The sequence below is a fragment of the Pseudomonas sp. C 49-2 genome, assembly GCF_003970195.1.
Taxonomy (GTDB): Bacteria; Pseudomonadota; Gammaproteobacteria; order Pseudomonadales; family Pseudomonadaceae; genus Aquipseudomonas; species Aquipseudomonas canadensis.
In genome coordinates, this window is sequence record NZ_RXYG01000009.1 from 170,289 (window position 1) to 281,324 (window position 111,036).

116 protein-coding genes, 1 tRNA gene and 2 pseudogenes (2 of these 119 running past the window's edge) are annotated in these 111,036 nt (G+C 59.6%); 59 read left to right on the top strand and 60 right to left on the bottom strand.

What is annotated here, in order from left to right; translation table 11 throughout:
* Positions 1-857, top strand: partial view of an MFS transporter gene (locus tag EJ576_RS19055; RefSeq protein WP_038850274.1) — the 3' portion only. 274 nt of this gene lie to the left of the window's left edge; the window shows 857 of its 1,131 coding nt (coding positions 275-1,131); its start codon lies off the left edge, out of view; the stop codon is at positions 855-857.
* A 107-nt stretch (positions 858-964) separates the two neighbouring features.
* On the opposite strand, the gene EJ576_RS19065 is transcribed toward EJ576_RS19055, so the two are convergent.
* Complete coding sequence (locus EJ576_RS19065; protein WP_126570871.1) at positions 965-1,486, bottom strand: DUF3087 domain-containing protein; 522 nt, start codon at positions 1,484-1,486, stop codon at positions 965-967.
* A 113-nt stretch (positions 1,487-1,599) separates the two neighbouring features.
* Between EJ576_RS19065 and EJ576_RS29805 the strand changes: the two genes are divergently transcribed.
* Together EJ576_RS29805 and EJ576_RS19070 are read left to right on the top strand one after the other, a co-directional pair.
* Positions 1,600-1,776 (top strand): hypothetical protein, encoded by a 177-nt coding sequence (locus EJ576_RS29805; protein ID WP_178083554.1) that lies wholly within the window; start codon positions 1,600-1,602, stop codon positions 1,774-1,776.
* Between the two features lie 14 nt (positions 1,777-1,790).
* The gene (locus EJ576_RS19070; protein ID WP_126570872.1) at positions 1,791-1,991 is read left to right on the top strand and encodes a DUF6021 family protein; all 201 of its coding nucleotides are present in this window, start codon (positions 1,791-1,793) and stop codon (positions 1,989-1,991) included.
* A gap of 31 nt (positions 1,992-2,022) precedes the next feature.
* Here EJ576_RS19070 and EJ576_RS19075 read toward each other — a convergent pair whose 3' ends face one another.
* Positions 2,023-2,259: a DUF6555 family protein gene (locus tag EJ576_RS19075; RefSeq protein WP_028616813.1), complete on the bottom strand. Its 237-nt coding sequence runs from the start codon at positions 2,257-2,259 to the stop codon at positions 2,023-2,025.
* 120 nt (positions 2,260-2,379) lie between these two features.
* On the opposite strand from EJ576_RS19075, the gene EJ576_RS19080 reads away from it, so the two are divergent.
* Both EJ576_RS19080 and EJ576_RS19085 read left to right on the top strand, forming a co-directional pair.
* Positions 2,380-3,207, top strand: coding sequence for an arylamine N-acetyltransferase (locus EJ576_RS19080; RefSeq protein ID WP_126570873.1), 828 nt, complete (start codon positions 2,380-2,382; stop codon positions 3,205-3,207).
* A 133-nt stretch (positions 3,208-3,340) separates the two neighbouring features.
* Positions 3,341-4,093 carry an outer membrane beta-barrel protein gene (locus EJ576_RS19085; protein WP_016979648.1) on the top strand — a complete coding sequence of 251 codons (753 nt, stop codon included), beginning with the start codon at positions 3,341-3,343 and terminating at the stop codon, positions 4,091-4,093.
* Positions 4,094-4,152: 59 nt separating this feature from the next.
* Here EJ576_RS19085 and EJ576_RS19090 read toward each other — a convergent pair whose 3' ends face one another.
* The 24 genes from EJ576_RS19090 to EJ576_RS19205 form a co-directional block, all read right to left on the bottom strand.
* On the bottom strand, positions 4,153-4,467 hold the full coding sequence (locus tag EJ576_RS19090) for a DNA-binding transcriptional regulator (RefSeq protein WP_033896843.1): 315 nt from the start codon (positions 4,465-4,467) through the stop codon (positions 4,153-4,155).
* Positions 4,457-4,807, bottom strand: coding sequence for a toxin (locus EJ576_RS19095; RefSeq protein ID WP_122729031.1), 351 nt, complete (start codon positions 4,805-4,807; stop codon positions 4,457-4,459). The genes EJ576_RS19090 and EJ576_RS19095 overlap by 11 nt, the downstream gene beginning before the upstream one ends.
* A gap of 238 nt (positions 4,808-5,045) precedes the next feature.
* On the bottom strand, positions 5,046-6,509 hold the full coding sequence (gene nuoN, locus EJ576_RS19100) for an NADH-quinone oxidoreductase subunit NuoN (protein WP_028616809.1): 1,464 nt from the start codon (positions 6,507-6,509) through the stop codon (positions 5,046-5,048).
* Between the two features lie 7 nt (positions 6,510-6,516).
* Positions 6,517-8,049, bottom strand: coding sequence for an NADH-quinone oxidoreductase subunit M (gene nuoM, locus EJ576_RS19105; RefSeq protein ID WP_010209575.1), 1,533 nt, complete (start codon positions 8,047-8,049; stop codon positions 6,517-6,519).
* Positions 8,050-8,088: 39 nt separating this feature from the next.
* Complete coding sequence (gene nuoL / locus EJ576_RS19110) at positions 8,089-9,942, bottom strand: NADH-quinone oxidoreductase subunit L (protein ID WP_021492765.1); 1,854 nt, start codon at positions 9,940-9,942, stop codon at positions 8,089-8,091.
* On the bottom strand, positions 9,939-10,247 hold the full coding sequence (gene nuoK, locus EJ576_RS19115) for an NADH-quinone oxidoreductase subunit NuoK (RefSeq protein ID WP_003174727.1): 309 nt from the start codon (positions 10,245-10,247) through the stop codon (positions 9,939-9,941). Before nuoK ends, nuoL begins: the two co-directional genes overlap by 4 nt.
* 2 nt (positions 10,248-10,249) lie before the next feature.
* The gene (gene nuoJ / locus EJ576_RS19120; protein ID WP_016974946.1) at positions 10,250-10,753 is read right to left on the bottom strand and encodes an NADH-quinone oxidoreductase subunit J; all 504 of its coding nucleotides are present in this window, start codon (positions 10,751-10,753) and stop codon (positions 10,250-10,252) included.
* A 9-nt stretch (positions 10,754-10,762) separates the two neighbouring features.
* Positions 10,763-11,311, bottom strand: coding sequence for an NADH-quinone oxidoreductase subunit NuoI (gene nuoI, locus EJ576_RS19125; RefSeq protein WP_003174725.1), 549 nt, complete (start codon positions 11,309-11,311; stop codon positions 10,763-10,765).
* An 11-nt stretch (positions 11,312-11,322) separates the two neighbouring features.
* Positions 11,323-12,330 (bottom strand): NADH-quinone oxidoreductase subunit NuoH, encoded by a 1,008-nt coding sequence (gene nuoH, locus EJ576_RS19130; RefSeq protein ID WP_017137518.1) that lies wholly within the window; start codon positions 12,328-12,330, stop codon positions 11,323-11,325.
* Positions 12,327-15,041, bottom strand: coding sequence for an NADH-quinone oxidoreductase subunit NuoG (gene nuoG, locus EJ576_RS19135; protein ID WP_126570874.1), 2,715 nt, complete (start codon positions 15,039-15,041; stop codon positions 12,327-12,329). Before nuoG ends, nuoH begins: the two co-directional genes overlap by 4 nt.
* 135 nt (positions 15,042-15,176) lie before the next feature.
* On the bottom strand, positions 15,177-16,532 hold the full coding sequence (gene nuoF / locus EJ576_RS19140; RefSeq protein ID WP_016975547.1) for an NADH-quinone oxidoreductase subunit NuoF: 1,356 nt from the start codon (positions 16,530-16,532) through the stop codon (positions 15,177-15,179).
* Positions 16,529-17,026, bottom strand: a complete 498-nt coding sequence (gene nuoE, locus EJ576_RS19145) for an NADH-quinone oxidoreductase subunit NuoE (protein WP_016975546.1) — start codon at positions 17,024-17,026, stop codon at positions 16,529-16,531. The genes nuoF and nuoE overlap by 4 nt, the downstream gene beginning before the upstream one ends.
* Positions 17,027-17,028: 2 nt before the next feature.
* Positions 17,029-18,813, bottom strand: coding sequence for an NADH-quinone oxidoreductase subunit C/D (gene nuoC / locus EJ576_RS19150; protein WP_126570875.1), 1,785 nt, complete (start codon positions 18,811-18,813; stop codon positions 17,029-17,031).
* 72 nt (positions 18,814-18,885) lie between these two features.
* Positions 18,886-19,560 carry an NADH-quinone oxidoreductase subunit B family protein gene (locus EJ576_RS19155; protein WP_016975544.1) on the bottom strand — a complete coding sequence of 225 codons (675 nt, stop codon included), beginning with the start codon at positions 19,558-19,560 and terminating at the stop codon, positions 18,886-18,888.
* A gap of 10 nt (positions 19,561-19,570) precedes the next feature.
* Positions 19,571-19,984 carry an NADH-quinone oxidoreductase subunit A gene (locus tag EJ576_RS19160; protein ID WP_003219575.1) on the bottom strand — a complete coding sequence of 138 codons (414 nt, stop codon included), beginning with the start codon at positions 19,982-19,984 and terminating at the stop codon, positions 19,571-19,573.
* A gap of 658 nt (positions 19,985-20,642) precedes the next feature.
* The gene (aceA, locus tag EJ576_RS19165; protein WP_010458877.1) at positions 20,643-21,968 is read right to left on the bottom strand and encodes an isocitrate lyase; all 1,326 of its coding nucleotides are present in this window, start codon (positions 21,966-21,968) and stop codon (positions 20,643-20,645) included.
* A gap of 491 nt (positions 21,969-22,459) precedes the next feature.
* On the bottom strand, positions 22,460-23,197 hold the full coding sequence (locus EJ576_RS19170) for a secretin N-terminal domain-containing protein (protein WP_123475884.1): 738 nt from the start codon (positions 23,195-23,197) through the stop codon (positions 22,460-22,462).
* Positions 23,198-23,444: 247 nt separating this feature from the next.
* Positions 23,445-23,867, bottom strand: a complete 423-nt coding sequence (locus EJ576_RS19175) for a GNAT family N-acetyltransferase (RefSeq protein ID WP_126570876.1) — start codon at positions 23,865-23,867, stop codon at positions 23,445-23,447.
* Positions 23,860-25,026 (bottom strand): cupin domain-containing protein, encoded by a 1,167-nt coding sequence (locus tag EJ576_RS19180; RefSeq protein WP_126570877.1) that lies wholly within the window; start codon positions 25,024-25,026, stop codon positions 23,860-23,862. Before EJ576_RS19180 ends, EJ576_RS19175 begins: the two co-directional genes overlap by 8 nt.
* Positions 25,027-25,110: 84 nt before the next feature.
* The gene (purB, locus tag EJ576_RS19185) at positions 25,111-26,481 is read right to left on the bottom strand and encodes an adenylosuccinate lyase (RefSeq protein ID WP_126570878.1); all 1,371 of its coding nucleotides are present in this window, start codon (positions 26,479-26,481) and stop codon (positions 25,111-25,113) included.
* Between the two features lie 125 nt (positions 26,482-26,606).
* A complete protein-coding gene (gene hflD, locus EJ576_RS19190) occupies positions 26,607-27,230 on the bottom strand; it encodes a high frequency lysogenization protein HflD (RefSeq protein WP_123475888.1) in 624 nt (207 codons plus the stop codon).
* Entirely contained in the window at positions 27,227-28,351 is a 1,125-nt protein-coding gene (mnmA, locus tag EJ576_RS19195) for a tRNA 2-thiouridine(34) synthase MnmA (protein WP_126570879.1), read from the bottom strand. The genes hflD and mnmA overlap by 4 nt, the downstream gene beginning before the upstream one ends.
* 59 nt (positions 28,352-28,410) lie before the next feature.
* Positions 28,411-28,857, bottom strand: a complete 447-nt coding sequence (locus EJ576_RS19200) for an NUDIX hydrolase (protein WP_126570880.1) — start codon at positions 28,855-28,857, stop codon at positions 28,411-28,413.
* Positions 28,858-29,068: 211 nt separating this feature from the next.
* Entirely contained in the window at positions 29,069-31,294 is a 2,226-nt protein-coding gene (locus EJ576_RS19205) for an NADP-dependent isocitrate dehydrogenase (protein ID WP_126570881.1), read from the bottom strand.
* A gap of 493 nt (positions 31,295-31,787) precedes the next feature.
* Between EJ576_RS19205 and icd the strand changes: the two genes are divergently transcribed.
* Entirely contained in the window at positions 31,788-33,044 is a 1,257-nt protein-coding gene (gene icd, locus EJ576_RS19210; protein ID WP_122729012.1) for an NADP-dependent isocitrate dehydrogenase, read from the top strand.
* A gap of 79 nt (positions 33,045-33,123) precedes the next feature.
* On the opposite strand, the gene cspD is transcribed toward icd, so the two are convergent.
* Positions 33,124-33,438 (bottom strand): cold shock domain-containing protein CspD, encoded by a 315-nt coding sequence (cspD, locus tag EJ576_RS30135; protein WP_275670013.1) that lies wholly within the window; start codon positions 33,436-33,438, stop codon positions 33,124-33,126.
* A gap of 225 nt (positions 33,439-33,663) precedes the next feature.
* Between cspD and clpS the strand changes: the two genes are divergently transcribed.
* Both clpS and clpA read left to right on the top strand, forming a co-directional pair.
* Positions 33,664-34,032: an ATP-dependent Clp protease adapter ClpS gene (clpS, locus tag EJ576_RS19220; protein WP_005789091.1), complete on the top strand. Its 369-nt coding sequence runs from the start codon at positions 33,664-33,666 to the stop codon at positions 34,030-34,032.
* Positions 34,033-34,061: 29 nt separating this feature from the next.
* Positions 34,062-36,332, top strand: coding sequence for an ATP-dependent Clp protease ATP-binding subunit ClpA (gene clpA, locus EJ576_RS19225; protein WP_122729010.1), 2,271 nt, complete (start codon positions 34,062-34,064; stop codon positions 36,330-36,332).
* A 258-nt stretch (positions 36,333-36,590) separates the two neighbouring features.
* On the opposite strand, the gene infA is transcribed toward clpA, so the two are convergent.
* The 3 genes from infA to aat all read right to left on the bottom strand — a co-directional run bounded on the left by infA (position 36,591) and on the right by aat (position 38,353).
* The gene (gene infA / locus EJ576_RS19230; protein WP_002553999.1) at positions 36,591-36,809 is read right to left on the bottom strand and encodes a translation initiation factor IF-1; all 219 of its coding nucleotides are present in this window, start codon (positions 36,807-36,809) and stop codon (positions 36,591-36,593) included.
* A gap of 100 nt (positions 36,810-36,909) precedes the next feature.
* The gene (locus EJ576_RS19235) at positions 36,910-37,617 is read right to left on the bottom strand and encodes an arginyltransferase (RefSeq protein ID WP_028616793.1); all 708 of its coding nucleotides are present in this window, start codon (positions 37,615-37,617) and stop codon (positions 36,910-36,912) included.
* A 55-nt stretch (positions 37,618-37,672) separates the two neighbouring features.
* On the bottom strand, positions 37,673-38,353 hold the full coding sequence (aat, locus tag EJ576_RS19240; RefSeq protein WP_028616792.1) for a leucyl/phenylalanyl-tRNA--protein transferase: 681 nt from the start codon (positions 38,351-38,353) through the stop codon (positions 37,673-37,675).
* Between the two features lie 495 nt (positions 38,354-38,848).
* Here aat and EJ576_RS19245 point away from each other — a divergent pair, with 495 nt between their 5' ends.
* Genes EJ576_RS19245 through cysG form a run of 6 tightly spaced genes read left to right on the top strand, consistent with a single transcriptional unit; the run spans position 38,849 to position 46,334 of the window.
* Positions 38,849-41,257 (top strand): DNA translocase FtsK, encoded by a 2,409-nt coding sequence (locus tag EJ576_RS19245; protein WP_028616791.1) that lies wholly within the window; start codon positions 38,849-38,851, stop codon positions 41,255-41,257.
* 54 nt (positions 41,258-41,311) lie between these two features.
* Positions 41,312-41,935, top strand: a complete 624-nt coding sequence (gene lolA, locus EJ576_RS19250; RefSeq protein WP_016975527.1) for an outer membrane lipoprotein chaperone LolA — start codon at positions 41,312-41,314, stop codon at positions 41,933-41,935.
* A gap of 10 nt (positions 41,936-41,945) precedes the next feature.
* Complete coding sequence (locus EJ576_RS19255; RefSeq protein ID WP_123475900.1) at positions 41,946-43,268, top strand: replication-associated recombination protein A; 1,323 nt, start codon at positions 41,946-41,948, stop codon at positions 43,266-43,268.
* Positions 43,268-43,642 (top strand): fluoride efflux transporter CrcB, encoded by a 375-nt coding sequence (crcB, locus tag EJ576_RS19260; protein WP_028616789.1) that lies wholly within the window; start codon positions 43,268-43,270, stop codon positions 43,640-43,642. Before EJ576_RS19255 ends, crcB begins: the two co-directional genes overlap by 1 nt.
* Positions 43,643-43,658: 16 nt before the next feature.
* The gene (serS, locus tag EJ576_RS19265; protein ID WP_028616788.1) at positions 43,659-44,939 is read left to right on the top strand and encodes a serine--tRNA ligase; all 1,281 of its coding nucleotides are present in this window, start codon (positions 43,659-43,661) and stop codon (positions 44,937-44,939) included.
* Positions 44,940-46,334 (top strand): siroheme synthase CysG, encoded by a 1,395-nt coding sequence (gene cysG / locus EJ576_RS19270; RefSeq protein ID WP_028616787.1) that lies wholly within the window; start codon positions 44,940-44,942, stop codon positions 46,332-46,334.
* Between the two features lie 43 nt (positions 46,335-46,377).
* On the opposite strand, the gene EJ576_RS19275 is transcribed toward cysG, so the two are convergent.
* From EJ576_RS19275 to tusD, 6 genes are all read right to left on the bottom strand, one after another.
* Positions 46,378-47,373 carry a glutathione S-transferase family protein gene (locus EJ576_RS19275; protein WP_126570882.1) on the bottom strand — a complete coding sequence of 332 codons (996 nt, stop codon included), beginning with the start codon at positions 47,371-47,373 and terminating at the stop codon, positions 46,378-46,380.
* An 88-nt stretch (positions 47,374-47,461) separates the two neighbouring features.
* Complete coding sequence (locus tag EJ576_RS19280; protein WP_126570883.1) at positions 47,462-48,463, bottom strand: glycosyl transferase family protein; 1,002 nt, start codon at positions 48,461-48,463, stop codon at positions 47,462-47,464.
* A complete protein-coding gene (locus tag EJ576_RS19285) occupies positions 48,460-48,795 on the bottom strand; it encodes a TusE/DsrC/DsvC family sulfur relay protein (protein WP_126570884.1) in 336 nt (111 codons plus the stop codon). Before EJ576_RS19285 ends, EJ576_RS19280 begins: the two co-directional genes overlap by 4 nt.
* Entirely contained in the window at positions 48,792-49,070 is a 279-nt protein-coding gene (gene tusB / locus EJ576_RS19290; protein WP_028616783.1) for a sulfurtransferase complex subunit TusB, read from the bottom strand. Before tusB ends, EJ576_RS19285 begins: the two co-directional genes overlap by 4 nt.
* Positions 49,070-49,420 (bottom strand): sulfurtransferase complex subunit TusC, encoded by a 351-nt coding sequence (tusC, locus tag EJ576_RS19295; protein WP_126570885.1) that lies wholly within the window; start codon positions 49,418-49,420, stop codon positions 49,070-49,072. The genes tusB and tusC overlap by 1 nt, the downstream gene beginning before the upstream one ends.
* Position 49,421: 1 nt before the next feature.
* On the bottom strand, positions 49,422-49,814 hold the full coding sequence (tusD, locus tag EJ576_RS19300) for a sulfurtransferase complex subunit TusD (protein ID WP_016977549.1): 393 nt from the start codon (positions 49,812-49,814) through the stop codon (positions 49,422-49,424).
* Positions 49,815-49,971: 157 nt separating this feature from the next.
* Here tusD and EJ576_RS19305 point away from each other — a divergent pair, with 157 nt between their 5' ends.
* Positions 49,972-51,153: a CaiB/BaiF CoA-transferase family protein gene (locus EJ576_RS19305; protein ID WP_126570886.1), complete on the top strand. Its 1,182-nt coding sequence runs from the start codon at positions 49,972-49,974 to the stop codon at positions 51,151-51,153.
* A gap of 94 nt (positions 51,154-51,247) precedes the next feature.
* Here the strand turns inward: EJ576_RS19305 and EJ576_RS19310 are convergent, their stop codons facing one another.
* Positions 51,248-51,742 (bottom strand): SprT family zinc-dependent metalloprotease, encoded by a 495-nt coding sequence (locus tag EJ576_RS19310; protein WP_010209629.1) that lies wholly within the window; start codon positions 51,740-51,742, stop codon positions 51,248-51,250.
* A gap of 128 nt (positions 51,743-51,870) precedes the next feature.
* Positions 51,871-52,473: a Yip1 family protein gene (locus tag EJ576_RS19315; protein WP_016977555.1), complete on the bottom strand. Its 603-nt coding sequence runs from the start codon at positions 52,471-52,473 to the stop codon at positions 51,871-51,873.
* A 262-nt stretch (positions 52,474-52,735) separates the two neighbouring features.
* On the opposite strand from EJ576_RS19315, the gene ttcA reads away from it, so the two are divergent.
* Positions 52,736-53,560, top strand: coding sequence for a tRNA 2-thiocytidine(32) synthetase TtcA (ttcA, locus tag EJ576_RS19320; RefSeq protein ID WP_028616780.1), 825 nt, complete (start codon positions 52,736-52,738; stop codon positions 53,558-53,560).
* A 67-nt stretch (positions 53,561-53,627) separates the two neighbouring features.
* Positions 53,628-54,299: a DNA-3-methyladenine glycosylase I gene (locus EJ576_RS19325; RefSeq protein WP_028616779.1), complete on the top strand. Its 672-nt coding sequence runs from the start codon at positions 53,628-53,630 to the stop codon at positions 54,297-54,299.
* A gap of 94 nt (positions 54,300-54,393) precedes the next feature.
* On the opposite strand, the gene EJ576_RS19330 is transcribed toward EJ576_RS19325, so the two are convergent.
* The 3 genes from EJ576_RS19330 to arsC are packed head-to-tail and all read right to left on the bottom strand — an operon-like array spanning position 54,394 to position 55,749.
* On the bottom strand, positions 54,394-54,801 hold the full coding sequence (locus EJ576_RS19330) for a DUF2069 domain-containing protein (RefSeq protein ID WP_126570887.1): 408 nt from the start codon (positions 54,799-54,801) through the stop codon (positions 54,394-54,396).
* Positions 54,785-55,399 carry an NAD(P)H:quinone oxidoreductase gene (wrbA, locus tag EJ576_RS19335; protein WP_028616777.1) on the bottom strand — a complete coding sequence of 205 codons (615 nt, stop codon included), beginning with the start codon at positions 55,397-55,399 and terminating at the stop codon, positions 54,785-54,787. Before wrbA ends, EJ576_RS19330 begins: the two co-directional genes overlap by 17 nt.
* Entirely contained in the window at positions 55,396-55,749 is a 354-nt protein-coding gene (arsC, locus tag EJ576_RS19340) for an arsenate reductase (glutaredoxin) (RefSeq protein ID WP_028616776.1), read from the bottom strand. Before arsC ends, wrbA begins: the two co-directional genes overlap by 4 nt.
* 115 nt (positions 55,750-55,864) lie before the next feature.
* Between arsC and EJ576_RS19345 the strand changes: the two genes are divergently transcribed.
* Positions 55,865-56,326, top strand: a complete 462-nt coding sequence (locus EJ576_RS19345; protein ID WP_122728995.1) for a TlpA disulfide reductase family protein — start codon at positions 55,865-55,867, stop codon at positions 56,324-56,326.
* A 79-nt stretch (positions 56,327-56,405) separates the two neighbouring features.
* On the opposite strand, the gene EJ576_RS19350 is transcribed toward EJ576_RS19345, so the two are convergent.
* The 4 genes from EJ576_RS19350 to EJ576_RS19365 all read right to left on the bottom strand — a co-directional run bounded on the left by EJ576_RS19350 (position 56,406) and on the right by EJ576_RS19365 (position 61,169).
* Positions 56,406-56,810, bottom strand: coding sequence for an META domain-containing protein (locus tag EJ576_RS19350; protein ID WP_033896805.1), 405 nt, complete (start codon positions 56,808-56,810; stop codon positions 56,406-56,408).
* Positions 56,807-57,247, bottom strand: a complete 441-nt coding sequence (locus tag EJ576_RS19355) for a hypothetical protein (protein ID WP_028616773.1) — start codon at positions 57,245-57,247, stop codon at positions 56,807-56,809. The genes EJ576_RS19350 and EJ576_RS19355 overlap by 4 nt, the downstream gene beginning before the upstream one ends.
* Before the next feature lie 71 nt (positions 57,248-57,318).
* Entirely contained in the window at positions 57,319-58,308 is a 990-nt protein-coding gene (locus tag EJ576_RS19360; RefSeq protein ID WP_126570888.1) for a 2-hydroxyacid dehydrogenase, read from the bottom strand.
* A 107-nt stretch (positions 58,309-58,415) separates the two neighbouring features.
* Positions 58,416-61,169: a response regulator gene (locus EJ576_RS19365; RefSeq protein WP_123475912.1), complete on the bottom strand. Its 2,754-nt coding sequence runs from the start codon at positions 61,167-61,169 to the stop codon at positions 58,416-58,418.
* A 206-nt stretch (positions 61,170-61,375) separates the two neighbouring features.
* Between EJ576_RS19365 and EJ576_RS19370 the strand changes: the two genes are divergently transcribed.
* Both EJ576_RS19370 and EJ576_RS19375 read left to right on the top strand, forming a co-directional pair.
* Complete coding sequence (locus EJ576_RS19370; RefSeq protein ID WP_028616770.1) at positions 61,376-62,104, top strand: response regulator transcription factor; 729 nt, start codon at positions 61,376-61,378, stop codon at positions 62,102-62,104.
* Positions 62,091-63,461: a sensor histidine kinase gene (locus EJ576_RS19375; RefSeq protein WP_126570889.1), complete on the top strand. Its 1,371-nt coding sequence runs from the start codon at positions 62,091-62,093 to the stop codon at positions 63,459-63,461. The genes EJ576_RS19370 and EJ576_RS19375 overlap by 14 nt, the downstream gene beginning before the upstream one ends.
* Here EJ576_RS19375 and EJ576_RS19380 read toward each other — a convergent pair.
* The gene (locus EJ576_RS19380; protein ID WP_065881916.1) at positions 63,458-63,973 is read right to left on the bottom strand and encodes a DUF2062 domain-containing protein; all 516 of its coding nucleotides are present in this window, start codon (positions 63,971-63,973) and stop codon (positions 63,458-63,460) included. The genes EJ576_RS19375 and EJ576_RS19380 overlap by 4 nt on opposite strands.
* A gap of 135 nt (positions 63,974-64,108) precedes the next feature.
* On the opposite strand from EJ576_RS19380, the gene EJ576_RS19385 reads away from it, so the two are divergent.
* The 8 genes from EJ576_RS19385 (at position 64,109) to murB (ending at position 70,929) form a co-directional block, all read left to right on the top strand.
* Positions 64,109-66,334: a DNA internalization-related competence protein ComEC/Rec2 gene (locus EJ576_RS19385; protein WP_256656621.1), complete on the top strand. Its 2,226-nt coding sequence runs from the start codon at positions 64,109-64,111 to the stop codon at positions 66,332-66,334.
* 73 nt (positions 66,335-66,407) lie between these two features.
* Complete coding sequence (locus tag EJ576_RS19390) at positions 66,408-67,043, top strand: MotA/TolQ/ExbB proton channel family protein (RefSeq protein WP_016978182.1); 636 nt, start codon at positions 66,408-66,410, stop codon at positions 67,041-67,043.
* Positions 67,040-67,468 (top strand): biopolymer transporter ExbD, encoded by a 429-nt coding sequence (locus EJ576_RS19395; RefSeq protein ID WP_010209650.1) that lies wholly within the window; start codon positions 67,040-67,042, stop codon positions 67,466-67,468. Before EJ576_RS19390 ends, EJ576_RS19395 begins: the two co-directional genes overlap by 4 nt.
* A complete protein-coding gene (gene lpxK / locus EJ576_RS19400; RefSeq protein WP_122728974.1) occupies positions 67,468-68,478 on the top strand; it encodes a tetraacyldisaccharide 4'-kinase in 1,011 nt (336 codons plus the stop codon). The genes EJ576_RS19395 and lpxK overlap by 1 nt, the downstream gene beginning before the upstream one ends.
* 24 nt (positions 68,479-68,502) lie before the next feature.
* Complete coding sequence (locus EJ576_RS19405) at positions 68,503-68,688, top strand: Trm112 family protein (RefSeq protein ID WP_003174668.1); 186 nt, start codon at positions 68,503-68,505, stop codon at positions 68,686-68,688.
* Positions 68,685-69,449 carry a 3-deoxy-manno-octulosonate cytidylyltransferase gene (gene kdsB, locus EJ576_RS19410; RefSeq protein WP_126570890.1) on the top strand — a complete coding sequence of 255 codons (765 nt, stop codon included), beginning with the start codon at positions 68,685-68,687 and terminating at the stop codon, positions 69,447-69,449. The genes EJ576_RS19405 and kdsB overlap by 4 nt, the downstream gene beginning before the upstream one ends.
* Positions 69,449-69,913, top strand: coding sequence for a low molecular weight protein-tyrosine-phosphatase (locus tag EJ576_RS19415; protein WP_010209653.1), 465 nt, complete (start codon positions 69,449-69,451; stop codon positions 69,911-69,913). Before kdsB ends, EJ576_RS19415 begins: the two co-directional genes overlap by 1 nt.
* Entirely contained in the window at positions 69,910-70,929 is a 1,020-nt protein-coding gene (murB, locus tag EJ576_RS19420) for a UDP-N-acetylmuramate dehydrogenase (protein WP_126570891.1), read from the top strand. Before EJ576_RS19415 ends, murB begins: the two co-directional genes overlap by 4 nt.
* Before the next feature lie 62 nt (positions 70,930-70,991).
* Here murB and EJ576_RS19425 read toward each other — a convergent pair whose 3' ends face one another.
* The gene (locus EJ576_RS19425; RefSeq protein WP_016977342.1) at positions 70,992-71,663 is read right to left on the bottom strand and encodes a Bax inhibitor-1/YccA family protein; all 672 of its coding nucleotides are present in this window, start codon (positions 71,661-71,663) and stop codon (positions 70,992-70,994) included.
* Positions 71,664-71,815: 152 nt separating this feature from the next.
* On the opposite strand from EJ576_RS19425, the gene EJ576_RS19430 reads away from it, so the two are divergent.
* A tRNA-Ser gene (locus EJ576_RS19430) sits at positions 71,816-71,906 on the top strand.
* 94 nt (positions 71,907-72,000) lie between these two features.
* On the opposite strand, the gene EJ576_RS19435 is transcribed toward EJ576_RS19430, so the two are convergent.
* Positions 72,001-72,321 carry a hypothetical protein gene (locus EJ576_RS19435; RefSeq protein ID WP_371923948.1) on the bottom strand — a complete coding sequence of 107 codons (321 nt, stop codon included), beginning with the start codon at positions 72,319-72,321 and terminating at the stop codon, positions 72,001-72,003.
* Here EJ576_RS19435 and EJ576_RS30040 point away from each other — a divergent pair.
* A pseudogene (locus EJ576_RS30040) lies at positions 72,287-72,481 on the top strand (DNA adenine methylase); the annotation flags it as partial. The gene EJ576_RS19435 and the pseudogene EJ576_RS30040 overlap by 35 nt on opposite strands.
* A gap of 105 nt (positions 72,482-72,586) precedes the next feature.
* A complete protein-coding gene (locus tag EJ576_RS19445; protein ID WP_126570892.1) occupies positions 72,587-73,525 on the top strand; it encodes a sialate O-acetylesterase in 939 nt (312 codons plus the stop codon).
* A gap of 43 nt (positions 73,526-73,568) precedes the next feature.
* Here EJ576_RS19445 and EJ576_RS19450 read toward each other — a convergent pair whose 3' ends face one another.
* Positions 73,569-75,575 carry an acyltransferase family protein gene (locus EJ576_RS19450; RefSeq protein WP_126570893.1) on the bottom strand — a complete coding sequence of 669 codons (2,007 nt, stop codon included), beginning with the start codon at positions 75,573-75,575 and terminating at the stop codon, positions 73,569-73,571.
* Positions 75,576-75,842: 267 nt separating this feature from the next.
* Here EJ576_RS19450 and EJ576_RS19455 point away from each other — a divergent pair, with 267 nt between their 5' ends.
* The 4 genes and pseudogenes from EJ576_RS19455 to EJ576_RS30045 all read left to right on the top strand — a co-directional run.
* Positions 75,843-76,268 (top strand): LexA family transcriptional regulator, encoded by a 426-nt coding sequence (locus EJ576_RS19455; RefSeq protein ID WP_122728964.1) that lies wholly within the window; start codon positions 75,843-75,845, stop codon positions 76,266-76,268.
* A complete protein-coding gene (umuC, locus tag EJ576_RS19460) occupies positions 76,261-77,601 on the top strand; it encodes a translesion error-prone DNA polymerase V subunit UmuC (protein ID WP_256656622.1) in 1,341 nt (446 codons plus the stop codon). The genes EJ576_RS19455 and umuC overlap by 8 nt, the downstream gene beginning before the upstream one ends.
* A 35-nt stretch (positions 77,602-77,636) precedes the next feature.
* Positions 77,637-77,918 carry a hypothetical protein gene (locus EJ576_RS19465; protein WP_126570894.1) on the top strand — a complete coding sequence of 94 codons (282 nt, stop codon included), beginning with the start codon at positions 77,637-77,639 and terminating at the stop codon, positions 77,916-77,918.
* Positions 77,919-78,024: 106 nt separating this feature from the next.
* Positions 78,025-78,102 (top strand): annotated as a pseudogene (locus EJ576_RS30045) (hypothetical protein); the annotation flags it as partial.
* A gap of 620 nt (positions 78,103-78,722) precedes the next feature.
* Here the strand turns inward: EJ576_RS30045 and EJ576_RS19470 are convergent.
* Entirely contained in the window at positions 78,723-79,625 is a 903-nt protein-coding gene (locus tag EJ576_RS19470) for a LysR family transcriptional regulator (RefSeq protein WP_240037371.1), read from the bottom strand.
* A gap of 123 nt (positions 79,626-79,748) precedes the next feature.
* Here EJ576_RS19470 and EJ576_RS19475 point away from each other — a divergent pair, with 123 nt between their 5' ends.
* The 3 genes from EJ576_RS19475 (at position 79,749) to EJ576_RS30050 (ending at position 83,122) form a co-directional block, all read left to right on the top strand.
* Complete coding sequence (locus EJ576_RS19475; protein WP_122728953.1) at positions 79,749-81,179, top strand: aldehyde dehydrogenase family protein; 1,431 nt, start codon at positions 79,749-79,751, stop codon at positions 81,177-81,179.
* A 536-nt stretch (positions 81,180-81,715) separates the two neighbouring features.
* Complete coding sequence (locus tag EJ576_RS19480) at positions 81,716-82,357, top strand: glycoside hydrolase family 25 protein (RefSeq protein WP_122728951.1); 642 nt, start codon at positions 81,716-81,718, stop codon at positions 82,355-82,357.
* Positions 82,358-82,648: 291 nt separating this feature from the next.
* A complete protein-coding gene (locus EJ576_RS30050; RefSeq protein WP_240037370.1) occupies positions 82,649-83,122 on the top strand; it encodes a hypothetical protein in 474 nt (157 codons plus the stop codon).
* Between the two features lie 165 nt (positions 83,123-83,287).
* Here EJ576_RS30050 and EJ576_RS19490 read toward each other — a convergent pair whose 3' ends face one another.
* Positions 83,288-84,286, bottom strand: coding sequence for a fimbrial protein (locus EJ576_RS19490; RefSeq protein ID WP_256656623.1), 999 nt, complete (start codon positions 84,284-84,286; stop codon positions 83,288-83,290).
* 121 nt (positions 84,287-84,407) lie between these two features.
* A complete protein-coding gene (locus EJ576_RS19495) occupies positions 84,408-85,325 on the bottom strand; it encodes a LysR family transcriptional regulator (protein WP_126570895.1) in 918 nt (305 codons plus the stop codon).
* Between the two features lie 66 nt (positions 85,326-85,391).
* Here EJ576_RS19495 and EJ576_RS19500 point away from each other — a divergent pair, with 66 nt between their 5' ends.
* Positions 85,392-86,009, top strand: coding sequence for a LysE family translocator (locus tag EJ576_RS19500; protein WP_126570896.1), 618 nt, complete (start codon positions 85,392-85,394; stop codon positions 86,007-86,009).
* Positions 86,010-86,045: 36 nt separating this feature from the next.
* Here EJ576_RS19500 and EJ576_RS19505 read toward each other — a convergent pair whose 3' ends face one another.
* Entirely contained in the window at positions 86,046-86,903 is an 858-nt protein-coding gene (locus tag EJ576_RS19505) for a sensor domain-containing diguanylate cyclase (protein ID WP_126570897.1), read from the bottom strand.
* Positions 86,904-87,094: 191 nt separating this feature from the next.
* Here EJ576_RS19505 and EJ576_RS29815 point away from each other — a divergent pair, with 191 nt between their 5' ends.
* From EJ576_RS29815 to EJ576_RS30055, 5 genes are all read left to right on the top strand, one after another.
* Complete coding sequence (locus EJ576_RS29815; RefSeq protein WP_178083555.1) at positions 87,095-87,256, top strand: hypothetical protein; 162 nt, start codon at positions 87,095-87,097, stop codon at positions 87,254-87,256.
* 5 nt (positions 87,257-87,261) lie between these two features.
* Entirely contained in the window at positions 87,262-87,579 is a 318-nt protein-coding gene (locus EJ576_RS19510; RefSeq protein ID WP_028616689.1) for a hypothetical protein, read from the top strand.
* Positions 87,580-88,001: 422 nt separating this feature from the next.
* Positions 88,002-88,715: a hypothetical protein gene (locus EJ576_RS19515; RefSeq protein WP_122728937.1), complete on the top strand. Its 714-nt coding sequence runs from the start codon at positions 88,002-88,004 to the stop codon at positions 88,713-88,715.
* Between the two features lie 134 nt (positions 88,716-88,849).
* Positions 88,850-89,119 carry a hypothetical protein gene (locus EJ576_RS19520; protein ID WP_122728934.1) on the top strand — a complete coding sequence of 90 codons (270 nt, stop codon included), beginning with the start codon at positions 88,850-88,852 and terminating at the stop codon, positions 89,117-89,119.
* Between the two features lie 434 nt (positions 89,120-89,553).
* On the top strand, positions 89,554-90,051 hold the full coding sequence (locus EJ576_RS30055; RefSeq protein WP_073860010.1) for a hypothetical protein: 498 nt from the start codon (positions 89,554-89,556) through the stop codon (positions 90,049-90,051).
* 60 nt (positions 90,052-90,111) lie between these two features.
* Here the strand turns inward: EJ576_RS30055 and EJ576_RS19530 are convergent, their stop codons facing one another.
* A complete protein-coding gene (locus tag EJ576_RS19530; RefSeq protein WP_122728933.1) occupies positions 90,112-90,738 on the bottom strand; it encodes a helix-turn-helix domain-containing protein in 627 nt (208 codons plus the stop codon).
* 5 nt (positions 90,739-90,743) lie between these two features.
* Positions 90,744-90,902, bottom strand: a complete 159-nt coding sequence (locus tag EJ576_RS29825; RefSeq protein ID WP_164393835.1) for a hypothetical protein — start codon at positions 90,900-90,902, stop codon at positions 90,744-90,746.
* A 223-nt stretch (positions 90,903-91,125) separates the two neighbouring features.
* On the opposite strand from EJ576_RS29825, the gene EJ576_RS19535 reads away from it, so the two are divergent.
* The 3 genes from EJ576_RS19535 to EJ576_RS19545 all read left to right on the top strand — a co-directional run bounded on the left by EJ576_RS19535 (position 91,126) and on the right by EJ576_RS19545 (position 94,916).
* The gene (locus EJ576_RS19535) at positions 91,126-93,243 is read left to right on the top strand and encodes a TonB-dependent receptor domain-containing protein (protein ID WP_126570898.1); all 2,118 of its coding nucleotides are present in this window, start codon (positions 91,126-91,128) and stop codon (positions 93,241-93,243) included.
* Between the two features lie 201 nt (positions 93,244-93,444).
* A complete protein-coding gene (locus EJ576_RS19540; protein WP_028616684.1) occupies positions 93,445-93,987 on the top strand; it encodes a sigma-70 family RNA polymerase sigma factor in 543 nt (180 codons plus the stop codon).
* Complete coding sequence (locus tag EJ576_RS19545; protein WP_126570899.1) at positions 93,984-94,916, top strand: FecR family protein; 933 nt, start codon at positions 93,984-93,986, stop codon at positions 94,914-94,916. The genes EJ576_RS19540 and EJ576_RS19545 overlap by 4 nt, the downstream gene beginning before the upstream one ends.
* Here the strand turns inward: EJ576_RS19545 and EJ576_RS19550 are convergent.
* Positions 94,913-96,730, bottom strand: coding sequence for a sigma-54-dependent Fis family transcriptional regulator (locus tag EJ576_RS19550; RefSeq protein ID WP_028616682.1), 1,818 nt, complete (start codon positions 96,728-96,730; stop codon positions 94,913-94,915). The genes EJ576_RS19545 and EJ576_RS19550 overlap by 4 nt on opposite strands.
* A 364-nt stretch (positions 96,731-97,094) precedes the next feature.
* On the opposite strand from EJ576_RS19550, the gene EJ576_RS19555 reads away from it, so the two are divergent.
* Genes EJ576_RS19555 through EJ576_RS19580 form a run of 6 tightly spaced genes read left to right on the top strand, consistent with a single transcriptional unit; the run spans position 97,095 to position 103,018 of the window.
* Entirely contained in the window at positions 97,095-98,189 is a 1,095-nt protein-coding gene (locus EJ576_RS19555; protein ID WP_028616681.1) for an ABC transporter ATP-binding protein, read from the top strand.
* Complete coding sequence (locus tag EJ576_RS19560) at positions 98,189-99,286, top strand: ABC transporter ATP-binding protein (RefSeq protein ID WP_122728925.1); 1,098 nt, start codon at positions 98,189-98,191, stop codon at positions 99,284-99,286. The genes EJ576_RS19555 and EJ576_RS19560 overlap by 1 nt, the downstream gene beginning before the upstream one ends.
* Positions 99,283-100,149: a carbohydrate ABC transporter permease gene (locus EJ576_RS19565; RefSeq protein ID WP_010209674.1), complete on the top strand. Its 867-nt coding sequence runs from the start codon at positions 99,283-99,285 to the stop codon at positions 100,147-100,149. The genes EJ576_RS19560 and EJ576_RS19565 overlap by 4 nt, the downstream gene beginning before the upstream one ends.
* A gap of 10 nt (positions 100,150-100,159) precedes the next feature.
* Positions 100,160-100,960, top strand: a complete 801-nt coding sequence (locus EJ576_RS19570) for a carbohydrate ABC transporter permease (RefSeq protein WP_003174634.1) — start codon at positions 100,160-100,162, stop codon at positions 100,958-100,960.
* Positions 100,961-100,970: 10 nt separating this feature from the next.
* On the top strand, positions 100,971-101,243 hold the full coding sequence (locus EJ576_RS19575) for a DUF2160 domain-containing protein (protein ID WP_123475956.1): 273 nt from the start codon (positions 100,971-100,973) through the stop codon (positions 101,241-101,243).
* 32 nt (positions 101,244-101,275) lie between these two features.
* A complete protein-coding gene (locus EJ576_RS19580) occupies positions 101,276-103,018 on the top strand; it encodes an ABC transporter substrate-binding protein (protein WP_028616679.1) in 1,743 nt (580 codons plus the stop codon).
* A 55-nt stretch (positions 103,019-103,073) separates the two neighbouring features.
* On the opposite strand, the gene EJ576_RS19585 is transcribed toward EJ576_RS19580, so the two are convergent.
* Complete coding sequence (locus EJ576_RS19585) at positions 103,074-103,958, bottom strand: AraC family transcriptional regulator (protein WP_178083558.1); 885 nt, start codon at positions 103,956-103,958, stop codon at positions 103,074-103,076.
* Positions 103,959-104,096: 138 nt separating this feature from the next.
* On the opposite strand from EJ576_RS19585, the gene EJ576_RS19590 reads away from it, so the two are divergent.
* The 4 genes from EJ576_RS19590 to EJ576_RS30060 all read left to right on the top strand — a co-directional run bounded on the left by EJ576_RS19590 (position 104,097) and on the right by EJ576_RS30060 (position 106,465).
* Positions 104,097-104,840 (top strand): SDR family NAD(P)-dependent oxidoreductase, encoded by a 744-nt coding sequence (locus tag EJ576_RS19590; protein WP_122728923.1) that lies wholly within the window; start codon positions 104,097-104,099, stop codon positions 104,838-104,840.
* Between the two features lie 16 nt (positions 104,841-104,856).
* Positions 104,857-105,258: a VOC family protein gene (locus EJ576_RS19595; protein ID WP_126570900.1), complete on the top strand. Its 402-nt coding sequence runs from the start codon at positions 104,857-104,859 to the stop codon at positions 105,256-105,258.
* A complete protein-coding gene (locus EJ576_RS19600; RefSeq protein WP_126570901.1) occupies positions 105,255-106,214 on the top strand; it encodes a trans-acting enoyl reductase family protein in 960 nt (319 codons plus the stop codon). Before EJ576_RS19595 ends, EJ576_RS19600 begins: the two co-directional genes overlap by 4 nt.
* A 65-nt stretch (positions 106,215-106,279) precedes the next feature.
* On the top strand, positions 106,280-106,465 hold the full coding sequence (locus EJ576_RS30060) for a nuclear transport factor 2 family protein (RefSeq protein WP_256656624.1): 186 nt from the start codon (positions 106,280-106,282) through the stop codon (positions 106,463-106,465).
* A gap of 206 nt (positions 106,466-106,671) precedes the next feature.
* On the opposite strand, the gene EJ576_RS19610 is transcribed toward EJ576_RS30060, so the two are convergent.
* Both EJ576_RS19610 and EJ576_RS19615 read right to left on the bottom strand, forming a co-directional pair.
* Positions 106,672-107,673: a hypothetical protein gene (locus EJ576_RS19610; RefSeq protein ID WP_126570902.1), complete on the bottom strand. Its 1,002-nt coding sequence runs from the start codon at positions 107,671-107,673 to the stop codon at positions 106,672-106,674.
* Positions 107,674-107,718: 45 nt separating this feature from the next.
* The gene (locus EJ576_RS19615; RefSeq protein ID WP_126570903.1) at positions 107,719-108,150 is read right to left on the bottom strand and encodes a hypothetical protein; all 432 of its coding nucleotides are present in this window, start codon (positions 108,148-108,150) and stop codon (positions 107,719-107,721) included.
* 164 nt (positions 108,151-108,314) lie between these two features.
* Between EJ576_RS19615 and EJ576_RS19620 the strand changes: the two genes are divergently transcribed.
* Positions 108,315-109,316 (top strand): ABC transporter substrate-binding protein, encoded by a 1,002-nt coding sequence (locus EJ576_RS19620; protein WP_126570904.1) that lies wholly within the window; start codon positions 108,315-108,317, stop codon positions 109,314-109,316.
* Here the strand turns inward: EJ576_RS19620 and EJ576_RS19625 are convergent.
* A complete protein-coding gene (locus EJ576_RS19625; protein ID WP_126570905.1) occupies positions 109,313-110,209 on the bottom strand; it encodes a LysR substrate-binding domain-containing protein in 897 nt (298 codons plus the stop codon). The genes EJ576_RS19620 and EJ576_RS19625 overlap by 4 nt on opposite strands.
* Before the next feature lie 172 nt (positions 110,210-110,381).
* Between EJ576_RS19625 and EJ576_RS19630 the strand changes: the two genes are divergently transcribed.
* A protein-coding gene (locus EJ576_RS19630; protein WP_126570906.1) for a branched-chain amino acid ABC transporter permease crosses the window boundary here: on the top strand, positions 110,382-111,036 show its 5' portion. The gene runs 293 nt beyond the window's last position; 655 of the gene's 948 nt are visible here — the first part of the coding sequence; its start codon is at positions 110,382-110,384; its stop codon lies off the right edge, out of view.

A 111,036-nucleotide genomic window follows, 5' to 3' on the forward strand; every position in this document is an offset into this window, starting at 1 on the left:
GCAACTCGTTGCTGTCCGGGTTCGCCGCCTTGCTCTGTCTGCGGTTGGTGTGGGGCCTGTGTTTTGCTGCGCTGAACCTTTCGACTCAAGTATTGGCCACCTCGGAACCTGCCGGTGCCGCACGCCGGGCCGGGCGTTCCCGCGCGCTGATCGCCCTCGGGCCGATGCTGGCTTTGCCGTTGGGCGGCTGGCTGACATTGATGGCCGGGCCACGTCCGATCTTTCTGATTCTGGCTGGGTGCTGCCTGGTGGGCTTGTGGATGGCGCGTGGCTTGCCTACGGTCGGGCATGATTTGCACAGCACACCGGGGCGGCGCTTCAAGTGGCCGGACAGTGTGGCGATGTGGTCGTTTATCGAGGGGGTGGCGCTGGACGGCCTGTTTATCTTCGGCCTGTCGATCCAGGCGCAGAAGCTGCTGGGTGGCGATGCTGTGCTGATCGCCGGTGGCCTGATGGCGCTGCGGTACGTCTCGGAAATGCTCCTGAGCCCCCTGGGCGGTCGCGCCGCCCAGCGGTTTGGCGCAACCTCGATGCTGCTGCTGTTTTCGTTCCTGAGTGCCCTGGCCCTGACCGCATTCGGCAGTTACTGGGTGATTGTCGGCGCGGCGGCGGTGCTGGTGCTGCGTGCGCTGCAACTTCCGCTGGTGACGACATTGGTGGCCGAGCGCAACCCCGGTTCCCTGCGCGTGTCGGCGCTGGCCTCGAACGCCGTGTGGCGCGATATCGGCGCCGGCCTCGGGCCCCTGCTCGCCGGCTTGTTGCTGCCGATCGCCTCGGCGCCCTGGGTGTTTGGCCTGGCCGGTGCGGCGATTGCCGTCAGCGCGGTGTTCTGCTGGCGGGCAAAAATTTCCAACTGACGATGTGAGGGTGTGCGTGTCCCATCAAGAAGACTTCGTAGGTGTGCTGGACAAGGAGGGACTGCCGGCCCCCGACCACCTCGACCGCAACGCATCGGCGTGCTGGCCTAAGCGCTTTTAAACGCGTCGAGCCAAGCGGGGTCGAACCGGGTCTGCTCGGGGTCGATCCCCAGCGCTTGCATCTTGGCCTTATGCGCTTCGACCTCAGCGACCAGTTGCACCTGGGCGCTGGAGTTGGCGTCCAGTTCATGCATCTGCGTCAGGCCCAAGTGATAAAAGCGCAGCACCTTGATCGCCGTCGGGTCATTCGCCTGCACCCGCTCGCTGACCTTGTGCATCACATTGGTCACGCTCATCAGGTTGCGCTTGAGTTGCCAGCCATACACCGCCGCCGCCAGCCACGGCTGAGACCAGAACGGACCGCGCACCAGCGCCACCGTAATCAGCACCCCGGCGAATACCCCGCCGACATTAAAGCGGAAATTATCCCCGCCAGGCTCGCCAAACAGCATCACCGCCAGGCTCGACAGCAACATCGCCAGGGCCACGAACAGCACCGCCACAATCAGGGTGCTGCGCCGGGTCTGTTGACGGAAGGTGACAGGGTCGCAGGGTTTGAGCTCGAACATCCGGTTCATGCCTCAAGAAGGGGTGGGCATCATCTCACGCTTGGGCAAACAAGTTGAACGATGGCGCACGGCGGTTTCTCTAAACCTGTGTAGACCCCTTGAGGTGAACCATCATGTCCGACTACAACCAGCCACCCCCCGGCACCCCAAACCCTGACCGCACACCCGGAGAAGAAGAGCGCGACAACGATGCGTTGCGCCCCAACGACCCGGCGGAGCGTCAGGGCGACGACGTGGAACGCGTCGAAGAAGACCTGGAAAACCTGCACGACAAGGCCCGCCCGCTCTGAACGAGGAGAACGCCGTGAGTAACACACCAAAAGGCCCGGCTTCGGGCGAGCATTCCAGTGGCAAGGATGAGTTGGGGTTTGACCCGGATTCGCCGGATGTGGCGGATCCGCAGGTGGATCCTATCGGGCCGGCGATTGCGCCGTTGGATAAGGAGAATAAAGACAAGGATGAAAAAAAGCCGCCTTATGACCCGTTGGGCGACTTGAAGCCATAAAACTAGCCCCGCCATTGAGCGGGGCTTTCATTTACTTGGGCGCGATCCAGGTGACTTCAGTGATGCCATATTTCTCCGCCCACGGTCGGGTCGTCTTCTTCACTTGCTCGTGCCCAACCCGCCCCACGCGGCTCACATGGGCGATATCGGCATCCACCGCCGCCCAGTGCCAGGCCTCGGCGTTGTTCATCACTTCGGCGCGCACCACAAAGGATTTCGGTTTGCCGTGCAGCTGATAATTGATGGTGTAGATTTTTGCGGTACTCATGTTGCCTCCCTGTGTTGTTATAGATGGATAGGGCAGCGCTCAAAAAGGTTCATTCAAAATGACAATCTGCACGTCGACGCGGCATAGTGTCGGCTTCATCCCGTGCCCAAGGATTGCGCCATGTCACTGTTGACCCATAGCCGCCTCTATCTGCAACGCCTGGGCTATGACTCGCCGCCAGCGCCGACCCTGCAAACCCTGCAGGACCTGCAATTGCGCCATGTGTGCACCTTTGCTTTCGAGAATTTGTCGAGTCTGATGCGTCTGCCAGTGCCCATCGACCTGCCGAGCGTCGAGCAGAAAGTACTGCTGGAAGGGCGGGGCGGGTATTGCTACGAGTTGAACCAGATGTTCCTGGCGTTATTGCAGGAACTTGGCTTTGACGCGCGCGGCATCACCGGGCGGGTGGTGATGGGCGGGGCGCCGGATGCGCGCACGGCGCGGACTCATCGTTTGAGCCTGGTGACGTTGGATGGCGTGCGCTATCTCACCGATGTCGGCTTTGGCGGCATGGTGCCCAGCAGTCCGTTGCTGTTGGACACCGAGGCGGTGCAGGCCACGGCCCATGAGCCTTATCGGTTGACCTTCGACGGGCAGGGCAGTTACACCCTGTGGGCGCAAGTGGTCGAGGAGTGGCGTGGCCTGTATGTGTTCGATCTGCAGGTGCAGGCGGCCATCGATTATGAAATCGGCAACTGGTATGTCTCCACCCACCCGGATTCGGTCTTCATTGGCCAGTTGAAAGTCGCGCGCTTGGCTGCGGGTAAGCGCCATACCTTGAACAACGCCCATTATGCGATTCACTACCTGGACCGGCCGAGTGAAAAGCGCACCTTCGCCAGTGCCGACGAGGTGTTGCAGATATTGACTGAAACCTTCGGGATTCGCGTGTCGGAAACGCCGGCGCTGCGGGCAGTCCTTGATGGCTTGTTAGTGGCTAATTCATAACAGTATTGAGATAGAGCCTTCGCTGAACCGTTTTACCTCCAAATCATCGCAAATTAATTCGAACCTTTGGCGCCGGCCGGGGTTCGAACCGGTTCCTGAATAATTTGCTCACCAGACAAGGAGATGTAAAACGATGTCCAAGCTATTCGGAAAATTCCTCAAGGGTTCCTCGCTGCTGGCGTTGGTCGCTGCGCCTGCTGCGGTGTTCGCCGCACCGTCCACTGACCCGATTTCCACCTTCGGGATCCTAGGCAGCTATAACGATTTCAAATTCGAAGGGGGCAGCGAAAGCGACAAGAGCCACATGCCCGAGGCGGGCCTGTTCTATAACTTCGGCAACAAGCTCACCGCTGAATCCGGCTTTATCTACCAGGCCGGTATCGAAGCCAAGTACGGCGAAAAGAGCGACAACAAACTCAAGGAAGGCCAGGCCGACCTTGACCTCGGCTGGCGTGCCGCGCTGGATGCGCGCAACTTTGTCGACGTGATCGTCGGCGGTGGCTACAGCTGGACGCGCTACGAGCCAGAGATCAATGACCTCGATGTGAAGCTCACCAACAAGTCGCCGTTCGCCAAGGCGGCCCTGGGCTACAACCATCAGTTCGATGACATGACCCTGCGTGTCGAAGCCGGCGCCCGTCGCACCATCGACGGCCGTACCAAGCTCAAGGTCGATGATTTCGGCAGCGACACCGTGGACCTCAAGGACCGCACCAACCCTTACGCTGAGGTCAGCCTGCTGATGAATCAGAAGGGCGACCTGCCGGTGGTCGCGGGCCTGTACTACACCCGCACCGAGTACAAACTCGACGGTGATTCTGAAGTGGCCGATAACACCAAGCTCAAGCGCAACGAGTACGGCTTCAAGGTCGGTATCGCGTTCTGACGCCATGTACCGAAAAACGCCCCGAATATCCGGGGCGTTTTTTTTAAGGCAATTGCAGATCAACCCAAAGCGGCAAGTTGCGCCACGGTCTCAGGAAAACGTGCCACCAGGCGAATCAGCGTGGCAGCCTGGGCATTCGGCTTGGCCCGGCCTTGCTCCCAGTTTTCCAGGGTGCGGGTGTTGGTGCGCAGGTACATGGCGAACACCGACCGGGAGAGGTTGAGTTGTTGGCGCACGGCGACCACTTCCTCAGCGGTGAGTGGCGCCAGGTTTTTAAGGTGAACCTTGTGGGTCCGCAGGGTGACTTTGCCTTGGCGTTCGTCTGCCAGGGCGTCGAAGCCTTCGACCAGTTCGGAAAATATTTCACGTTTCATGATGTGTTCTCGCTTTGATTTCCCTGTCCAGCATGCGTTTTAGGGCTTTTTTGTGCTGTGGTGTCAGGTCATCCTGTTCGTGCTTGCCGTACAGGGTGAACAGCCAGAATTGCGTGCCGCCCGACCACCAGTAGTAAATGACCCGCAGGCCACCGCGCTTGCCTTTGTTGCGTCGCTCATCGATGAAGCGAACTTTGCGCAGTCCGCCTGTTCCCTCGATCGCATCTCCTGCTTCCGGGTTCTTCATCAACTCTTGTTGAAAACCCTGGAAAAGCTCGTCACTCAGATAGTCCTTGCGATGCCGCCCGAAGGCCGGCAGTTCGATAAATAGAGCATCCATGTTTTGTACGTAGACTGCGTATAGTTTGGTGGCCCACTCGCAAAGGGTCAAGTGACCCTGCTGTGGGAACTTTCCTAAAACGCAGACACCATACGGCGGCCTTCATCGGGTAGATGCCGGATGGGGAGGCAGGCGGGCGAGGAAATTTCCGTGAATAGGGGAGGGTAAAAACCCCTGCCCCTGAAACGCAAAACGGCGCCCGAAGGCGCCGTCTTGTTTACTGCATCCCGCTAAGCGATCAAACGCCCAGCACCGCGTGCTGCACCAGGGTGAGCAACGGTTGTGGGTAAACGCCCAGGAAGAACGCGAGCAGGGCGATGGCCAGCAGCATCACGCCGCCTGCCTTCTGTTCCCAATGCAGCTCGGCATCCACACGGCGCAGGTTTGGCTCGATCAGGTACAGGGTGACCATCACGCGCAGGTAGTAGAACACGCCGATGGCGCTGCCCAGTACCAGGGAGGCCACCAACCACCATTCGTGGGCTTCGACACCGGTGGCGACGATGTAGAACTTGCCGATGAAGCCTGCGGTCAGCGGAATACCGGCCAAGGACAGCATCATCACGGTCAGTACGGCGGTCAGGTACGGACGGCGCCAGAATAGGCCGCGATACTCGTACAGGGCGTCGGCGTCACGGCCTTTGAACGGCGAAGACATCAGCGTGATTACGCCGAATGCACCCAGGCTGGTGATCACGTAGGTGACCAGGTACACGCCCATGGCTTCCACGGCCAGGCCTTTGCTTGCCACCAGGGCGATCAGCAGGTAGCCGAAGTGTGCGATGGACGAGTAACCCAGCAGACGCTTGAGGTTGTTCTGGGTCAGGGCCAGCAGGTTACCGAACAGGATCGACGCGATGGCGATCACGGTCAGCACGGTGCTCAGCACGCCGGTGTTGGCAGCAGGGGAGATTTGGAACAGACGCACCATCACCGCAAACACGGCAACCTTCGACGCCGTGGCCAGGAACGCAGCCACTGGCGCCGGGGCGCCTTCGTACACGTCCGGGGTCCACAGGTGGAAGGGCACCAGCGACAGCTTGAACGCCAGGCCGATCAACATCATGGCCAGGCCCAGTTGGGCGATTGGCGCAGGCATGTTGGTGGTGGCCAAGGCGTGACCGATACCGGTGAAGCTCAGGCTGCCGGCTTCGGCGTAGAGCAGGGCCATACCGAACAACAGGAACGCGGAACCGGCGGCCGACAGCACCATGTACTTGATGCCGGCTTCCAGGGAGCGCTTGTTGAAGAAGGCGTAGGCCACCAGGCCGTAGGTCGGGATCGACAGCAGTTCCAGGCCGATGAACAGGCCCGCCAGGTGCTGTGCGCTGACCAGCACGATACCGCCGGCCGCAGCCAGCAGGATCAGCAGGTACAGCTCTTCCTTGTTGCCTGGGTAGCCGGTGCCGCCTTCGCCCATATAGGCGTGGGCGAGGGTGACGCACGCCAGGGTCGCGACCAGGATCAGCGCGATATACAGCAGGGCGAAGTCATCCACCATCATCAACGGCGTGACCGCCAATGGCGCGACCTTGAGGGCCGGGATGATCGACAGCAGGGCCAGGTTGAGGCCGGCACAAGACAGCAGGAACGTTTGCGAATGATTGCGGCGCCAGGCGATTGCCAGCATCACCACCACGATGGTGAGGCTGGTAATCAGCAGCGGCGCAAGCGCGATAAAGTGTTGGATCGTGAATTCCATAGCGCTCTTACCGGGCCGAAGCGAGTTGAGAGAAGGCGGTGCCGAACCACTGCTGCACGCCATGCATCGTCGCGGCAGAAGTGTCCAGGAACGGTTGCGGGTACACGCCGATGTATATCAGCAGCACCGCAAGGCCGAGCACCATGATCAGTTCGCGAGCATCCATCCCTTGCAGGACGGTGTCGGACTTGGCCGGGCCGAAGTAGGCGCGGTGGATCATGATCAGCGAGTAAACCGAACCAAACACCAGGCCGGAGGTAGCAATCGCACTGATCCACGGTGTTTGCACGAATGCACCCATCAGGATCAGGAACTCGCCGATGAAGTTGCCGGTGCCCGGCAAGCCCAGGGACGCGGCGGCGAAGAACAGGCTGATCGCCGGCAGGTACGCGATGCGCGACCACACGCCACCCATTTCACGCATGTCACGGGTGTGCAGGCGCTCGTACAACTGGCCACTCAGGATAAAGAGGGCAGCGGCCGAGACACCGTGCGCCAACATCTGGATGACTGCACCTTGCAGCGCCAGTTGGCTGCCGGAGTAGATGCCGATCAGTACGAACCCCATGTGGGAAACGGACGAGAAGGCAATCAGACGCTTGATGTCGGTTTGTGCGAAGGCCAGGAACGCACCGTAGAAGATCCCGATCAGACCCAGGGTCATGGCGATCGGCGCGAACTCCGCCGAAGCATTCGGGAACAGTGGCAGTGCGAAACGCAGCAGGCCGTAGGCCGCCGTCTTCAGCAGGATACCGGCCAAGTCCACGGAACCGGCGGTCGGCGCCTGTGCGTGGGCATCCGGCAGCCAGGAGTGGAACGGCACCACCGGCAGCTTCACCGCGAACGCGATGAAGAAGCCCAGCATCAGGATGTACTCGGTGGTCAGGGACATCTTGGTTTTCAACAGGTCGGCGTAGTTGAAGGTAATCACGCCGGTGTTGTTGAAGTTGACCAGTACCAGGCCCAGGATCGCCACCAACATGATCAGGCCGGAAGCCTGGGTGAAGATGAAGAACTTGGTCGCCGCGTAGATGCGGGTTTTCTTGCCGTCCGAAGAACTGTGACCCCAGAGCGCGATGAGGAAGTACATCGGCACCAGCATCATTTCCCAGAAGAAGAAGAACATGAACAGGTCGAGGGCGAGGAACACGCCGACAACGCCGCCCAGGATCCACATCAGGTTCAGGTGGAAGAAGCCCACGTGACGCTGGATCTCTTTCCAGGAGCAGAGTACCGAGAGGATACCCAGCAGGCCGGTCAGCAGGATCATCAACAGCGACAGGCCGTCGAGGGCCAGGTGCACGTTGATGCCGAAGCGCTGGATCCACACGTGCTTGAATTCAAGCGCGAAGGTCGGATCGACACCCGGTGCCGGAGCAAATGAATAGTCGCCATGGGCCCACAGCCAGAGGCCGAGTGCGAGTTCCAGGGACATGGTCAGCAACGCAATCCAGCGGGGGAGGGTGGCGCCGAAGCGTTCACCCATCCAGCAGAGCAGGCCGCCGATAAAGGGGATCAGGATTAGCCAGGGCAGAATCATGACAGGCTCGTTTCCTTTCGCAAGTTCGCAAAGTTCATATCAGACCGCTACCACTACAATGGCGCCGATCACCAGCACGGCACCGGCCGCCATGGAAGCTGCATACCAACGCAATTGGCCGGTCTCGCTGCGGCTCAGGGCGGTGTGGCCGGCCTTGGCGGCACGCGGGATCAAACCGATGGTCTGGTCGAGCGGGTCTTTACGCAGAATGTGGCTGATGGCCAGGTAAGGCTTGACGAACAGTTTGTCGTAGATCCAGTCGAAGCCCCAGGCAGCGAACCACCAGGCTGACAGGAAACGGCCAATGCCACTGTTGGCCACGGCGGTCACGAAGCGACGCTTGCCGAGGAACAGCAGCGCGGCCAACAGGATACCGGCAATGGCGATGGCGCCCGAGGCGATTTCCAGGCTGTGCTGGGCTTCGCCGCCGGCATGGCCGACGCTTTGCGGCAGTACACCGTGCAGCGGCGGGGTGATCATGGCGCCGACGAAGGTCGAAAGGATGATCAGTACCGACAATGGCAACCAGTGCGAAATGCCGTGGCCTGCGTGTGCTTCGGTCTTGGCTTCACCGTGGAAGGTGATGAAGATCAGGCGGAAGGTGTACAGCGAGGTCATGAACGCACCCACCAGGCCTGCGTACAGCAGGTTCTGGTTACCGCTGGCAAAGGCTTCCCAGAGGATTTCGTCCTTCGAGTAGAAGCCGGCGGTCACCAACGGCAGGGCGGCGAGGGCGGCACCACCGACGATGAAGCTGGCGTAGGCCAGTGGCAGTTTCTTCCACAGGCCGCCCATCTTGAAGATGTTCTGCTCGTGGTGGCAGGCAACGATCACCGCACCGGAAGCCAGGAACAGCAGGGCCTTGAAGAAGGCGTGGGTCATCAGGTGGAAGATCGCCGCGTCCCAGGCGCCAACGCCCAGGGCCAGGAACATGTAGCCGATCTGGCTCATGGTCGAGTAGGCGAGGATGCGCTTGATGTCGGTCTGCACCAGCGCGGCGAAGCCGGCCAGTACCAGGGTCACGCCGCCAACGATGCCCACCAGATGCAGGATATCCGGCGCCAGGGTGAACAAGCCGTGGGTACGGGCGATCAGATAGACACCGGCGGTTACCATGGTTGCCGCGTGGATCAGTGCGGAAACAGGGGTAGGACCGGCCATCGCATCTGCCAGCCAGGTTTGCAGCGGCAGTTGCGCGGATTTACCCACGGCGCCGCCCAGCAGCATCAGGGTCGCCAGGGTGATCCAGAAGTCGCCAACCTGGAATTTCTGCGGTGCCAGCACCAGCAGTTCCTGGATATTCAGTGTGCCCACCTGTTGGAACAGGATGAACAGGCCGATGGCCATGAACACGTCACCGATCCGGGTGACGATAAAGGCCTTGAGTGCCGCGTTACCGTTGTTGCGGTTGCTGTAGTAGAAACCGATCAACAGGTACGAGCACAGGCCCACGCCTTCCCAGCCGAAGTACAGGAACAACAGGTTATCGCCGAGCACCAGGAACAGCATGCTGGCGATAAACAGGTTGGTGTACGAGAAGAAGCGCGAGTATCCGGCTTCACCGCGCATGTACCAGGACGCGAACAGGTGGATCAGGAAGCCCACACCCACCACCACGCCGAGCATGGTGATCGACAGGCCGTCGACGTAGAGGGCGAAGTTGGGCTTGAAGCCCTCCACCGACATCCACTGCCACAGCACCAGGGTGTAGTGACCGCCTTCTGGCGGCGCCACGTTGAATTGCCAGATGACGTAGGCGGCAACGATCGCCGACAGGCCAATGGAGCCCACGCCTATCAAGGCCGAGAGGTTTTCCGACCAGCGCCCGCGAGAGAACGACAGCAGCAGGAAACCGATCAGGGGAAATACGAAAGTCAGAAAGATCATGTTCATCCGCGCATCTCACTGGCAGCGTCGATATCAAGCGTGTGGAAGCGACGATACAGTTGCAGCAGGATCGCCAGGCCGATACTGGCCTCGGCGGCTGCCAGGCTGATCACCAGGATGAACATGACTTGTCCATCCGGCTGGCCCCAACGTGCACCTGCAACGATGAACGCCAGTGCCGCGGCGTTCATCATGATTTCCAGGCTCATCAACACGAACAGAATGTTACGGCGAACCATCAGGCCGACCAGGCCAAGGCAGAACAGGATGCCGGCGACCGCCAGACCATGCTCCAAAGGGATAGCAGGCATCGTCATTGCTCCTTGGCTTCGTTGCGGCCCAAGTGGAAGGCGGTGATGGCTGCGGCGAGCAGCAGCATCGAAGCCAGTTCGACCACCAGCAGGTACGGGCCGAACAGGCTGATGCCCACGGCCTTCGCGTCTACGGTGGTGTGGCCGATGGCCTGGCCGCTCTGGTGAGCGAACAGCACATACAGCAGTTCACCCAGCAGCAGGGCTGCGAGGATAACCGGGCCGAGCCAGATGCCGGGCTTGAGCCAGACGCGTTCCTGGGCGACCGAGGCCGGCCCCAGGTTTAGCATCATCACCACAAACACGAACAGCACCATGATGGCGCCGGCGTAGGCGATCACTTCCAGCACACCGGCGAACGGTGCGCCGAGTGCGAAGAAGGTCATGGCCACGGCGATCAACGAAATGATCAGGTAGAGCAGGGCGTGCACAGGATTGGTGTTGGTGATCACGCGAAGCGTGGACACCACTGCAATACCGGACGCGAAATAGAAAGCGAATTCCATCTTTCTTCCTTAAGGCAGCAAGCTCTTCACGTTGATCGGCTCGGCTTCGTTTTGTGCGGCGCCTTTCGGCTTACCGGCAACGGCCATACCTGCAACACGATAGAAGTTGTAATCAGGGTTTTTACCGGGACCAGAGATCAGCAGATCTTCTTTCTCGTACACCAGGTCCTGACGTTTGAACTCGGCCATCTCGAAATCCGGTGTGAGCTGGATCGCGGTGGTCGGGCAAGCTTCCTCGCAGAGGCCGCAGAAAATGCAGCGCGAGAAGTTGATGCGGAAGAAGTCCGGGTACCAGCGACCGTCTTCGGTTTCAGCTTTCTGCAGGGAGATGCAACCCACCGGGCACGCCACGGCGCACAGGTTGCAGGCTACGCAACGCTCTTCGCCATCGGGGTCGCGGGTCAGCACGATACGGCCGCGATAGCGCGGCGGCAGGTACACCGCTTCTTCCGGGTATTGCAGGGTGTCGCGTTTGCGGAAGCCGTGACCGAACACCATCACCAGGCTTCGCAACTGGGTACCGGTACCCTTAACGATGTCGCCAATATATTTGAACATGGGTCAAATCCTCACTGAACCGCGCCGGCTGGCGTGTTCAACAACACAACGGCAGCCGTCACCAGCAAATTGATCAGGGTCAGTGGCAGGCAGAAGCGCCAGCTGAAATCCATCACCTGGTCGTATCGTGGACGCGGAATGGAAGCGCGCAGCAGGATAAACAACATGATGAAGAACGCGGTCTTCAGGAAGAACCAGAAGAACGCCAACTGCGGCAGGATGCCGAACGGACCGTGCCAGCCGCCGAAGAACAGCGTGACCAGCAGGGCCGAGATCAAGATGATGCCGATGTACTCACCGACGAAGAACATGCCCCATTTCATGCCGGCGTATTCGATGTGGTAGCCGTCGGCCAGTTCTTGTTCCGCTTCCGGCTGGTCGAACGGGTGACGGTGAGTCACGGCGACGCCAGCGATGAAGAAAGTACAGAAGCCGAAGAACTGCGGAATGATGAACCACAGGTTCTGCGCCTGATACTCGACGATATCGCGCATGTTGAACGAGCCAACCTGCACCACGATGCCCATCAGCGCGAGGCCCATGAACACTTCGTAGGACACGGTCTGGGCCGAAGCCCGCAAGCTGCCCAGCAGGGCGAACTTGTTGTTGCTCGACCAACCGGCGAACAGCACCGCATAGACCGACAAACCGGCCATGGCGAAGAAGAACAGCAAGCCGATGTTCAGGTCCGCCACGCCCCAGGTCGGGGTGATCGGGATGATCGCGAAGGCGATCAGCAAGGCGCTCATGGCCACGACCGGTGCCAGGGTGAAGATCACCTTGTCGGCAAACGGCGGAGTCCAGTCTTCCTTGAAGAACATTTTCAGCATGTCGGCCGCGATCTGGAACATACCGAACGGGCCAACGCGGTTCGGACCGTAACGGTCCTGCCACCAGCCCAGCAGGCGACGTTCGACGAAGCTGAGCAGGGCGCCCGCGACGACCACGGCCAACAGGATCACGATGGCCTTGACCACCGAGATGATCACGTCGATCACTTCAGGAGTGAACCAAGTCATTGCGCTGCCTCCTGCAGACCGTCAACGGTTTTGCCGAAGATCGCCGCTGGAATGCCGGCGATGCCTTTAGGCAGTGCAACCAGGCCAGCGCCCAGCTCTTCATTGATGCGCAGCGGCAGACGCAGGGTCTGACCAGCCACGTTCAGGCTGAGCAGGGCGCCGTCGTTGACGCCCAGGCGGTCGGCTTCGGACTTGGCCAGGGAAACGTAGGCGGCTGGGATGCGTTCTTGAACCGGCGCGGCTTTCGAAGAGTTCTCTTCGCTGCCGAACAGGTGGAAGAACGGCACAACCTGCCAAGTACCCTGGGCCGGGTTGAACGGACGCGGTACGGCAGAGAACCAGTTCAGCGAATCACCGGTGCTTTCGATCAGGCGCGTGCCCGGGTCGCCAGCACGGATGTGACCACCGACTTCGTCCTGGAACTTGTTCCAGGCCTGCGGCGAGTTCCAGCCCGGCGACCAGGCGAACGGCACCTGTTGGCGCGGTTCGGCGGAGCCTGAGTAACCTTCCATGGAGAAGGCGAACGCGGTGTCCGGGTCTTGCGGAGTACGTGGCTCGTGCACGCTGATGTTGGCGCGCATGGCCGTACGGCCGGAGTAACGCAGTGGTTCACGGGCAAGCTTCATGCCCTTGATGCGGAACGCGGCGGACGGTGCAGCGTCGACGATACGGGCCAGTTGCGGCGCGCTGGCGGCGGCAGCTGCGGTTACGTGGTCGAGCTGGGTCCAGTCGATCGGCTGGTTCAGCAGGGTTGCGCGCAGGGCATGCAGCCAGCGCCAGCCTTCGTGAACCAGGATGCTGGCGTCCATGTACTTCGGATCGAACACTTGGAAGAAGCGCTGGGCGCGGCCTTCCTGGCTGACCAGGGTACCGTCGCCCTCGGCGAAGGTGGCGGCTGGCAGGACCAGGTCGGCGCGCTCGCTGGTAGCGGTCTTCTGGTGGTCGGCAACGATCAGCACTTTGGCGGCGTTGAGCGCGGCGTCAACCTTGGCGGCATCGGTGCGGGTGTACAGGTCGTTTTCCAGCACCACGATGGCGTCGGCATTGCCGTCGATCACCGCTTGCAGGGCTGCGTCCAGGGACTCGCCACCGAGCATGGCCAGGCCAAGGCTGTTGGCTTCCGGCACGACCAGGCTGATGGAACCGTTCTTGTCGCGCAGCTTCAAGGCCTTGGCGATGTTGGCAGCCGCTTCGATCAGCGCCTTGGAACCCAACGAGGTGCCGGCAATGATCAATGGGCGCTTGGCGGCCAGCAGTGCATCGGCGATACGCTGGGCCAATTCAACGGCTTCAGCGTCCAGGCCTTCGACGGCAGGCGCGCTGGCGTCGAGGGCGTGGGCCACGGCGAAACCGATGCGGGCCAGGTCGTCCGGTGCTGCGTGCACACATTCTTCGGCGATGTCGTCGAGCTTGGTTTCAGCCAGGCTGGCGATAAACAGCGGGTTCAGCGCGTGCTGGCCGATGTTTTTCACGGCGGCGTCGAGCCAAGGCTGTACGCGCATGGCGTCGGCCATGTCTTCAGCCTTGCCTTTGACCGACTGGCGCAGTGACAGGGCGATGCGCGCGGCGGTCTGGGTCAGGTCTTCACCGAGCACGAAGATGGCGTCGTGGTCTTCGATGTCGCGCATGTTCGGCACCGGCAGCGGGCTGTCGTTCAGCACTTGCAGGACCAGGCGGATACGCTCCAGCTCAGCGGCTTCGATGCCGGAGTAGAAGTGCTCAGCGCCAACCAGTTCGCGCAACGCATAGTTGCTTTCGAGGCTGGCGCGCGGCGAACCGATACCGACGATGTTACGGCCGCGCAGCAGGTCGGCGGCTTTATCCAAGGCGTCGTCCAGGCTCAGCTTGCCACCATTGGCCAGCAGTGGCTGGCGTGGGCGGTCTTCGCGGTTGACGTAGCCGTAGCCGAAACGGCCACGGTCGCACAGGAAGTACTGGTTGACCGAACCGTTGAAGCGGTTTTCGATCCGACGCAGTTCACCGTAGCGCTCGCCCGGGGAGATGTTGCAACCGCTGGAGCAGCCATGGCAGATGCTCGGGGCGAATTGCATGTCCCACTTACGGTTGTAGCGCTCGGAGTGAGTCTTGTCGGTGAATACACCGGTCGGGCAGACCTCGGTGAGGTTGCCGGAGAACTCGCTTTCGAGCACGCCGTCTTCAACGCGACCGAAGTACACGTTGTCGTGGGCGCCGAACACGCCGAGGTCGGTGCCGCCAGCGTAGTCTTTATAGAAGCGCACGCAGCGGTAGCAGGCGATGCAGCGGTTCATTTCGTGGGAGATGAACGGGCCGAGGTCCTGGTTCTGGTGGGTACGCTTGGTGAAGCGATAACGGCGCTCGTTGTGGCCGGTCATCACCGTCATGTCTTGCAGGTGGCAGTGACCGCCTTCCTCACAGACTGGGCAGTCGTGGGGGTGGTTGGTCATCAGCCATTCGACAACGCTGGCGCGGAACGCCTTGGATTCATCATCGTCGATGGAGATCCAGGTGTTGTCGGTGGCTGGGGTCATGCACGACATGACGATACGACCACGGGTGTCGTTCTCGTCGGTGTATTGCTTGACCGCGCACTGGCGACAGGCACCGACGCTACCAAGCGCGGGATGCCAGCAGAAATACGGGATGTCGAGGCCTAGTGAGAGACATGCCTGTAACAGGTTGTCTGCCCCATCGACTTCGAGCGCTTTGCCGTCTACGTGGATAGTGGCCATGGTTCAAAGTTCTTCGTTGGCCCGTTGTCAGCGGGCGTGGCTAATGGAATCTTGTTATTCATGGGCATCAACACAGCCTTTACGGCGTCAGCCCATGAGAAAGCGAAGGGCACGGACCCTTCGCCTTTTAAAGCGTTACGCGCCGACTACGATCGGCTTTGCCAGAGGCGGGACGGCGGCGCTGGTAGGCGCGATGCCGGCTTCGAACTCCGAGCGGAAGTATTTGATGGCACTGCCCAATGGCTCCACGGCGCCCGGTGCGTGAGCACAGAAGGTCTTGCCTGGGCCGAGGAAACCGACCAGGCCCAGCAGGGTTTCGATATCACCCTCGCGGCCTTCGCCATTTTCCAGGGCCATCAGCAGTTTCACGCTCCACGGCAGACCGTCGCGGCATGGGGTGCAGAAACCGCACGATTCACGGGCAAAGAACTGCTCCATGTTGCGCAGCAACGAGACCATGTTCACGGTGTTGTCGACCGCCATCGCCAGGCCGGTACCCATCCGGGTGCCCACCTTGCCGATGCCGCCGGCATACATCTGTGCGTCGAGGTGCTCGGGGAGCAGGAAGCCGGTACCGGCGCCACCTGGCTGCCAGGCTTTCAAGGTGTAGCCGTCGCGCATGCCGCCGGCGTAGTCCTCGAACAGCTCGCGGGCGGTCACGCCGAATGGCAGTTCCCACAGGCCAGGGTTCTTGACCTTGCCGGAGAAGCCCATGAGCTTGGTGCCCATGTCTTCGCTGCCTTCGCGGGCCAACGATTTATACCAGTCCACGCCGTCGGCAATGATCGCCGGCACGTTGCACAGGGTTTCGACGTTGTTCACGCAAGTCGGCTTGCCCCACACGCCGACAGCGGCGGGGAAGGGCGGCTTGGAGCGCGGGTTGGCGCGGCGGCCTTCGAGGGAGTTGATCAGTGCGGTTTCTTCACCGCAGATGTAACGCCCGGCGCCGGTGTGCACGAACAGTTCGAAGTCGAAACCCGAACCGAGGATGTTCTTGCCCAGCAGGCCCGCGGCCTTGGCTTCTTCCACAGCACGGTTGAGGTGCTTGGCGGCGGTGGTGTACTCGCCACGCAGGAAGATGTAGCCGCGGTAGGTTTTCAGCGCGCGGGCGCTGATCAGCATGCCTTCGATCAGCAGATGGGGCAGTTGCTCCATCAGCATGCGGTCTTTCCAGGTGTTCGGCTCCATTTCATCCGCGTTGCACAGCAGGTAGCGGATGTTGATGGATTCGTCCTTGGGCATCAGGCCCCACTTCACACCCGTGGGGAAGCCTGCACCGCCGCGGCCTTTGAGGCCGGCGTCTTTCACGGTCTGGACGATATCGTCCTGGGCCATGTCGGCGAAGGCTTTACGCGCGGCGGCGTAACCGTTCTTGGCCTGGTACTCGTCGAGCCACACGGGCTCGGCATCGTCACGCAGGCGCCAGGTCAGGGGATGGGTCTCGGGCGAACGCTTGATCAGGTTGGCCGGGCCGAAAGATGTAAGGGTCATGGGTAGCCCTCGAGCAATTGGGTCACGCCAGTTGCCTGCACGTCACCGAATGTGTCGTCGTCGATCATCAACGCCGGCGCCTTGTCGCAGTTGCCCAGGCAGCACACTGGCAGCAGCGTGAAGCGGCCGTCAGGGGTGGTCTGGCCGAGGCCGATGCCCAATTTGGTCTGGATCGCGTCAACCACCGATTCGTGGCCGCCGATATAGCAGACCATGCTGTCGCACACGCGAATGATGTGGCGGCCCACTGGCTGACGGAAGATCTGGCTGTAGAACGTGGCCACGCCTTCAACGTCGCTGGCGGGGATGCCGAGGATCTCGCCGATGGCGTAGAGGGCGCCGTCCGGCACCCAGCCACGTTCCTTCTGAACGATCTTCAAGGCTTCGATCGACGCCGCGCGCGGGTCTTCGTAGTGATGCAGCTCGTGCTCGATGGCCGAGCGCTCGGTTTCACTCAGGGTGAAACGGTCTGTCTGGATAAGCGTGCTGTTCATGCTTAGCGGTCCACGTCGGCCATAACGAAATCGATACTACCCAGGTACGCAATCAAGTCCGCGACCATCTCGCCTTTGATCACCGAAGGGATCTGCTGCAAGTGGGCAAAGCTTGGGGTACGGATCCGGGTGCGGTAGCTCATGGTGCCGCCATCGCTCGTCAGGTAATAACTGTTGATACCCTTGGTCGCTTCAATCATCTGGAAGGATTCGTTGGCCGGCATGACCGGGCCCCACGAAACTTGCAGGAAGTGCGTGATCAGGGTTTCGATGTGCTGCAGCGTGCGTTCTTTCGGCGGCGGCGTGGTCAGCGGGTGATCCGCCTTGTACGGGCCTGCTGGCATGTTGCGCATGCATTGCTCGATGATCTTCAGGCTCTGGCGCATTTCTTCGACGCGCACGATGCAACGGTCGTAGGCATCGCCATTGGCGGCCAGCGGGACTTCGAATTCGAAGTTTTCGTAGCCCGAGTACGGACGCGCTTTACGCAGGTCGAAATCGCAACCTGTTGAGCGCAGACCGGCACCGGTGACGCCCCATTCCAACGCCTCTTTGGTGTTGTAGGCAGCGACGCCAATGGTACGGCCTTTGAGGATGCTGTTATCCAGCGCGGCCTTTTGGTATTCGTCGAGACGCTTGGGCATCCAGTCGATGAATTCCTTGACCAGGCGCTCCCAGCCATTCGGCAAGTCGTGGGCAACACCGCCGATACGGTACCAGGCCGGGTGCAGGCGGAAACCGGTGATGGCTTCGATGACCTTGTAGGCGCGCTGACGGTCGGTGAAGGTGAAGAACACCGGGGTCATGGCGCCGACGTCCTGGATATACGTACCCAGGAACAGCAGGTGGCTGGTGATCCGGAAGAACTCGGCCATCATGATGCGGATGGTGTCGACGCGGTCGGGCACCTTGATGCCGGCCAGCTTCTCGACCGAGAGCACGTACGGCAGGTTGTTCATCACGCCGCCGAGGTAGTCGATACGGTCGGTGTACGGGATGAAGCTGTGCCAGGACTGACGCTCGGCCATCTTCTCGGCACCACGGTGGTGGTAGCCGATGTCCGGGACACAGTCGACGATTTCTTCGCCGTCCAGTTGCAGGATGATACGGAAGGCACCGTGAGCCGAAGGGTGGTTCGGGCCCAGGTTGAGGAACATGTAGTCCTCGTTGGTGCCAGAGCGTTTCATGCCCCAGTCTTCCGGACGGAAACGCGCCGCTTCCTCTTCAAGCTGTTGCTTGGCGAGGTTGAGGCTGAACGGATCGAATTCGGTGGCGCGGGCAGGGAAGTCCTTGCGCAGCGGGTGACCTTCCCAGGTCGGCGGCATCATGATGCGCGTCAGGTGCGGGTGGCCCGGGAAGTCGATACCGAACATGTCCCAGACTTCACGCTCGTACCAGCTGGCGTTCGGCCAGATACCGGTGACGGTCGGGACGCTCAAGTCGCTTTCGGACAGCGCGACCTTGATCATCACGTCGCTGTTACGTTCCAGCGACATCAAGTGGTAGAACACGGTGAAATCGGCGCCGCTCGGCAGGCCCTGGCGCTTGGTGCGCAGACGCTCGTCCACGCCATGCAGGTCATAGAGCATGACGTACGGCTTGGGCAGGTTGCGCAGGAAGGTCAGGACCTCGACGAGCTTGGCGCGCGCCACCCACAGCACCGGCATACCGGTGCGTGTGGCCTGGGCGGTGAAGGCGTCAGGGCCAAAACGGTTATTGAGTTCGACGACCACATCCTGGTCGTCTGCCTTATAAGGCGGGATGTACAGAGCGCTGCCTGTAGTCATGGTTTTTTTATCGCTTTCGGTCAACGTAAAGAATGAAGCCAGGTGTTCGTTCTATAAAAGAAGCGGTCTGGATCAGACTTCGTCAGGGCTGCGCAGATTGGTGACTGCGATTCGCTGTTCGCGGCGCTCTTCCTTTTGCGAAGGCATTTCGGCGCGGTACACGCCTTGATCGCCTACGACCCAGGAAAGCGGGCGACGCTCCTTGCCAATCGATTCCTGCAGCAGCATCAAGCCTTGCAGGAATGCTTCAGGGCGGGGCGGGCAGCCAGGCACGTAGACGTCCACGGGCAGGAACTTGTCCACCCCTTGAACGACGGAGTAGATGTCGTACATGCCACCGGAGTTGGCGCACGAACCCATGGAGATAACCCACTTCGGCTCGAGCATTTGCTCGTAGAGACGCTGGATGATCGGCGCCATCTTGATAAAGCAGGTGCCGGCGATAACCATGAAATCCGCCTGGCGCGGTGACGCCCGGATAACTTCGGCGCCAAAGCGTGCGATGTCGTGGGGCGCCGTGAAGGCGGTGGTCATTTCCACGTAGCAGCACGAAAGGCCGAAGTTGTACGGCCACAGGGAGTTCTTACGTCCCCAGTTGACCGCGCCACTCAGCACGTCTTCGAGCTTGCCCATGTAGATGTTTTTGTGGACTTGATCTTCTAACGGATCGGAAACGGTTTCCCGTTCGCCGATAGGGTACTGATCGTTAGGAGCATCCGGGTCGATCCTGGTGAGATTGTATTGCATCGCCAAAGCCTCATTGTTTCAGCTTCGCTTGCCGCTTACGACGAGCTTCCGGAGCCCAGTCAAGGGCGCCCACTCGGAATAGGTAGACAAGGCCTGCCAACAGAATTGCTATGAAAACGAGAGCTTCGACGAATCCGGTCCAGCCGCTTTCGCGGACGGACACAGACCAGGCAAAGAGAAAGAGGGCTTCGATATCGAAGATCACGAAGAGCATCGCGACCAGATAGAATTTGGCTGAGAGCCGCAAGCGGGCGCCACCTGTAGGCAGCATGCCGGATTCGAACGGTTCATTTTTGCTGCGGCCCCAGGCTTTTGACCCGAGGAGGCTGGAGACACCAAGCATGAAGGCGCAGAGGCCGACAACACCGAGGAGGAAAATGGCAAAGCCCCAGTTGTGGGCCATGAGTCCTGTCGCTTCGGTCATGCTGGAAATCCTTAACAGAGAGCAAAGGTCTCTGAGCTCGAAAAAGTAACGATGCAGTGACGATATGTCGCACTGCAATCAATCGCGGTGATTTTATGGCTAAACACCGGGCAAGTAAAATTCCTATAGCGAAATTATTCGATGGAATAAGGACATAGTGCACCTTCGTGGGGCTGTAGCCCTTGCGTGGCGGGCATTAGCGGGCATTTAATCAAATGTGTTTTGTTTAGCCTGTAACGAAGTTTTCATGCGCCAAATGATAATGAATATTGTTTGCGCGGGGTTTAAGCGAATGTTTCTCGTGTGGCGAGGGAAGTTGCCGTTACTTGCTAGAGTGTCGCTTAGTTGCTGGCGGAGATCTTTTAACCGATCTGATCGGTGGAAATACCGCTCTGGATCAATGTTTTGCACAAAATCTTCAACTCGGCGCGTTCCCTGTGGGAGCCGGGCTTGCCCGCGATGGCGGTGCATCAGATATGAATGTGGTGTCTGCCCCGGCGCTATCGCAGGCAAGCCAGCTCCCAGATTTTGATCGGTGTTGTGTCAGTCGAATGTTTATCAGCGCAAAAAAAAACGCCCCGAACAGGTCGGGGCGTGATTGTTGTGCGGCACTGCGGTTAGGTCTTCCTTGGTGCCGCAGTGGCCGTGTACGCGGTGCTTAGTGGAACTGCTCTTCTTCGGTCGAACCGGTCAGCGCGGTCACGGACGAGGTGCCGCCCTGGATCACGGTGGTCATGTCGTCGAAGTAGCCGGTGCCCACTTCCTGCTGGTGCGCCACGAAGGTGTAACCCTTCGATGCGTCAGCGAACTCCTGCTCTTGCAGCTTCACGTAGGCGGTCATGTCGTTGCGGGCGTAGTCGTGCGCCAGGTTGAACATGCTGTGCCACATATTGTGGATGCCGGCCAGGGTGATGAACTGGTGCTTGTAGCCCATCGCGGACAGTTCGCGCTGGAACTTAGCGATGGTCGCGTCGTCCAGGTTTTTCTTCCAGTTGAAAGAAGGCGAGCAGTTGTAGGACAGCAGTTGGTCCGGGTATTCCTTCTTGATCGCTTCGGCGAAACGACGGGCTTCGTCCAGGTCCGGCTTGGCGGTTTCGCACCAGATCAGGTCGGCGTACGGCGCGTAGGCCAGGCCACGGGCAATCGCCTGGTCCAGGCCGGCACGTACCTTGTAGAAACCTTCCTGGGTGCGCTCGCCGGTCACGAACGGTTGGTCGTACGGGTCGCAGTCCGAAGTCAGCAGGTCAGCAGCGTTGGCGTCGGTACGCGCCAGGATGATGGTAGGAGTACCGGCAACGTCAGCAGCCAAGCGGGCAGCGGTCAGCTTCTGTACGGCTTCCTGGGTCGGAACCAGTACCTTGCCGCCCATGTGGCCACATTTCTTCACGGATGCCAGTTGGTCTTCGAAGTGCACGCCGGCAGCGCCAGCCTCGATCATGCTCTTCATCAGCTCGTAGGCGTTCAGTACGCCGCCGAAACCGGCTTCAGCGTCAGCCACGATAGGCGCGAAGTAGTCGATATAACCTTCATCACCCGGGCCTTTACCGGCTTTCCACTGGATCTGGTCGGCACGACGGAACGAGTTGTTGATGCGCTTGACCACGGTTGGAACCGAATCCACCGGGTACAGCGATTGGTCGGGGTACATGGATTCAGCGGAGTTGTTGTCCGCTGCCACTTGCCAGCCGGACAGGTAGATCGCCTGGATACCGGCTTTCACCTGTTGCACTGCCTGGCCGCCAGTGAGGGCGCCCATGCAGTTAACGAAATCTTTGTCGGGACGGAAGGAAGGCTTGGCACCTTGGGTCACCAGGTTCCACAGCTTCTCGGCGCCGAGTTTTGCAAAGGTGTGCTCAGGTTGAACCGAGCCACGCAGGCGGACGACGTCAGCAGCGGAATAAGCGCGGGTCACGCCTTTCCAGCGTGGGTTTTCAGCCCAGTCTTTTTCGAGGGCTGCAATTTGCTGTTCGCGTGTCAGTGCCATGGAAGTAAACCTCGTCGCGTCTTCTTGTGGTGGAAAAAATCCATTTGCCAGCCCTGCATTCAAATGCGTGGGCAGGGCTGCTCGCTGACCAGAAGCTTAGGCGGTCATGTCGGGTCTGGCGGGGAATGCGACGGGATGAACGAGTGGCGAGAGGGGCGTTAGGTAAAGGCGGGCCGCGAACAGTCTGAGGGCGTCGTGGGCCCTTGGGTGTTCAACAGCGTGTAGCCGGGTTACCTGGTTAGCTTCCGTCCCTCGGGACAACTTCGTTCCAGTCGCAACCTCGTCAAACACGCCTTGTGGGCGGTACAGACACGAATCGGCTCAGGTGGGTAGCTTAGAGCGGCGATCCGAAGGCCCTTGCCAGGGCCCCTGATTAGCGGGAGCGAGGCCATCATGCCCATGCTTTTTTGGATCGTCAAATGTTTTGTAGTGCTTTTTTTCAAGCACTACATCTTTAGTCTAATACGACTCATCAGTCAGTTTTTGGTGCTTCAGTTCAGGGTGTCGACCTTCACCCGTACAGTCAGGTCGTCACGGCCCTGAGTAGAGTAGCTGCGGGTTGTAGAGGATTTGTCGGCCTGGGTCTCGCGATTGATGCCGGCCAGGGTGATCCATTCGCCCAAGCGCCCGCTGACCGTTGTGTCGGTACTTTGCACATTCACTACATCCGGACGTTCCTGGCTCATGCGGTCACGGTTGGTACTGATCGCCAGGTGCACGGTTTCGCCAGTGACGCTGGCAGTCACGTAGAACCCCTGGGTGACGTTGCGATACTGGGTCTGGTTTTGCAGGCGGCCGTAGCTGTCTTGCTGGGTGGTGGTCAGCGGTACGCTCTGGCCGACCTGGATCAGCGCGGGCACGCCTTCGCTGGCCTGGATCTGCTGGATGCCACCGTCACGACTGGCGGTGCCGTAGCTGATGATGCGCGTCTGGCTGTCGCCGCTGTTCTGCTGATTGTTTTCGTTGGTGTCGACGGTGATCAGCAGGCGCTTGGCGGGTGTGTCGAGTTGAGAGAGCAGGGCGCGCAGATTCTGGATCTTGGCCGGGTCAGCGTTAACAATCAGTTGGTTGCCGTAAGCGCTGACGGTGCCGTCCTTGCCGATGAAGTTCTGCGCCACGGGCAACAGGTCGGCACTGGTGCGGTTGCTCAGGTTGACGACTTCGGTGTCAGCCATGGCTGAAACGCTGGCGGTCAGGAGGAGGGCGGTGAGCAGGGTGCGTAGGGACATGTCCGTTATCTCTGCGAGTCATTTAGGCTGGATAGTGCCAGTTTGTCGGCCTGGCGGGTGGCAAGTTTAGTGAGGATTGAGCCTGCTGTGCCGGGTAGAGCTGTTGTGGTGAGCGGGCTTGCCCCGCGCTGGGCTGCGCAGCAGCCCCCATAAAAAACGCCGCGTTCTTTCAGAAAGAACGCGGCGTCTAATTTTTTAGGGCTGCTACGCAGCCCAGCGCGGGGCAAGCCCGCTCACCACAGGGGAGTCATCCCTCGCGCACCATGTCTACATGCGGAATCCCGACTTCAAGGAATTCGCCACTGACGATCTTGAAGCCCAGTCGCTCATAGAACCGCGCCGCATACACCTGCGCACTCAGGAACTGCTTGGCCTGGCCGCGCTGCTCGGCCACGCCGATCACCGCTTCCATCAGCTTGTCGCCGACCTTCAAGCCGCGCCAGTCCTTGAGTACCGAAACGCGTCCGATCTCGCCACTGGGCAGCAGGCGCGCGGTACCAATCGGAAAATCGCCTTCGAATGCAAGGAAATGCACTGCGCCGGCGTCATCCGCGTCCCACTCCAGCTCCGGTGGAACCGATTGTTCAGCGATAAACACCGCTTCACGAATGCGCCGAATCTCGGCGATATCCTTTTGCCAGTCCGCGACACTTACGTGAATTTTATTCATCGGCAAATCCCAGGCTTCCTTGCTTGACCAGTTCGCACAGCAGATCGCGACCGTCTTCGTCCGCCAGCCACGGGCCGAGGTTTTCGGCGTGCAGGGCGTCGGCGGCGCAGATCAGCTTGAGCAGTTCACGCAGCTTACCCGGCAGGTAGCGGCTCTGGCCGCTGGCGAACAACAGCACGTCGTCGTCGACTTCCGACCAGGCCATGCGCGCGCTCGGGTTGCGCACCAGGATCGCGCCGTCTTGCAGGGCGCTGATGAAGTCTTCTTCGCCCAGTTCCTCACCGGCCACCAGTTCAGGATAGCGTGGTTCGGTCATGAACTGGCCGAACCAGGTCAGCAGCATGCGCTCGTCGCTCATGTGCTCGGCCAGCAGGCTCTTGAGGCGGTCCAGCGCATCGCCCTGGATCTGGTGCGGGTCGCTGACCGGCTGGGCGTCGGCGTCGGTGTAGCGTTCTTCGTCAGTCAGGTACTGGCTGAGGAAGTCGGTGAAGTGGGTCAGCACTTCAGCGGCGCTTGGAGCGCGGAAACCGACGGAGTAGGTCATGCAGTCATCTTCGGCAATGCCGAAGTGCGCCAGGCGTGGCGGCAGGTAGAGCATATCGCCCGGTTCCAGGACCCACTCAGCGCTCTCTTCGAATTCGGCGAGGATGCGCAGATCGGCGTGCTGCAGCAGCGGGCTTTCCGAGTTGCACATCTGGCCGATCTTCCAGTTGCGCTTGCCCTGGGCTTGCAGCAGGAACACATCGTAGTTGTCGAAGTGTGGACCCACGCTGCCGCCGGGCGCGGCGAAGCTGATCATTACGTCGTCGATGCGCCAGCTTGGCAGGAAGCGGAACTGCTCCAGCAATTCGGCCACTTCCGGCACGAACTGATCGACGGCCTGCACCAGCAGGGTCCACTCGCGCTCAGGCAGGGTGCTGAAGGCATCTTCAGCAAACGGGCCGCGGCGCAGTTCCCACGGACGCTCGCCGTGTTCGATCACCAGGCGCGATTCGACTTCTTCTTCCAGGGCCAGGCCGGCCAGTTCGTCGGCGTCTATCGGGCTTTCGAAATCAGGGATGGCCTGACGGATCAGCAGCGGTTTTTTCTGCCAGTAGTCGCGCAGGAATTCCCGTGCCGTGATGCCGCCCAGAAGTTCAAGAGAGATATCAGGATTCATGTGTAACCTATTGAAAGAAAGCACTTTTCAGACTGGAATAAAAACGCCCGGCGCGGCCGGGCGTCTCAAAGGGTCAAGCAACGATCAGATGCGCTTGGCTTGCTCTGCAGCGTTGCCGATGTAGTTGGCCGGGGTGAGCAGTTTCAGCTCGGCCTTGGCCGCGGCTGGCATGTCCAGGCCGTCGATGAAAGTCTGCAGTGCTTCAGGGCTGATGCCCTTGCCGCGCGTCAATTCTTTCAGCTTCTCGTACGGGTTTTCGATGTTGTAGCGACGCATCACGGTCTGGATCGGCTCGGCCAAGACTTCCCAGCACGCGTCCAGGTCAGCGGCGATCTTCTGCTCGTTGAGCTCCAGCTTGCTGATGCCTTTGAGGCTGGCTTCGTACGCGATCACGCTGTGAGCGAAGCCCACGCCGAGGTTGCGCAGTACGGTGGAGTCGGTCAGGTCGCGCTGCCAGCGGGAGATCGGCAACTTGCTGGCCAGGTGCTGGAACAGTGCGTTGGCGATGCCGAGGTTGCCTTCGGAGTTTTCGAAGTCGATCGGGTTGACCTTGTGCGGCATGGTCGACGAGCCGATTTCACCGGCAATGGTGCGCTGCTTGAAGTAGCCCAGGGAGATGTAGCCCCAGATATCGCGATCGAAATCGATCAGGATGGTGTTGAAGCGCGCAATCGCGTCGAACAGCTCGGCAATGTAGTCGTGGGGTTCGATCTGCGTGGTGTACGGGTTGAAGCCCAGGCCTAGCTCGTCTTCGATGAAGGCGCGGGCATTGGCTTCCCAGTCGATCTCAGGGTAGGCCGAGATGTGGGCGTTGTAGTTGCCCACGGCGCCGTTGATCTTGCCCAGCAGCGGCACGGCGGCGACTTGGGCGATCTGACGCTCCAGACGGTACACCACGTTGGCCAGTTCTTTGCCCAGGGTAGTCGGCGAAGCCGGCTGGCCGTGGGTGCGCGACAGCATCGGCACGTCGGCGAAGCGGATAGCCAGTTCGCGGATGGCGTTGGCGGTCTGGCGCATCAGCGGCAGCATCACGTCATCACGGCCTTCGCGCAGCATCAGGGCGTGGGACAGGTTGTTGATGTCCTCGCTGGTGCAGGCAAAGTGGATGAATTCGCTGACCTGGGCCAGTTCCGGCAGCTTGGCCGCTTGCTCTTTGAGCAGGTATTCGATGGCTTTGACGTCGTGGTTGGTGGTGCGCTCGATCTCTTTCACACGCTCGGCGTGCTCCAGGGAGAAGTTTTCCGCCAGGGTGTTGAGCACAGCGTTGGCTTGCGCGGAGAACGCCGGCACTTCGCTGATGGCGGGGTGAGCGGCCAGGCGCTGGAGCCAGCGCACTTCAACCAGAACACGAGCACGGATCAGGCCGTATTCGCTGAAAATAGGGCGCAGGGCCTGGGTTTTGCCGGCGTAGCGGCCGTCTACAGGGGAAACCGCAGTGAGCGAAGAGAGCTGCATGGGGTGTTCTCGGACAGTCGGGCAACGAAATGGGGCGCGTATCATACATGAAAAAATCCGCCGGTCCGTTGCCAACTGACCGGCGTATTACGCGTAACGGCTTGAAAAAGGCCTGCTGGTGCGACTTATTCGTTGCGCATCAACGGGTAAAGCTCTTTGAGCAATTTGCGGCGGCTGATCACCAACTGCCAACGATGACCGCCCAACTGGCGCCACAACCGTGCCGAACGAATGCCGGCCAGGAGCAGGGCGCGGATTTTCGAGGCATTGTTCGGTTGCTGCAGGTTGCGCATGTCGCCGTGGACCTGGATGCGTTGGCGCAAGGTGCTCAAGGTGTCCTGGTACAGCGCACCACAGGCCGCGATCACGTTTTCGTGGGCCGGGCCGAAGTGTTCCACTTGGGATTGAATCTGTGGCAAACGCTTGCCGATGACCTCGAGCAAGTCGTCGCGCTTGGCCAGTTGACGCTCAAGACCGAGCATCGACAGGGCGTAGCGCAACGGCTCGCGCTGCAGGGTGCTGGGGTCGCGTTCCAGTGCGCCGATCAGCGCGCGGTAGCCTTCACGCAGCGCGAGGTCGTCGCCCCCGTAGACCTCCAGGGTGTCCTTGGGGTCGCGGATCAGCAGGCTGCCGAGCATGCAGGTCAGGCCGGCCTCGGTGACTTGGCCGGTCTTGGCGATCTTGTCTACCAGTACAGCGGCGAGAAAGACCCCGCCCAGCGCCGTCAATTGCTCCTGGGTCGGGCTCATGCCGATTTGCTCCAGGCTTCGGCCACTTCAATCACGCCGCCGCCCAGGCAGATTTCGCCGTCGTAGAACACCACGGACTGGCCAGGCGTTACCGCGCGTTGCGGGTCATCAAAGGTGGCGCGGTAGCCGGTGGCGGTTTTTTCCAGGGTGCAGGGCTGGTCGCCCTGGCGATAGCGCACTTTGGCGGTCAGGGGGCGCGGTGTGCTCAGGTCGATCGGGTTGACCCAATAGATTTCCGAAGCCAGCAGGGCGCCGGAGAACAGCAGCGGATGCTCGTTGCCTTGGCCGACGATCAGCACGTTGTTTTCCAGGTCCTTGACCAGCACGTACCACGGTTCTTCACCCGCATCTTTCAAGCCGCCGATGCCCAGGCCCTGGCGTTGGCCGATGGTGTGGTACATCAAGCCATGGTGACGGCCGATGACTTCACCTTCGGTGGTATGGATTTCGCCCGGTTGCGCCGGCAGGTACTGCTTGAGGAAGTCGCTGAAGCGGCGCTCGCCGATAAAGCAGATCCCGGTGGAATCCTTCTTCTTGGCGGTGGCCAGGCCGTGTTTCTCGGCGATCTTGCGCACTTCGGGCTTTTCCAGCTCGCCCACCGGGAACAGGGTCTTGGCGATCTGTTCACCGCCGACGGCGTGCAGGAAGTAGCTCTGGTCCTTGTTCGGGTCCAGGCCCTTGAGCAACTCGGTGCGGCCATCGATATCGCGACGGCGCACGTAGTGGCCAGTGGCGATCAGGTCGGCGCCGAGCATCATGGCGTAGTCGAGGAACGCCTTGAACTTGATTTCACGGTTGCACAGGATGTCTGGGTTCGGCGTGCGGCCTGCCTTGTATTCGGCCAGGAAGTGCTCGAACACATTGTCCCAGTACTCAGCGGCGAAGTTGGCGGTGTGCAGCTTGATACCGATCTTGTCGCACACGGCCTGGGCGTCCGCCAGGTCGTCCATGGCGGTGCAGTATTCCGTTCCATCGTCTTCTTCCCAGTTCTTCATGAACAGGCCTTCCACCTCATAACCCTGCTCCATGAGCAGAACGGCGGAAACGGAAGAATCCACGCCGCCGGACATGCCGACGATGACGCGCTTCTTTTGTGTGTCAGAAGGGGCTGGATCACGCATAGGGTTTCAACGGGTGTCTTGAAAAAGGACGCGATTCTATCAGGCTCAGGCCTTCAAGGCTAAAGAGAAGGGCGGATCAATTCGAGACTGTGGCGCTGGCCGGCCAGATAATCATCGATACAGCGGATGATCAGCTCGCTGCGCCAGTCGTCGCGCAGGTCAATCAGTTCGTCGCGGGTCAGCCAGCGGGCACGCAGGATGCCTTCGTCGAGTTGATAGTCTGGGTGGTGTTTCAGGGCTTTGGCGATGAAGCACACACGCTGGTAGGTCACGCCATTGCTGGGGGCGGTGTACAGGTAAATGCCGACGATGCCGGTGGCTTCGACGTCCCAGCCGGTTTCTTCGAGGGCTTCTCGCACGGCGGCTTCGGTGAGGGTTTCGTGCGGGTCGAGGTGGCCGGCGGGCTGGTTGAGTACGGCGCGGCCGCCCTTGAGTTCCTCGACCATCAGGAAGCGGCCGTTGTCTTCGACGATGGTGGCGACGGTGATGTGGGGTTGCCAGGTCATAAGCGGCCTCAAGGTTGGAGTGGCTGGCGCAACCCAATCAACTGTGGGAGCTGGCTTGCCTGCGATAGCAGTCTGTCAGTTAATGCAGCTGTAGCTGACCCACCGCCATCGCAGGCAGGCCAGCTCCCACATTTTGATTCGGTTTCTTCAGTGAAAGAGTAGAAACAGAAACCCCGGCGCAGGGCCGGGGCTTCTTTGCAGCCTTACAACCTTACTTCAACTTGGCAATTGCCGCATTGAGGGTGTTGCTTGGGCGCATGGCTTTGCTGGTCAGTTCCGGGTTCGGCGCGTAGTAGCCGCCGATGTCGACTGGCTTGCCCTGCACGGCGTTGAGCTCGGCAACGATGGTTGCTTCGTTCGCGGTCAGGGTCTTGGCCAGTTCGCCAAACTGCGCTTGCAGTGCAGTGTCTTCGGTCTGGGCGGCCAGGGCTTGAGCCCAGTACAGCGCCAGGTAGAAGTGGCTGCCGCGGTTGTCGATGTTGCCGACTTTGCGCGATGGCGACTTGTTGTTGTCGAGGAACTGGCCAGTGGCCTGGTCCAGGGTCTTGGACAGTACCAGGGCTTTCGGGTTGTTGTACGTCACACCCAAATGCTCAAGGGATGCGGCCAGGGCCAGGAACTCGCCCAGGGAATCCCAGCGCAGGAAGTTCTCTTCCACCAGTTGCTGCACGTGCTTCGGTGCCGAACCGCCGGCGCCGGTTTCGAACAGGCCACCGCCGTTCATCAGCGGCACGATCGACAGCATCTTGGCGCTGGTGCCCAGTTCCATGATCGGGAACAGGTCGGTCAGGTAGTCGCGCAGTACGTTGCCGGTCACCGAGATGGTGTCCAGGCCCTTGCGGGTGCGCTCCAGGGTGAACTTCATCGCGTCGACCGGCGACATGATGCGGATGTCCAGGCCTTCGGTGTTGTGGTCTTTCAGGTAAGCCTGAACCTTCTCGACCACGACGCCGTCGTGTGCACGCTTAGGGTCCAGCCAGAAAATGGCCGGGGTGTTGCTGGCGCGGGCGCGGTTGACGGCCAGTTTGACCCAGTCCTGGATCGGCGCGTCTTTGGTCTGGCACATACGGAAGATGTCGCCGGCTTCGACTTTCTGTTCCATCAGCAGGCTGCCCTTGCTGTCGGTGACGCGGACTACGCCGTCAGCCTTGATCTGGAAGGTCTTGTCGTGGGAGCCGTACTCTTCGGCTTTCTTCGCCATCAGGCCAACGTTTGGCACGCTGCCCATAGTGGTTGGGTCGAAGGCGCCATTGGCCTTGCAGTCTTCGATGACCGCTTGGTAGATGGTGGCGTAGCAGCGATCCGGGATCACAGCCTTGGTGTCGTGCAGTTGACCGTCGGTGCCCCACATCTTGCCGGAGTCACGGATCATGGCCGGCATCGAGGCGTCGACGATCACGTCGCTTGGCACGTGCAGGTTGGTAATGCCTTTGTCGGAGTTGACCATCGCCAGGGAAGGGCGAGCCGCGTATACGGCCTGGATGTCAGCTTCGATCTGCGCTTGCTGCTCGGCCGGCAGGGCCTTGATGCGAGCGTACAGGTCGCCGATGCCGTTGTTCAGGTTGAAGCCGATCTGCTCCAGCACGGTGGCGTGCTTGGTCAGGGCGTCTTTGTAGAACTCGGCAACGATCTGGCCAAACATAATCGGGTCGGAGACCTTCATCATGGTGGCTTTCAGGTGAACCGACAGCAGTACGCCTTGTTTCTTGGCGTCTTCGATTTCAGCGGCGATGAACGCGCGCAGGGCTTTCTTGCTCAGTACGGCGGTGTCGATGATTTCGCCGGCCTGTACCGAAGTCTTTTCCTTCAGGACAGTGGCGGTGCCGTCTAGGGCGATCAGCTCGATTTTGACAGCGTCAGCGGCTTCGATCTGCACGGCTTTTTCGCTGCCGTAGAAATCGCCACTGTTCATGTGGGCAATGTGCGACTTGGAGTCGGTAGCCCAAGCGCCCATCTTGTGCGGGTGCTTGCGTGCATAGTTCTTGACCGACAGCGGTGCGCGGCGGTCGGAGTTGCCTTCGCGCAGTACCGGGTTCACGGCGCTGCCCTTGACCTTGTCGTAACGTGCACGGGTTTCTTTTTCCGCGTCGGTGGTTACGGTTTCCGGGTAGTCCGGCAGGGCGTAGCCCTGGGCCTGCAGTTCCTTGATCGCGGCTTGCAGCTGCGGGGTCGAGGCGCTGATGTTAGGCAGCTTGATGATGTTGGCTTCAGGCGTAACGGCCAGGTCGCCCAGTTCGGCGAGGTGGTCCGGGATAGCCTTGGCGCCCAGTTGCTCGGGGAAGCTTGCGAGGATGCGCGCGGCGAGGGAGATGTCGCGGGTTTCCACGGCAATATCAGCGGAAGCGGTGAAGGCCTCTACGATAGGCAGCAGTGAATAGGTGGCGAGGGCCGGGGCTTCGTCGGTGAAGGTGTAGATGATCTTCGAGCGGGTGGGCATATTCGGATTAACTCTCTTCTTTGCTGAAAGCGTGCGCAGAAACTCGAGATGCGCCGGGTGGAGCGCGTTCGTTCAAAGTCATCCATGAGCGAAATGTCGAGGTTTCTTCGCGGTGATGTTGGGTTGCATCAGTCGAGCGTCAAGCGGGTGGACTATTGTTTAGTCCGGCTTTTCTGGCGGAGGGCACTGTTATAGAGCGGTCGGCCGTCGTGACTCTTTGGTCAGCGGCGGCATTATACATAGGTCGCTATGCTTACGCCGAGCCTTCATACAAAAGGTGTGTCGTCCATTGGTCTAAAGGTCGCAGGGCCCAGGTTGCGACCAAAGTCGCACGATGTGCTCGAGATTGGCGATTTTGCCTTTGCTTTCAGGCTTGTAGGCGACAAATTATGCTGTTTTCGATGCAAATGAGCGTGGCGTGAGGTTTCAGTCGCCATTTATCTGGAGTAGGCTCGAACGCAGCCAGATGTTCAATCCATAGATGGAGTTCAGCATGGGATACAAGAAGATTCAGGTTCCGGCAGTCGGCGACAAAATCACCGTCAATGCAGACCATTCTCTCAATGTTCCTGACCAACCGATCATCCCTTACATCGAAGGTGACGGTATCGGCGTCGACATCAGCCCGGTGATGATCAAGGTAGTCGATGCAGCTGTTGAAAAGGCCTACGGCGGCAAGCGCAAGATCTCCTGGATGGAGGTATATGCCGGCGAGAAAGCGACTCAAGTCTACGACCAGGACACCTGGCTGCCCCAGGAAACCCTGGACGCGGTCAAGGATTACGTGGTTTCCATCAAGGGGCCGCTGACCACCCCTGTCGGCGGCGGCATCCGTTCATTGAACGTGGCCCTGCGTCAGCAACTCGACCTTTATGTATGCCTGCGCCCGGTGCGCTGGTTCGAAGGCGTGCCCAGTCCGGTCAAAAAGCCTGGCGATGTGGACATGACTATCTTCCGTGAAAACTCCGAAGACATTTATGCCGGGATCGAGTGGAAGGCCGGTTCGCCTGAAGCGATCAAGGTAATCAAGTTCCTTAAAGAGGAAATGGGCGTCACCAAGATTCGTTTCGACCAGGATTGCGGAATTGGCGTGAAGCCGGTCTCCAAGGAAGGGACCAAGCGCCTGGCGCGTAAAGCCCTGCAATATGTAGTGGATAACGACCGCGACTCACTGACCATCGTGCACAAAGGCAACATCATGAAGTTCACCGAAGGTGCCTTCAAGGAGTGGGCCTACGAAGTGGCGGCCGAAGAATTTGGCGCCACACTGCTCGACGGCGGCCCGTGGATGCAGTTCAAGAACCCGAAGACCGGCAAGAATGTGGTGGTCAAGGACGCCATTGCCGACGCCATGCTCCAGCAGATCCTGTTGCGTCCGGCTGAGTATGATGTGATCGCGACGCTTAACCTGAATGGTGATTACCTGTCCGACGCGTTGGCGGCGGAGGTGGGCGGTATCGGTATTGCGCCGGGCGCGAACCTGTCGGACACCGTAGCGATGTTCGAAGCGACCCACGGTACTGCACCTAAATATGCGGGCAAGGATCAGGTGAATCCGGGGTCGTTGATTCTGTCAGCCGAAATGATGCTGCGGCATATGGGCTGGACCGAGGCGGCGGATTTGATCATCAAGGGCACCAATGGTGCGATTTCTGCCAAGACTGTAACGTACGACTTCGAGCGCTTGATGGATGGCGCGAAGCTGGTGTCGTCGTCGGGTTTTGGTGATGCGTTGATTTCGCATATGTAGGAGAGTTAGGCATAAAAAACGGCCCTCCTGATTGTTCGGGAGGGCCGTTTTTTTTGCAGTGCATTTGCTTGGCCGAATGTCAGGCCTTTTCTTTTTCTTTGCCTTTTATGGCTTTGTCTGCAGTTTTTTTGTCGTCGCGGGATGCTTCATGCTTTGCGTGGTCGCGGTCTCCAGCGTTGCAGGGGCTACAGATACCTATTGCATGCAAGCCTTTTGGTCCTTGAATGATTTCAAAGCTCACTTCCTGGCCCGCCTTCAGCGTTTTGTATCCATCCATTTGGATCGCTGAGTAATGCGCGAAGAGGTCATCCGATTTACCTTCTTCGTTGATAAAGCCGTACCCCTTGGCATTGTTGAACCATTTGACCTTGCCTTTGATCTTGACGCCAGACATACCCATATCCCTCTGCACCAGACTCCATCACTGGAGTATCATCCAGTTTATCCGTCCTAACCCGAATAAATAAGGTTGACTGCGCGGACCTTTTTTACCCACTGTGGGTTCTATTGGTTGTAACACCGTTTCGCCGATAGTCAAGGCGACCGATCGGTCAGTAGTTGAAATTCTGACAGGTCGCCCCCACCACTGTATTTGAACCACTGACGAACCTTTCTTTCCATGCATGCAAACAGCCAGATTCGACTAACATTCAATCAGGATCGACCGGATCAGGAACATGATGACGACGGTTCTGCAGGCATTGCTGTTCAGGAGGCCAAGCCTGCCTTACAGGCGCCGCCGATGTACAAGGTGGTTTTGTTCAATGATGACTACACACCGATGGATTTCGTGGTCGAAGTGCTCGAGGTGTTTTTTAACCTGAACCGCGAGTTGGCGACCAAGGTAATGCTGGCCGTTCACACAGAAGGACGGGCAGTATGTGGAGTGTTTACCCGCGACATCGCCGAGACAAAGGCCATGCAGGTCAACCAGTACGCCAGGGAAAGCCAGCATCCGCTACTCTGTGAAATCGAGAAGGACGGTTAACGCCGACCACTTGGGTATGAGGTGAAGCTATGTTAAACCGCGAGCTCGAAGTCACCCTCAATCTTGCCTTCAAGGAGGCTCGTTCGAAGCGTCATGAATTCATGACCGTCGAACACCTGCTGCTGGCACTTTTGGACAATGAAGCTGCCGCCACCGTTTTGCGTGCGTGCGGCGCCAACCTCGACAAACTCAAGCATGACCTGCAGGAGTTTATCGACTCCACGACGCCACTTATTCCAGTTCACGATGAAGACCGTGAAACCCAGCCAACCCTGGGCTTCCAGCGGGTGCTTCAGCGTGCCGTGTTCCATGTTCAGAGCTCCGGTAAGCGTGAGGTCACAGGCGCCAATGTGCTTGTGGCGATTTTCAGCGAGCAGGAAAGCCAGGCAGTGTTCCTGCTGAAACAGCAGAGCGTTGCGCGTATCGATGTCGTCAACTACATCGCCCACGGTATCTCCAAGGTGCCTGGGCACGGCGATCATTCCGAGGGTGAGCAGGATATGCAGGATGACGAGGGCGGTGAGTCTTCTTCTTCGGGCAATCCACTGGATGCCTATGCCAGCAACCTCAACGAACTGGCGCGCCAGGGGCGGATCGATCCGCTGGTGGGGCGTGAGCTTGAAGTTGAGCGCGTAGCGCAGATCCTTGCACGTCGTCGCAAGAACAACCCGTTGCTGGTGGGTGAGGCAGGCGTGGGTAAGACCGCGATTGCCGAAGGCCTGGCCAAGCGCATCGTGGATAATCAGGTGCCGGACCTGCTGGCCAATAGCGTCGTCTATTCCTTGGACCTGGGCGCGTTGCTCGCCGGGACCAAGTACCGTGGCGATTTTGAGAAGCGCTTCAAGGCGCTCCTCGGCGAGCTGAAAAAACGCCCGCAGGCGATCCTGTTCATCGATGAAATCCACACCATCATTGGCGCCGGTGCGGCTTCCGGTGGGGTGATGGACGCCTCCAACCTGCTCAAGCCGCTGCTGTCGTCGGGTGATATCCGTTGCATCGGCTCGACCACGTTCCAGGAATTTCGCGGCATCTTCGAAAAAGACCGTGCCCTGGCGCGTCGCTTCCAGAAAGTCGACGTGTCCGAGCCTTCGGTTGAAGACACCATCGGCATCCTGCGTGGGCTCAAGGGGCGTTTCGAGGCGCACCATGGCATCGAGTACACCGATGAAGCCCTGCGTTCAGCGGCTGAGCTGGCGTCGCGCTATATCAATGACCGGCACATGCCGGACAAGGCCATCGACGTGATCGACGAGGCGGGTGCCTACCAGCGCCTGCAGCCGATTGAGAAGCGTGTGAAGCGCATTGACGTGCCTCAGGTCGAGGACATCGTGGCGAAGATCGCGCGGATTCCGCCTAAACACGTCAACAGTTCCGATAAGGAGCTGCTGCGTAACCTGGAGCGCGACCTCAAGCTCACCGTGTTCGGCCAGGATGCTGCCATCGATGCGCTGTCCACCGCGATCAAGTTGTCGCGTGCGGGCCTCAAGTCGCCGGACAAGCCCGTTGGTTCGTTCCTGTTCGCTGGCCCGACCGGCGTCGGCAAGACCGAAGCGGCGCGGCAGTTGGCCAAGGCCATGGGCATTGAGCTGGTGCGTTTCGACATGTCCGAGTACATGGAGCGTCACACCGTGTCGCGCTTGATCGGTGCGCCTCCGGGCTATGTCGGTTTCGACCAGGGCGGTCTGTTGACCGAGGCGATTACCAAGCAACCGCATTGCGTGCTGCTGCTCGATGAAATCGAGAAGGCCCACCCGGAAGTCTTTAACCTGCTGCTGCAGGTGATGGACCACGGCACCCTGACCGACAACAACGGGCGCAAGGCGGACTTCCGCAACGTGATCGTGATCATGACCACCAACGCCGGTGCCGAAACGGCCGCGCGGGCTTCGATCGGCTTCAGCCATCAGGATCACTCTTCCGATGCAATGGAAGTGATCAAGAAGAGCTTCACGCCGGAATTCCGCAACCGCCTGGACACCATTATCCAGTTTGGTCGCCTCAGTCATGAGGTCATCAAAAGCGTGGTGGACAAGTTCCTCACCGAGCTTCAGGCGCAGCTGGAAGACAAGCGCGTGCAGCTGGATGTCACGGAAGCGGCGCGCAGCTGGATCGCCGAGGGCGGCTACGATGCGGCAATGGGCGCTCGCCCAATGGCGCGTCTGATCCAGGACAAGATCAAGCGGCCATTGGCCGAAGAGATCCTGTTCGGCGAACTTTCCGACCATGGTGGCGTGGTGCACATCGACCTGAAGGATGGCGAGCTGACCTTCGAGTTCGAAACCACGGCTGAAATGGCCTGATAGCTGACCGCAACAATGCAAAAGGCGCCGAAAGGCGCCTTTTTGCTACCTGGATAAACGGGTGGGTCGCTATCTGTCGACCGGTGAAGATCAACTGTGGGAGCTGGCTTGCCTGCGATAGCGGTGGGCCAGCCAAGCATGCAGTCACTGACAGACCGCTATCGCAGGCAAGCCAGCTCCCACAGGGTCAAGTGGCGACTGTTAAATGGCGCGCACACAAAAACGCCCGGCATAACCGGGCGTTTTGTATTGACTTGCTTAGCGAGCGCGGTAAGTAATGCGCCCTTTGCTCAAGTCATAGGGCGTCAGCTCGACGCGCACTTTGTCACCGGTAAGAATACGAATGTAGTTCTTGCGCATCTTGCCGGAGATATGCGCGGTTACGACGTGCCCATTTTCCAACTCCACACGAAACATGGTGTTGGGCAGGGTGTCGACGACAGTGCCTTCCATTTCGAAGCTGTCTTCTTTCGACATGCAGTAAAGCCCTCGGTATCCAGTGAATGGCCCGGTGCAACTGCGCCAGGCAAAAGCGGCGTGCATTGTGCCCGAAAAAGGGTGTTTAAGCCAAGGGGTTCTAGTTAAGCACGACCCATCTTTGATTAATCAGCAGTTCTATGGGCCGATATTGGGTCTTGTAGTTCATCTTTTTGCAGTTCTTGATCCAGTAGCCGAGGTACACCGCCTCCAGTTCCAGGCGCAGTGCTTCGCCGATTTGCCACAGGATTGCAAAGCGTCCCAGGCTACGGCGCTCTTCGGCAGGCTCGTAGAAGGTGTAGACCGCCGACAGGCCGTTAGGCAGCAAATCGGTCACGGCCACTGCCACCAACCGGCCGTCGGCGCGAAACTCATAGAAGCGCGAGAAGGGCAGGTCGCGGACCAGGAACGTGGAAAACTGGTCGCGACTGGGCGGGAACATATCGCCGTCGGCGTGGCGTTCCTCGATATAGCGCTGGTAAAGGTCGAAATACTCTTCGGTGAAGCGTGGTTTGGTTGGCATCACCGTCAGGTCGGCGTTGCGCTTAAGGATGCGTTTCTGGTTGCGGTCCGGCAGAAACTGCGCCACAGGGATGCGTGCCGGGACGCAGGCATTGCAGTTCTGGCAATGAGGCCGGTACAGATGATCGCCACTGCGCCGAAAGCCCATCTCCGACAGGTCGGCATACACATGCACGTCCATAGGCTGGCTGGGGTCGAGGAACAGTGTGGTGGCCTGCTCGTCGGGCAGATAGCTGCAAGAGTGGGGTTGAGTGGCATAAAACTTCAAACGCGCCAACTCGGTCATGATCAACCCTCGGATAAGCTTTGAAATAAGTGTAAGCCAGGAGCGCGGAAGTCGCCTAGGAAACCCACGGTCCAGCGCTGCGCTGATCCAGATGGTCGCGCAGGAAACCTGCGAAGTCGCTGCGGGATATGGCGCGGGCACCCAGGCTGTGCAGGTGATCGTTGGGCATCTGGCAGTCGATCAATACAAAGCCCCATTCCTGTAGTTGGCGGGTCAGCGTGGCAAAGCCGAATTTCGAGGCGTTATCGGCACGGCTGAACATGGACTCGCCGAAAAACAGCTGGCCCATCGCCAGGCCATACAAACCACCCACCAGTTTGCCGTCGTCCCAGACCTCCACCGAATGGGCGTAGCCGCGCTGGTGCAGTTCCAGGTAAGCGCTCTGGATGCTCTCGGTGATCCAAGTGCCGTCGGCATAAGCGCGCGGTGCGGCGCAGGCCTGGATGACGGCGGCGAAATCCTGGTCGAAGGTCACGCTGTAGCGCTGCTGGCGCAACAATTTGCCTAGGCTGCGGGACACATGCAGCTCGTCGGGGAATATCACCGTGCGTGGGTCGGGTGACCACCAGAGGATCGGCTGGCCGTCCGAAAACCACGGAAAGCAGCCATGGCGATAGGCTTGTACCAGGCGTTCGGCCGAAAGATCGCCACCGGCAGCCAGCAGGCCATTGGGTTCGCGCATGGCCTTGGCCAGAGGAGGGAATGTCAGTGAGTCGCGTTGTAACCAGGTCAGCATGGCATCCAGGCTTACGGAAGGGGAGGGGGTGGCAGGTATGACACCTGCTTGCGCAGTGCTGATTATTGTCGACATGGCGCCATCGGGCCAGCCCGAATCGGCTATTGAGGTGGATTAGCGTGAGCAGGTGTTTCTGCAACTCTGCCTCGGCGGCGTGGTCGTAATCGGGTCTGTGCCATGCAGGCCATTTGCCAAGCTTGCCTGGATTGATAAAAACAGCGCATAAGCCTTTGTCAGCAAAGACAATGCATGCTCAAATTGAACATGTTGTGAGACTAAATTGGCTATGCTGCCGAGTGAAGGGCAGGGGCGTGGCATCGCCGGCACAAACCCGTACAATGCGGGCATTGTGGCGCTTTCGTCATTTCATCCAGCAAGCGCCCAATGTTAAAAGTAGATTCAACGACGCACGTTCATTTTTCAGCTGCTCGGATTGGGCAGTATTTGCAGTCATTCAACAGATGGACGCGCTAAAGGCGCAGGAAAAGACCCGTTTTGAAGAAATCCGCCGCAACACCTAAAGCAGCAGTCGTGCCGGCCTGGCGCCAGCACCTGCATTATCGCCTCAAGGAAGGCGCGCTGATCGCTATCGGCGCGCTGTGCCTGTTCCTGATGATGGCCTTGCTCACGTATGGCAAGGACGATCCGGGCTGGAGCCACAACAGCAAGATCGAAGACGTGCAGAACTTCGGCGGGCCTGCCGGTTCCTACAGCGCCGATATCCTGTTCATGGTGCTGGGTTACTTCGCTTATATCTTCCCGTTGCTGCTGGCGATCAAGACCTGGCAGATCTTCCGCCAGCGTCATGAACCGTGGCAGTGGAGCGGTTGGCTATTCTCCTGGCGCCTGATTGGCCTGGTGTTTCTGGTGCTGTCCGGCGCGGCGCTGGCGCATATCCATTTTCATGCACCGACCGGCTTGCCGGCGGGCGCGGGCGGGGCGTTGGGCGAGAGCCTCGGTGACCTGGCACGCAGGACCCTGAATATTCAAGGCAGCACGCTGATGTTCATCGCGCTGTTCCTGTTCGGCCTCACCGTGTTCACCGACCTGTCGTGGTTCAAGGTGATGGACGTGACCGGCAAGATCACCCTCGACCTGCTGGAGCTGTTCCAGGGCGCCGCCAATCGCTGGTGGGCGGCACGGGTTGATCGCAAGCGCATGGTCGCCCAATTGCGCGAGGTAGATACCCGCGTCAACGAGGTGGTGGCGCCGAGCACGCCGGACCGGCGCGAGCAGGCCAAGGTCAAGGAACGCCTGATCGAACGCGAGCAGGCCCTGAGCAAGCACATGTCGGACCGCGAGAAGCAGGTGCCGCCGGTGATTGCCCCGGCACCGCCCAAGGCCCCTGAGCCGAGCCATCGCGTGCAGAAAGAGAAACAGGCACCGCTGTTCGTCGACAGTGCGGTTGAAGGCACGTTGCCGCCGATCTCGATCCTCGACCCGGCCGAAAAGAAACAACTCAACTATTCCCCGGAATCCCTGGCGGCCGTCGGCCACCTGCTGGAAATCAAGCTCAAGGAATTCGGCGTCGAAGTGTCGGTGGACTCGATCCATCCCGGCCCGGTGATTACTCGTTACGAAATCCAGCCGGCCGCCGGCGTCAAGGTCAGCCGTATTTCCAACCTGGCGAAAGACTTGGCGCGTTCCCTGGCCGTGACCAGCGTACGTGTTGTGGAAGTCATCCCCGGCAAGACCACCGTGGGTATCGAGATTCCCAACGAAGACCGCCAGATCGTGCGCTTCTCCGAGGTGCTGTCGACCCCGGAATACGACAACTTCAAATCGCCGGTCACCCTGGCGCTGGGCCATGACATCGGCGGCAAACCGGTGATCACCGACCTGGCGAAGATGCCTCACCTGCTGGTGGCCGGTACCACCGGTTCCGGTAAGTCGGTGGGGGTGAACGCGATGATCCTGTCGATCCTGTTCAAGTCGGGCCCGGAAGACGCCAAGCTGATCATGATCGACCCGAAGATGTTGGAATTGTCGATTTACGAAGGTATTCCGCACCTGCTGTGCCCCGTGGTCACCGACATGAAGGATGCCGCCAACGCCCTGCGCTGGAGCGTCGCCGAGATGGAGCGCCGCTACAAATTGATGGCGAAGATGGGCGTGCGTAACCTGTCAGGCTTCAACGCCAAGATCAAGGAAGCCCAAGAGCGCGGCGAGACCATCGATGACCCGCTGTACAAGCGCGAAAGCATCCATGACGAAGCGCCGAAACTGACCAAGCTGCCGACCATCGTGGTGGTGGTCGACGAATTCGCCGACATGATGATGATCGTCGGCAAGAAGGTTGAAGAGCTGATCGCACGTATCGCCCAGAAGGCCCGTGCCGCCGGTATCCACTTGATCCTCGCCACCCAGCGTCCTTCGGTGGACGTGATCACGGGTTTGATCAAGGCCAACATTCCTACGCGGATGGCGTTCCAAGTGTCGAGCAAGATCGACTCGCGGACCATCATCGACCAGGGTGGCGCCGAACAACTGCTTGGCCACGGTGACATGCTCTACATGCCGCCGGGCACCAGCCTGCCGATCCGGGTCCACGGTGCCTTCGTTTCCGACGATGAAGTCCACCGCGTGGTGGAAGCCTGGAAACTGCGCGGCGCACCGGAATACAACGACGACATCCTCAACGGCGTCGAAGAAGCCGGCAGCGGCTTTGAAAATGGCGGCGGCGGTGGTGACGATGATGCTGAAACCGACGCGCTGTACGACGAGGCCGTGGCCTTCGTACTGGAAAGCCGTCGCGCCTCGATTTCCGCGGTGCAACGTAAATTGAAAATCGGCTACAACCGCGCCGCCCGCATGATCGAAGCCATGGAAATGGCCGGTGTCGTCACGGCAATGAACACCAACGGCTCGCGCGAAGTCATTGCCCCCGGGCAGATGCGCGACTGATCCCGTGCCGCGTGGCAGCACGCGGCACGCCCTGAACACTCAATGAGGACTCCCATGCGCCTTATCCGCATGCTGTTGTTGCCGGCACTGGCCCTGACTGCTGTTTCGGCCCACGCAGACCCGGCTTCCGTGGCCAGCCTGAAGAACCTGTTGGACAAATCCCAGACCCTGACCGCGCGCTTCTCCCAACTGACCCTGGATGCCGGCGGCACCCAGTTGCAGGAAACCGCAGGCGAAATGGCCGTGCAGCGTCCTGGCCTGTTCTACTGGCACACCGAAGGCAAGGCCGAGCAGACCATCGTGTCTGATGGCCAGAAGGTCACCCTGTGGGACCCGGACCTGGAACAGGCCACCATCAAGAAGCTTGACCCGCGCCTGAACCAGACTCCGGCGCTGCTGCTGTCGGGTGATGTGTCGAAGATCAATGACAGCTTCGACATCACCTCCAAGCAAACCAGCAACGTGATCGAGTTCACCCTCAAGCCGAAATCCAAGGACACGCTGTTTGACACATTGTCCCTGTCGTTCGGCAATGGCGTGATCAACAACATGCGCCTGGTCGACAGTGTTGGCCAGCGCACCGATATCCTGTTCTCCGGGGTCAAGGCCAACCAGCCGGTACCTGCGTCCAAGTTCAAGTTCGACATCCCCAAGGGTGCCGATGTGATCCAGGAATAACACGCTGCCCATGGACCTGTTTCGAAGTGACCCGATTGCCCAGCCCCTGGCCGCGCGCTTGCGTTCGACCAACCTGGATGAGTACGTCGGTCAGGAACACCTGCTCGCTCGCGGCAAGCCGTTGCGCGAAGCCCTGGAGCAGGGTGCGCTGCACTCGATGATTTTCTGGGGGCCGCCGGGGGTGGGCAAGACTACCCTGGCGCGGCTGCTGGCGAAGGTCTCAGATGCGCACTTCGAAACGGTCTCGGCGGTATTGGCGGGGGTCAAGGAGATCCGCCAGGCGGTGGAAGTCGCCAAGCAGCAGGCCGGTCAGTACGGTAAGCGCACCATCCTGTTTGTCGACGAAGTGCACCGTTTCAACAAGTCACAGCAGGATGCGTTCCTACCCTATGTGGAAGATGGCACGCTGATTTTTATCGGCGCCACCACGGAAAACCCTTCGTTTGAATTGAACAACGCCTTGCTCTCGCGGGCGCGGGTCTATGTGCTCAAGAGTCTGGATGAAGCAGCGATGCAGAAGTTGCTGCACCGCGCCCTGAGTGAAGACAAAGGGCTGGGCAAGCGGCAACTGAGTGTGAGCGAAGAGGGCTTCAAGATTCTGCTTACCGCCGCCGATGGTGATGGGCGCCGCTTTCTCAACCTGGTGGAGAACGCCTCCGACCTGGCCGAAGACGGCAGCGAGATTGGCGTCGACCTCCTGCAAAGCCTGCTCGGCGACACGCGCCGGCGTTTCGACAAGGGCGGCGAAGCCTTCTACGATCAGATATCGGCCCTGCATAAGTCCGTGCGCGGCTCCAACCCGGACGGCGCGCTGTACTGGTTCGCGCGCATGATCGACGGCGGCTGCGACCCGCTCTACCTCGCACGCCGCGTCGTGCGTATGGCCAGCGAAGACATCGGCAACGCCGACCCGCGCGCATTGAGCCTGTGCCTCGCCGCCTGGGACGTGCAGGAGCGCCTCGGCAGCCCGGAAGGCGAGTTGGCAGTGGCCCAGGCCATCACCTACCTGGCCTGTGCGCCGAAGAGCAACGCGGTGTACATGGGCTTCAAGTCGGCCCTGCGCGCCGCCGCCGAATACGGTTCCCTCGAAGTGCCAATGCACCTGCGCAACGCGCCGACCAAGCTGATGAAACAGTTGGGCTACGGTGATGAATACCGCTACGCCCACGATGAACCGGATGCCTATGCGGCCGGTGAAGACTACTTCCCCGATGACCTTGAGCCACTCCCGCTCTATCAGCCGGTGCCCCGTGGCCTGGAGCTGAAGATCGGCGAAAAGCTCAATCACCTCGCCCAACTCGATCGACTCAGCCCCAAACAGCGGAGAAAGTAGTGCTCAAGACGATTCTTGCCGTGTCCGCAGCCGGCATCGCTGGTACATTATTGCGTTTCGCCGCTGGCACATGGGTCAGCGCCAATTGGCCGAAGCATTTTTATGCGGCGACCCTGGCGGTCAACCTGGTCGGCTGCCTGATCATCGGGCTGTTGTACGGCTGGTTCCTGTTGCGCCCGGAAGTACCGATTGAAATTCGCGCCGGCTTGATTGTCGGCTTTGTAGGCGGTCTGACGACCTTTTCATCCTTTTCACTGGATACGCTGCGCCTGCTGGAAAGCGGGCAGGCCCTGATAGCCTTCGGGTACCTGGGCATCAGCGTGTTCGGCGGGCTGCTCGCCACCTGGGCTGGCCTGTCCTTGACCAAACTTTGATAAACGAGAGACCGACATGCTCGATTCCAAACTGTTACGTAGCAACCTTCAGGACGTAGCGGACCGCCTGGCATCCCGTGGCTTTGCCTTGGATGTTGCGCGCATCGAAGCGCTGGAAGAACAGCGCAAGACCGTCCAGACCCGCACCGAAGCACTGCAGGCTGAGCGTAATGCGCGTTCCAAATCCATCGGTCAGGCCAAGCAGCGCGGCGAAGACATCGCCCCGCTGATGGCGGATGTCGAGCGCATGGGCACCGAGCTGTCCGACGGCAAGGTCGAGCTGGACAAGATCCAGACCGAGCTGGATTCGATCCTGCTGGGCATCCCCAACATCCCGCACGAATCCGTGCCGATTGGCGCAGACGAAGACGGCAACGTTGAAGTGCGCCGCTGGGGTACGCCAACCGCCTTTGATTTCGAGATCAAGGACCACGTTGCCCTGGGCGAATTGACCGGCGGCCTGGATTTCGAAACTGCCGCCAAGATGTCCGGGGCGCGCTTTGCCTTGCTGCGCGGTCCGATCGCGCGCATGCACCGTGCCCTGGCGCAGTTCATGATCAACCTGCACACCGGCGAACACGGTTACGAGGAAGCCTACACCCCGTACCTGGTGCAGGCGCCGGCGCTGATGGGCACCAGCCAGTTACCGAAGTTCGAAGAAGACCTGTTCAAGATCAGCCGGGACGGCGAAGCCGACCTGTACCTGATCCCGACCGCCGAAGTGTCGTTGACCAACATCGTCGCCGGCGAAATTCTTGATGCCAAGCAACTGCCGATCAAGTTCGTGGCCCATAGCCCGTGCTTCCGCAGCGAAGCCGGTGCGTCGGGTCGCGACACTCGCGGCATGATCCGCCAGCACCAGTTCGACAAAGTCGAGATGGTACAGGTGGTCGAGCCGTCGACTTCCATGGAAGCCCTGGAAGGCCTGACCGCCAACGCCGAACGCGTTCTGCAACTGCTGGAGCTGCCGTACCGCGTGCTGGCACTGTGCACCGGCGACATGGGTTTCAGCGCCGTGAAGACCTACGATCTCGAAGTGTGGGTACCGAGCCAGGACAAGTACCGCGAGATTTCGTCGTGCTCCAACTGCGGTGATTTCCAGGCCCGTCGCATGCAAGCGCGCTTCCGTAACCCGGAAACCGGCAAGCCGGAGCTGGTCCACACCCTCAACGGTTCCGGTTTGGCGGTAGGCCGTACCCTGGTGGCGGTGCTGGAAAACTACCAGCAGGCTGACGGCTCGATCCGTGTACCGGAAGTGCTCAAGCCTTACATGGCGGGCGTTGAGGTCATCCGCTAAATGGAATTTCTGCCGCTGTTTCATAACCTGCGCGGCAGTCGTGTGTTGGTCGTCGGTGGCGGGGAGATTGCCTTGCGCAAATCCCGGCTGCTGGCCGATGCCGGTGCGTTGCTGCGGGTGGTTGCTCCCCAGATTGAAGACCAGCTCAAAGAGCTGGTACTGGGCAGTGGCGGGGAACTGATTTTGCGCGGTTACCAGGAGGCGGACCTCGACGGTTGCACCCTGATCATCGCGGCCACAGACGACGAGCCGTTGAACGCGCAAGTGTCCAGCGATGCCAAGCGTCGGTGTGTACCGGTCAATGTGGTGGATGCGCCGGCCTTGTGCAGCGTGATCTTCCCGGCGATTGTCGACCGTTCACCCTTGGTGATCGCGGTGTCCAGCGGCGGCGATGCGCCGGTGCTGGCGCGCTTGATCCGCGCCAAGCTGGAAACCTGGATTCCGTCCACTTACGGCCAGTTGGCCGGGTTGGCGGCGCGGTTTCGTGCTCAGGTCAAAGGTTTGTACCCGGATGTGCAGCAGCGCCGCGCATTCTGGGAAGAGGTCTTCCAAGGCCCGATTGCCGACCGCCAATTGGCTGGACAGGGCGATGAAGCTGAGCGCCTGTTGATCGAAAAGGTCAACGGCGCACCGCCGAATGCACCGGGCGAAGTCTACTTGGTGGGTGCAGGCCCGGGTGATCCCGACCTGCTGACCTTCCGCGCCCTGCGCCTGATGCAGCAAGCCGATGTGGTGCTGTATGACCGCCTCGTAGCTCCTGCGATTCTCGAGCTGTGCCGCCGTGACGCCGAGCGTGTCTACGTCGGCAAACGCCGCGCCGATCACGCCGTGCCGCAAGACCAGATCAACCAGCAATTGGTGGACCTGGCCAAGCAAGGCAAGCGCGTGCTGCGCCTCAAGGGTGGCGATCCGTTCATCTTTGGCCGGGGGGGCGAAGAGATCGAGGAATTGGCTGCCCACGGCATCCCGTTCCAGGTGGTGCCGGGGATCACGGCGGCCAGCGGTTGCGCGGCGTATGCCGGGATTCCGCTGACTCACCGTGACTATGCGCAGTCCGTACGTTTCATTACCGGGCATTTAAAGGACGGGACGTCGGACCTGCCTTGGGATGACCTGGTGGGGCCTTCGCAGACCCTGGTGTTCTACATGGGTTTGATTGGCTTGCCGATCATCTGCGAGCAGCTGATCAAGCATGGCCGTGCATCGGATACCCCTGCAGCGTTGATCCAGCAGGGCACTACGTCCAACCAGCGCGTGTTTACCGGCACGCTGGCGGATCTGCCGCGCATGGTGGCGGAGCATGAAGTGCATGCGCCGACACTGGTGATCGTCGGTGAGGTGGTGGTGTTGCGCGAGAAGCTGAAGTGGTTTGAAGGCGCACAGTCCCAGGTCTGAGAACGCTATGGTGGCCGGTAAGCCCGCTCACCACAGTGACTGATCAGCTCCAGACAGTTTTGCCGTTCAGTTGTGCCCGATCATGCTGTCCATCAAATCGCTGCAGCGGCCCCTTCGGCACAATCCCTGTCGGATTGATCGTACGGTGGCTGGCATAGTAATGCCCTTTGATGTGCGCGAAATCCACCGTCTCGGCCACGCCCGGCCACTGGTACATCTCCCTCAACCAATTCGACAGGTTCGGATAATCCGCAATCCTGCGCAGGTTGCATTTGAAGTGGCTGTAATACACCGCATCAAAGCGAATCAGCGTGGTGAACAGCCGCACATCCGCCTCGGTCAGGTATTCGCCGGCCAGGTAACGGTGGTCGCTTAAGTGCTGCTCCAGATGATCCAGCTCCGCAAACACATCATCGAACGCACGTTCATACGCCTGCTGCGAGGTGGCAAAGCCTGCGCGATACACGCCGTTGTTCACGGCGGGGTAAATGCGCTCGTTCAGCGCGTCGATGGTTGCGCGCAGCGGCTCGGGGTAGAAGTCCAGGGTATTACCGGTCAATTCATTAAACGCGCTGTTGAACATGCGGATGATCTCCGCCGATTCATTGCTGACGATGCGCTTGAGCTTCTTGTCCCACAGTACCGGCACGGTGACGCGCCCGGTGTAGTCGGCCGTGTCAGCCGTGTAGCGCTGGTGCATGAAGTCGAAATCATCCAGCTTGTCGCCGGTGGAGCCGTGAGCCTTGTCGAAGGTCCAGCCGTTTTCCAGCATCAGCCAACTGACCACGGACACGTCGATCAGGCTTTCCAGTCCTTTGAGCTTGCGCAGAATGAGGGTGCGATGGGCCCACGGGCAGGCGAGAGAGACATAGAGGTGGTAGCGACCGGCCTCGGCCTTGAATCCACCTTCGCCACTCGGGCCTGGCGCGCCGTCGGCGGTCACCCAGTTGCGGCGTTGCGCCTGTTCCCGTTGGAATGCGCCGTCTGCGCTACTTTCGTACCACTGGTCTTTCCAGTGTCCTTCGATCAGCAAACCCATGACTGGCTCCTTGGCTAATAAGCGTTGGAGGCCAGTCTAAAGGGCTGAGTTCGATTTAAAAGCGCAAAGACCGGGGGTTAATTATCGATTAAATCGATTTTTCCCGCGCATCCCAGTATTGCTGGGCCAGGACAAACGCCTGTTCCCGTGAATGGCCCAGGCCACGCAAGGCCAGGGCCATGGTCGCGATCAAGGCCAGTTGCGGATAGCTGTCTTCGACGTCGCCGCGCCACAACGCCTTCAGGTGCTCAGGTTCGAGCGTGGCCGGCTTGACGTGACGCTGGGCGGAGAGGGCGGGCCACTCTTCGTCCCAACTTTCGCCGCCCGTGGTGCCGTACAGGTGGCTGGCCGAGTCGGGGTTGATCTCGATCTCGCCGCCGTCGCCCTTCACCACGATCACGTTGTCGCCGAGCAAGCCGCTGGCATCGCGGTGCACGCCCTGGTAACCCGGATGGAAAATACTCTGCAGGCCCAGGCGCGCATTCAAGGGATTGAGCAAACGCGCCAGGGAATGGATCGGCGAGCGCAGACCCAGGGTGTTGCGCAGGTCGATCATGCGCTGCAACTGTGGCGCCCAGTCGCCCAGCGGGATAAACGCCAGGTTGCCTTGCGCATAAGCCGCCTCGACCTGCTGCCAGTTGCGGCACAGTGGGATCTGCAAGCCTCCGAGCAATTGCTCGGTGTACAGCCGTCCGGCCGTATGCGCGCCGCCACCGTGCATAAGGATGCGCACACCGTTCTGCGCCAGGCATTTGGCCGCCAGCAGATACCACGGCAGATGACGCTTCTTGCCGGCATAGGTCGGCCAGTCGACATCCACGTTCAGCGCCGGGGCATCCAGGCGTTCGCGCACGGCTTCGGTGAAGCCGGCGAGTTCTTCCGGGCTTTCTTCCTTGTGGCGCAACAGCATCAGGAAAGCGCCGAGCTGGGTGTCTTCGACTTTTTCGTCGAGCAACATGCCCATGGCTTCGCGGGCTTCCTCGCGGGTGAGGTTGCGCGCGCCGCGCTTGCCTTTGCCCAGGATGCGCACGAACTGCGCAAACGGGTGTTCGGCAGGGGTTTCAAGGGTTAGCGGGGCAAAGTCGGTCATAAGCAATTCGTCGGCCTGGGCAGGCCCGCCAGCTTGGCGGCGAGTTTGGCGGGAGTGCCGTTGAACAGTTTGTTGAGGTGCAGGCTGTTGCCCTTTTCCGGGCCGAGCTTCAAGGCGGTGTACTTGATCAGCGGACGCGTAGCCGGGGACAACTGGAATTCGGCATAGAACTGGCGCAGCAGTTCGAGGATTTCCCAGTGGGCCGGGGTCAGCTCCAGGGTCTCGGCGGCGGCCAGGGCATGGGCGACGTCGACGGACCATTCGTTCAGGTCGGCCAAATAACCGTCCTTGTCCAGTTCCAGGGTACGTGCGCCTACGGTCAGGGTGTTCATAGCCAGGTGTTGACCTTGTCGTAGTCGATCGACAGTTGCACGAAACCTGGGTAGTCCACGCTGTCGGCCCAGTCCGGCAGCGGCAGATTGCGCGCCTGCATGTCTTCGGCCAGCACAAACACCTTCACGCCCTTGGTGTGCAGGGCGGGGGCGTGAAGCCCATAGGCGCCGTCGCCGCACAGCAGGATCGCGTCTTCGGCGCCGCAGATACGCAGGCAGCTGTCGAGGCGACTATCGGAAAACGGGGAGTGAGACACCACGTGTAAAGTCGACATCAGAGGGTAATCACCTGGTCGTAACGGTCAATCAATTGGGAAATAGCATCGTTGCTCAACGGTTGCGCCTCGGTGGGCGGCGTCAAGCCACGCACGGCCATGCTGTGGCGGCAGACAAATACATCGTCGATGCCGAACAGCCCCAATGCCTGCAGGTTGGCACTGAGGTCCTTTTGTTGCACGGCCTTGGCGTTCTGGTGCGCAGCGAGCTGGAACGCGCCGTCATCCATGAACAGCAAGCCGATGGGCAGATCGAACGCGCCACCGGCCAGCACGATGTCCAGCGCTTCCCGTGCGCTCGGCCCGGACCACGGCGCCTGACGGCTGATCACCAATAAGGATTTAGACATCTCACGGCCCTCCAAAACAGATCAGGCGGTCGGCATCCTGGATCGCATCATGTAATTGCCCCAGGCCAGACAGCGCCCAGGGCGCATCCAGATTCACCGCTGTGCGCTGATACCGCGTGGCTTCCTCCTGGTTGAGAACGCCACGGCGTAACGCAGCGGCAATGCACACCACGCCATCAAGCTGGTGCTGGCTGACAAACTCACGCCATTGGCGGGCGATGTCTTGCTCATCCTGGGGCGCAACGATGTTGTTGGACGCGCTGTACACGCCGTCCTGATAGAAAAACAGCCGCACAATCTCGTGCCCGCCGGCCAGCGCCGCCTGGGCGAACAGCAGGGCGCGGCGCGAGGAGGGCGCGTGGGCGGCGGAAAACAGGGCAATCGCAAACTTCATGGAACACTCTGCAAGCAAACGTGGGCCAATGATAAAGCCGCCGCCACGAAAAAGCCCGCCGTGATCAAAACGGTCACTGTCGGTGACTGTTTCGGCGATTGCCGGCAGGCGCAGGGCTGCCTAGTCTGTGGGCAGTCGAAACGGAAATGGAGTGCCCATGTCAGGTCCCTTGGCGTCCCTCAAAGTGCTGGATTTTTCCACCCTGCTGCCCGGCCCGTTTGCCTCCCTGATGCTGGCGGACATGGGCGCCGAGGTGCTGCGTATCGAGTCGCCCACGCGCATGGACCTGTTGCGGGTGCTGCCGCCCCATGATCAGGGCACATCGGCCAGCCACGCCTACCTCAACCGCAATAAACGCAGCCTGGCGTTGGACCTCAAGCAGGCCGAGGCGCTGGAGATCGTGCGGGCGCTGGTGAAGGACTACGACATCCTGCTCGAACAATTCCGACCGGGGGTGATGGAGCGCCTGGGTTTGGGTTATGAGGCATTGAAGTCGATCAATCCCCGGCTGATTTATGTGTCGATCACCGGTTATGGCCAGACAGGGCCCTATAAGGACCGCGCCGGGCACGATATCAACTACCTGGCATTGGCCGGCGTGGCCAGCTACACCGGGCGCCAGGACAGCGGGCCGCTGCCATTGGGCGTGCAAGTGGCGGATGTGGGCGGTGGTTCGCTGCATGCGGTGGTGGGGTTGCTCGCGGCGGTCATCGCGCGGCAGCAGAGCGGTGTTGGTCAATACCTGGATGTAAGCATGACCGACTGCTCGTTCAGCCTGAACGCCATGGCCGGCGCGGGTTACCTGGCGTGCGGGGTGGAGCCGGAGCGGGAAAGTCATGTGCTCAATGGCGGCAGCTTTTACGATTACTACCGCTCGCGGGATGGCCGCTGGATGTCGGTGGGCAGCCTGGAGCCCGGGTTTATGCAGCAGCTCTGCACCGCCTTGGGTCGCCCGGAGTTGGCGGCGCAAGGCTCGTCGCCCAAGGCTGAGCAGCAAAAAGCCCTGAAGCAAGCGCTGCAGGTCGAGTTCGAGAAACGCAGCTTTGATGAGCTGTGTGCGTTGTTTGCCGGGGTCGATGCCTGTGTGGAGCCGGTGTTGAGCCTCAGTGAAGCCGTGGAGCATCCGCAGTTGAAGGCGCGGGAACTGGTCAGCCAGGTGCCGAGGGGCGATGGTTCGACCCAGGCGCAATTGGCTTGCCCGTTGAAGTTCTCCGACGGGTTGTCGGCGCCCAGGCATATAGGTGTAGCGGTGGGGGCGCACACGGATGAGGTGTTGGCGGAGTTGGGCTTTGGTGCTCAGCGCATAGCGGATTTGCGCCAGGCCAAGACAGTTGGATAGTGACTGGGCGGCCGCCATCGCAGGCAAGCCAGCTCCCACATGTTGACCGCGCCGCCTATCAAAGGTGGGAGCTGGCTTGCCTGCGAAGAGGCCCTCACTCCACCCGGGTTTCGCCGGTAAACACCAAGGTCTGGCGGCACCGCCTGCACAAATACCTTCGGCCCTGAGCCACCATGCCATGGCGTTGTGACGAAAACGGAAAGTCACTGTCCGCACACGGGCATCGGTAGATATAGCGAGTCACCTGGCGACGCTTCACTTCATAAGTGTGGCAACGATCCGGCGGCAGTTCGTAAACCCCGCGCATGATCAATTGCCATTCCTCGCCATGGGGTTGGATGCGTTCGCCAAACAATTGGTGGGCAATCAGGTGCGCCACTTCATGGGCCACGGTCTGTTTCAGGAAGTGTTGGCTGTTTTCACGGTACAACTGTGGGTTGAAACGCAGCAGGTTCTCGTGCAAATGCGCGACACCGGCCTTCTGGCCCCGCAGCTTGAGGCTGACCTGGGGGCGTTTGAAGCTTCGTTTGAAAAAGGATTCGGCTTGTAGGAAACAATCTTCGACGCGGGTATTGAGTTGCTCGGGCATGCTGTACATATCTCCAGAGACGTCCAGTATGCCGCAAAGCTGGGTGTTTCCGAATCTGTCAGGCGCCGAATGGTCATGCATGATGCACAAAGCCACCTTGCGGTGGCTTTGCCTAAGGTTTTAGACGGTCAGTTGGTGTAGATCGGGCCTACGCCCAGCCCCCAGACGATCACGGTAAACGCCATGATTGCCACCAGTACTACCAGGCCCACGGCCAGTACCGAGCTGGAAAAAAGGAAGCCTTCATCCGGGTCGATGTTCATGAAGGTCGGCAGCCCCACATAGAGCAAGTACACCGTGTAGCAGATGGCCGCCGTGCCCACGACCATGCCCAGCCACATATGCGGATAGAGTGCGGCCAGCCCACCGATAAACAGCGGCGTAGCGGTGTAGGTGGCAAAGGCCACGCAGCGTGCCATGCTGGGATTGGCGTCGTACGTGCGCGCCATCCAGTGAATGAACGCACCCATCACCGCCACGCCACCGAGCATGGCGGCGTAGGACATGATGGTCATCCACAAGGCGCTTTCCTGGGTCAGCATCACCGGCGCACGATTGCCGATGACCCAGCCGACCTGGGTGGTGCCGATAAAGGCGGAGACGGCGGGGATCGCCGCAAGAATCAAGGTGTGAGTGAGGTACATGTGGCCGATGCTTTCTTCTTTATCGCCACGGATTTCCCGCCATTCCTGGTCGGGATGGGTAAACAGCCCCACGACGTGATGGATCATGCCAGTCACTCCTGTCGTTATTACCATCGCCCCCCATCGGAGCGCCCACGGGCCAAATGGCCTCAAAGGTCTGGATAGATGTGCGACCTCTAGTCGCAGTATAGGAAGTGATGACCGGAATAACTGTAGGGCCTTTAGAGCAAATTGCGCTGTAAACATTGGGCTTAATCGCGGCGGGGTCTTTTATGGCTAGCCCTTTTGATTGTTTTTTTGCGTAAAATACCCGGCTTTTCGTCACACACCTCTAGCGGATCCAAGCGCCATGGGCACTCTTACGGTCAACCAGAACAAACTGCAAAAACGCCTGCGTCGCCTGGCCGGTGAAGCGGTCGCCGATTTCAACATGATCGAGGACGGCGACAAGGTCATGGTCTGCCTCTCCGGCGGCAAAGACAGTTACACAATGCTCGACGTGCTGCTGCACCTGCAAAAGGTCGCGCCGATCAGGTTCGAGATCGTCGCCGTCAACATGGACCAGAAACAACCGGGCTTCCCTGAGCATGTGCTGCCGGCCTACCTCAAGGAACTGGGCGTTGAGTACCACATCGTCGAGAAAGATACCTACTCGGTGGTCAAGGAACTGATTCCGGAAGGCAAGACCACCTGCTCGCTGTGCTCGCGCCTGCGCCGTGGCACGCTGTACACCTTCGCGGATGAAATCGGCGCGACCAAAATGGCCCTGGGTCACCACCGCGACGATATCGTTGAGACCTTCTTCCTCAATATGTTCTTCAACGGCTCGCTCAAGGCCATGCCGCCCAAGCTGCGCGCCGATGACGGGCGTAACGTGGTGATCCGCCCGCTGGCGTATTGCAACGAGAAGGACATCCAGGCCTACTCCGACTTCAAGCAATTCCCGATCATTCCGTGCAACCTGTGCGGCTCCCAGGAAAACCTGCAGCGCCAGGTGGTCAAGGAAATGCTGGTGGACTGGGAGCGCAAGACCCCAGGCCGTACCGAAAGCATCTTCCGCAGCCTGCAGAATGTGCAGCCGTCGCAGTTGGCTGACCGCAACCTATTCGACTTCACCAGCCTGAAAATCGATGAGACTGCCGCCTCGCGTTTCGTCAATGTGGTGAACCTCTGAGCCGTTTCAACGCTCTGACACACGGCGCTCGCGGGCGCCGTTATCAATTCAACTGCCAGGAGAGGGCATGCGCGATTACAAGTGGCTTCACGAATACTGTCTGAACCGCTTCGGTTCGGCAGCCGAGCTGGAAGCCCATCTGCCTGTAGCCAAGACCCCGGCGCAACTGCGCAAGATCAGCGATGATCGCTATCTGTCGACCCTGGCGCTGCGCGTATTTCGTGCGGGCTTGAAGCACAGCGTGGTGGATGCCAAGTGGCCGGCGTTCGAAAAGGTTTTTTTCGGCTTCGACCCGGAAAAAGTCGTGCTGATGGGCGCCGAGCACCTGGAGCGCTTGATGCAGGACACCAGCATCATCCGTCACCTGGGCAAGCTCAAGAGCGTGCCGCGCAATGCGCAGATGATCCTCGACATCGAGCAGGAGAAGGGCAGCTTCGGCGCGTTTATCGCCGATTGGCCGGTGACTGATATCGTCGGGCTGTGGAAGTACCTGAGCAAGCACGGCCATCAACTTGGCGGGCTGTCAGCGCCACGTTTCTTGCGCATGGTCGGCAAGGACACTTTTGTGCCGAGTTATGACGTGGTGGCGGCGTTGAACGCGCAGAAGATCGTCGACAAGGCACCGACCAGCCTGCGCGACCTGGCGACGGTGCAGGGCGCGTTCAACCAGTGGCACGCCGAGAGTGGGCGGCCGATGTGCCAGTTGTCGATGATGCTGGCCTACACCGTCAATCATTGAGACCTAGGTGATGCCATCGGGGGCAAGCCCCCTCCCACACTTTAACCGCGCCGCCGATCAAATGTGGGAGGGGGCTTGCCCCCGATGACGTATTTCAGGCCGCTGCCAACCGGCGGTTGAGCTGATGCCGCCAGCGCACATACAACAACGCCGTACAAAACACCGCCAGGCTCGCCAACATCTCCAGCACCCCGAACCACTGCCGATTCGGGTCGTACGCCGCCAGCGCACCCTTGATGAAATACAAGTTCACCACAAAGCACATCCACGAATGCCCGCGCGCGCTGCCCGTCAGCATGCCCGGCGTCAGCACCAGCAGCGGCACCAGTTCGATCAGCAGGATCACCCAAGGCCGCGCGCCATGCAGGTCGGCGACGAACAGGTAATACACGCACAGCAGACCCACCAGGCCCAAAAACGCCAGCAGGCTGAGCACGCGCGCCAGCTTGACCCGCGGCTCGAGCCACGCTTGGGCTGGCAGGACCTTAGGCTTTCTGGCCACTGCCGCTCTCCAGCAGGGTAGCGGTAGTCGCCAGGCGCAGGCCAAGGGCGCGGCACAGGGCGATTTCATGTTGATCGAGCATGCGCTTGCCATCGGGGCCGGCGTGATGGCTGGCGCCATACGGTGTGCCACCGCCCTGGGTATCGAGCAGCGCTTGTTCGCTGTAGGGCAGGCCGGTGATCAGCATGCCGTGGTGCAGCAGCGGCAGCAGCATCGACATCAACGTGGTTTCCTGACCGCCGTGCAGGCTGGCGGTGGAGGTGAACACCCCGGCCGGCTTGCCGACGAGGGCGCCGGTGAGCCAAAGGTTGCTGGTGCCGTCGATGAAATACTTGAGCGGCGCTGCCATGTTGCCGAAACGGGTCGGGCTGCCGAGGGCCAGCCCCGAGCAGTGCTTCAGGTCATCCAGGCTGGCATACAGCGCGCCTTCGTCCGGGATGCTTGGCGCCACGGCTTCGCACTCGGTGGAGATCGCCGGCACGGTGCGCAGTCGCGCTTCCATACCGCCTTGCTCGATGCCCCGGGCGATCTGCCGGGCCATTTCGCTCACCGAGCCATTGCGGCTGTAATACAGCACCAGCACATAGGGCGACGTCACGGCAGGATCTCCAGCACGTTTTCCGGCGGACGGCCAATGATGGCTTTGTCGGCGGTTTCCAGGATCGGGCGTTCCATCAGCTTCGGGTGCTCGGCGATGGCGGCAATCAACTGCGCTTCGCTGAGGCTGGCGTCGGCGAGGTTGAGCGCCTTGTATTCATCTTCGCCGGTGCGCAGCAGTTGGCGGGCGCTGATGCCCAGCTTGCCCAGCAGCGCCTTTAATTGCGCCGCGTTCAGCGGGGTTTCCAGGTAGCGCACCACGTTGGGGGTAAGGCCGCGTGCTTCCAGCAGTTCCAGCGCACCGCGGGATTTCGAGCAGCGCGGGTTGTGATAAAGCGTCAGATCGGTCATGTGCGGGTCGCATCTTGCGTAAGGTGGCGGGTATTCTACCCGCGCAGCGACCTGTCCTTAAACCGTAAGAGGCGATAGGTCGCAGCCAACGTTCATTTTTGCGAAGGATTACCCCATGACAAGGCGACTGATCGGTGCATTGGCGATCATCACAACCCTGCTGCTCAGCGGCTGCGGTAACGATTACGGCGTTGACCAATATGGCAAGAAGGTGGCTTCCGAACGCTTGGACAAGCAGTGGCTGGTGGTCAACTACTGGGCCGAATGGTGTGGCCCGTGCCGCACGGAAATCCCCGAGCTCAACGCCTTGGCCGAGCAACTGAAGGCGCAGAACGTAGGCGTATTCGGGGTCAACTTCGACAACGTGCAGGGCGAAGAACTGAAGGCCGCCAGCGACAAGCTGGGCATCAAGTTCACGGTGCTGGCGCAGAATCCGGAAGAGATTTTCGATATTCCACGCAGCGAAGCCTTGCCGGTGACCTACATCATCGATGACAAGGGCAAGGTGCGTGAGACGTTGATGGGCGAGCAGACGGCGGACGGGGTGTTGGCCAAGCTCAAGGCCTTGCGCGGTTAAAGCCACGACTCAAAACAAATGTGGGAGGGGGCAAGCCCCCTCCCACATTTGGATCCCTCCAACCTACAGGTCGGCGGTCTCAGCCTTCTTCGAGCCACAGACGAATCGGCTTGCCCTCGGCCGGCCAAAAGCGCGTCTGTTCGATCGGCGAGATGTCCCAGCGCTGCACACCCTGCAGGGCCTGGAAGAAGCGGTGTTCCTGCTCCATCAAGGCCTCGGCGCAGAGTTTGCGGGTGCTGCCGATTTGGCCGAAGCTGAGCTTTTCGCCGTCGACGGTGTAGGGCGCGAACCAGTGGTTGCAGCCGCCGTTGCCGTAGGCACGGCCATCGGCGCCGAGGGTAACGGTCAGGTGCGCGTAGTCCATCAGCGGCCGTTCACCAATCCATTCGACCACGTAGCTGTGATCCTGCTTGAGCTTGACTGCATCCCCGGCGCAGCCCGTCAGGGCCGCTCCGACGGCGGCGAGCAGAAGCAGGCCTTTCATTGCGCGGCCTTTTGGCATTTCGGGCAGCGGTGCTTGTCGCCCTCGCTGGCCCAGCCCAATTCGGCAATGCGCGCATTGGCGGCGGGTTGCAGCGGCGCTTTGGTCAGCTTGGTTTCCACCGCGAATTCGAACTCCAACACCGCATCGCAGCTGTCGCAGTTGACCTTCCAGGTGTGAATCTCCAACTCGCCGAATTTCGGCCCCTGGGCCATGGCGACCCACTGGCCCGCCGGGCGGATGGAGTAGCGCGCATCACCTTCGACGGTGAGGCGCATCGACAGGGTTTTACTGCCGCGCAGGGAGACGATCAAAACGTCGCCATGCTTGATCGAACCACCGTTGCCGGTGACCTGGTAACGGCCCGGCACCAGGGCGCGGCATTCGATCAGGGTGTGTTGCGGGCTCAGCAAACTGAAGCGGAAATCGTGTTCGGCCATGGATCCTCCAAATAGGCGCGGCATCCTATCACGGGTGCTGGCTCATCATGAGCCTGGTATGTGACCGCTGATCATCCTTCGACAAGGTTCTGCGCCTGGCCGTCGGCCCAGGCCGCGATGTTGGCCAAGGTGGTGCCGGCGATGGCCGCCAGGGCTTCGCGGGTGAGAAACGCCTGGTGGGCGGTGATGATCACGTTGGGGAAGGTCAGCAGGCGCGCGAGGACGTCGTCCTGTAGGGGCAGGTCGGAGCGGTCTTCGAAGAACAGCTGGGCTTCTTCTTCATACACATCCAGCCCCAGGTAGCCGAGCTGACCGTCCTTGAGCGCTTCGATCAGCGCCGGGGTGTCCACCAGACCGCCGCGACCGGTGTTGATCAGCATCGCGCCTGGCTGCATCTGCGCCAGGGAACGGGCGTTGATCAAGTGCTTGCTGTCGGCGGTCAGCGGGCAATGCAGGCTGATGATCTGCGCCTGGTCCAGCAGTTCGGGCAGGCTCACGTAGCGCGCGCCCAGGGCCTGCACTTGCGGGTTGGGGAAGGGGTCGTAGGCGAGTAACTGGCAACCGAAGCCGGCCATGATCTTGGCGAAGGTGGCACCGATCTGCCCGGTGCCGACCACGCCGACGGTTTTGCCCACCAGGTCGAAACCGGTGAGGCCGTGCAGGCTGAAATCACCGTCGCGGGTGCGGTTATAAGCGCGGTGCAGGCGACGGTTGAGGGCGAGGATCAGCGCGACCGCATGCTCGGCCACCGCATGGGGCGAATACGCCGGCACGCGCGCGATGGTCAGGCCCAGGCGCTTGGCGGCGGCCAGGTCCACATGGTTGTAGCCCGCCGAGCGCAGCGCGATCAACCGCGTGCCGCCCTTGGCCAGGTGCTCCAGGACCGGGGCGCTGAGGTCGTCGTTGATAAAGGCGCAGACCACTTCGTGATGCTCGGCAAGGGCCACGGTGTCGAGGTTGAGGCGGGCGGGCTGGAACTGCAGTTCCAGGCCGGGCGGCAGGGGTTCGCCGAGAAAACTGTCGCGGTCGTAGGTCTGGCTGCTGAAAAGAATAACGCGCATGGAAAAGCTCCCTGCAATTACAAATGAATGAGCAGTCTTTTGTGGTGAGCGGGCTTGCCCCGCGCGAGGCAAGCTCGCTCACCACAAAAGCCTGTTCCTGTAAAAAGTCAGGCGTTGACCCGCGCTTCACTGGCGAGTCGGGCAATGGCCATGTCCAGTTCGTCCAACGCATGCTGGGCCTTGGCGTCGTCCTGCTTGAGCAGGGTTTCGGCGCGGTGGCACGCAGCCCGCAACTGCGGTACGCCGCAGTAACGGGTGGCGCCGTGCAGGCGGTGCACGCGTTCGATCAGGGCGTTGTTGTCGTTGGCGTCACGGGCAAGGGTGATGGCGAGTCGGTCGGCCTCCAGGGAGGCGAGCAACATGGCGAGCATGTCCGCCGCCAGATCAGCCTTGCCGGCGGCCAGGCGCAGGCCCTCTTCATGGTCCAGCACGGGCATTTGTATGCCGGGGCCGAGGCCATCCGTTGCACGTTCCGGCCCTTGATTGCGCAGCGCCAGGCCGGTCCACTTCAACACGACCTGGGCCAGTTGCCGCTCGCTGATGGGTTTGGTCAGGTAATCGTCCATGCCGCTTTGGAGCAAGGCGCGTTTTTCGTTGGCCATGGCGTGGGCGGTGAGGGCGACCACCGGCAATGGCGTGCCGCTGCGCTCGCTTTCCCACTGGCGGATCGCTTCGGTGCTCTGGCGGCCGTCCATGCCGGGCATTTGCACGTCCATCAGCACGAGGTCGAAGGTGTCCTGTTTTACCGCGTCGATGGCGGCATACCCGCTTTCCACGGCGCGCACCCGTGCGCCCATGTCTTCCAGCAGGGTCTGTACCAGTAGCAAGTTCGCCGGGTTGTCGTCCACGCACAGCACACGCGGCGCACGGCTGGACAACGGCTCGCCCGGTTCGCTGCGCGATGGGCGCGGGCTGATCAGGTCGGAAAGCGCGCGCCGCAGCTTGCGCGTGCACGCCGGTTTGGCCTGCAACTGGCTGTTGGGATTGGGCACGGATTGGTTGAACAGCATCTGCTCGGTGGTCGGGCACAGCACCAGCACTTTGCAGCCCAAATGTTCGAGGTCCCACAGGTGCTGGTTGAGGCGCTCGGGCGGGATGTCATTGGCGGTCACGCCGAGCACCGCAAGGTCAATGGCCTGCTCAGTCTGATGGGCGCTGGTGATGCCGTTGGTCAGACTTTCCAGGCTATTGAACGGCGTGACTTCCAGGCCGCAGTCTTCCAGTTGATGCTGCAGCGCCTGGCGTGCCAGTTCGTGGTTTTCCAGCACCGCCACGCGATGGCCCAGCAGCGGCGCGGAAGGCAGGTCTTCGACATCGTCACGGGTCTTGGGCAGGTTCAGGCTGATCCAGAATTCCGAGCCTTCGCCTGGCGTGCTGTCGACGCCGATTTCACCACCCATCTGTTCGATCAGGCGCTTGGAAATCACCAGCCCCAACCCCGTGCCGCCGGGTTGGCGCGACAGCGAGTTGTCGGCCTGGCTGAAGGCCTGGAACAGCGCGCGCACGTCCTGGCTGGACAGGCCGATGCCGGTGTCCTGCACGCTGATGCGCAATTGCACGCTGTCTTCCTGCTCGTCCTCGATCATCGCCCGGGCGACAATGGTGCCTTCACGGGTGAACTTGATCGCGTTGCTGATCAGGTTGGTAAGGATCTGCTTGAGGCGCAGCGGATCACCCACCAGCGCCAGCGGCGTGTCGCGGTACACCAGGCTCACCAGTTCCAGCTGTTTGGCATGGGCGGCGGGGGCGAGGATGGTCAGGGTGTCTTGCAGCAAGTCGCGCAGGTTGAACGGGATGCTGTCGAGCACCAGTTTGCCGGCCTCGATTTTCGAGAAGTCGAGGATCTCGTTGATGATGCCCAGCAGGTTGTCGGCGGACTTTTCGATGGTGCCCAAGTAGTCGAGCTGGCGCGGGGTCAGCTCGCTTTTTTGCAGCAAATGGGTAAAGCCGAGAATGCCGTTGAGCGGGGTGCGGATTTCATGGCTCATGTTGGCCAGGAACTCCGACTTGATGCGGCTGGCCTCCAGGGCCTCCTTGCGCGCCAGGTCCAGCTCGATGTTCTGGATCTCGATGGTTTCCAGGTTCTGGCGCACGTCTTCGGTGGCTTGGTCGATGCTGTGTTGCAGTTCTTCCTGGGCGTTCTGCAAGGTCTCGGCCATGCGGTTGATGCCCGAGGCGAGTTGGTCCAGTTCCTGGCTGCCCAAGGGTGGCAAACGGGTTTCCAGGTTGCCGTCCTTGAGTTGGGCCACGGCTTGCTTGATCTGGCCGATGGGCGAGTTGATGGTGCGGCTGATGCGCAGTGCCAGCGCCGCGGTGCAGATCAGGCCGATGGCGATCAGCAACAAGCTGGCGAACAGGCTACGGTAGCCACGCAGCAACATGCCGTTGTGGGACAGTTCCACCTCGACCCAACCCAGCAGGCGGTCGGCTTCATCCGGGATCAGCTCGCCGGCGAGGTTGCGGTGACGGCCAAACACCGGCAGCAAATAGCGGGTGGCGTCATTGCCGGTGCGCTGCAATAAATGCGAGCTGTTGCCGACCGGCGGCTGGTTGAGCATGGTCGGGCCGGCGTGGGCGAGGGGCGCGCGATCCGGGCTGAGGAAGGACACGGCACGCACGTCCGGCTGTTCCAGGGATTGGGTGGCGATGCGCTCGAGCAAATCGGTGTTGCGCGCACTGAGGGCGGGCGCGACCAGGGGCGCCAACTGTTCGGCGATCATTTCGCCGCGTTGCAGCAATTGGGTCTGCAGTTCCGAGAGCTGCATCCAGGTGAAATAGCCGCCCAGCAACGAGGCCATCAGGCTGGTCGGTAATAAGGTCAGCAACAGTACGCGGCCTTTTATCCCCATTCTTGTCAGCACGCCACTCTCCTGCTACCACATTGATATCTACGGAATTGCGCGGGCATCCGGCCCGCGCCACCTGCGCAGTGTAGCCATTTGCGCGGCGAGGAATCTTGCAAATTAATGACAGACGGCAATCTTGAAGGCATTTGGCGGCCAGTGGCGATTGCCTGCTGCGGGGTTATCTTGAATAATCAGTCATTGAGAATGACTTGCAGATACTAATGAATCCCGTAGCAACTGGCCTACCCAGTATCCTGACCATCGAAGATGACCCCGTGCTGGGCGCTTATGTCCATGAACATCTGGGGCGCTGTGGTTTCCATGTCACCTGGTGCCAGAACGGCCAGCAAGGCCTGCAGATGGCGCGCGACCAGGTGTTCGACGTGGTGTTGATGGACATTCTGCTGCCAGGGCTGGACGGGTTGTCGATCCTGACCCATCTGCGCCAGAGCCATTCGATCCCGGTAATCCTGATGTCGGCACTGGGGGCTGAGGCCGATCGCATCAGCGGTTTTCGCCTGGGCGCCGATGACTACCTGCCCAAGCCGTTCAGCATGATCGAGCTGCGCGTGCGCATCGAGGCCATCCTGCGCCGTGTCGCCTTGGACAGACGCCCATTACCGAGCCTGGCACCCGCACGTGACGATACCCGCACCCTGCGCTTCGACGATGAACTGTGCGATGTCTGCCACCTGGAACATCGGGCTGGCCTGACCCGCAGTGAATATCGCCTGCTGGAAACTTTGCATCGCAACGCTGAGGAAGTCCTCAGCAAACCCTTCCTTTACCAGCAGGTGCTGCAACGTGGTTATGCGCCCCATGACCGCAGCCTCGACATGCATATCAGCCAGATCCGCCGCAAGCTCAAGGCCATCGGCTACACCGAGCGCGAAGTGCGCACAGTGTGGGGCAAGGGCTATGTGCTGAGCGGTGCTGATGACAGCCTTTAAACGGCCCTTTAAGCGCCTGCCGGGCAAGCACTCGTTATTCTGGAAGCTGGCCTGCCTGTTGATCGCCTTCTGTTTGCTGATGATCTGGCTCAGTTGGTCGTGGGGGCGCTACATGGAGCAGAAGAACGCCTACCTGTCCGATGAAGCGCGGATCACCTTGAGCGGTTACGCGTTGCGAGCGGAGCAGGCCTGGAACCGAGACGGCAGTGCTGGCGTCGATGCGTGGCTGCAGGAGATGGGCGAGCGCGAAACCACCTGGATCGGCGTGATCGGCAATGACTTGCAATCGCTGAGCAGCTACCCGCTGACCGACAAGGAAAACCAGCGCCTGACCTTTCTGCGTGGCCTGGACTGGCCGGTGAGCCGGCATACCAAAGGCCTGCCGTGGCTGAAAATCCCGTTTCCGGTCGACCCCAACGCAGGTTCGCTGGTGATCGAGTTGCCGCAGCGCTTCATGCCGGGGCGCTACCAACTGTTCTGGCGGGTGGTGACCAATGGCGTGATCCCTGGCCTGTTTACCCTGTTGCTGTGCGTCGGCCTGTATCGCCTGCTGATCATGCCCCTCAATCAACTGCGTGAGCAGGCCAACGCCTGGCGTGCCGACCAGTTGAATACGCGGCTGTCCCACGACGCGACCAGTCGTCAGGATGAATTGGGTGAGTTGGGCCGCGCGTTCGACCATATGTCCGAACGCCTGCAGGGCACCGTGGTATTGCAGCAGCAACTGCTGCGGGACATGTCCCATGAACTGCGCACTCCGCTGAGCCGCCTGCGGGTGGCGTGTGACAGTGAGCAGGACCTCACGCAACTGCGCGAGCGGCTTGGCCGTGAGATCGATGCGATGCAACGCCTGGTGGAAGACAGTCTGCAACTGGCCTGGTTGGACACCGAGCGGGCACCGCTGCCCCAGGAAGATATCCAGCTTCAGGCGCTGTGGGACATGTTGCGTGAAAACGCATGCTTCGAAAGCGATTGGCCCGCGTCGCGCCTGCCGTGCCTGCTCGGCCCGGAGTGCTGGGTGCGCGGCAACCTGAATGCGTTGGCCCAGGCCCTGGAAAACATCCTGCGCAATGCCATTCGCCATTCACCCGTGGGCGGTGTGGTCAGCCTGGATGGGCGTCGCGAAGGTGACTATTGGCATGTATGGCTGGAGGACGAGGGCGGCGGGATCGATGACGGGGACCTGGAACGGATCTTCGCACCGTTCACGCGCCTGGACGGATCACGCCCCGGCGATGGTGGCTTCGGCCTGGGCTTGAGCATCGCGCGCAACGCCGTGCAGCGCCAGGACGGCAGCTTGTGGGCGCAAAACACCGGAAAAGGGCTGCGGGTGCATCTGCGTCTGCGGGCGTGTTAGGCGCGACGCTGTTTGCGTTTTTTCCATTGATGGGCCACCCACCAGCGCCAGTAGCCCATGGTCAGGCAATACGCGAGCGCACCTAGCACCAGCCCCAACACCACTGAACCCAGCAGGAACGGCTGCCATAACGTGCTCAATTGGCCGCTGATCCATTCCCAGGTCAGGTCATCCGGCAGGCTGCGCGGGGGCACATTCATCAACCAGGCGCCGGTCATGTAGGTGCAGATGAACACCACCGGCATGGTGATCGGGTTGGTCAGCCATACCAGGCTGACCGCGATGGGCATATTGCCGCGCACGGTGATCGCCAGGAAGGCGGCCAGCAGCATCTGTAACGGAATCGGAATAAAAGCCGCGAACAAACCCACAGCCATTGCGCGCGCGACCGAGTGCCGGTTCAGGTGCCAGAGGTTCGGGTCATGCAGCAAGGTGCCAAGAAACTGTAATGACTTGTGTTCCCTGATACTGCTGGGGTCAGGCATGTATCGTTTGAATAAGCGCCGGGGCATAAGGGGTCCAGGTCAGTTCGAGGGGCAAGTATGCCCGCATTCTATAAACAGAAAATTCAGACTTTGTGACAAAACATCAAAGGCCGTGCTGGGTATCCGGCTAAGACTGAGTGGATCACTTGAAAAGGATGATTCATGAGGACAGGGATGTGCGCGTTTGCGCTGGGGTTGCTGGCCTTGCGCTTTTTACCGGCATTGCCGACTACCGGTTGGCTGATCGCCTTGCTGGTGCTGGCCTTGATGCTGTTGCCGTTTCGCACGTATCCCTTGGCTTTTTTCCTGTTGGGGCTGAGTTGGGCGTGCATGAGCGCGCAGTCGGCGCTGGATGATCGCCTCAAGCCAGTGCTGGACGGTCAGACGCGCTGGGTGGAAGGGCGGGTCAGCGGGTTGCCGCAACAGACGGACGAGGGCGTGCGCTTTGTACTGACCGACAGTCGGTCGCGTAATGCCCGGTTGCCCACGCGCATCCGGGTGTCCTGGCGTGGCGGGCCGCCCGTGCGCAGCGGTGAACGTTGGCGCCTGGCCGTCACCCTCAAGCGGCCCGCCGGGTTGCTGAACTTCCACGGCTTTGATCAGGAGGCTTGGCTGCTCGCCCAGCGCATTGGCGCCACGGGCACGGTAAAGGATGGAGAGCGCCTGGCACCGGCTGCCAACGCCTGGCGCGACAGCGTGCGTCAGCGCTTGCTTGCGGTGGACGCCCAAGGCCGGGAGGCTGGCCTGATTGCCCTGGTGTTGGGCGATGGCTCTGGATTGGCGGCTGCTGACTGGCAGGTGCTGCAGGACACAGGGACTGTGCATTTGCTGGTCATCTCCGGTCAGCATATCGGCCTGCTGGCGGGGTTGATTTACGGTTTGATCGCTGGCTTGGCGCGCTATGGATGCTGGCCTCGAACCTGGCCATGGCTGCCCTGGGCTTGTGGGCTGGCGTTCACTACGGCACTGGGTTACGGCTTGCTGGCTGGGTTTGGCGTGCCGGTGCAGCGCGCCTGCGTGATGGTTGGGCTGGTGTTGTTGTGGCGATTGCGCTTGCGTCACCTGGGGCTGTGGTGGCCTTTGTTGCTGGCGCTCAATGGGGTGTTGGTCCTGGAGCCGTTGGCGAGCTTGCAGCCGGGGTTCTGGCTGTCCTTTGCGGCGGTGGCGGTGCTGATCCTGGCGTTTGGTGGCCGTCTGGGACCCTGGAGCGTGTGGCAGGTGTGGACTCGGCCGCAGTGGTTGATTGCCATCGGGTTGTTTCCGGCCTTGCTGGTGTTGGGGTTGCCCATTAGCCTGAGTGCGCCGTTCGCTAACCTGGTGGCGGTGCCATGGATCAGCCTGGTGGTGTTGCCGCTGGCCTTGTTGGGCACTGCATTGCTGGCGTTGCCGTTTGTAGGGGAAGGTCTGCTGTGGCTGGCTGGCGGGGCACTGGGTGCCTTGTTCAACGGCTTGGCGTGGCTCGCCGGACAGATGCCGGCCTGGATTCCGGCCGATGTACCGCTGGGGTATTGGTTGGTAAGTCTGCTGGGGGCACTGCTCCTCCTGCTGCCCAAGGGCGTGCCGTTTCGTGTGCTGGGTTGGCCGATGTTTCTGCTGGCGGTGTTTCCCCCACGAGCGCTGGTGCCCGACGGACAGGTGGAGGTTACGCAGCTTGATGTCGGCCAGGGGCAATCGTTGATTTTGCGCACCCGTCATCACACGTTGCTCTATGACGCCGGCCCGCGCTCCGGCACTTTTGACTTGGGTGCGCGCGTGGTACTGCCGTCTTTGCGAAAACTCGGGGTAGGAGAGCTGGATATGCTGCTGCTCAGCCATGCCGATGCCGATCACGCCGGGGGTGCAGCGGCGATTGCCAATGGCATGCCGATCAAGCGTGTGGTGGGCGGCGAAACCGACGGTTTGCCGCCATCGCTCGGCACTCAACCCTGCTTCAGTGGCGAGCGCTGGACTTGGGACGGTGTGACCTTCGAACTCTGGCAGTGGCCGGACGCCATAAGTGGCAACGCGAAGTCCTGCGTCTTGCAGGTGCAGGCGAATGGCGAGCGCCTGCTGCTGACCGGTGATATTGACCGTGCGGCGGAACAGGCCATGCTTGCGTCACCGCTGGCGGTGCCCACAGATTGGCTGCAAGCGCCGCACCATGGCAGTCGCAGCTCTTCGTCCTGGCCCTTTGTGGAACGGCTTGCTCCGCGATCCGTGCTGATCTCGCGAGGGCGCAACAATGCGTTCGGCCATCCCCATCCACAGGTGATGGAACGCTACCAGCGGTTGGGCAGCCAGGTATATGACAGCGCCGAGCAGGGCGCCGTACGTCTGCAGTTGGGTGCTTTTACGCTCCCGGTAGTTGCGCGCAGTCAACGCCGGTTCTGGCGCGAGCGGTTACCCTAGCCAGGGCCGATGGGGTCTGTGGTCGACGCACCTATATGGTAAAGTGGCGCACTTTTTCGAGGGGACATTCACTGTGTGGGAATTGGTCAAATCCGGCGGCTGGATGATGTTGCCGATCATCATGAGTTCTATCGCCGCACTCGGCATCGTCGCCGAACGCCTGTGGACCCTTCGCGCCAGCCGCGTGACCCCCGAGCATTTGCTGGGGCAGGTCTGGTCCTGGATCAAGAACAAGCAGCTCGATAAGGAAAAACTCAAGGAGCTGCGCGCCAATTCCCCGTTGGGTGAGATCCTCGCTGCCGGGCTGGCCAACTCCAAGCACGGTCGCGAGATCATGAAAGAGTGCATCGAGGAAGCCGCCGCCCGCGTCATCCATGAACTGGAACGCTACATCAACGCCCTCGGCACCATCGCCGCCATGGCGCCGTTGCTCGGCTTGCTCGGTACGGTGTTGGGCATGATCGATATCTTCAGCTCGTTCATGGGCTCCGGCATGACCACCAACGCGGCCGTACTGGCCGGTGGTATCTCCAAGGCGCTGATCACCACGGCCGCAGGCCTGATGGTGGGTATTCCCTCGGTGTTCTTCCACCGCTTCCTGCAACGCCGCATCGATGAGCTTGTGGTGGGCATGGAGCAGGAAGCCATCAAACTGGTGGAAGTGGTGCAGGGCGACCGTGACGTGGACCTGGTTGGGGGCAAAGCGTGAAATTTCGCCGCAAGCAACGGGAAAACGTCGATATCAACCTCGCGTCGCTGATTGATGTGGTGTTTATCCTGCTGCTGTTTTTTGTCGTCACCACCACCTTCACCCGGCAGACCGAACTGCGCGTCGACCTGCCGGAGGCCGTGAGCGGTTCGCCGGCCGAGGACCAGCAAGTCAAGCAATTGGACATCGCCATCAGCGCCGACGGGGTGTTTTCGGTGAATAACCAGTTGCTCGAGAAAAACGACCTGGCCAGCCTGATGGATGCCTTGCAGAAAGAGTCCGGCGGCGACACTAAGCTGCCGCTGTCGATCAGTGCCGATGGCAAGACCCAGCACCAGGCCGTGATCACCGCAATGGACGCCGCCGGCAAGCTCGGTTTCAGCCATTTGCGCATGACCACCGTCGAGGCGGCGGGCCAACCCTAATGGCCCTGTCTGATCGTTTGCTCAAGGCCTGGTACGAGGGCCATCCGGCGCTTGCGCTGTTGCGGCCGCTGGAGTCCTTGTATCGCCGGGTGGTGCAGCGCAAGCGTGCACGCTTCCTGGCGGGTGACGGCGAGATCTATCAATCGCCGGTGCCGGTGGTGGTGGTCGGTAATATCACCGTGGGTGGCACCGGCAAGACGCCGTTGATCCTGTGGCTTATCGAACACTGCCGACGCAGCGGCTTGCGCGTAGGTGTGGTCAGTCGGGGGTATGGCGCCAAGCCGCCGCAGTTGCCATGGCGGGTCGCAGCCAGCCAGAGCGCCGAAGTGGCGGGTGATGAGCCCTTGTTGATCGTGCAGCGCTGCGGCGTGCCGTTGATGATTGACCCCGATCGCAGCCGTGCGGTCCAGGCGCTGCTGGCCAGCGAAACCCTGGACCTGATCCTCTCCGACGACGGTCTCCAGCACTACCGCCTGGCCCGAGACCTTGAACTGGTGCTGATCGACGCTGCCCGCGGCCTGGGCAACCGCCGTTGCCTGCCGGCGGGACCGTTGCGTGAGCCGGTTGAGCGTCTGCAGAGCGTCGATGCGCTGTTGTACAACGGCGCCGCCAGTGATCGAGACGATGGTTTTGCCTTTCGCTTGCAGCCCACCGCACTGGTCAACCTGCTGACCGGCGAGCGGCAGCCGGTGGATCATTTTCCAGCAGGCCAGCAGGTGCATGCGGTTGCCGGCATCGGCAACCCGCAACGTTTCTTCAATACCCTTGAAACGCTACACTGGCAGCCGATACCCCATGGGTTTGCCGACCACGCGACTTACAGCGCCGAAGTCCTGAATTTTACGCCGTCATTGCCGCTGGTCATGACCGAGAAGGACGCGGTGAAGTGCCGCGCCTTTGCCCAGCCCGACTGGTGGTACCTTGCGGTGGATGCACTGCCGTCGCCGGCGTTCGTCGCCTGGTTCGACACGCAGTTGATGCGTCTGCTGCCTGCCCGCCTTTTGCCTTAAACCGCTGCTTTCCAGGAAACACTCATGGACACCAAATTGCTCGATATCCTCGCTTGCCCGATCTGCAAAGGCCCGCTCAAGCTCAGCGCCGACAAAACCGAGCTGATCAGCAAAGGCGCCGGCCTGGCTTACCCGATCCGTGATGGCATCCCGGTGATGCTGGAAAGCGAAGCTCGCACCCTGACCACCGATGAGCGCCTGGATAAATGACCACCGCCTTTACCGTTGTCATTCCTTCCCGCTACGCCTCGACCCGCCTGCCGGGCAAGCCGCTGCAACTGATCGGCAGCAAGCCGATGATCCAGCTGGTGTGGGAACAGGCCTGCAAGAGCAGCGCCGAGCGCGTGGTAGTGGCCACCGACGACCCGCGCATCGTCGAAGCCTGCAAGGGCTTCGGTGCCGAGGCGGTGCTGACCCGCGAAGACCATAACTCCGGCACCGATCGCCTGGCCGAAGTCGCCACCCAGCTCGGCCTGGCACCGGACGCCATCGTGGTCAACGTGCAAGGCGACGAACCCCTGATCCCGCCCAGTGTGATCGACCAGGTGGCCGCCAACCTGGCCGCCCATGGCGAAGCACGCATGGCGACTCTGGCCGAGCCGATTGAAGACATCGAGACCCTGTTCAACCCGAACGTGGTAAAGGTAGTCAGTGACATCAACGGCCTGGCGCTGACGTTCAGCCGTTCGACCTTGCCTTGGGCGCGCGACGCCTTCGCCAAGCAGCCTGACGTGTTGCCGGAGGGCGTGCCTTACCGTCGCCATATCGGCATTTACGCCTACCGCGCCGGTTTCCTGCATGACTTCGTCAGCTGGGGCCCATGCTGGCTGGAAAACACCGAGTCCCTGGAGCAACTGCGGGCCCTGTGGCATGGCGTGCGCATCCATGTGGGCGATGCGCTGGAAGCACCGCCGGCCGGTGTCGACACCCCGGAAGACCTTGAGCGCGTCCGTCGCCTGCTGGGGGCCTGATGGAGGTTCTGTTTGTCTGCCTGGGCAACATCTGCCGCTCGCCCACCGCAGAAGGCGTGCTGCGCCATAAATTGCGCGAAGCGGGGCTGGCGGGGCAGGTCGAGGTCGCGTCCGCTGGTACGGGTGAATGGCATGTCGGCAACCCGCCGGACCAGCGCAGCCAGCGTGCGGCGTTGGTGCGCGGCTACGATCTGTCGGCCCAGCGTGCCCAGCAGGTCTCTCGCGCCGACTTTGCGCGCTATGACCTGATCCTGGCGATGGATCACAGCAACCTGCGCAACCTCAAGGCCCTGCAGCCGGGCCAGGGCAAGGCGGAGCTGGACCTTTTCCTGCGCCGTTACGACGCCGAAGTGGACGAAGTGCCGGACCCGTATTACGAAGGCGAACAAGGCTTTGAACGGGTCCTGGACCTGATTGAACGTGCCTGTGATTTATTGGTGATCGAATTGAAGGGGCGGTTATGACCTTGCAGGTGCTTGCGCAGGTGTCGCTCAAGCCATTCAACAGCTTTGGCATTGACGTGCGTGCCCAGCTGTTCGCCGAGGCCCGCAGCGACGATGATGTCCGTGAGGCCTTGGCCTATTCGGCCGCACACGCGGTGCCGCTGCTGGTGATCGGCGGCGGTAGCAACTTGCTGTTGACCCAGGACATTCCGGCGCTGGTGCTGCGCATGGCCAGCCAGGGCATCCGTGTGTTGCACGACGACGGCACGCAGGTGGTGGTCGAGGCCGAAGCCGGCGAAACCTGGCATCCGTTCGTGTTATGGACCCTAGAACAAGGCTTCTGCGGCTTGGAAAACCTCAGCCTCATCCCCGGCACCGTTGGCGCCGCGCCCATGCAGAACATCGGCGCCTACGGTGTCGAGATCAAGGATGTATTCGCCGGCCTGACCGCCCTGGATCGTCACACCGGCGAGTTGCGCGATTTCAGCCTGGAAGAATGCAACTTTGCCTACCGCGACAGTCTGTTCAAACACGAGACCGCGCGCTGGCTGATCTTGCGGGTGCGCTTTGCCCTGAGCCGCGCCAGCCGCCTGAAACTCGACTACGGTCCGGTGCAGCAGCGCCTGGCGGGGCAGGGGATCACCGAGGCAACACCGAGTGACGTCAGCCGCGCGATCTGCAGTATCCGCCGGGAAAAACTGCCCGATCCGGCCGAGCTGGGCAATGCGGGCAGCTTCTTCAAGAACCCGCTGGTGTCCCAGGTGCTGGCGGCTGAGCTGCAGGCGCGCTATCCGGACCTGGTGGCGTACCCGCAGGCCGATGGGCAGATGAAGCTTGCCGCCGGCTGGCTGATCGACAAGGCAGGCTGGAAGGGCTTCCGTGACGGCGATGCCGGCGTGCACAAGTTGCAGGCGCTGGTGTTGGTCAACTATGGCGATGCCACAGGGCACGATATTGCGAACTTGGCCCAGCGTATCCAGCGCGACATTGCAGAGCGTTTCAAGGTCGACCTGGAAATGGAGCCCAACCAGTATTAAGCCCCTTCAAACAAAAATGCCCCGCATCTTTCGATGCGGGGCATTTTTTATTGCGCTGACAATCAGTCGTCGCGGCTCATGATGCCGAAGATCTGCAACAAGCTGATGAACAAGTTGTAGATCGACACATACAGGCTGATGGTCGCCATGATGTAGTTACGTTCACCACCGTGGATGATCGCGCTGGTCTGGAACAGGATGCACACCGAGGAGAACAGCACAAAACCTGCGCTGATCGCCAATTGCAGGCCGCTGATCTGGAAGAACATGCTCGCAACCACAGCCGCCAGCAACACGAAGAAACCAGCGGTGATGAAACCACCCAGGAAGCTCATGTCCTTACGGGTGATCAGCACGTAGGCCGACAGACCACCAAACACCAGTGCGGTCATGGCAAACGCCGAGCTGACCACTTCCGCGCCGCCGGCCATGCCGAGGTAGCGGTTGAGGATCGGGCCGAGGATAAAGCCCATGAAACCGGTCAAGGCAAACGCCGACACCAGGCCCCAGGCCGAGTCACGCAGCTTGTTGGTCAGGAAGAACAGGCCATAGAAGCCGATCAGCACGACAAAGATATTCGGGTAGCCGACGCGCATCTGCTGGGCCACGAACGCCATCACGCCGCTGAATGCGAGGGTAAGGGCGAGCAAGCCATAGGTGTTGCGCAACACGCGGCTGACTTCAAGCTGCTCAGCCTGCGCGTTACCATTCACTGCGTAATTCTGTTCGCGCATGGCGACACTCCTTCGGTTTTGAAACGTTCAGTCGCAAAGATCATAACAGACGCTCTGTAACAAGCGATGGCAAGAGTTTGACAGTGTGTTTCATTCGGGTATTATGGCGCCCGCTGAGACGGGATGGGCTACTATAATCCTGTGATGCACAAGGGAAATTGGCAGAGTGGTTGAATGCACCGGTCTTGAAAACCGGCGGACGTTAATAGCGTCTCCAGGGTTCGAATCCCTGGTTTCCCGCCAAGATTTACACGAAAGCCCCGCGAATGCGGGGCTTTCGTGTTTCTGGGGTTTGGGTAGATAACGCCGGTTTTTGATAGGCGTTCCGAAACTTTGCCTATTTTGATGGTTTGGCAGTGGCGCCAATCCTCCTGTAAACCCGTTTGGTGATCTCCTGCTTGCTATGTCCCAGCAGTAGGTTGGCGTCGCCAATATCGATGATTTTCGATGCCGCCTTGGGTCGGATGTCACGAAACTGAAACCCTCCAATCTTTGCTGCGAGCATAGGGTCGCCCTGATCCAGCGCTTTCTGCTGCGCCTTCTCCCTTGCCTTGTCCCAGCGCAGGCGCAACATACCTTTCGTCATCCTTTTTCCGTGCTTGTTGATTAGTAGGTACTTGGACATGCGGCGCGGCAAAGGGAAGGTGATGGTGAGCATCAACGATCACCCGGACATCCGGCGGGCTTTTGATGGCTTCCATTTTGAGACGCTGGATATCCGCTATAGCACCACCAACCAACGGCAAGGCCGGGCTCAAGTCAGTGGAGAGCTTGTGATAATGAACTGGCAGCCAGCAGATCTTGGGGGCCTATTTTAACCTTCGGCATGGTAGAGGAAGGTGCGATCTCCACCCGTGGGGTTTGCCCGTGCACGCAGTAGTTTCAAGCTGTAAACTATTCACCGAATTCTATAAGGGGCACGTATGTCTGTTGAAAAGGGAAGTAGTAGAAAGGGATTTCGAGCTCTTAAAATTACTGCGGTGCTTGCCTTTCTGCTTTTGCTGTCATTTGTATCTATAGCGATAGGGATGCGCTCAGTCGCGAATCAAGATGCGTTGTTCTTTTCGGTCAAAGAAATCAAAAGGATGTTTATCCCTGCGATTAATAAGGCGGTTCCGGATCCGTTCTTGTTAAATGAATATGATCAGCTGAGCTTTTTTCATGATAAGCAGGAAGTTGACGCTCCCCTGATTACGAGAAACACAGTTGTGGCTTTTGTATTTGGTCAATCCAATGCGGCCAACCACGGCGGTGAACGCCATCAATCCACTACCGGTAAAGTGTTCAATTTCTTCGAAGGTAAATACTACCTGGCTGCTGACCCGCTGTTAGGTGCTACAGGCGTATCTGGCAGTGTGTGGAGCAACCTCGGCGACAAGCTGGTGAACGATCACTTGGCTGACGATGTGGTACTCATCCCGGCAGGTGTTGGCGGATCGACGTTAAAACAGTGGCGGTCAGGCGGTAGGCTCAATGAGATGTTGAAGGCAAGGCTTACAGAAGTGAAAGCGTCTGGCCTAACCGTGACGCATTTCTTGTGGCATCAAGGGGAGTCCGACAACACATTGTCGCCGGAAGAGTATTCAGTTGGCTTAGGGCAAGTTATCAGCCTCACAAAAGAGTATTTCCCTGAGTCGAATTTCTTCGTGGCCCAGGCCAGTCGCTGCGGAACTATGGCGTCTGCGCCTGGAATACTTGAGGCACAGCGCAATGCTACAAGGCAGGCTGGTGTCTACTTAGGCCCTAATACGGACGTGATCGGGCTGAATGATAGGTACGATGATTGTCACCTTTCGGGGCGCGGGATCGAGACGCACGCTAAGGGCTGGTTGGAATCTTTGAAGCAACCTTCAAGTATCTAGTTTTTGTGCGGCAAGTGGAGGGGGAGACCCCCTCCATTGTTTTTCAATTGGGTTCGCTTGTCTCCGTGACCATGCGGACCAGAAGATTTTTCGCAACATAGTCTGACGCAATGGGCGTCAGGTGCGACTTGTCCCAGGACGTCAATCCCTCTTTTTTGTCTGAGCCAATGTAGGTCAGGCACCCATCAGTATTGCAAAGCAAATCCATGATGTCGGCGTAACTCGCACTGTTGATATTGAATGCTTTCTTCAATGCATCGTTCTTCTGAATAAACTCCTTATCGACGCCCGTGAAGGTGCGTGACGGTGTGTCTTTCCACAACGATTTGAGAACTATTTTGTGTAGGTCAGACGTCCAATGAGGCACCGGTCCAGTGAAGATAATTCTGGTGATACCTAGAGCGTTAAGCTTGTCAGTGGTTTCTCGCATCATCGCGAGATCCTGTCCCCAGTCCTCGGCGACAATGACTACGTCAGGCTTGGCTTTCTGTATGGCGTCGAGAGCGAACCAGTTGGACTGCTCGCAGTAGTCTGTGGAAGACGCTCCTTTCGCATTTGGATTCGCTGGGCATGATGAACTTGCGACCTGCAGGATTTGCCAGTTGCTAGGCAGATTGTTCTTCAAGCCAAAGTACAAATGCTGGGCATGGGAGTCACCCCAAATAAACACTGACTTTGTATAGGTGTCATTTTTCTGGAAGCAGTTCGGGCTAAGTGATTCCACTGGAATAGTGGTTGCCTTACCTTCACGTTGTTTCTTTATATCGAAGAAATTGCAGCTATCGTTGTACTTGTTAAGAAGATCGGTCCGCTCCATGTATGACCAGGTCGGAGAGACGTTTTTGAAGTATGACGAGAACTGCGCACGATCATCTAGCCTAAAGGCATAGCCTTCGTTCTTGAAGATGCTAAAGCCGCCGAGACCAATTGCAACCATCGTTGTTACCATTGCGAACACGGCTCTATTACTGCTGGTGTTCGTACGGATAGGCTTTTCGATGAGTCTATAAGTCGCATAGGCCAGTGCGATAGACGCGACAACGGCAACCACTCGGATGGCAGCTGAGGGCTGCACGCCTTCGACGATGTACGCGAAAGAGAGCAGCGGCCAGTGCCAAAGGTAGAGGGGAAAGCTAATCAAGCCGAACCAAACCAAGCCTCGGTTCGATAGTACGTTTCTGTTTAGCCATGCGCCGGATCCTGCTGCGATTATAAGCGCTGTGCCTAGCGTAGGAAGCAGTGCCCAGGTGCCTGGGAAGGGACGACTTTCGCTAATCCTCAGGAAGCCCACTATGAGCATGATGGCGCCCAATGCAGAGAAAACCTCTGAGCATATTGAACGGGTCAACACGGGCAGTCTTAGAGGGGAGAACTGCCTCTCCTTGTTGAGATTGATATAGGCCAGCGCAGAACCTATCAGCAGCTCCCAAAACCGTGTTTGAGGAGAGTAAAAGGTAAAGGAGGGGTTAGTCCTCACATTGCTGATGTTAAGGCTGAACGAAACTGCCGCTGCAATAATGATGACGATGAAAGGGTTAAATCTTACCCGCCAAGCAGCGTAAAGGATGAGCGGCCATATAATATAAAACTGCTCTTCAATACCGAGTGACCACAGGTGCAAAAGTGGTTTGGTATCTGCGGAATTGTCGAAGTAACCGCTTTCCTGGCGTAATGCCAGATTCGAAATAAACACCGAGCCGGCTGCAAGGTGTTTGCCGAGCTGTTGGTATTCATCGGCTAGTAACAGGAACCAACCTGCTACGCAGCAGGTTGCTAAGACCAGCAGCAATGCGGGGAAAATGCGCTTGATCCGTCTGACGTAAAATTCGACGAAGTTAAATGAGTTCTTTTCTAAGCTACTTAAAATGATAGTGGATATTAGAAAGCCCGATATCACAAAAAAGATATCGACACCAATAAAACCTCCCCTAAGGCTCGATGGGAATGCATGGAAAACTACCACGGCCAGGACCGCAATGGCTCGAAGGCCATCAATGTCTGCCCTGTACTTGGGATGTGTTAGATGGTGTTCCGTTTTTGACTTATCCATGTAAAACGTGCGTGCCCCGGAGAAAGTTGTGCTTATCGCTGCTAAAAAGCTTTGTGGTGTTTCGTTCCACAACGGCAGGCCGGAATTGTATCTGAACCGGATACAGAATGAGGCCGTTTGTTGGTTGGGCTTGAGCCTGGAGAAGGCGTGACGCGTTGTGATCGGTTGGCAACGCTCCGCCTGTCGAAATTCCCTACGGAAAAATTGACCGCAAGCGCCCTACAGAGTTAGCTGTACATTCGTACAGTATTTGTAAAAGGCCCCATCATGAGCTTTGCCATCCTAGGTCCCATCGCTGAGGTCGGCGCGAAGCTGCCGTTGTGCTCGTTCCAGGTTCCGGCCAGTTTTCCTTCGCCGGCAGCGGACCATATCGAGCAGCACATCTCATTGGATGAGGTCCTGAATATCCGTGCGCCCCACGTGTACCTGGTGGCAATCACCGGTGAGAGCATGCAAGGCGTCGGGATCTTCGATGGTGACTTGGCCGTGGTTGACCGTGCCATTGAGCCGATCCACGGGCATGTGGTTGTGGCGCTGCTGAACAACGAGCCTGTGTGCAAGCGCCTATGCAAGCGTGGCCGGGAGGTGGTCCTGCTTTCCGAAAACCCCAAGTTCCCGGCACGCTACGTTCTCGAAGGCGACGAGCTGTCGATCTGGGGCGTGATCACCAGCACAGTGCGCAGCCATGTCTAAGCAGCAGCCAACCTTCGCACTGATCGACTGCAACAGCTTCTATGCCAGTTGCGAGCGGGTATTCCGGCCCGACCTGGCGAAGGTGCCCATCGTAGTACTGAGCAATAACGATGGCTGTGTCATCGCCCGGAGCTACGACGCCAAACCCTTCATCAAGATGGGCGAGCCGTATTTCCAGATCAAGCACAAGCTCAAGCAGCACGGCATTGTCCCGTTCTCCTCCAACTATGCACTGTATGGCGACATGAGTGAGCGCGTGATGAGCCTGATCGAGGCGATGGTGCCGGCGGTTGAGGTGTACAGCATCGACGAGGCGTTCGCCGACCTGACAGGTGTCGGTGAGTTGGACGCCTTAGGCCGGAAGATTCGCGCCCAGGTGCTTCGCTGCACTGGTATCCCTGTCGGCGTTGGTATCGCTCACACAAAGACCCTGGCGAAGCTGGCAAACCACACCGCGAAGCGCCTGCAGTTCCAAACCGGTGGGGTGGTCAACATCACCGATCCGGTTAAGCGTGACTGGGTGCTACGCAATACGGACGTTGCGGAGGTTTGGGGTGTCGGGCGCAAGATGAAACTCCATCTTGATGGGATGGGTATCAAGTCGGCTATGGACCTGGCTAAGGCCGATTCGTGGACGCTCCGTAAGAAGTTCAGCATTGTCATTGAGAAGACTGCCAGGGAGTTGGGCGGCACGCCTTGCCTGGAGTTGGATGAGCCGGATCCGCCAAAGCAGGAGATCTGCTGCAGTCGCATGTTCGGCAAGAGGTTGACGGAGTTGCCGCCAATCAAGGAGGCGGTGGCCACCTATATGATGCGTGCCTCTGAGAAGCTCCGCGCCCAGGGCTCGCTGTGCAAGAAGGTGCGGGTGTGCATCCGCACTGGCATGTTCAACCCAGAGGAGATGAAGTATGCCAATGGGGTGGTGGTGGATATGCCGCATCCCACTGATGACGTGCGGCTACTTACTCAAGCTGCGGTGGGTGCGCTTGATCGGATATTTCGACCAGGTTTTAAGTACAGCAAGGCTGAGGTGATGTTGCTCGGCCTATGCCAGCCTGGTGAGTACACCGACGATTTGTTTGCTATATCACAGCCGGCGGAGGCGACTCGGGTGATGACAGTCATGGACCAGATCAATGAGCGATGGGGTAGGGGAACGCTGCGCTCGGCTTGTGTGCCGGCAGATCCTGATTGGGGCATGCGCCGAGATATGATGAGCCAAAGTTATACGACGAAGCTTGATCAACTCTGGTCTGTAGGTAGCGGCAGCTTTCGGCCAAAAGCCGTCCTTCGCGCCCCATCGTTTTGGACTCAAATTAATTTTCTGAGGTAAACATGAGCTATCACGTCACACACAGGTACGGCGCCATGAGCTCCAACCCTGGCATACACACGTTCCCTGAGCTTCTTGCCGAACTGAAAACTCGCCCGGAAGATGAGGAACACGGTGATGTTTCGGTGACCGACGAGGCTGACTGGTGCATTTCGGTGAACCTGTCACGAACTGTCACTTTTGAAAACCTAGAGTCCGGCGAGCCTCGCCACATGAAGGGCGTTCCAGAGACAAAGATCTTGGAATTGTGGCGTCTATTGGCCATTGGAGACGTTGCAGCAATCGAGCAGGAGCCATGGTTGCCTGGTTACCTCTAGGTTGCCGCCGAAGGGCAGCAATCGGCCACAAGCAGCCGACCAGCCTCATCTGGAAATCAGGGCGATTAACACTTTTGAGAGGGTGAGCCCTTGCTGAGCGCTCTGGCATGGTGGTCTGTCGGTTGTGTTCCTTGGATGCGCCGGGCTGGCTGCACTCTGGCTAGCCTTTGCTGTTACCATGCGTTTAGCATCAGCCAATACATAAATGAGCAGATTTTGTTGCTTGGCGTTATTGCTAGGCAGAAAAAACCCCGTCCCGCGAGGGACAGGGTATGGCGTTGTTGCAGGGGGAAGACTGGCAGGTACTAGCCCTACAACGACTAAACCGATGCCAAAGGCAGTGGTCGTGAGAGAAGTGTGGGCTATTGGGTATAGTATTACAATACCGTAATGGCTCTTGGCGGATAGCTGGCACTAGTTCTCGACACTCTTGCTTTGGCGTTTTCTTAAAGGAATCAGCCATGAGAGAGACTAAAAGCCGCCGTGTTCGGCGTCGCACACCCCAGCACCTAAGAACATTCCACGTAATCGCCTATAGCCGCAATCGCTACGGGCATCGGGAGAGCGTGTGCGAGCATTTTCGTAGCCCACCTTGGACTCAGTTGATGTTTGATTTCTAAATGGTGGAGGGGTAGGTAACTGCCCCTTTTCCCGGCTTGTTAGCTTGGCGTTCAATTGAGTGTTGAAGCTAACGTCTTGTTCCGATTTCACTAGCCGCAAATCAATCAGCTTTACTTTTAACGGCCGGAGGATCTGATGCCTTGATTGTCCGCTTCTGGCCGAAAACGGCCCATAGCGACATGCTCAAACCACAGTGGGCCGCAGCGCGTGCGCCAGATCAATCAATGCGCGTAATCGCGGCGGTACGAAGCGATGGCCCGAGTAGTAAAGCCTCAAACCGCCAAACGACGGGCACCACGGTACCAGCACTGGCACCAGGGCGCCGCTGGCCAGTTCTTCCTGTATGAACCACTCGGAAATGAAACCGATGCCAAGGCCCATTACCACGGCCTGTTTGATAGCCAGCATCTCGTTGAAAATGAAGCGCACCGGCAGATTCATGTACAACTTTTCACCGTTTCGCTCCAGTTCCCATTGGTAGAGGCCGCCGTGGGCCATGCGCATGCCAATGCTCTGGTGGCTGAGCAGGTCTTGCGGATGCTCGGGCACACCCTGGCGTTCGAGATACTCGGGCGTTGCCACCACAAGCATTCGAATGTCATCTGACAGTTTTACGGCAATCATGTCTTGTGGCACCGACTCTGCCAGGCGAATCCCCGCGTCGAAACCTCCGGCGACGATGTCGACCATGTTTGATTCGCTGACGATGTCGATGCGCACTTCGGGATAGCGCTGAGCGTACTGCTTGAACAGCGGCTCCAGCAGCAGATAGGCCCCACCATGCGGTGCATTGATACGCAGTGTGCCGCTGGGCTCGTCGGGGCCGACGCTGGCCTCTTCGCCGGCACTTTTGATCTGTGCCAACGCCGGGGCGATGCGTTCCACATAGCGTTGCCCGATGTCGGTGAGGGCAACGCTGCGCGTGGAGCGATTGAACAGGCGCACCTTCAGGCGCGCTTCCAGGCCGGCCACCGCACTGCTCACGGCGGTGGTGGACATGCCCAACTCTTGTGCTGCGCCACGAAAGCTACTGCGGCGAGCAACGGCCAGAACCACTTCCAGTTCGGTCATTCCTGTTCTGTGCATGGATTGTCCTGAAATTGCGGATGCTTCATAAGTCAAAGGATAGCTTATCGGAACAATGATCCCTTCTTAAACTTCCTTCACAGAGGCTCGATTCAGGCGAGTCATTTTGAGCGAGGAGTCGCCATGCAACGCATTGAACACATCTACATCAACGGTGAGTTCGTCATTCCACACGGTCAGGAATGGTTCGACCTTCATAACCCGAGCACCGAGGAAGTCATCGGTCAGGTTCGGCTGGGCGATGCGCTGGACGCACAGCGTGCCATCGCCGCCGCCAAGGCTGCGTTCCCGGCGTGGGCGCTTACCAGCCGGGAGGAGCGCATTGAGGCACTGCGACGCATGCACCGGGCCGTGGCGGCAAAGGAGGAAGAACTGCTGGAAGCCATCCTTGTGGAATATGGCGCACCTATGTCCCGCGGGCGCTCGATGGCGACTTATCCGGCTGACGTGATCGCGCAAGCAATCAATGTACTGGAGGCGTTCGAATTCGAGGAGCAGGTCGGCATGGCCAGGGTCATTCTGACGCCCCTGGGCGTTACCGGTCTGATCACACCCTGGAATAGCAATGCGGGCTTTATCTGCAACAAGCTGGCCACCGCACTGGCGGCAGGCTGCACCGCCGTCATCAAGCCCAGCGAGATGAGCGCGTTGCAGACGCAGGTCGTGGTCAGGGCGTTGCACGAAGCGGGGCTGCCACCGGGTGTATTCAATATCGTCAACGGGCGAGGCAATGTGGTCGGCGAGGAAATCGCCCGTCACCCCGACGTTGCCAAGATCTCGTTCACGGGGTCGTCCGCTATCGGCCAACATCTGGTCAAAACCGGTGCTGACACCATGAAGCGCGTGACGCTGGAACTCGGCGGCAAGTCGCCCACCGTGGTGCTTGACGATGCGGATTTCCAGTCAGTCATGCCGCTGGTGTTGCAGGCCGGATTTCTCAACAGTGGCCAGGCTTGCATCGCGGGCACTCGCATCCTCGTGCCGCGCAGCCGGCTGGCAGAGTTCGAGCGGATTGCCAAGGAGGGTGTCTCACGGATTCAATCGGGCGATCCGCGCAACGCCGACACCGACATCGGCCCCATGGTGAGCCAGAAACAGTGGGAACGGGTGCAGCGCTATATCCGTATCGGCCAGGAAGAAGGCGCGAGGTTACTGTCGGGTGGCGAAGGGCGCCCGGAAGGCTTGCACGCCGGATGGTTCGTGAAGCCCACGATTTTCACTGAGGCCAACAACCGGATGCGCATCGCGCGTGAGGAAATCTTCGGGCCCGTACTAACAATCATCCCCTACGAGGATGACGCTGATGCGATCAGCATTGCCAACGATACGGACTATGGGCTGAGCACCCTGGTGCTGGGAAAAAGTCCCGAGCGTTGTATGAACCTCGCCCTTCATATCGATTCGGGACGCGTGCTCATCAACACCCTGGCCCACGAACCGCGAGCCCCCTTCGGTGGATTCAAGCAATCGGGCCTTGGGCGCGAAATGGGCAGGTGGGGGATGAGCGCGTATCTGGAGCCGAAGACATTGGTCACCTATGACCCGTTGAAATGACCAGGTCGGGTTCCAGTCCGGGAGTGCTGTGTGGATAGCGTCGGCAGCAGGGCGGCAATCGTTCCTGGTTTCCAGCAGAGCTGGAGGCTGAGGTGGATCGAGTGACCGCTTCTGGCCGAAAGCAGTCATGATGTGTCTCATGAATTTTTGGCTTTTTTGGTAATTTGTTTTCATTCGGCAGAACGCCGGGGGAGGGGTAAAAACAGTTCCCAAACCAAAACCGCACCCCTTGCAGAATGCGGCCTGTAGCTTGGTTGGTAGCTGCGAGTAAAGGAACGCCGAAGGCCTCCAAGGTACCAGCCCGCTTGATTTTGCATAGCGGTCTTGAAAACCGGCGGACGTTAATAGCGTCTCCAGGGTTCGAATCCCTGGTTTCCCGCCAAATATGAAAAAAGATCCCGCGAGCCAAAAGGCTTTGCGGGATTTTTTTTGCCTGCTATTTCGTTATCGCCGGGTGGGGTGCGGTAGTCCAATAGTGCATTGCTGATGTGTGTCGATGAAAGAATCGACCCGACATCCATCGCAGGAACGCACAGATGAGTTGCAACGAACCGACTAAAAACGAAAATGCGCGGGGCATCGACGTGTCGCGCTGGCAGGGCGATATTGACTGGACCCGCGTTGCGGCTGCGGGCATCACCCATGCAATCGCCAAAATGACAGAGGGTGGAGACTACACCGACCCAAAATTTGTCACGAACTTCCAAGGTATGCAGGCAAACGGTTTGAAAGCCGGGGTCTATCACTATTTTCGTGCGTTGAGCAGTACGCCGTGCGAGCAACTGACCAATATCAAGGGGCGTCTGGCCGAGGTGGCGTTCAACGCCAGGCGGGATACCCTGGTCATTGATGTCGAGACCAATCGCAACGAGGGGGCGAGCCCGGATCAGATGGCCGATGCCCTGTTTCAGCTGGTGACGCTAATTAGGGTTTCGCTGCTGGAGGGGGCATACCCGCACATCTACGCCTCTCCCAGCATCTGGAGTAACCGCGTGGCCTGGCGCAAGTACGATTTCAGTGAGTGCCCGCTGTGGATTGCCCATTGGGAAGTGGCTCAGCCCACAGTGCCTGAAACCTGGAGCGGCAAGGGTAAAAGCTGGGAGTGGTGGCAACACAGCAGCAAGGGCCAGGTTGACGGTATCCACGGGCCGGTAGATTTGGATTGGGTCAAGTCTTAATGCCCTACATCACAACGGCCCCATTCAGGGCCGTTGCTATTGACTACCTTTGCCTATTTGAAGGGCTTGGCGGTTGCACGAATTGCATTGACCCTCGCGTCTGCTCTGCGATCGAGCTTTTACTCGTCATCTCTTTGTTTTTTTACTACTATTACCCGTCTGTGCGCTCAAGGAAGAGAGGCTGAGCGCCTTGAGTCTGGTAGAAAATCTACACTCGATCATTGAGTGAGCTATTGCTTTTACCCAGAACCTAACGACTCAGCCAACCATAATTACTTCTTGGTGAAACCGATGGATAAAATGTGTGGCATCGTTGTAGTGGTAGGACTTGCCCTCGCGGGATGCGCTACGAAAACTCCAGAAAAAACTGAAGTGACTCCACCTCCTGCCGTCGTCCATGAAGCATCACCTGAAGCCGTACCGTCGTCACCTAATTATACTGTGCGATATGAGTCTGAACCTGCTGCTGACGTTGCAGCCCATGCTTCTCCAGAGGCCGCTCAGCCAGAATCAGAAACAAGTCGCGCAGAGCAATGCCGTAAAGAGCTGGATGTTTTGAAGGTTTACAACAAGCCGTCTTACGTTAAATACGAGGCGGAATACCAAGCCATTGCTTCCAAGACCGCTAAATATATGGAAATCAAGGACTCATTGGGTGCTGATTTGAACTATATGGTCATGCCCGCCTATCAATTTCAAATTCGTGAGTTCTGCTTCCGGGTGAAGACCCGTCTGTCGCAGCTTGTGCTTCGCCAAGCCAAATAATATAGGTTGACCCGCAGTGGGTGCTTCCTGGTCTAGAGAGGTCAGGTGGGCCCGTAAGGCTTAAAAGCGCTGTGGGTTTACCCAAGACTACAAAAGCCAATGCCCCGACTTGTCGGGGCATTGGCTTTTTACGTTTCGACACAGCCCGTGCCGACACTGAGCGTTCTACAAATAGCTCATCACAAAGGTTACCGACGCGTTTGCAGTACCCGCCTTGAGTTCGCCATTGGCCAGCCGGTAATAAGCCGCAGAAAGCGGGATGTTGAAGCTGGTGCCGGTGCTATTGAAGCCATTGAATGGGTAAGTGGTGCCCAAGGCGATGGGTTGACCGCTGTCGTTCATCAGTTTCAGGCCGATGCCTTTGGCCGTTGAGCTGGCGTTCAACGCTACGATGCCCTGCTGCTGATCAATCACTTGAGAAGTTGCGTTAAGGGAATAAGTGACCTTCTGGATACCGGTTTGGCACTGGTTAAGGCCAATGTTGAATTTAACGGCTTGAGACGTATCACCGATATGGCTGAACTCATCCAGGTAGTAGTCATCTCCCATTTGAACAGACACATCTGGTGTCTCGCACGACGCGGCGTTCAAGATGATTGGATTGGCCAGGTTGATCCTCACAAGGTCAAGGTCACCGTACCGATGCGCCCCAAGATTGCCCGCGGGAACCTCATTTTTCGATGACAGTTCACCTGATTTAATAATTTCAATGGTGTATGCCCTGATAGGGTCTAAGTAAGACCCACTGAGAAGCCTGTCTGCATTTAAATAACCATTCTGTGTGTTCTTGACTTTGAGTGATAGCCCTGTCTTACCCAGGGGATAGGTGTTGCCAGTGGTAACACTGCCGAGTGTCGGGTTGAGTCTAAAGATAAAAGGGGATGAACCGGTGCAGTTAAAACCTTGCTGTGGTGCTGTGATGGATTCCTCATAAACCACCGTGCCTGCAGGTGCATCTCGAGGAACCGTCAAGGCAACCGGTGCAGCTGCGTAGTTAGCTGTGAACGTTTTCCCTTGGGTGAAAGCACAATTCGCGGCCAATGTATCCGTTGAATAAGCAGAGACTATTACGGCTGCGGTATTCAACAGTACACGCAGTCGGCGTTGTTTTTTTGAAACGCACATTTTGTTTGCGGCCGTGATGGGGAAAAGATGGACGGCCACCCTATCGATCACGCACACCTGAGAAAATCAGGCGATCCTTAGAGTGTGTGCTGCGATGATGCTTTTTGCATTGGAAGGACGGGAAATCATTTGCTCACCTTGATACCTACCCGCGACTTGATTAGTCCACCGTCTGCAACCATTCAATCAGCGCCATTTCGACGCTGCCTTTCTCAGGCTCAGCCGGAGACAGTAGGCAATAGTTTGAGCCGTCTTCAACGAATCCCATGGGCGCAGCCAATACGCCGTTCTGGAGGTCGTCGCGCACTAAATGCCAGGGGCCGATGGCAACCCCGAGGCCTGCTACAGCCGCCTGGATGCTGAAGTAAAAGTGCTCAAATGCTTGCATCTCCATCACAGGGGGTGGCAGTTCTTTTGCCGTTGCCCATTCCTGCCACGCCGTCGGCCGGCTTTTCGTCTGAAGTCGTGGGGCCGATGAGTGCAAAATGTTCTTGCTTGTGTCGAACCATGTGTCGACCTTTTCCGGCCGACAGACAGGTCCAACCTTTTCCGGGAATAGCGCCACGGCGTGATAGTCGGGCGGACGGGGGAAGTCGTCACGTCGAATAGCGAGGTCTATGCCCTGGTCGAACGAAAATGGGCCACCACCTGCCACCAAGTGAATGTCCAACCCTGGGTAACGTGCCTGGAAGTCGCTCCAGCGCGGGATCAGCCAGCGCATCAACAGGGTGGGCTCGCAGGACAGAACAAGCTGTCGTGCGCGACGGGATTCGGTGCGGATCTCGCGCACGGCGTGGCTCATCACCCCAAACCCTTCGCTGACCGCCTTTGCGAGGCGTCTTCCGGTATCCGTTAGAAAAACCTTGCGGTTACGTCGATCAAACAGGTCAACGCCCAAGTCCTCTTCAAGCAAGCGAACCGCGCGGCTGATGGCGCCTGGCGTCAGGTGCAATTCCTCTGCTGCACGGGCAAAGCTTTCAAACCGCCCGGCGGATTCGAAGCAACGCAGTGCAAGTAAAGAGGGCATGCGCAGGTCAGAAATAGACGATTCAGAATCACCTTTTTCTTTAGAAAACATCGTTAGTGCCTGTCGTTAGAGTCTGAAAACGTAATGGGCCGTGATCGATATTTCTCAAGGTACACCATGAACGAATGGATAGCAGTAATCACCATCACACTGTTGGCATGCATCAGTCCTGGGCCGGATTTCGCCATGGTTTCCCGCAACGGGTTGCTACTGTCCCGGCGGGCGGGCGTTTTCACGGCGCTGGGAATCGGAATGGGGGTGCTGGTACACGTGGGCTATACGCTGCTCGGTCTCGGGTGGGTACTTCAACAAAGCCTGTGGTTGTTCACCGTGTTGAAGCTGGCCGGGGCGGCGTATCTGGTCTACCTGGGCATCAACATGCTGCGTGCCAGGCCAGCAAGTGAGCATGCCGACACTCCGGCGCCGGCCCTGTCCGATCTGGCGGCGCTGCGCACCGGGTTTCTGACCAATGCGTTGAATCCTAAAACCGCGATTTTCATTGTCAGTCTGTTCATGGGGGTGGTGCGACCGGAAACGGGCGTAGCCGTGCAGATGGCCTATGGCGTGTTTATCGCGGGGGCACACGTCGCGTGGTTCAGCCTGGTCGCGCTGTGCTTCTCCGCCGGGCGGGTGCGTGAGAAGTTGCTGGCCGCACGGCATTGGATTGACCGAGTGTTTGGTGGCCTGCTTGTGGCCTTTGGTGCGTCATTGGCGATTGCTCAGCGTTCGAGCTAGGTCGTCACAGAAGATCATCGCCAGCCCGGCTGGCGATTAATTCCACCGCAACCTTTTCACCCGATACATCTCCCCGTCCGCATGACTCAATAGCGTATCCGCATCTTCCCCATCCGCCGGGTAAAGCGCCACGCCGACGCTGCACGACGGCATCTTGACCCCGCCAAACTCAGTGCCCAGCGGCTCAGCCATGACCGCCAGTATCTGCGCCACCTTGCCGGCCATCGCATCCTGTGACTGAACATCCGTGATTAGCACGGTGAATTCATCTCCGCCCATGCGGGCTACCAGGTCGCTCTCGCGCACGCAGCGCTCCAGTCGTCGGGCAATCACACAGAGCACGCGATCGCCCATGGCATGGCCATGCACATCGTTGATGCTCTTGAAGTCATTGATGTCCAGAAACAGCAACGCGAGCGTTTGGTTGTGATGCCGTGCGGATTGCAGGGCTTGGTTCAGTCGCTCATTGAACAGCGAGCGGTTGGTGAGGGCCGTCAGCGGATCATGATGGGCGAGAAAGCGTAATTCTTCCTCGGCCTGGGTGAGCGCCGTCACGTCCCGCGCGACACCGATCCGCGCGCCGACTTCCTTGGACCAGAAGGCCGCCCACAGAATGTGCACGACGCTGCCATCCTTGCGCAGGTAACGATTGCGGAAGTCGACGTGGGGTTGGCCATTCATGACCCGCACAATGGAGGCGCGGGTGCGCGCCAGGTCTTCAGGGTGCATGTAGTCGGTGATCGGGGTGCCGGTCAACTCTTGGGCGCGGTAGCCGAGCAGTGCCTCGCAGGCATCGCTCACGAAGACAATCTGGTTATCGCTGTCGACGACGAAGACCGTATCCAGCATCAAGTGGATCAGTTTGGGATAAAGGGCTTGCAGGTCAACGGGCATGGGGCATAGGGCGTCCGGTTCAGATGGCCGATCATAGCCCGATCATCACGTAAGGCGCCTAGGGGGATTGCACATTTTTAATGCCGTTCATGCCAATTGTGCCCTGATTGTTAAAAACCGCTGGCCAAACGTATGATCGGAGCCAGCGCCTAATCTGGTCGCTGAGACTCACCCCTATAAAGGACATGAGCATGCAAAAGCACTTCGGCAATTCAGGCCTGTTCAAGGCTGCTTCGTATCTCTGCAACGAGACTCTCGGCAGCGGCATCGCCCGCTGGGAGTTGAAAAACAGTGCGTTGAATACGAAGGAGTTTTTGATATGTCCAAAGAATTACTCGGAGTTTCTGCTCTAGGATTGATGGTCGTCGGTGAGTTTTGTGCAATCTACAGTGAGGTAGTCACTGCCAGGCTGGCTCAAGCCAGTGACGGCTCGTGGCAGGCATTCATCATGCCGGTGGTGGTGATGTGCTTTGCGGGGCTTTGTCTGTTGGGGGCTTATTGGCTGGGGTATCGGGCGGTCGGTGATATCTGGGTGGTCACAGTGGTTTCCGTCACCTCGTTATTGCTGCTGGAACCGGTCGTGATCTGGGTGCTGTTCCAGGAGTTTCCCGGGCGAGGCGCGTTGATCGGGTTTTGCCTGGGGGCCTTGGGCATGCTGGCCACTGTCTTGCTGTAGCTGCACATGCTGGCCCGGCATTCGGATGTCGGGCCAGATTGGAGTGCGTAGTTGGCAATACCTTCCACCGCCGCAACGGCGGCTGAGTGTTGAAACGGTGACATGCAGCTCAGCAAAAAAGCTGTGCCACCGAAAGCAGGCAAATCATCTGAACAACCATTTGCGCACGAATTGGATGTTTCATCGCCATCACCCTTATGTACTGCTGTTTTAATGAGTATAGATCCTGAAAAGAATTATTCAGAATCAAGACCATTCATCTGCCCAGCGGTCTTTAGTTACAACTATCTGCTCTCGACCGCTGCACTTTTCTGGATTTCTCTGCTCTATCCTTGTCCCAGTCCCGCCGATCCCCCGCGTGGGCGGATTAATCAGATCGGGTGCCGATGGATCGCACGTTTCCTTGTTTTAACAGTCGACGGATGCGCCAGCCGTTGCTGCTGGCGGCCTTGTTAATGCTGTGTGCCAGCGGTTGCAGCCAGCAACAGGGTCGGGATATCGCCAAGCAGTTCAGCAATGGCAAGCCCGATGAGTTCTTCCAGACCAGTGTCGATCGCATGGCGACCCTGGGCATGCGCGACAACCTGCAGAGCCTGTATTTGCTGATGAACAAGCTCTATCTGCGCAACCCCAGCCAGTGGCGGCAGTCGGGGTACCCAGACGCTGTGACGGCGGCGCGGGAGATTCGCCAGGCCATTGAGCAACGTCGATCCCTGCCCGCCCTGGGCGATCGGCGTGATCTGGAGGCGCTGAGCTATTCCTTGGGGCCGGACTTCAAGGGCGATCGGGTCGGCGCTTTTATCTATGCCATCGGCAGTATGATCGTGACCGCCCACGGCGGACGCACCGAGTTCTACATCACCGACTCGATCGACCCGCAGTTCGTCAGCAATGCCGCGCGCAATATCGAGAAGGCCACCTGGCTGCTGAGCAAACGCCAGGATGCGAATGGCGTGCTGCTGCTGTTTTCCAACGAGATATCGGAGGAGGGCAGCAACCTCAGTTTCGCGGTGGAGTTCGGCAAGATCGTCGCGCGTCTCGACCTGCTGACCCAGATGCTCGACGAGCGCTACCGGCGTATTGGCCTGAACTATGCGCAGAGTTTGTTGCTGATGAACTTTTTGCCGGTGCAATAAACGGGTCAGCGTCAGGATAAGTGTACGGTGTTTCCTTTTGACGTGTAGGACTTGGCCTATCTTGCCGCCCCATGCTTGAAACACTTCGCGCTCATCAATAGCCTCGGATTTTTCTGAAATCTGAGGCCTTTACCATGGGTAAGCGAAAAACGGTTTGGCCTACTGAAAGAGAAATACGCTTGCGTTTTATCCTGTTTGCAGTGATCGACGCGGCGAGCGTTCATGGCGTTTCATCCGATTTGCTACTGCCCGCGCACAAGTTATTGCGTGATTCCCCGACTGAGGCGCAATTGCTGGAGGTATTGGGCGAAATTCTCAGCACTGATGAGATGTATGGCTTCCGGTTTGTTCCTGGATCAGAAGCGGAAGAATTGATGCGGGTGCTGAAAGTCTTCGATAGCTGAGGGTTTTGTGTGGGGGCGACAGCGTCTGCGAACCAGCTACAGTTGAACGTACTGTGCTGCAGTTTGGCTTTCACAGTATTTCGAACTAAGCGCTGAATTTAGATGACGTTGTCGGGAGGCTGGGTTTGAGCTTCCCAGGTCATGAGGTGTCGAATGGTTGCTTCTCCCCATCCGTTAGAACGTTTATTTCCTTAAGATTGGTCGCTATTCCTCCACCGAATATCCATAGCGTCAAATGGCGAAATACAGCAGTTAGTGACGCTGCAAGAGTGTCGAAATCGTCGCTTTTACAGCCATTACAGCTGTTTTCTTCAACTAAGCTTCCCTCCGAACACCCATTCCTGCTGCTCTGCCGCCGTCTTGCGCCGCCGTTCTCCGGCTTTAGAATCGACGCCAGAACTTACTCATTTCCTGTCGATTACGGAGTTTCGAAGATGATGAATGCCATGCAGATGCCAATGAACACCGCCATGCCAATGATGCCGATGATGGGCATGCCGATGATGATGGCCACCATGAAATGCGAAATGGCCGCGGACGCCATGATGTGCACCATGAAGCCGGCCGCCGGCATGGACATGGCTCAGTTCAAGACCAACGCCGAAATGATGGCGATGATGATGAACTGCGGCATGCCGATGATGATGCAGTGCGCCAATATGTCGATGATGTGCATGTCGGCCGATGCCATGGCCATGATGACGGGCATGAACATGATGCCGATGATGGGCATGCCAATGCCGATGATGAAGTGCGTGATGGAATGCACGCTGATGGGTGACAGCATGATGTGCAAAATGATGCCAATGCCGGGCATGAGCATGGACATGATGAAAAACTGCTGCATGCTGATGAACAAAATGATGAACGACTGCGCCATGCCGATGATGATGAGCTGCAACGGCATGCCGATGATGTGCTGTACCTGCTGATAGGTCCGGCGCAATAAAAAACGCCCCGATTATTCGGGGCGTTTTGCATTTCAATCCAGGTCAATCCAGGCGCTCGGGGTAAGTGATCACCAGGAAGGCCACTGCCTCGCTGTCTGCCGGGTTGCGGTAGCGGTGGGGCTGATCGGCGTAGAACAAGATCGAGTCGCCGGTTGAAAGGAGGTAGCGCTCATCGTTGACGCTGACTTCCAACACCCCTTGGGCCACCACTAGGTTTTCCTGGATACCGGGCCCGTGGCCTTCGGAAATCTCCTCGCCCAGCGCCCGCAGGCGGATCTCGTAAAACTCTGACTGGCGCGCCGTATCATAGGGAAACAACGCTCGGCTGATAAACGCACCATCGGCACTGACCAGGCGCTTGCTCTGTTGCGCCGGAAGCACCTCCACCCCTTCAAACGCGCGGTCCTCCAGAAACGCTGCCACCGATACCTTCAAACCCTTGGCAATCTTGCACAGAACCTTGATCGACGGCACGCTGCGCCCGGATTCGATCTGCGCCAGCATCGCTCGGCTCACGCCACAGGCGCGCGCCAACCCGTCCAGGGACAAATGGCGCTTGCTGCGCAGGCGTTGCAGGTTGTGGGCGACGCACTGGCTGATTACATCGTCGTCAGTGCCGGGCTTGGGCAGCGGTTCAGGTGGTTCTGGAATCACGTGCAGGAAATTCATCGGCCTTACGCCCGGCGGGTATCGCTGGACGTGGCGGCCTGAGCGGTAAACACCGCCAGCCCGGCACGCGCTGCGTACATCGCCCACATCAACTCGGCCGCTGCACGCGCTTGGCGGCGTTTACGGTGGAGAGTGAAGTCGATGACGGTGGCGGATACTTGCATGGGGGCGATCTCTGGGTACGTGGGTGACTCAGTGACTCCACAGTAATGCGTGGCGGTTATTTCTTTAAATACTGAGTTTGCATGTGGTAATTCGATTTCGGACTTAGCAAAGAATTCCGGTCCGACGCTGTTGTAGGAAGGGTCTGGTCCGTTAATAAGGAGTGACCTGGCGGGCGTCCCAGCCTTCCCACCACGTGCCCCCCGAATTCCAAGGACCTGCCTGATGCTGTTGCGCCACCCTCCGTTGCTGTTTGCCGCCCTGACGTTAAGCTCGCTGGTGCACGCCGAAGACCTGCAATTGGCCCCGGTCGAAGTCACCAGCAGCGAAGCCAGTGCGGGTGAAGTGGCTGAGGCGCAGCTCAAGAGCGTGCCCGGCGGCACCAACTACATCGACATGAATAGTGTGCAGCAGGGGCGGGTGAGCACCAACGAAGACGTGTTCAAGTACCAGGCCGGGGTATACGCCAAGGCGGCGAACAACGAAGGGGTGAAACTCTCGATTCGCGGTTCGGGCCTGAACCGCAGCCCCGGTTCCCATGCCTCCGGTCTATACGAAATGTTCGATGGCCTGCCGCTGACCGGCCCCGGCGGCACACCTTATGAACTGAAAGACCCGTTGTGGCAAAGCCGCGTCGAGGTGCTGCGGGGCGCCAACGGTTTTGACCAGGGTGCCTTGGCCCTCGGCGGCGCCGTCAACTACGTGACGCGCACCGGCTACGACGCACCCAAGCTGCAACTGCGCTATGAAGCGGGCAGCAAAGGCTACGCCCAGCGCGAGATCAGCTCGGGCCAGGTGCTGGGGGACGCTGACTACTACATCAGCCTCACCGACTCCGAGTCCGACGGCTACCAGCGCCAGAGCGCCGGCACCGGCAAGGGCGTGGCCGCCAACTTCGGCTACCGTTTCAACCCGGACCTGGAAACCCGCTTCTATTTCCGCTACCGCGAAACCACCAACGACACCCCTGGCAAACTCACGCGCAGCCAGATCAGCCATGACCCACGTGCGGCCAACAGCCTCAACGCCGCCCGCGATTCCAAGCGCCTGCAACCAGGGTCTACCTGGATCGCCAACAAAACCACCTTGCAGTTGGATGACAATGCCCGGCTCGAAGTCGGCCTGGCGTACCACGACTACCCGATGGACCTGCGCGAAGGCACCAACCGGCTGAAAGTCGCTTACACCGATATCAGCAGTACCCTCAATTACATCCGCCAGGACACGCTGTTCGGCCACGACAGCAAAACCACCGTTGGCCTGCGCACCACCCAGGCGATGCCCAATAACGGCGCTTCGGAATACGTGCGCACGCCGGCCGGCAATACTGCTGGCTACGCGCCCGGCACCAAGACCCGTGACTACAGCTACCTGGGTTCCGACACCGTGCTGCATGTCGGTAACGACCTGGAACTGGTTCCGGATCTGTGGCTGACGACTGGCCTGGCGGCAATCTACACCCGTCGCGAAACCCAGGTCACTTATCCCGAAGGCCAGGCGCCGCTCAGCCAGCATGACTGGGACTACGCCCCGCGCATCGGCCTGCGGTATGACTTCACCCCGCAACTGCAGGTGTATGGCAACCTGAGCCGTTCGGTCGAGCCGCCGCATGCGTGGTCGATGATCTGGGGTTCGAACAAATACTTTCCTAAAAACAGCGGCCCGGCCACCGGCCTGCAGCGCGAAGGCGTGAGCCTGAAAAACCAGACCGCCACCACTTTGGAAATCGGCGGCCGTGGTGACACGTGGCTCGGCCAGTGGGACCTGGCGCTGTACCGCTCCGAAGTACGCCATGAGTTGCTCACAGTGGAAACCCAGGCCCAGACGTCGACCAGCAACGCCATCGTCGCTGAAAACAATGCCAGCCCGACAATTCACCAGGGCGTGGAACTCAGCCTGCTCAGCCCGTTATGGGAAGGCGGCCGCAATGGCCAGCTCACCCTGCGCCAGGCTTACACCTTCAGTGACTTCCACTACCGCGACGATGACCGTTTCGGCGACAACACCTTGCCGGGCATCCCTAAGCATTACTATCAGGCGCAAGTGCGCTACAGCCATCCGACCGGTTTCTACACCAGCCTCAACACCGAGCATTCATCAAGAGTGGCGGTGGACTACGCCAATTCCTACTACGCCGCGTCCTACACCATTCTCGGCGCTACCTTCGGCTACGACGCACCCAAGCAGGATTGGCAAGCTTGGGTCGACCTGCGCAACCTGACCAACCGGCGCTACGCCAATACCGTCACGCCGGGGTATGACGACAAGGGCGTAGACATGGCGCGCTCCACGCCAGCGGACGGCCGTGGCCTCTACACCGGCGTGTCATGGAGCTGGCGCTAAAGGAACGTAATTTTTACAACACCCCCGTTCCACTGTATGAGCCCGGCCTGCCGGCGATAGCGATCTTAAGGGCGCCATCGCCGGCAAGCCGGGCTCCTGCAGTGGGCAGCATCCGACATAGGAGCGGCACTTGCTCCTACACCGTTTTACTGGCATTGTTTGCGCAATTGGCAACTATTCCCATTTGAGATCTTTTTGCGCATGCATGACATTCCGGCCGCGCTGGGCGACTCCGTCCGGCAGCAGACCCTCACGGCGATGTACAGCGAGCACCACGGTTGGTTGCATGGCTGGCTGCGCAAGAAGCTCGGGTGTTCCCAACATGCTGCCGACCTTGCCCATGACGCCTTCATTCGCGTCTTGATGCTGGCCGAACCCCAACAGATCAAAGAGCCGCGTGCATTCCTCGCCACCACGGCAGGGCGGTTACTGATCGATGGCGCCCGTCGTCGTCGCATCGAAAAAGCCTACATGGAAGCCCTGGTGATCCAGAGTGAAGACGCAGGCATGCCCGACCCGGCCGCTATTCATGTGGCGCTGCAAGCCCTGGAACGCATTGCTGAGATGCTTGCCGGATTGCCGGCCAAGGCCCGCGAAGCGTTCCTCTTGAGTCGTCTCGATGGGCTGACCTACAGCGAAATCGCCACACGTCTGGACGTGTCACCCAGCACCGTCAAAAACTACATCTCCAGCGCCCTGGTGCACTGCTACCACAGCCTGCACCCGGCAGACCCGCTGGCATGAGTTCCGAACAGATCATCCAGCAAGCGGCGCAGTGGCTGACCCGCCTGCACGACGAGGGCGTCACCGAAGCCGACCGCCAGGCGTTCAACATCTGGCGGTCGGCCGACCCGCGTCATGCCGTGGCCATCGAACGCATGGGCGCGTTATGGGGCAGCCTCGATACGCTGCCGGCCAAACCCGCACGCATTGCCCTGAACCGCGCATTCGCTCCACGACGCCCACGAGGTGCGCAGGTGGTGGGCTTGCTTGGCATAGTCTTGTGCGGCTGGCTGGGCCTGCAACACCTGCCGGTCTGGATGGCCGACCAGCGCACCGGCGTTGGCGAACGCCGGCAGATCGCCCTCGAAGACGGCAGCCAGTTGCAGCTCAACAGCAATTCCGCGGTGGATGTGAAGTTCGACGGCCATCAACGGGTCATCGAACTGCTGCAGGGCGAGCTCTGGGTGGACGTGGCCAAGGATGCGCAACGGCCTTTCGTGGTGCGTACCGACCAAGGGACGGCCACGGCATTGGGCACGCGTTATCTGGTCAAGCGTGCGGCGGATGGCACCACGGTGGTCACGGTGATCGAGTCCACCGTCGCGGTCAAAGGCGACACCCGCGACGGGGTCAAGGTCACGGCCGGCCAGCGTACGGTCCTCGACCACGGCCGTGCCCAACCGCCGCAAGCCATCGGCAACAGCGACCCGGACGCCTGGACCCGTGGCCTGCTCAAGGTCAATGACCAACCCTTGAGCGAGGTGCTGCAAACCCTCGCCAGCTACCGCCACGGCATGCTGCGCTTCGATCCCCAGGCCTTGCAGAACCTGCGGGTGTCCGGCGTGTTCAAGCTGGACGACACGGCGGCGGCGCTCTCGTCACTGGCTGACAACTTGCCGATCCAGGTGGAGTACTTCACCGACCTGCTGGTGGTGGTCAAGCCGCGCTAGCGTTCGTGCTGGCGTAGACGTTTGTACAGGGTATTGCGGCTCACCCCCAGCTCCCGCGCCAGGTGGGAGATGTTGCCGCCGGCGGCCTTCAAGCGCTGGTTCAGGTCAATGCTGTCATCCAGGTATTCACTGGCGGGCAGCGGCGGCTCCACCTTCAAGTCCACAAAGAAATCATCCGGCAGATGCTCTGCGCGGATCGGTTGTTCTTCGGCCATGGCCAGCGCCACCTGCAACACGCTGCTCACCTGACGCAGATTCCCCGGCCACGGATGCTGCTCGAATAGCGCCAGCACTTCGGCGCTGAGGCCCGCCCATTGAGTCGGCTCGCGGTGCTGCTGCCACAGTTGCTGGAACAGCGCCTGCTTGTCGGTCCGTTCGCGCAACGGGGGCAGTTCCAGGGTCAGGCCGCCGATGCGGTAGTACAAGTCTTCACGGAAACGTCCGGCCTGTACCAGCTCACGCAACGCGCGGTTAGTGGCCGAGATGATGCGCAAGTCCACCGGGAACAATTCGCTGCTGCCCACCGGCTGCACACAGCGTTCCTGCAACACCCGCAGCAAACGGGCCTGGGTCGGCAGGGGCATATCACCGATCTCATCGAGAAACAGCGTGCCTTTGTCGGCCTTGCGGATCAGGCCGATGCTGCCTTTCTGATTGGCGCCGGTAAAGGCGCCTTTTTCGTAGCCGAACAGTTCCGATTCCACCAGTTCGGCGGGAATCGCCGCACAGTTCACCGCGATAAACGCCTTCTGGCTGCGCGAACTGGCCTGGTGCAGAGCTTTGACAAACACTTCCTTGCCCACGCCGGTCTCGCCGTGGATCAGCAGCGGAATGTCCTTCTCCAGTAAACGTTCGGCCTGGCGCACGGCTTTTTCCACGCGCACATCGCCGAAGTGCAGGGTCTTGAGACCGATCGACGCAGGCTTCGGCGGCGTCGGCTCGGTGAACACGCGTGCCTGCACGGGCACCTGCTTGGGGCGTCTCAACAAACATTGGAAACGGTTGCGTCCCGCGGCTTGCAGGGAGAAGGGCAGCCCTTCCGGCTGGTTCAACAACTCCAGCAATGACACCTTGAACAAACTGTCGATCATCACCCGCGACAAGCTGATACCCAGCAGGTTGTCGGCACGCCGGTTGGCCGACAACACCTGGCCGCTCTCATCAAAAATCAACAAGCCCGCCCATTGACTGTCGAGGTTGCTCAGGCCGGTGTTGAAGGTCAGTTGAAAGTGCTCGCCGCGAAACAGGTTGAGGATCAACCGGTTTTCCACGGTCTGGCTCATCATCTTGACCATGCCCAGGGTGTGGGAGGGCGGCAGGTAGCTGTCGCTGGACACATCCAGCACTGCGATGATCTCGCGCTGGGCATCGAAGATCGGCGCCGCCGAGCCGGTCATGAAGCGGTTAGCCTTGAGGAAGTGTTCATCGTGTTCGATATGCACCGCCTGGGCACACGCCAGCGCGGTGCCGATGGCATTGGTGCCGCTGGAGCGCTCCATCCAACTGGCGCCAGGGTTGAAGCCGCGCGCCAGCTTGGGCTCGATAAAACGCTGGGTGCCCCAACTGGTCAGCACCTGGCCCTGGTTGTCGGCCAACATGATCAGGCAATTGGAATTGCTGAGGATGTTTTCGTAGTAGGGCAGCACTTCCTGATGGGTGGTCTGCACCAGCGAATGCTGGCTTTCCAGCAATTGGCTGATGCCCTCGGCAGGGAGTTGGTCGAAGCTGGGCGTGCTCTGGTGATCCAGGCCGAAGGCGCGGCAACGGCGCCAGGATTCCTGGATAAGGGTGTCGTGAGCCAGTGGTTCGGCCATGGTGCGACCTTCATTTTTATTGTTATTGGGCTTGCACAATCTACCTGACGAAACCGGATCAAAATGTGGGAGCGGGCTTGCTCGCGAATGCGTTGGACCAGTCGACCTATGTATTGACTGACACACTGCTTTCGCGAGCAAGCCCGCTCCCACATCTGCCCTGTATCGGTGATGAGAGTGTTGTTCAGAACTGTTCATTGTCAAGGGCCTGAGTGTTCAGTTGTTCAGCCTGTGATGTTCATTTCTGTTCACACCTGAACACCCCGTTTAGCCCATTTCCTTGCACATCAAGCACTTGCCGTTTTGGCACGAAACTCGCTCTGACACCTGGCCAGATTCATTCCAATAATAAAAAGGTCGTGTCATGTCATTGACCCTGGAAAATGTCTCCCGCGTTGTCGAAGGCCAAACCTGGATCGACGACGCCACCCTGCGATTCGAAGCCGGTTCCTTCAACGTCCTGCTCGGCCGCACCCTGTCCGGCAAGACCAGCCTGATGCGCCTGATGGCCGGCCTGGACAAGCCAAACAGCGGCCGCATCCTGATGAACGGCGTGGATGTCACGCAAAAACCGGTGCGCCTGCGCAACGTGTCGATGGTGTACCAGCAGTTCATCAACTACCCGACCATGACCGTGTTCGAGAACATTGCCTCGCCGTTGCGCCAGGCCGGTGTGTCCAACGAGGTGATCCAGGGCAAGGTGCTGGAAACCGCGAAAATGCTGCGCATCGAAAAATTCCTCCAGCGCCACCCGTTGGAACTCTCCGGCGGCCAGCAGCAACGCACGGCCATGGCCCGTGCGCTGGTCAAGGACGCCGAGCTGATCCTGTTCGACGAGCCGCTGGTAAACCTGGACTACAAACTGCGCGAAGAGCTGCGTCAGGAAATGCGCGAGCTGTTCGCCGCGCGCCATACCATTGCCATCTATGCCACCACCGAGCCCAATGAAGCCCTTGCCCTCGGCGGCACCACCACCATCCTGCACGAAGGCCGGGTGATCCAGAGCGGCAAGGCCGCCGAGGTGTATCACCAGCCGCAGACGGTGCTGGCCGCCGAGCTGTTTTCCGAGCCGCCGATCAACCTGATGCCAGGTCGCATCAGTGGCAACGAAGTGAGCTTCGCCAATTTCGTGCACTTCCCGCTGAACGTCGACCTGCGCCCCATTGGCGAAGGCGAGTTCCGTTTCGGCGTACGCCCCAGCCATATCAGTCTGGTGCCGAGTAACGATGACGATCTGGAGCTGGCGGTCACCGTGGAAGTCGCGGAGATCAGCGGTTCGGAAACCTTTCTGCACGTGCGCAGCGAGCATTTCCTGCTGGTGCTGCACCTGCCGGGCGTGCACGAATACGACGTCGACGCGCCGATCCGCGTGTACATCCCTACCCATAAACTGTTTGTGTTCGATGGTCAGGGCCGTTTGGTCCAGGCCCCCGGGCGCCGTGTCGCGAGGGTTGCCTGATGGCCGAGATCCATTTGCAGAACCTGGCACACAGCTACAGCCCTACGCCGAGTGGTCCTGAGGACTACGCCATCCGGGAAATGAACCATGTGTGGGAGCAGGGTGGAGCCTACGCTTTGCTTGGGCCGTCGGGCTGCGGCAAGTCGACCTTGCTCAATATTATCTCCGGCCTGCTCAGCCCGTCCGAAGGCCAAGTGTTGTTCGACACCAAAGTCGTGAACGACCTCACCCCGGAAAAACGCAACATCGCCCAGGTGTTCCAGTTTCCGGTGGTGTACGACACCATGACGGTGTTCGACAACCTGGCGTTCCCGCTGCGTAACCAGGGCATGGCCGAGGCGAAAATTCACAGCAAGGTGCAGGAAATTGCCGAGGTCCTCGACCTGCAAAACCTGCTGACTAAAAAGGCCCGCAACCTCACCGCCGACGAAAAGCAGAAGGTCTCCATGGGCCGTGGGCTGGTGCGTGACGACGTGTCGGCGATCCTCTTTGACGAACCGCTGACCGTGATCGACCCGCACCTAAAGTGGAAACTGCGGCGCAAGCTCAAGCAGATCCACGAGCAGTTCAACATCACCATGGTCTACGTCACCCACGACCAGTTGGAGGCCTCGACCTTCGCCGACAAAATCGCGGTGATGTACGGCGGGCAGATCGTGCAATTCGGCACGCCGCGTGACCTGTTCGAGCGGCCTAGCCACACCTTTGTCGGCTATTTCATCGGCAGTCCTGGGATGAATCTGATCGAGGTGCAGGCGGAGGCGGGCGGGGTGCGCTTTGCCGGCACCCATCTGCCGTTGTCCGAGGCGCTGCAGCAACGCATTGCCAGCACCGACTACAAGAAACTGCAGGTCGGCATCCGCCCGGAATTCATCCACGTGTGGGACGAGCACAATCCCGACGCCCTGCAGGCCGATGTCACACACCTGGAAGACCTTGGCACCTACAAAATCATCACTCTCAGCCTGGATGGCGCGTTGCTCAAGGTGCGCCTGGCCGAAGACAAACCGGTGCCCGAAGGCAAGGCCTCCATCAGCTTTCCCGCGCAGTGGCTGATGGTGTACGCCGACGATTACCTGCTGGAGGTGCAGCCATGAACAAGGTGCAGAACAACAAGGCCTGGTGGCTGGTGTTGCCGGTATTCCTGCTGGTGGCATTCAGTGCGGTGATCCCGATGATGACTGTGGTCAACTACTCGGTGCAGGACATCTTTGACCAGTCCAGCCGCTACTTTGTCGGCGCCGACTGGTACAAGCAGGTGCTGCTTGACCCGCGTCTGCACGACTCGCTGCTGCGCCAGTTCATCTACTCGGCCTGTGTGCTGCTGATCGAAATTCCGCTGGGCATCGCCATCGCCCTGACCATGCCGACCAAGGGCCGCTGGTCGTCGCTGGTGCTGATCATTCTCGCGATTCCGCTGCTGATCCCTTGGAACGTGGTGGGTACGATCTGGCAGATTTTTGGCCGCGCCGATATCGGTTTGCTGGGATACAGCCTCAACGCCTTGGGCATCAGCTACAACTACGCGGCCAACACCATGGACGCCTGGGTCACGGTGCTGGTAATGGATGTATGGCACTGGACGTCGCTGGTGGCGCTGCTCTGCTACTCCGGACTACGCGCGATTCCGGACGTGTACTACCAGGCTGCGCGGATTGATCGGGCATCGCCTTGGGCGGTGTTCCGACATATCCAGTTGCCGAAGATGAAAAGCGTGCTGCTGATCGCGGTGATGCTGCGCTTCATGGACAGCTTCATGATCTATACCGAGCCGTTCGTCCTCACCGGCGGCGGGCCGGGTAACGCCACCACGTTCCTGAGTCAGACGTTGACCCAGATGGCTGTAGGCCAATTCGACTTGGGCCCGGCGGCGGCTTTCTCGCTGGTGTATTTCCTGATCATCCTGTTGGTGTCCTGGCTGTTCTACACCGCCATGACCCACTCCGACGCCAACCGCTGAGGCCGCCAACATGAGCAAGCGCAAGGTTATTCCGCTGCTGATCTACATCCTGTTCCTGCTGGTGCCGATCTACTGGCTGCTGAACATGTCCTTCAAGAGCAACACCGAAATCCTCGGCGGGCTGACGCTGTTTCCGCAGGATTTCACCTTGGCCAACTACAAGGTGATCTTCACCGACCCGAGCTGGTACACCGGTTACCTCAACTCGCTGTACTACGTAAGCCTGAACACGGTGATCTCCCTGAGCGTGGCGCTGCCGGCGGCCTACGCGTTTTCGCGCTACCGTTTCCTGGGTGACAAGCACCTGTTCTTCTGGCTGCTGACCAACCGCATGGCGCCGCCGGCGGTGTTTCTGCTGCCGTTCTTCCAGCTGTATTCGTCGATTGGTCTGTTTGATACCCATATCGCCGTAGCCCTGGCCCATTGCCTGTTCAACGTGCCGTTGGCGGTGTGGATCCTCGAAGGTTTCATGTCCGGAGTGCCCAAGGAAATCGACGAAACCGCCTACATCGACGGCTACTCGTTTCCCAAGTTCTTCGTGAAGATATTCATCCCGTTGATTGGCTCCGGCATCGGGGTGACCGCGTTTTTCTGCTTCATGTTTTCCTGGGTCGAACTGCTGCTGGCGCGCACCCTGACCTCGGTCAACGCCAAGCCCATCGCGGCAGTAATGACGCGCACGGTCTCGGCGTCGGGTATCGATTGGGGCGTGCTGGCGGCGGCGGGGGTGTTGACTATCCTTCCCGGCATGCTGGTGATCTGGTTTGTTCGCAACCACGTGGCCAAGGGCTTTGCCCTGGGCCGGGTCTGAGGAGTCGATGATGGAATGGATGGCCTGGACCACCCCCACCGCGCTGTTCTTTAGTGCCATAGCCCTGATCCTCGCGGGCATGACCACCTGGGAATTGCGTTCGCCGAGCATTCCTCGGCGCGGTTTGTTACCGATCAGCACCACCCGTGGTGATCGTTTGTTTATCGGTCTTCTCGGCAGCGCCTACCTGCATTTACTGGTCATTGGCGCTACCGACTGGAGCATCTGGGTGGCGTCCGCGCTCTCCCTGGTATGGCTGTTGAGTGTGATGCGTTGGGGCTGATGCCCTTGTGAATAAACAACCTGGAGGTCTCTATGTTGAATAAGAACAATAAGCTGCGACATAGCATTTCATTGGCCGCCGTACTGGCCCTCAGCGGTTTGAGCGCTTCGGCCTGGGCCGATGCGTACGAAGATGCCGCGAAAAAATGGATCGGCAGCGAATTCAAACCGTCCACCCTCACGGCTGAACAGCAGCTTGAGGAACTCAAGTGGTTTATCAAGGCGTCGGAACCGTTCCGTGGGATGAAGATCAACGTGGTGTCGGAAACCCTCACCACCCACGAGTACGAGTCTAAGGTGCTGGCCAAGGCCTTCAGCGAAATCACGGGGATCAAGCTGACCCACGACCTGCTGCAGGAAGGCGACGTGGTGGAGAAGCTGCAAACCCAGATGCAGTCCGACAAGAACATTTATGACGGCTGGGTCAATGACTCGGACCTGATCGGTACGCACTTTCGCTACGGCAAGACTGAATCCATCACCGACCTGATGGCCAACGAAGGCAAGGACTTCACCTCGCCGACCCTGGATATCAAGGACTTTATCGGTATCTCCTTTACCACCGCGCCGGACGGCAAGATCTACCAGCTACCCGACCAGCAGTTCGCCAACCTGTACTGGTTCCGCGCCGATTGGTTTGAGCGCGCGGACCTGAAAGCCAAGTTCAAGGAAAAGTACGGTTATGAACTCGGCGTGCCGGTGAACTGGTCGGCGTATGAAGACATCGCCAAGTTCTTCAGCGAAGACGTCAAGGAAATCGACGGCAAGCGCGTGTACGGGCACATGGACTACGGCAAGAAAGACCCGTCCCTGGGCTGGCGCTTCACCGATGCCTGGTTCTCCATGGCCGGTGGTGGCGACAAGGGCCTGCCGAACGGCTTGCCGGTGGACGAGTGGGGCATTCGCGTGGAGGACTGCCACCCGGTCGGCTCCAGCGTCACCCGCGGCGGCGACACCAACGGCCCAGCCGCCGTGTACGCCACCCAGAAATACGTGGACTGGATGAAAGCCTACGCGCCACCGGAGGCGGCGGGCATGACCTTCTCCGAATCAGGCCCGGTGCCGTCCCAAGGCAACATCGCCCAGCAGATCTTCTGGTACACCGCGTTTACCGCCGACATGGTCAAGCCGGGCTTGCCGGTGGTGAATGCCGACGGCACGCCGAAGTGGCGCATGGCGCCGTCGCCGGTAGGACCGTACTGGGAAAAGGGCATGAAGAAGGGCTATCAGGACGTAGGATCCTGGACCTTCCTCAAGTCGACGCCTGAGAAGCAGAAACTCGCGGCCTGGCTCTACGCGCAGTTCGTGACCTCGAAAACCGTCTCGCTGAAGAAGACCATCGTCGGCCTGACGCCGATCCGTGAGTCTGACATCAACTCCCAGGCCATGACCGACATGGCGCCGAAACTGGGTGGCCTGGTGGAGTTCTATCGCAGCCCGGCCCGTACCGAATGGTCGCCGACCGGCACCAACGTGCCCGACTATCCACGCCTGGCACAACTGTGGTGGAGCAACATCGCGGCGGCCGCCAGCGGCGAGAAAACCCCGCAGCAGGCGCTGGACAACCTGGCCAAGGAACAGGACGCCATCATGACGCGCCTGGAACGCTCCAAGGTGCAACCGGTGTGCGGCCCGAAAATGAACCCAGAGCGTGACGCGCAATACTGGTTCGACCAGCCGGGCGCGCCGAAACCGAAACTGGCCAACGAAAAGCCGAAAGGCGAGACCGTGGCTTACGGCGACTTGCTTAAACAGTGGGAGGCGGCGCGCAAGTAACGCATTGAGTCATTGACGCTGAACCTGTGGTGAGGGAGCAAGCTCCCTCGCCACATCAGCTTCGCGCCGCCGCCAAGATTCGCGCCGTGTCCCGTGCCGGCGGCAACCCGAACACCCGCGCATAATCCCGGCTGAACTGGGTCGCGCTTTCATACCCCACCTCAAATGCCGCACTGGTCACGCTGCTGGCGCTGGCCACCATCAACGTGCGCGCCTGCAACAGCCGCACGCGTTTCTGGTACTGCAACGGGCTCAGGTTGGTCACCGCCTTGAAGTGCCGGTGAAATGCCGAAACGCTCATTGCAGCCTTCTGCGCCAACGCCTCCACACGAATCGGCTCGGCATAGTCGCGCCGGATCCACTGGATCGCCCGGCTGACCCGCGCCATGGCGGTGTCCGGTGCGGCAATCTCGCGCAACATCCAGCCGTGAGGGCCTTGCAGCACGTGGTAGAGGATTTCCCGTTCGTACGCGGGCGCCAAGGCGGCAATCGCCACCGGGTCGCCCATCAGGCGCAGCATGCGCACCCAGGCATCCATCAAGGCGGGCGTGACGGCTGCCACGGAGAAACCGGCTTCCTGTTCGCACCGTCCGTTGGGTGCCGGCAGGTCATTGAGCAGGGTGGTCAGCACGGTCGGGTCAAGCGTCAGGCTCACCGCCAGGTAGGGCTCGCCCGTGATCGCCGGGTTCACCACGCCGACTGCGGGCAACTCGATGGACATCACAAAATAGGTCGCCGGGTCGTAATGCAGCGTGCGGTCGCCCACGGTCATGCACTTACTGCCCTGCAGGATCAGGTTGATCATCGGGTCATACACCGCCGCCAGCATATGCTCGGGAATCGCCCCCTGGACCATCGCCACGCGGGGAATGCCGGTCTCGGTGCGGCGGTTTTCGGCCTTGGCGGCCAAGGCGCGCAATTCGATCAATTGAGTATTCATGGCGGCCATGCTGTGCCTTCCGTTGAGCGTCGTGCAAGCAAAAAGCAGAAACAGGCAGGATTGGAGTAGGAACGGCTGCGTCGAAGAGTAGGGCGATGGCTACTGTGGTCACTCAACTTTTCAGCAGTGGAGCAGGCCATGGGCGTTATCGTGATTACCGGAGGCAGCCGTGGGATCGGTGCCAGTACCGCCGAGCTGTGTGCACGTCAGGGGCATGGGGTGATCCTGACGTACAACCGCAACCCGGCCGCGGCACTGGCGGTGGTCCAGCGCATCGAGGCCAGCGGCGGCAAAGCCGTGGCGCTGGAATTGGATGTTGCCGCTGTCAGCACGTTCGCGGCATTTCGTGATGCCGTGACGCATGCCTTGCAGGCCACCTGGGGCGCGGGCACCTTGAGCGGCCTGGTGAACAACGCCGGCTATGGTTTGTTCAACCCCCTTGAGTCGGTGACCGAGGCGCAATTCGACGGCCTGTTCAACGTGCACCTCAAGGGCCCGTTTTTCCTGACCCAAACCCTGCTGCCGCTGCTGGAAGAACACGCCAGCATCGTCAACCTCACCAGCGCCACTACCCGTGTGGCGACGGCGGGCGTCGCGCCTTACGCGGCGTTCAAGGGCGGCCTGGATGTGCTCACGCGTTACATGGCCAAGGAATTCGGTGAACGACGTATCCGCGCCAATGCCGTATCCCCCGGAGCCATTCGCACCGAACTGGGCGGCGGCTTGAACGATGAATTCGAAGCGCTGCTGGCCGGGCAAACCGCCCTCGGCCGTGTAGGCGAACCGGAAGACGTGGCGCGGGTTATCGCCTTGTTGCTGTCGGAAGAAGGCCGCTGGATCAATGCTCAGACCGTCGAGGTCGCGGGCGGCTACATCATCTGAATCAGGAGGCTCCACCATGCTCGATCATCTGTTTATTTCGGTGAGCGATATCCAACGCTCGATCCGCTTCTACGAAGCCACCCTGACGCCCCTCGGCATCACCGCGCGGCATGACTACGACGGCAAGGACGGCCCGCCCGGCCACCCGGACCTGAAGGGCTTTGGCGCCAATGGCCGGATGTTCTTCTGGCTGCGCGAAGGCGTGGTGGAAGGGCGAGCGGTGCATGTGGGCTTCGTCGCCAATAACCGCGCCGAGGTGGACAACGCCTACGCCGCCGCCCTGGCCAACGGCGCCACCGACAATGGCGCACCGGGCGTACGTCTGCACTATGACCCCAACTACTACGCGGCCAACGTGCTTGACCCGGACGGCTACAGCCTCGAATTCGTCTACAAGAACTGGCAGCACACCTCATGAAAACCCTGATGATCTACGGCGCCACCGGCTACACCGGACGTATGGCGGCGCACCACGCGAAAACCCTGGGTCTCAACCTGGTATTGGCCGGCCGCAACGCCGAGCGCCTGGCATCCCTGGCGGTTGAGTTGGACGCGCCGTACCGCGTATTCACGGCAGATACCGCCCAGTTGGAAGGCATCGACGTGCTGCTCAACTTTGCCGGGCCGTTCGCCCAGACCGCCGCAGCGCTGATGCGCGCTTGTATTGCCAATGGCACCGACTACTTGGACATCACCGCCGAAATCAACGTGTACCGCCTTGCCGAACAACTGGGCGCCGAAGCGGACGTGATGTTGCTGCCCGGCGTGGGCTGGGACGTGGTGCCCACCGACTGCCTGGCCATGCACGTCGCCAGCCGTGTGCAACAGCCGCAGTCGATAAAAATCGCCTTGCAGGTGCCTGGCGCTATGTCGCGTGGTTCGGCCATGAGTGTCAGCGAGATCCTCGGTGCAGGCGTGATGGCACGCATCGATGGCGAACTGGTCGCCGCACCGGACGCCCAGCCTCAGCACCTGGACTTTGGCGACGGACCGGCACTGTGCGCGCCGTTGTCGTTTGGTGACTTGGTGACCGCCTGGCACTCCAGTGCCATCCCGACGATCGCCATGTTTGTGCACATCACCGGCGAAGCCTTTCCTGAGGGCGACCTGTCGCTGCTGCCCGATGGTCCTACACAGGCTCAACGTGACGCCCACCGCGCGCGCGCCGTGGCCGAAGTCACCGGCATCGACGGCTCGGTGGCGCGCTCGGTCATCGAGACCATCAACGGCTACAGCTACACCCCACTGGCCGCCGTGGAAGCTGCACGCCGTGTGCTCGGTGGCGAACGCCGGGCCGGTTTCGAAACCCCGGCCAAACTGTTCGGCATGGGCTTTGCCCAGACGATTGCCGGTACGCAGATCATTGATTACTAACGCCACAGGAATTGCACCCATGACGTCTACTGAGTTTCAAACCACCGCCGACACGTGAACACCCCGTGCTGGAAGGCTGCGACACCATCGTCGCCGCGCTGTCGGGGGCGCTCAGCCAGCTCGATACCACGCACTCCGTGAGTAACGCGCGAGTGACACTGGAAGGGGGCAGCGCCCGCCTGGACGCCTTGGTGGAGGCGCAGTATGTGCCGCAAAGCGACCCATCGCGGCACGATGAAGAGCCGTTATGACGTTGAGCTGGTCAGGGAGGCAAGCGTCTGGCTGAGTCGACGGGTGAGGTGGATAACGTCTGGCGCTCCGGTGATCCAAGGGTGCTGGCGGGCGTATAACAGTGTCTCGGATCACAAAGTGACTATTTGCAATAACTTGCAATAACGATGCCCGCGAATGCAAAGCTTACTTGGCGAGGGCCTAGGAGCATTGAATGTGTATTGATTTATGGTCCTGGTTTCTTCCATGCACCTAGCAGTTTGGCTATTGAGTCGGCTGCGTCGTAAATGCTGGGAGGTGGTGAGCTATCGTTGAGGACTTCGGAGAATATCATGTTTTCGAATTTCATGAGTGTTTCGCGCTCCAAGTCCTTGGACTTGGCAGCATAGTCGTGAACAAATGCGCACATTGAACTTCTGAGCTCGAGTTGTGAGATTTGATTTTTCAATACGGTCCAGCGAGAATGAATAAGTCTGAAGTAGTAAATTAATATGATTTCTACTGCAATTGAAAATGTGAGGGTTGTGAGTATCGGCGAGGTTTCTTTTGTTATTCCCGTTATAAGCTGGGCCACCGGCAAGCATAACGCAATGAAACCCACTAATTTCAGCGCGTTTGAGAGCCCTGTTGCCTCTTTGGTCTTGCTCTTAACTATCCTTTCGAATGCGTGGCTAAGTCCAAGATAGTTGTTACCCGAAACCACCTCTTGGTATCGGTTTTCTGCTGCTGTCGAGCGTTTTTCCCACTGATCGAGTTTCGAACCCCAGGCATCGACTTTTTTAGCCGTTGCATCAAGTTCTTTAAAAGGCCTTTCAATTTTTTCGAGATAAATTACATGCGCTATACCGAATATGATTTCATCACTTCTAGAGAGCGGGGTTTCATTGAATTTAGGTCGGGCGTAAAACTGGACGATCGGTGATGAATTAAAGTTAGGGTCGGATCCTAATGCGCTGACATATCGTAGTGTTTTTGCTATTTCAAAGTGGGTGAGTTCTATTGTTGTATCGCTTATGGGGGAGGTTAATAAGTTTTTTATAGTCAGTAGTCGGTCGTCGTAGTAAGTGGATTGCCGTGCGGGAAAGCGAAACTCACGACGATCCATAAGAGTGCTAATGACTTGTTTTGCCATGGTCTGTATGTAGGCGGATGTGTCGTTCTCGCGCAGGTCAAGGTAGTTATTAAGTGTGTTTTTGTATTGTTCAGCTTGCTCGTAAGTTGTGAGCATATATATCCCTATAGTTGTATTCTTCCATTCGCTGGTATGTCGCAATCAATTGATCGCCTGCAGCATTAGGTTTGGCTGCCCTTCCACATCCTTAGCCAACCCACTGGCCAAAAACAGCGGTGCCAGGCGTTTGTGCAGTTGCGGCTCGACAAACTCTTTCACCGTGTCCAGCGCCAGTACACCGCTCAATGGCAATTCCGCCTTGGTGTACGACAACCAGGCTTTCTTCAACGCTTGCAACACATCGCTGCCCGCCGTGGTGGCGAAGCGGCGGTGGGTGGGTTTGCCGTCGAAGGTGAAGGTGTGCTGGAACTCGTAGCCGGTTTCATCACCTTGGCTGGCCGTGCAGCGGATACAGCTGCACGGGCCGTCGCCGAAGGCGCTGCGCAGGTAGGCGTTGAAGTCCACCACGGGTTTGAGTGACAGGCGCTTATCCACCTCGAACAGGTCCCCGGTCATTTTTTCGTCAGTGTTCAACGTCCATTTCCTCGCAGTGTGCGGCAGGTTTTCAAAGCGCGGCACAATACCAGCCGAGCGCCTGTTTGTGGGTTATTTGCATAACAATAGATCCCGATATTCTTTTCCAGTCTTAAAAATCGCCGCTAGGCTCCATCACCTTATTAAAAGCGCGGCAGACTCCTATGACTTTCAAGCGTTCTTCCCTGACCCTGCTGGCTGCTGCGACAGCCTTGATCAGTATCGGCGCCCACGCCGAAGGCAAGATCAGCATCGCCCAGCAATTCGGCATCGGCTACCTGATCCTCGATGTGGTGCGTGACCAGAACCTGATCGAAAAGCACGGCAAGGAACAGGGCCTGGACATCAAGGTGGAGTGGAACAGCATTTCCGGTGCCACCGCGATGAATGAGTCGCTGTTGGCCGGTGCCTTGGACGTGGTCTCGGCCGGGGTGCCGCCGATGCTCACCCTGTGGGACCGCACGCAGGGCAAGCAGAACGTCAAGGCCATCGCCTCCCTCGGCTCGATGCCCAATTACCTGCTGACCAACAACCCCAACGTGAAAACCCTCAAGGACTTCACCGAGAAAGACCGCATCGCCGTGCCCGCCGCTGGCGTGGGCTTCCAGTCGCGCACCCTGCAGATCGAAACCGCCAAGCAGTTCGGCGACGCCAACTACAAGAAGTTCGACGACATCTCCATCAGCCTGGCCCACCCTGATGCGACTGCCGCGCTGATTGCCGGTGGTTCGGAGATCAACGCGCATTTCTCCAGCCCGCCGTTCCAGTACCAGGAACTGTTGAATCCCAACGTGCACAAGGTGCTCAGTTCCTACGACATCCTGGGTGGTCAGGCGACGTTCAACGTGCTCTACACCACGCAGAAATTCCACGACGAAAACCCCAAGACCTACAAGGCGTTCTATGATGCGCTGGCCGAGGCCGAGAAAATTATCAAGGCCGACAAACCGGCTGCGGCCAAGGCCTATATTCGCGTAGAACAGTCGAAATTGCCGTTGGACCTGGTAGAAAAAATTGTCCAGGACCCGGAAATCGATTTCACCATCGTGCCGCAGCGTACCTACATCTACGCCGAAAAATTGCAGGCACTCGGCGTACTGAAAAACAAGGCCGCCAGTTGGAAGGACTACTTCTTCGAAGAAGCCCATGGCGGCAATGGCAGCTAACTGGCAATCAAGCTGCGCTTGATCCAGTCATACAAATTATTCCCCTCGCTCGACAATTCACTGTTGGCCCGCCGGCACAGGTAGTACTGGCGGCCATCATTGACCTCCAGTTCAAACAACTTCACCAACTCGCCACTGGCCACCAGTGGTGCCACCAGCGGCTCGCGCAGCAAGGCGCAGCCGAGGCCGGTGAGGGTGGCGGTGAGCGCCAGTTGGCCGTCTTCCAGCAACAACCCATTCAGTGCCGTGGTGTCGACATCGGCCGCTTCGAACCATTGGCCCCAAGTGCCGCGTTCTTCGTCGTGCAGCAGTGGCAGTTGGCTCAGCGCCTCGGGTGAGTCGATAGGGCCGTGCTGCGCCAGGAAATCACGGCTGCAATAAGGCGTCACCGCGCCAGAGATCAGCGGCTCACTGTAATAACCCGGCCAATGCCCGGTGCCGAAGCGGATCGACAGGTCGGCTGCATCGCTGGGGTAGCTGCGGTGGTTGGCGTAGGTCACGTTGATGTCCAGCGCCGGGTGGTCCTTCAGAAAATCCGCCAGGCGCGGGATGAACAGGTTGATGCCAAACAGCGGGATCAGGCTGATGGTCACCTGGCGCGTGGCGCTTTTTTCGCGCACGTGCTCGGTGGCGCTGCGCAGTACGGCGAAGGCCGATCGAATTGCACGGTAATACTCACGGCCTTCATCGGTAAGTACCAGGTTACGGCCCTGGCGCAAGGTCAGTGACTGTTGCAGGAAATCTTCCAGCAAGTGCAGTTGATGGCTGATGGCCGAGGCGGACACGTCCAGCTCGCGCGCGGCGGCATTCACTCCGCCATGGCGCGCGAAAGCTTCGAACGTGCGCACGGCACGCAGGGGAGGGTCGTTGGCTAACTGTTCTGATTTATTCATGTATTGAATTAAATACTAACTTTTAACCTGAATAAAGGGTCATAAATGCCGTATATCTGGCATAAATAGCCTGTTATTCGTTTGATATATGCATATGACTTTCTGATATTTGATAAAAACAGAATAGATGCTTAGTGTGCCGCCCTTGCACGCACTGAGGTTTCTGGTCCTGATGGATGGGTTTATCCAACAACTGCTCAACGGTCTGATGACGGGCAGTCTCTACGCGCTGGTGGCCCTGGGTTACACCATGGTCTATGGCATTTTGCGCATCATCAACTTTGCCCACGGCGATGTGCTGATGATCGGCGCGTTGGTGGGGTTGTCGGTGATCCGCTTGGTGCAGGCCACTTGGCCTGCGCTCCCGCCGGTGCTGGTGCTGCTCTGTGCAACCTTGGTTGCCATGGCGTTTTGCGCGGTACTCGCGGTGGTGATCGAACGCGTCGCCTATCGTCGCCTGCGCCATGCCCCGCGCCTGGCGCCCCTGATCAGCGGGATTGGCGTATCGCTGCTGCTGCAAACCATCGCCATGCTGATGTGGACCCGCAACCCGCAGATGTTCCCGCAACTGCTGCCGCTGGCGCCGATTGAAGTGTTGGCCGGTGCCTCGGCGCACCCAGCGATTACCAACGTCACGGCGCTGACTACTATCGCTATCGCGCTCTCGGTGATGGTCGCGCTGCTGGTGCTGGTGGAGCGCACGCGCTTCGGCCGGGCCATGCGTGCGGTGGCGGAGAATCCCCAGGTCGCCAGTTTGATGGGCATCAGCCCCAATCGGATTATCGTCATCACCTTTGCCATCGGCGGCGCCCTGGCAGCACTCGCCG

Coding starts and splice junctions, on each gene's coding strand:
- EJ576_RS19065 (WP_126570871.1), bottom strand. CDS start 1,486: ATGTTCGAGCTCAAACCCTGCGACCCTGTCACCTTCCGTCAACAGACC.
- EJ576_RS29805 (WP_178083554.1), top strand. CDS start 1,600: ATGTCCGACTACAACCAGCCACCCCCCGGCACCCCAAACCCTGACCGC.
- EJ576_RS19075 (WP_028616813.1), bottom strand. CDS start 2,259: ATGAGTACCGCAAAAATCTACACCATCAATTATCAGCTGCACGGCAAA.
- EJ576_RS19080 (WP_126570873.1), top strand. CDS start 2,380: ATGTCACTGTTGACCCATAGCCGCCTCTATCTGCAACGCCTGGGCTAT.
- EJ576_RS19085 (WP_016979648.1), top strand. CDS start 3,341: ATGTCCAAGCTATTCGGAAAATTCCTCAAGGGTTCCTCGCTGCTGGCG.
- EJ576_RS19090 (WP_033896843.1), bottom strand. CDS start 4,467: ATGAAACGTGAAATATTTTCCGAACTGGTCGAAGGCTTCGACGCCCTG.
- EJ576_RS19095 (WP_122729031.1), bottom strand. CDS start 4,807: ATGGATGCTCTATTTATCGAACTGCCGGCCTTCGGGCGGCATCGCAAG.
- nuoN (WP_028616809.1), bottom strand. CDS start 6,509: ATGGAATTCACGATCCAACACTTTATCGCGCTTGCGCCGCTGCTGATT.
- nuoM (WP_010209575.1), bottom strand. CDS start 8,049: ATGATTCTGCCCTGGCTAATCCTGATCCCCTTTATCGGCGGCCTGCTC.
- nuoL (WP_021492765.1), bottom strand. CDS start 9,942: ATGAACATGATCTTTCTGACTTTCGTATTTCCCCTGATCGGTTTCCTG.
- nuoK (WP_003174727.1), bottom strand. CDS start 10,247: ATGCCTGCTATCCCTTTGGAGCATGGTCTGGCGGTCGCCGGCATCCTG.
- nuoJ (WP_016974946.1), bottom strand. CDS start 10,753: ATGGAATTCGCTTTCTATTTCGCGTCCGGTATTGCAGTGGTGTCCACG.
- nuoI (WP_003174725.1), bottom strand. CDS start 11,311: ATGTTCAAATATATTGGCGACATCGTTAAGGGTACCGGTACCCAGTTG.
- nuoH (WP_017137518.1), bottom strand. CDS start 12,330: ATGACTTGGTTCACTCCTGAAGTGATCGACGTGATCATCTCGGTGGTC.
- nuoG (WP_126570874.1), bottom strand. CDS start 15,041: ATGGCCACTATCCACGTAGACGGCAAAGCGCTCGAAGTCGATGGGGCA.
- nuoF (WP_016975547.1), bottom strand. CDS start 16,532: ATGACCCTTACATCTTTCGGCCCGGCCAACCTGATCAAGCGTTCGCCC.
- nuoE (WP_016975546.1), bottom strand. CDS start 17,026: ATGAACAGCACGCTTATCCAGACAGACCGTTTCACCCTGAGTGAAACC.
- nuoC (WP_126570875.1), bottom strand. CDS start 18,813: ATGACTACAGGCAGCGCTCTGTACATCCCGCCTTATAAGGCAGACGAC.
- EJ576_RS19155 (WP_016975544.1), bottom strand. CDS start 19,560: ATGCAATACAATCTCACCAGGATCGACCCGGATGCTCCTAACGATCAG.
- EJ576_RS19160 (WP_003219575.1), bottom strand. CDS start 19,984: ATGACCGAAGCGACAGGACTCATGGCCCACAACTGGGGCTTTGCCATT.
- aceA (WP_010458877.1), bottom strand. CDS start 21,968: ATGGCACTGACACGCGAACAGCAAATTGCAGCCCTCGAAAAAGACTGG.
- EJ576_RS19170 (WP_123475884.1), bottom strand. CDS start 23,197: ATGTCCCTACGCACCCTGCTCACCGCCCTCCTCCTGACCGCCAGCGTT.
- EJ576_RS19175 (WP_126570876.1), bottom strand. CDS start 23,867: ATGAATAAAATTCACGTAAGTGTCGCGGACTGGCAAAAGGATATCGCC.
- EJ576_RS19180 (WP_126570877.1), bottom strand. CDS start 25,026: ATGAATCCTGATATCTCTCTTGAACTTCTGGGCGGCATCACGGCACGG.
- purB (WP_126570878.1), bottom strand. CDS start 26,481: ATGCAGCTCTCTTCGCTCACTGCGGTTTCCCCTGTAGACGGCCGCTAC.
- hflD (WP_123475888.1), bottom strand. CDS start 27,230: ATGAGCCCGACCCAGGAGCAATTGACGGCGCTGGGCGGGGTCTTTCTC.
- mnmA (WP_126570879.1), bottom strand. CDS start 28,351: ATGCGTGATCCAGCCCCTTCTGACACACAAAAGAAGCGCGTCATCGTC.
- EJ576_RS19200 (WP_126570880.1), bottom strand. CDS start 28,857: ATGACCTGGCAACCCCACATCACCGTCGCCACCATCGTCGAAGACAAC.
- EJ576_RS19205 (WP_126570881.1), bottom strand. CDS start 31,294: ATGCCCACCCGCTCGAAGATCATCTACACCTTCACCGACGAAGCCCCG.
- icd (WP_122729012.1), top strand. CDS start 31,788: ATGGGATACAAGAAGATTCAGGTTCCGGCAGTCGGCGACAAAATCACC.
- cspD (WP_275670013.1), bottom strand. CDS start 33,438: ATGTCTGGCGTCAAGATCAAAGGCAAGGTCAAATGGTTCAACAATGCC.
- clpS (WP_005789091.1), top strand. CDS start 33,664: ATGCATGCAAACAGCCAGATTCGACTAACATTCAATCAGGATCGACCG.
- clpA (WP_122729010.1), top strand. CDS start 34,062: ATGTTAAACCGCGAGCTCGAAGTCACCCTCAATCTTGCCTTCAAGGAG.
- infA (WP_002553999.1), bottom strand. CDS start 36,809: ATGTCGAAAGAAGACAGCTTCGAAATGGAAGGCACTGTCGTCGACACC.
- EJ576_RS19235 (WP_028616793.1), bottom strand. CDS start 37,617: ATGACCGAGTTGGCGCGTTTGAAGTTTTATGCCACTCAACCCCACTCT.
- aat (WP_028616792.1), bottom strand. CDS start 38,353: ATGCTGACCTGGTTACAACGCGACTCACTGACATTCCCTCCTCTGGCC.
- lolA (WP_016975527.1), top strand. CDS start 41,312: ATGCGCCTTATCCGCATGCTGTTGTTGCCGGCACTGGCCCTGACTGCT.
- EJ576_RS19255 (WP_123475900.1), top strand. CDS start 41,946: ATGGACCTGTTTCGAAGTGACCCGATTGCCCAGCCCCTGGCCGCGCGC.
- serS (WP_028616788.1), top strand. CDS start 43,659: ATGCTCGATTCCAAACTGTTACGTAGCAACCTTCAGGACGTAGCGGAC.
- cysG (WP_028616787.1), top strand. CDS start 44,940: ATGGAATTTCTGCCGCTGTTTCATAACCTGCGCGGCAGTCGTGTGTTG.
- EJ576_RS19275 (WP_126570882.1), bottom strand. CDS start 47,373: ATGGGTTTGCTGATCGAAGGACACTGGAAAGACCAGTGGTACGAAAGT.
- EJ576_RS19280 (WP_126570883.1), bottom strand. CDS start 48,463: ATGACCGACTTTGCCCCGCTAACCCTTGAAACCCCTGCCGAACACCCG.
- EJ576_RS19285 (WP_126570884.1), bottom strand. CDS start 48,795: ATGAACACCCTGACCGTAGGCGCACGTACCCTGGAACTGGACAAGGAC.
- tusB (WP_028616783.1), bottom strand. CDS start 49,070: ATGTCGACTTTACACGTGGTGTCTCACTCCCCGTTTTCCGATAGTCGC.
- tusC (WP_126570885.1), bottom strand. CDS start 49,420: ATGTCTAAATCCTTATTGGTGATCAGCCGTCAGGCGCCGTGGTCCGGG.
- tusD (WP_016977549.1), bottom strand. CDS start 49,814: ATGAAGTTTGCGATTGCCCTGTTTTCCGCCGCCCACGCGCCCTCCTCG.
- EJ576_RS19305 (WP_126570886.1), top strand. CDS start 49,972: ATGTCAGGTCCCTTGGCGTCCCTCAAAGTGCTGGATTTTTCCACCCTG.
- EJ576_RS19310 (WP_010209629.1), bottom strand. CDS start 51,742: ATGCCCGAGCAACTCAATACCCGCGTCGAAGATTGTTTCCTACAAGCC.
- EJ576_RS19315 (WP_016977555.1), bottom strand. CDS start 52,473: ATGATCCATCACGTCGTGGGGCTGTTTACCCATCCCGACCAGGAATGG.
- ttcA (WP_028616780.1), top strand. CDS start 52,736: ATGGGCACTCTTACGGTCAACCAGAACAAACTGCAAAAACGCCTGCGT.
- EJ576_RS19325 (WP_028616779.1), top strand. CDS start 53,628: ATGCGCGATTACAAGTGGCTTCACGAATACTGTCTGAACCGCTTCGGT.
- arsC (WP_028616776.1), bottom strand. CDS start 55,749: ATGACCGATCTGACGCTTTATCACAACCCGCGCTGCTCGAAATCCCGC.
- EJ576_RS19345 (WP_122728995.1), top strand. CDS start 55,865: ATGACAAGGCGACTGATCGGTGCATTGGCGATCATCACAACCCTGCTG.
- EJ576_RS19350 (WP_033896805.1), bottom strand. CDS start 56,810: ATGAAAGGCCTGCTTCTGCTCGCCGCCGTCGGAGCGGCCCTGACGGGC.
- EJ576_RS19355 (WP_028616773.1), bottom strand. CDS start 57,247: ATGGCCGAACACGATTTCCGCTTCAGTTTGCTGAGCCCGCAACACACC.
- EJ576_RS19360 (WP_126570888.1), bottom strand. CDS start 58,308: ATGCGCGTTATTCTTTTCAGCAGCCAGACCTACGACCGCGACAGTTTT.
- EJ576_RS19370 (WP_028616770.1), top strand. CDS start 61,376: ATGAATCCCGTAGCAACTGGCCTACCCAGTATCCTGACCATCGAAGAT.
- EJ576_RS19375 (WP_126570889.1), top strand. CDS start 62,091: ATGACAGCCTTTAAACGGCCCTTTAAGCGCCTGCCGGGCAAGCACTCG.
- EJ576_RS19380 (WP_065881916.1), bottom strand. CDS start 63,973: ATGCCCCGGCGCTTATTCAAACGATACATGCCTGACCCCAGCAGTATC.
- EJ576_RS19385 (WP_256656621.1), top strand. CDS start 64,109: ATGAGGACAGGGATGTGCGCGTTTGCGCTGGGGTTGCTGGCCTTGCGC.
- lpxK (WP_122728974.1), top strand. CDS start 67,468: ATGGCCCTGTCTGATCGTTTGCTCAAGGCCTGGTACGAGGGCCATCCG.
- EJ576_RS19405 (WP_003174668.1), top strand. CDS start 68,503: ATGGACACCAAATTGCTCGATATCCTCGCTTGCCCGATCTGCAAAGGC.
- kdsB (WP_126570890.1), top strand. CDS start 68,685: ATGACCACCGCCTTTACCGTTGTCATTCCTTCCCGCTACGCCTCGACC.
- EJ576_RS19415 (WP_010209653.1), top strand. CDS start 69,449: ATGGAGGTTCTGTTTGTCTGCCTGGGCAACATCTGCCGCTCGCCCACC.
- murB (WP_126570891.1), top strand. CDS start 69,910: ATGACCTTGCAGGTGCTTGCGCAGGTGTCGCTCAAGCCATTCAACAGC.
- EJ576_RS19425 (WP_016977342.1), bottom strand. CDS start 71,663: ATGCGCGAACAGAATTACGCAGTGAATGGTAACGCGCAGGCTGAGCAG.
- EJ576_RS19435 (WP_371923948.1), bottom strand. CDS start 72,321: ATGCTCACCATCACCTTCCCTTTGCCGCGCCGCATGTCCAAGTACCTA.
- EJ576_RS19445 (WP_126570892.1), top strand. CDS start 72,587: ATGTCTGTTGAAAAGGGAAGTAGTAGAAAGGGATTTCGAGCTCTTAAA.
- EJ576_RS19450 (WP_126570893.1), bottom strand. CDS start 75,575: ATGGATAAGTCAAAAACGGAACACCATCTAACACATCCCAAGTACAGG.
- EJ576_RS19455 (WP_122728964.1), top strand. CDS start 75,843: ATGAGCTTTGCCATCCTAGGTCCCATCGCTGAGGTCGGCGCGAAGCTG.
- umuC (WP_256656622.1), top strand. CDS start 76,261: ATGTCTAAGCAGCAGCCAACCTTCGCACTGATCGACTGCAACAGCTTC.
- EJ576_RS19465 (WP_126570894.1), top strand. CDS start 77,637: ATGAGCTCCAACCCTGGCATACACACGTTCCCTGAGCTTCTTGCCGAA.
- EJ576_RS19470 (WP_240037371.1), bottom strand. CDS start 79,625: ATGCACAGAACAGGAATGACCGAACTGGAAGTGGTTCTGGCCGTTGCT.
- EJ576_RS19475 (WP_122728953.1), top strand. CDS start 79,749: ATGCAACGCATTGAACACATCTACATCAACGGTGAGTTCGTCATTCCA.
- EJ576_RS19480 (WP_122728951.1), top strand. CDS start 81,716: ATGAGTTGCAACGAACCGACTAAAAACGAAAATGCGCGGGGCATCGAC.
- EJ576_RS30050 (WP_240037370.1), top strand. CDS start 82,649: ATGGATAAAATGTGTGGCATCGTTGTAGTGGTAGGACTTGCCCTCGCG.
- EJ576_RS19495 (WP_126570895.1), bottom strand. CDS start 85,325: ATGTTTTCTAAAGAAAAAGGTGATTCTGAATCGTCTATTTCTGACCTG.
- EJ576_RS19500 (WP_126570896.1), top strand. CDS start 85,392: ATGAACGAATGGATAGCAGTAATCACCATCACACTGTTGGCATGCATC.
- EJ576_RS19505 (WP_126570897.1), bottom strand. CDS start 86,903: ATGCCCGTTGACCTGCAAGCCCTTTATCCCAAACTGATCCACTTGATG.
- EJ576_RS29815 (WP_178083555.1), top strand. CDS start 87,095: ATGCAAAAGCACTTCGGCAATTCAGGCCTGTTCAAGGCTGCTTCGTAT.
- EJ576_RS19510 (WP_028616689.1), top strand. CDS start 87,262: ATGGTCGTCGGTGAGTTTTGTGCAATCTACAGTGAGGTAGTCACTGCC.
- EJ576_RS19515 (WP_122728937.1), top strand. CDS start 88,002: ATGCGCCAGCCGTTGCTGCTGGCGGCCTTGTTAATGCTGTGTGCCAGC.
- EJ576_RS19520 (WP_122728934.1), top strand. CDS start 88,850: ATGGGTAAGCGAAAAACGGTTTGGCCTACTGAAAGAGAAATACGCTTG.
- EJ576_RS30055 (WP_073860010.1), top strand. CDS start 89,554: ATGATGAATGCCATGCAGATGCCAATGAACACCGCCATGCCAATGATG.
- EJ576_RS19530 (WP_122728933.1), bottom strand. CDS start 90,738: ATGAATTTCCTGCACGTGATTCCAGAACCACCTGAACCGCTGCCCAAG.
- EJ576_RS29825 (WP_164393835.1), bottom strand. CDS start 90,902: ATGCAAGTATCCGCCACCGTCATCGACTTCACTCTCCACCGTAAACGC.
- EJ576_RS19535 (WP_126570898.1), top strand. CDS start 91,126: ATGCTGTTGCGCCACCCTCCGTTGCTGTTTGCCGCCCTGACGTTAAGC.
- EJ576_RS19540 (WP_028616684.1), top strand. CDS start 93,445: ATGCATGACATTCCGGCCGCGCTGGGCGACTCCGTCCGGCAGCAGACC.
- EJ576_RS19545 (WP_126570899.1), top strand. CDS start 93,984: ATGAGTTCCGAACAGATCATCCAGCAAGCGGCGCAGTGGCTGACCCGC.
- EJ576_RS19550 (WP_028616682.1), bottom strand. CDS start 96,730: ATGGCCGAACCACTGGCTCACGACACCCTTATCCAGGAATCCTGGCGC.
- EJ576_RS19555 (WP_028616681.1), top strand. CDS start 97,095: ATGTCATTGACCCTGGAAAATGTCTCCCGCGTTGTCGAAGGCCAAACC.
- EJ576_RS19560 (WP_122728925.1), top strand. CDS start 98,189: ATGGCCGAGATCCATTTGCAGAACCTGGCACACAGCTACAGCCCTACG.
- EJ576_RS19565 (WP_010209674.1), top strand. CDS start 99,283: ATGAACAAGGTGCAGAACAACAAGGCCTGGTGGCTGGTGTTGCCGGTA.
- EJ576_RS19570 (WP_003174634.1), top strand. CDS start 100,160: ATGAGCAAGCGCAAGGTTATTCCGCTGCTGATCTACATCCTGTTCCTG.
- EJ576_RS19575 (WP_123475956.1), top strand. CDS start 100,971: ATGGAATGGATGGCCTGGACCACCCCCACCGCGCTGTTCTTTAGTGCC.
- EJ576_RS19580 (WP_028616679.1), top strand. CDS start 101,276: ATGTTGAATAAGAACAATAAGCTGCGACATAGCATTTCATTGGCCGCC.
- EJ576_RS19585 (WP_178083558.1), bottom strand. CDS start 103,958: ATGAATACTCAATTGATCGAATTGCGCGCCTTGGCCGCCAAGGCCGAA.
- EJ576_RS19590 (WP_122728923.1), top strand. CDS start 104,097: ATGGGCGTTATCGTGATTACCGGAGGCAGCCGTGGGATCGGTGCCAGT.
- EJ576_RS19595 (WP_126570900.1), top strand. CDS start 104,857: ATGCTCGATCATCTGTTTATTTCGGTGAGCGATATCCAACGCTCGATC.
- EJ576_RS19600 (WP_126570901.1), top strand. CDS start 105,255: ATGAAAACCCTGATGATCTACGGCGCCACCGGCTACACCGGACGTATG.
- EJ576_RS19610 (WP_126570902.1), bottom strand. CDS start 107,673: ATGCTCACAACTTACGAGCAAGCTGAACAATACAAAAACACACTTAAT.
- EJ576_RS19620 (WP_126570904.1), top strand. CDS start 108,315: ATGACTTTCAAGCGTTCTTCCCTGACCCTGCTGGCTGCTGCGACAGCC.
- EJ576_RS19625 (WP_126570905.1), bottom strand. CDS start 110,209: ATGAATAAATCAGAACAGTTAGCCAACGACCCTCCCCTGCGTGCCGTG.